This window comes from Oceanobacillus halotolerans, assembly GCF_010993955.1.
GTDB lineage: Bacteria > Bacillota > Bacilli > Bacillales > Amphibacillaceae > Oceanibacillus_A > Oceanibacillus_A halotolerans.
In genome coordinates, this window is sequence record NZ_WIXL01000009.1 from 1 (window position 1) to 115,343 (window position 115,343).

Sequence of the window (115,343 nt, forward strand, 5' to 3'; positions counted from 1 at the left end):
TAAAGAAGACACTGTGAAAACGTAAAGTTTGAACAGATGTCGCACTTATGCCCGTGGTGAAAGCGACTGTTCGAAGCGGAAATCAATGGCACCATTTATTGCACATAATATAAATTATGCGTCATAGAACACAACAAAGTATGCGAAAAGATCCATCGACAAAATAGTTGCATTTTTTTTGCCACTAATATCTGAAAAGTTCTATCATTCTTTCCCCTTTTATTTTATAATATACTTAGTGTAACGAAATATAGAAAGGGGATTTTGCATGACAACCAATACAAAAGCAAAACGATTAACACGGGAAGAAATACCAACAGAACAAACATGGAATTTAACGGATTTATTCGCCACAGATGAGGAATGGGATCAAGAATTACAAGCTATTCAAAAAGATGTGGATCAAGTTACAAAATATAAAGGGAAACTTGGAGAAAGTGCAAAAACGTTATTAAACTGTCTCCAGGATCAAGAAAAATTCGAGCAACGTGTTATCCGTGTATCTACATATGCTAATTTACGTTCTAGTGCGGACGGATCTGATCCAAAAAACCAGGCAGATTCTGCAAAAGTAGCAGCAGCACTCGCACAAATTGGTGCAAAACTGTCATTTATTGAATCTGAACTATTAGCCTTACCAAAAGAGAAAATAGAAGGTTTTATAAAAGAAGAGGCTGGACTAGAAATCTATCAAAAAACACTTGATGACTTACTAGAGAAAAAGCCGTACACCCTAGCACCGGATGTTGAGGAAACATTAGCTTCCCTTAGTGAAGTTCATGATGCACCATATATGATTTACAATCGTAGTAAATCTTCTGATATGGAATTTGATAGTATTGAAGATGAAAATGGCGAAGAAGTTCCTATGTCTGCTGCTCTATTTGAAGATCAATATGAACTATCACCAAATACAACAACACGCCGAAGAGCTTACGATTCATTTACCAAAACACTTGATCAGTATAAAAACACATATGCAGCTGTCTATGCAACAGAAGTAACCAAACAATTGACGATGAGTCGTCTACGTTCTTATGATTCTGTAACCGATATGTTGCTAGATTCACAACAAGTTACCCAAGAAATGTATCATAACCAACTGGATGTCATTCAAAAAGAGTTGGCACCACATATGCGTCGTTTTGCCAAATTAAAACAAGAAAAACTTGGGCTTGATCAAGTCCGCTATTGTGATCTTAAAGCACCACTTGATCCAGAATTCAACCCAACTACAACTTATGAAGAAGCAACTTCAACGATTTTAGAAGCACTTGAAGTCATGGGACCAGAATATACAGAAATTATGAAAAAAGGGGTTAGTGAACGCTGGGTTGACTTAGCAGATAATGTTGGAAAACAAACTGGCGCATTTTGTTCCAGTCCATATGGAGTTCATCCATATATCTTAATCACATGGACAAATACGATGCGTGGTGCATTCGTGTTAGCTCATGAATTAGGTCATGCAGGACATTTCTATCTTGCTGGAAAATATCAATCCCTATTCAATACAAGACCATCAACTTATTTCATTGAAGCACCATCAACGATGAATGAAATGTTACTTGCAAATCATTTACTAGAAAAAACTGATGACAAACGAATGAAACGCTGGGTAATTACACAGCTACTTGGCACATACTATCACAACTTTGTTACACATCTTCTAGAAGGAGAATTCCAGCGTCGTGTATATAATTTAGCAGAATCTGGTACACCGATCACTGCCGATATATTATGTGAACAGAAAAAAGAAGCACTGCAAAACTTCTGGGGCGATGCAGTAGATATTGATGACGGAGCAGGCTTAACATGGATGCGTCAACCACATTATTACATGGGACTCTATCCATACACGTACTCTGCTGGTCTTACAGTATCAACACTTGTATCACAGCAAATTAAAAAAGAAGGAAAACCTGCTGTTGATCGTTGGCTAAATGTATTGAAATCTGGTGGCACGATGAAACCACTTGACTTAATCAAACAAGCTGGTGTTGATATGTCTAAACCAGATGCCATTAAAGAAGCTGTTGCATATGTTGGTTCTCTAGTTGATGAACTAGAAAAAAGCTATGAATAATCGCTCTACTAAATAAGTTTAAGTGCACGCTAAATAACGGAATGAGAAGTTTTGTTCTCATTCTGTTATTTTTTATGCAAAATTATATGTCACATTGTAGGCTGTTTGTGAGACGGTGACAGAGTGGCTCTCGGTTGATTCTCCTTGTTTTTCTTTCCCAATCTACCGTGATGAGAAGGAGCTCGGTAAATTCACCCTCTTTTTCCACCATGACTACCTTTCTATCGACTCATTCGCTCCATATTTCCTCCCATATCGACCGTTACTCCCCTTCTTACTCAACTAAAACCACACAACAGAATCAAAAAACAGGTACCTAACGACTTAAATAATCGTTAGATCCCTGCTTCGTTTCTAGTTTCTTTGCAAATATTGTAATACGAATTGTACCGCTTTTTCACCTTGGTCAATACAATCTGGTACACCGACACCTTCATAAGAACTACCAGTTAAAAATACACCTGGTAATTTATCCTGTGCAGCCTCACGCACTTTACTAATTCGTTCTTGATGGCCGACAGTATATTGTGGCATTGCATTTTTCCAGCGTGTAATAACACTAAACTCTGGTTTGGCTTTTATTTTCATTGTTTTGTTTAAATCACGTAAAACAATTTCGGTAATCTCTTCATCTGATAAATTAACCACATCTGGGTCAGACGGTCTTCCAACATAACAGCGTAATAATACTTTTCCATCTGGTGTTGAGTTTGGCCATTTTTTATGGGTCCATGTACATGCTGTAATACGGAAGTCACTATTGCGTGATACAACAAAGCCTGTTCCATCAATATCTTTTTTGATAGCAGACTTATCAAATGCCATCGCTACATTCGCAACAGATGTAGCTGGGATGTTCTTAAATGTATCAAATAAATCATATTGGCTAAACATTCTTGGTAATGTATAGTGAGGTGTCGCCATTACAACCGCATCTGCTTTATAAACAGATCCATTGCTTAATAGTAGATGGTAGTACCCTTCTTTTTTCTCCACATGATCAACAGCCACATTTAAAGCGACAGTCCCAGGATCTAACTGTTTTTCTAGTTGTTCCACCATGGACTCTAAGCCATTCTTAAAGGAATAGAACATTCCTGGCTTCTTCCCTTTTTGCTTTTTAAGTTGTGGCATTGTTTTTTGTAATCCTTTAATAAGACTGCGATGCTCTTGTTCTAAATGATAGAAGTTTGGGAAGGTTGCCATCAAACTCATATCATCAATGTCACCTGCATAAATTCCAGATAATAATGGCTCGATTAAGTTTTCTACTAACTCATTCCCAAAACGGCGACGGAAGAACCCCCCTAATGACTGATCAGATACAGCTTCTCCCTTTGGTAAGACAAAATCAAGTCCAGCACGAAGCTTTCCTTTCGTTGAGAAAATGTTCGAAAACAAGAATGGTTTCACCTTGGTTGGAACCCCCATAAAGGAACCACTAGGCATTTTATGTAGCTTATTATTTACTAAAATATAAGATTGACCAGTACCATTACGAACAAGTTCATCTGCCATTCCTAATTCCTCTGCTAATTTAACAGCAGGCTTTTTACGAGCTAAGAAAGAATCTGGTCCTTGTTCAATCGTAAAGCCACTTTTTCTTTTCGTTTTAATTTTCCCACCTAGCCGATTACTTGCTTCGACTAGCTTCACATTGATTGGAAGTTGTTTTTCTTTTATTTCTTTTTGTAAGTAGTATGCAGCTGTTAACCCAGTAATACCGCCACCTACGATTACAACATTTTTCTTATTCACCATTACACTTCACGCACTTTGTTCAATACGACATCTTTCAACGTATCGATAAATTGTGGGTGCACATTTGGCATCTCAGGACGATAATAATTAGCACCTATATCATCACACACTACTTTACACTCATAGTCATTGTCGTATAATACTTCTAAGTGATCAGCAATAAACCCTACTGGTGCGTATACAAATGATTGATATCCTTTTTGTTCAAAAAGATCACGTGTTAGGTCTTGTACGTCAGGTCCAAGCCATGGATCAGGTGTGTTTCCTTCACTTTGCCAGCCTAATTCATAGTTTTCGATTCCAGCTTTTTCAGCAATTAATTTCGCTGTTTCTTCTAATTGTTTTGGATATGGGTCACCATCTTGTAAAATTTTTTCTGGCAAGCTATGTGCAGATACTATAAGTACAGCTTTTTCCCGTTCTTCTGCACTCATTTTTTCATAAACTTTTTCAAGCTCATCTGCCCAATATTTAATAAATCCTGGTTCATTATACCAGCTTTCGACGGATTGGATCGTAATTCCATGTTTTGCTGCCTCTTCATTCGCACGGTTATTGTACGATTTGACACTAAAGGTAGAATAATGTGGTGCTAATACAATAGATACCGCTTCTTCAATTCCATCCTTTGCCATTTTCCCCACTGCATCTTCAATAAATGGATGGATATGTTTTAATCCAATATACATATGAAATTCATATTCGTCTTGACTAGCATTTAAACTTTCTTCCAATGCTTTTGCCTGTTGTTCGGTTATTTTAGCAAGTGGCGAAATCCCACCAATTGCTTTATAACGATCTTTCAAATCCTGTAGTGCTTCTTCTGATGGCTTTCTTCCATGTCGAATATGTGTATAATACGGTTCAATGTCTTCTTCTTTATATGGTGTTCCATACGCCATCACAAGTAATCCTAATTTTTTCTTTGCCATTTTCAACACCTCTTCAAAAAATTTACTGTTATCGTTGTGAATAAGAATGAATAAGATTCGTTAATTTTTTCAATGTTTCTGGGTTAATATCAGGCGTTACACCGTGTCCTAAATTAAACACGTGATGTCCATCTTCTTTCGACTGATCCAATATCGCTTTCGTTTTTGTTTCAATTGTTTCCCAATCAGCTAGTAAAATGGCTGGATCTAAGTTTCCTTGTAATACCTTTGTAACCCCTAATTGTCTTGCTTCTGTAATTGATGTGCGCCAGTCTAAGCCTATTACATCAACAGGTAAATCATTCCATTCTAATAATAAATGACTTGCTCCAACACCAAAGACAATGAGTGGAACATTGTCTTGTTTTATTTCGGAAAAAATTCGTGTCATCACTGGCTTGATAAACACACGATAATCTTCTGCGTTTAATGCACCAACCCATGAATCAAAAATTTGAATAGCACGCGCACCTGCTTCAATTTGTGCTTTCACATAGGTGATCGTCATATCTGCCAATTTATCCATTAAGGCAAACCAAACATCTGGTTTACTGTACATAAATGCTTTTGTTTTCCCATAATTTTTAGATGGTCCACCTTCAATCATATAACTTGCTAAGGTGAATGGTGCACCACTAAAACCTATTAAAGGAACCTCTAGCTGCTCTTCCGATAATAGTCGTATCGTTTCCAGCACATATGGAACATCAGCTTTCGGGTTAATCGTTCCAAGGTTGTCTACATCTTGAAACGTTTTAATTGGGTTATTAATAACAGGTCCAATACCTGATTTGATTTCAACATCGACACCAAGAGCAGGTAAAGGGGACATTATATCTTTGTATAAAATAGCTGCGTCAACCCCATACTGTTCTACTGGTAATCTGGTAACATAGGCACACAATTCTGGTTGATGTGTGATTTCAAATAACGAATATTTTTCTTTTAGTTTACGATATTCCTTTTGTGACCGACCAGCCTGACGCATAAACCATGCTGGTGTATAGCTTGTTTTTTCGCCATTATACGCCTTTATAATGGTATCATTAATTTCTTTTATCATATAATTTCACCTTCTATCACTACTTTAACCCTATCACCCACTATATCGATTTCTTCCATTAATGTATAGTAAAGCCTTAGGATTGTCATGATTTTGTCTAATTTGTCATGGAAAGTGTCACTGTTTTTGATTTTTTTCCTTCCATGTTTGTTAATGGATTATATGGGACAACATAATAGTAACTAGATTCGAACACATTTATAGCGTCAATCGTATATTCTGTCTTTCCTTCGACGGTACCGATCCGTTTATCAACACCTGGTTGTTCCTGGTAAATATGATACACAACTCGTTCATCCCTTGATCCACTCCAGCTTAATTTTCCATTTACGAGAGAGAAACCACCAAACGTGTATGTCCCTTCTACCTGTTCTATTTCTGGCAGTTCAATTGGCTCTGGAACTGCTTCTACATGCTCAGGTTTCTCAAAATGACTTGCAAGTGTTGTCTGTTTATCGAATTCTGTTAAAATTCTTTTTGTAAGTGCTGTTGGGTAGACACTTCCACCAGTAAGATAATGATCTTCACCTGATTGATCATACCCCATCCACAGTGCCGTCACATATTGTGGAGTATAGCCAACAAACCAAGCATCTTTATTCGCATCGTCCACATAAGGATGTTGTGTCGTTCCAGTCTTTCCCGCTAAAGCCTTCTTATATTCTCCTGATTCTGCCGTACCTTCTTGAACTGTATGTGTTAAGATTTCGGTCATATTCCAGGCAACCTGTTCGCTAAACACTTCCGTTTCACTAGGATTTGCCTGATAAATCACCTCGCCATCTTGATCCTCAATTCGACTAATAGTGTACGGATCAGTAACTTCCCCATTATGAGCGAAACTGCGGTAACCGCGAACCATATCAAGTGGTGCAATCCCTTCTGTCAACCCACCTAAAGCCACCGCAAGTCCATCATCCTCGAGAGGAATTCCCATTTTCGTTAAATAATTTTTAGCATAGTCTATGCCAATATCATTTAACAACCAAACGGCTGGTGCATTTTTTGATACGGAAAGTGCCTCATAAATCGTAACAGCATCTGCATATTGATAGTCTACGTTTGTTGCGATATATCCATCATAATCAATCTCTTGATCAGGGATGAGCGTATAGGTATCATAACTATCATTCATCATAGCAGGTCCATAAACGGCTAATGGCTTAATGGTTGAACCTGGTTGTCGTTTCACTATTGTGCGGTTTAAGTCACCTAATTCATAGTTCCTACCACCTATTGCTGCGACAATTTCCCCTGATGTTTGATCCATCATAACAAACGCACCTTCGACATTTTCTGCATTGCCTGGGAAATATTCAGCTTGTTGAAATTGCTCGTACGCTATTTTTTGTGCTGTTTCATCCATGTTCACAACAATTCGATATCCACCGCGTTTTAATTCATTTAACGACAATTGTTGCATTTCATTCGCTTCTTTGATGACCAAATCCATGTAACTATTTACCCATGGTGTTGCTTTCTTTTCCTGAATTGATAATCCTAACGTTTTCCCCTGTGCTTGGATTCGTTGTTTCGTGGAAATGATTTCCGCATTATCCATTGCTTGAAGGACAACATTTCTTCTGTTCAATGCTTTATCAGGATGGTCAACTGGGGAATAACCATTTGGTGCTTTTGCTAAGCCAGCTAATAACGCACCTTCTGAGATGGTTAAATCACTTACCTCCTTGTTAAAAAAGAAGTTAGCTGCTGTTTCAATTCCATAAATGCCTTGTCCAAAATACATTTGATTCATATACAATTCCAAAATCTGATCTTTTGAAAAATGTCGTTCTAAGTATATGGCTGCCATCACTTCTTTCGTTTTACGCATCCATGTTTTATCGTTAGTTAAAAAAAGGTTTTTCGCAAGTTGTTGGGTGATCGTACTGGCACCTTCTACTTTATCTAATGCCACAATATCTCGATAAACAGCACGAATGACAGATCGAAAATCAACTCCAGCATGATCATAGAAACGTCTATCCTCTATCGCAATAAAGGCTTCTTTCACATGATCTGGGACATTGTCAATATCAGCTAAAGTCCGGTTTTCATGATAAAGCTCTCCAACAATATAGCCATCCGTTGTTTCAATAGTAGTTGTCGCATCAAGTAAGAGTGATTCCTCATCAACGACAAATGTACCTCCAAATAATATAAAACCATAACCAATAAGGCCAAAACTAACCATAAAAGCAAACGCCAGCGTTATCCATTTTAGTTTATTAGACCAAATCATAAAGCGCCTTCGTTCGTTCTCATTGATCTTTTTCATTTATTCACCTCACTCTCTATTATACGACATATTTCTACAATAACAAAGAGCAATACTCGCTATTAGATAATATTTATTATAATCTATCACATTGACGAACAGATCTTTTTATGCGGTAATAGATGTAAGAAACTTAGGAAAGGAGTTTCACAAATGAAAGCATTTATGACCAATGGAACAATTGATTTTTTACAAAAACTACAGCAAAAACATGCAAACCTTGATTTCTTCTTTATGAACAGCCATGAAGGCTCACTTGCATATTACGAGGGTACGGGAAAAAGTGTTTTCACAGCAGGAAGAGAGTATGAAATCCTCATCCAAAAAGGAGCTGTTAAACAAGAAGGCTATGTCGTCATGAACAACATTCCTGTTACAGAGGATGGAAAGCCAGTGTTTGAAGATCGCTTTAAAAAGCGGCAGCAAGATGTTGATGGGATGCCAGGATTTCAAGCATTCCGATTATTAAAGCCGACAAAAGGCAATACATATGTTGTCTTTACCCAATGGGAATCAGAAAAGGACTTTAAGAATTGGAAAAACTCTGCTGCCTTTCAACAAGCACACCAAGACCAAGGAACAAAACCACCAGCCTATTTTGCGGACCGACCATTTGTTACCAAATACCATATGGTAGATCAAGAAGAATTAAATTAAAAAAAACGAACGGGATCATGTCTCCCGTTCGTTTTTTTAATTTAAGGCAATTTTCTATTTATTGTTAGTTGAGATATGAGCCTAGTTTAATACATATTCTTCAAAGAATTCCCGATATTCCTCTTCGGATTTTTCTCCTTCTAGACGTGCAACTTCTTCTGCGTCTTCATAATGGACGAGTGTTGGTGTTGATTCGATATTTGGGTTATCAAACTCGAGCAAGTTTAATTTTTTCATATCAATTCCTAATTCTTCTGTGATTGGTACTAACTTCGGTGTAGTGTTAAGGCAATATGGACAAGTTGGACTATAATAATATACTGTTACAGGTTCTCCACTGCCAATTTTCTCATTTAATTCTTCTGGCACAATTTGATTATCATAAAGTGGATCACCTATTTGATCAATTGTAGCTTGATGTAGATCCTCTTTTCCATACGGATTATCTTCTAATGCTTCACTGTTTTTGAAGTCAATTACAAAATAAAGTGCAGCAAATAATACAACAATAGCACCAATTATAATAAGCATCTTATTTCGCATCATTATTCCCCCTCTGTTGTTTTAACAAATAAATGTGTAAACTTGTAATCACGATAAATGCAATACCTGCTAAAAATGGGATGGTAATAAACCCACCATAATTAATATATTGCACATTGCATGGAACATTTCCACAGGAGCCACCCGTTTCTTGCAACATTGGTAATTTTTGAATGGAATAATGGTAAATCGATACAATCATCCCAATACTACTTAGAATCAGTCCTGGAAGCGCAATGCTGATATCCTTCTTCCATAATGCTACACCATAAATAACGACTAGTGGATACATGAAAATTCGTTGGATCCAGCATAATTCACATGGTGTATAACCCATTACCTCAGAAAAGAACAAACTCCCTAACGTAGCAACTAATGTTTGTGCCCAAATGACCATTAAAATTGTTTCCTGCTTTTTCGTTATATTCATCTAGAGATACTCCTCTTAGAAAGGTCTATATACAATCTACCAATCGAACTTCCCAATTTCCATAAAGTGAAACTTCACTCAGTGGGGGTTTCCTTTCCTCCCCCACTGAGTGTTAGTTGAACGAATCGGACATTTACGGGCAGTTTGATCCCCCTCTTATCTTTCTTGGATCTCCTAAGAAATCTTAAAGTGGAGGTCTTACTGCCCGTTACATGCGGGATAAATACATTCGTATTATACATGTCTATTCATGAAAAAACAAAAGGATTGCATAAGATAATACTAGTTTAATTGGAAGTTTTTGACCTTGCACGATAACGCATCCATTTTTCATAACCATAAATCAAACTAATCAATAGAATAAATCCTAAAATAAATCCAGCAACGACATCTGTTAAGTAATGAACATTAATATAATACCGACTCACACCAATTAGAAATACCAGTAAAGCAAAAAACACTTGGATGGTTATAATAAGATAACGATGCTTCAAGCGTCTTGAAATAAAATAACTTAATAACCCATAGCACACCATCGGAATCATCGCATGGCCAGATGGGAAGCTGTGTCCTTCTGCGTTAGCCTCTATTAAAATACTCGGTCGTTCACGGCCTACCATCGCTTTAATCGATAAATTTAATAGATGTGCTCCTAATGTGCCTCCTGCAAAAACAAAAGCAGGGCGCCAATCACGAAAAATCAAGAATAACAGAATTCCAACAACAATGGTAAACGGTACTAAAAATTCTTCTGAACCGAGATCAGTGATCTGTAAGAATGTTTCATATACAATCGTATCCGCTACCGTATCGACATATGCTCTCGTCCATTGATCTATATATGGAACTTGACCCCGTACAATTTTAGTAACCCAAATCGCTATCGTACTACTAACAATTAGAAAAAAGAATAGCACAAAATAATGACGATTTTTCAACATTTGTATTCCTCCTCTTACCATAATAACGTAAATAATGGTTTAATTAAATAAATGTTGGGAATAGTATTATGTGCTCATGCTAAAATTTTACAAAAGGTGGGGATACAAATGGATGAACAGTTACAAACATTAATTGATGGTTTAAATGAGGACTTAGCAAATGAATATGCTGCTGCGATTCAGTATACGTATAGTGCATCTGTTGTTTCAGGCTTATATCGCTCTGCATTAAAACCATTTTTTGAAGGGGAGGTAGCTGATGAATTAGGACATGCCTTATATTTATCAGAAAAAATTAAATCACTTGGTGGTACACCAACCACTTCAGCTGCACAGGTACCACAACCAACAGGGGTAAAAGAGCTACTGGAAGAAACATTAAAATCAGAAACAGATACAATCGCACGCTATGAGAAACGAAAAGAACAAGCAGAGGCTCTAGGGTATACAGAGCTTGTCGTGAAACTAGAGGATTTTATTTCCGATGAAACACATCACAAAGAAGAAATTGAACGATTACTTGAAGATTCACGGATTTCCTAATATATGTTTAAATCGAAGGCAATACTATCTTCCTTCGATTTTTATTTTTAGGCATTCTATTCCGTAAATGAATGGAAAAGTGTTATAATAGTATGAAAAGTAAGGAGGTTATTATATGTTAGACGCAATACATAAAGCGATTGATGAAAAATATTCTAAAATGGTAGAAATTCGTCGTTATTTACACCAATATCCAGAAGTTTCGTTTAAAGAATACAAAACAGCACAATATATTGCGGATTTTTACGAAGAACTAGGTATTCCTTACAAAACAAAAGTCGGAGGAAATGGGGTTGTTGCCACATTAAAAGGAGCTAAACCGGGAAAAACCATTGCATTACGTGCTGATTTTGATGCATTACCCATTCAAGATGAAAAAGATGTTCCTTACAAGTCTAAAGTAGATGGGGTAACACATGCATGTGGTCATGATGGGCATACGGCTACCCTTTTAACATTAGCCAAAGTCATGAAGGATTATCAAGAAGTTCTTCCAGGTACCATCGTTTTTCTTCATCAACATGCAGAAGAATATGCACCAGGTGGCGCGAAACCAATGGTTGAAGCAGGTGCATTAGAAGGGGTAGACGCAGTATTTGGTACACATTTATGGGCAACCACACCCCTTGGGGTTATGCAAACCTCTAAAGACGTATTTATGGCTGGGACAGATCGCTTTGAAATTACGATCCAAGGCCAAGGTGGACATGGTGCCTATCCTCATGAAACAAAAGATGCAATTGTCATTGGTACACAAGTGGTATCTCAATTACAACAAATTGTAGCTAGACGATTAGATCCACTAGAAACAGCCGTTGTCACGGTAGGCATATTTGATGCAGGTGATGCCTTTAACATCATTGCTGATAAAGCTAGAATTCAAGGTACTGTACGTTATTTAAATACAGAGGTACAAGAAAAAGTCATTGAAGAGATGGAAAAAATTGTAAAGGGAACATGTGTTACAAACGATGCATCTTACAACTTTAATTATGAAAAAGGGTATCCACCACTTGTGAACCATGAAAAAGAAGCACAACTTGTATTAGACGCAGCGAAGAATATTCCTGAAATCGAAACAGCAGAAGAAGTAATCCCTGTAATGGGTGGCGAAGACTTTGCTTACTATACAATGGAAAAACCAGGTGCTTACTTCTTTACTGGTGCAAATAAAGATGGCAACCCATACCCACACCACCATCCGAAATTTGATATTGATGAAAGAGCTTTACCAATCGCAGCTAAAACATTAATTCAAGCGTATTTTAATTATCAAAATCAATAAGAGGACAAATGAGAACCCCCTTCACTTGGCTACAGTGAAGGGGGTTTTATTGATGTTATGTGATTACGGTAAAGTGCTTGCTCTTTTTGGTGAATGCATTGTTGTTTTAGGCATTGAGAGGCGCGCTCGATTTGCTATTTCTAATGTTTTGCCGCTGTTTTTTTATCGAGAGGTCTGCTCGATTCTCTTTACTATGATTTTACTGCTGTTTTTGTATCGAAAAACATGCTCGATTCACTTTACTGAAAGAATATCACTGTTTTTTTCATCGAGAAGCTCACTCGTTTCATTTCTTATAGACTCCTTGCAAATTTTTGAATCGACAACCTCACTCGATCACTTTTTTCAATCCCCTCTGCTGGCTGATCCAATCACATACTAAGAATCTCTCCTATTAGGAATTCGAAATTTTTCGTTTCACATAGCCATTTAAAAATAACCATGAAAATGCTAATCCACCAATAAGGACAACGATAGATCCCACATATACTTCCATAAACAAAAATAATAAAACAAATAGGACCGTTTGAATGATCATTAATTGATATAACCATTTCATTAACGCTTTTTGTCGTGACTGTAGCGTCACTGGATAGAGGTCTAACCACATAATCGTTCGGTGATGTTGGTAAAGCGTCATCATTTGGAAACTGCTTAAGTATAAAAAGAGTATCGCGAAAATTACTTTCATCCACAGATTTGGTACATAGTAAATAGCTAGACCACCGATAACAATAAGTCGAATATACATTCCTAAATAGTCACCACTACGAATAAACGTAATTCGATACAAATAATCAAATGTATACGTCTGTCTAAAAGGTACTTTATTCACTAAGGCAACTAACCAATGCCTTTTCTTCACACGATTTTTCATGTGTGGTACATCTGTGAACATATTGGCGATTCGGTAAAAGGTTTGCATCCGACTTTGATCTTTTTCCACCAAGAGATCCCAAACAATGCCAGGCTGCTTTTTCGAAATAGACCAATCATATAGAAATACGAGGGCAAATAAAATGGTTGTCACAGCCGCATATAGCATGTTGCCACCAATCATAAAAAAGACAATCACAATATTTAATACCGTACGGACGGCTTGATCAATGAGACGATTACCAGGTTCACGAATTTTTAACATCCACCAGTTCGCTAACAGATTCCACCCTTTTAAAATGATAACAACAAGAAGTGTTAGACCATAATCACTCCCAGCACGTTCTGGAAAGGAAGCAAAATATAAAGGTCCAAGTGCAGCACCTGCTAACACCACAAGATATAATTGAATAACGAAACTGTAGATAATCGTGTTTCGAAAATACGCATCCATCTTATGCTCAGCGGGCAATAAAAATACAAGATCTGGTTCTTTTAATAATGTTCGAACTGGGCTATAGCTAACAATCAGTCCAAATATAATTCCAATGATCCATGCTGTCGGGAAATTGGCTGGCAATTCAGCTAACCATTGTTGATAATAATACGCCAGAGCAGAAACGAAAAACAACATTGCTACCGCTATATGACCATTAAAAATATACCGTAAATAACGGCTTGTCTCTTTTAAATGTGCAGAAAAACGTTTTTTAAAAAAATCATGAGCATCAAACATGGCTATCTTCCTTTGTTAATTCCACATAAAGGTCATCTAATGTTGCATCAGGCATTTGAAATTCTTTTCGAAGTTCCTCTAATGTTCCAATTGCTCGAATCTCGCCATCATGAAGGATCACAAAACGATCACAATAACGTTCTGCTGTTGCCAAAATATGTGTTGACATTAAAACACCAGAACCATTCTCTTTCATCTCATTCATTAATTGTAAATAAGATTGGATACCTAGTGGATCAAGTCCGACAAATGGTTCATCCACAATGTATAATGGCGGTTCAATTAAAAACGCGCACATAATCATTACTTTTTGCCGCATCCCTTTTGAGAAATGGACGGGAAACCAATTTAGTTTTTTCTCCATTCGAAATTCTTTCAGTAATGGATCTAACCGCTCTTTAAAAACATCTTCAGAAATATCATAAGCCATTGCAGTCAGTCGAAGGTGCTCATATAATGTTAACTCATCATAAAGGATTGGCATTTCTGGAATATAAGCTATCTGATTACGGTATGACTCTGGATTATCTTGAAATGATCTTCCATTTACCGAAATCGTTCCTTTCTTCGGTTGCATTAATCCAATAATGTGTTTAATGGTTGTACTTTTTCCTGCACCATTTAACCCAATTAATCCAACGATTTCCTTTGGGTGTACATCAAACGATATCCCATGTAACACATTTTTATGGGTATACCCGCCATGTAATTTTTCAATATGTAATAAAGGTTTCACTTTTTGTCCTCCTAGACCCTTCTCAATTCCAAGATTTACACACTTAGGTTACTATAAAATTTTATCATGTATCCATCTGGATGCCAAAACAAACTCACCATCAATTATCGACACTTTTTTTGATTTTTTTTGTATAAAGTTGTTATTTCCGTTCACAATAACTAGTGAAGACAGAGGATGAATCATTCAAAAACACAGGCAAGTTTGTGTGGTAACACAAATGAGGTGTTTGTGATGGATACTCTAATGATGATATAAACCCTTTTGCTTATCTCCATGTAGTGAGATTATGACAAAACGGTTTTGAAGTCAGAGAAGTTGGCATGTAGTACTTCAATGTGCAAAGACGTGCTTTAACTTTTTCTAACAAAGTCCCCAACGTTAGATTATTACTCATCCTCTCGTCTTCTTAAAGCAGGCTAGTTCGTGTAAAAAGCGAGCTAGCCTGTTTCCTTTTTGTAAAGGATCTTTTCTAAAAGATTGTTGCTTTCTAGTAGGAAACGTCTTGCATTAAGATGTATTATGCGTAGTAAAAGTGCATTAACTACCACTACGAAAATACACTTCGCTTTCCGCGGACTCCCCACGAGCCTCCTCGTGGAAACCACACTGCGGGGTCTCTTAGGCTCGTCTTTCCGCAGGAGTCTACGTGGATTTTCTCCGTTAGTTTGCGTTATTCTATATCACCATTGATGCTAATATGACCGTTGATTGGAGCGTAGGACAGTCGACTCCTGCAGGAATAGCACGTGTCCAGACCTGAGCAGAAAGTGAGGAGGCTGAGGCCGTGCCTGCGGTTAATAAAATGTGATTTCTTTACAGTTTATACCAATTGTATATACAATATAGAAAAAAGGAAGGGTGATCATAATGAGTCATGATGATTGTATTTTTTGTAAAATTATTGATGGGGAGATTCCATCAGCTAAAGTATATGAGGATGAAAAGGTTTATGCTTTTTTGGACATTAGCCAAGTAACGAAAGGACATACACTTGTTATTCCAAAAACACATACGAAAAATATTTATGAGACACCACCTGAGGTTGCACAAGAGTTGTTTGCACGTATTCCTAAAATTGCCAATGCGATTAAAGACGTGTATCAACCACAAGGGATGAATCTGTTAAATAACAATGAAAAAGCCGCAGACCAATCTGTTTTCCATTTACATTTACATCTAATTCCTCGTTATGGAAAAGATGATGGCTATGCGATTAATTGGACAACCCATGTGGATGATTACTCCCAAGAAGATTTACAACAAATTGCAAAAGAGATTGGGGAAAGGGTTCAAGCATAGTTAGAAGATTCTCATTTTACCCTTTCTCTATTATACTGACTATGGTAAACTTATAATACGTACCCGCAGCTGACAACGAGTGTATAGTTGGGGAACGAATATAGCTGAGCAAAGCTTGAGATGAGGAGAGGTAGAAATGAATACGAGAATTTTAGTGTTGCTATCATTATTGTTAGGGATTGGTGCTGTATTGCACTATGTCATTCCACCATTTATTTATGGAATGAAGCCTGACATGTTACTATCGATGATGTTTTTAGGAATTATGTTATTTCCTAGGGCCAAATATGTTGTTGTCCTGTCACTAGCAGCTGGAGTTATTTCCGCGCTAACGACACAGACGGTAGGTGGCCAAATCGCAAACATGATTGATAAACCAATTACTGGGTTAGTGTTTTTCGCGATATTCTTACTTGTAAAAGATCGTATTAACATGAAAATTAATGTTCCAGTCCTTAGTGCAATTGGAACAATGATTAGCGGTTCGATTTTCTTAACCGCTGCACTATATATTGTTGGTTTAATGGAAGGTGCATTTACTGTACTATTCTTAACAGTAGTATTACCAGCAGCAGCATTGAATGTTGTGTTTATGATGATTGTATATCCGATCGTCCAACAAATTCTAAAACGTTCACAACCAATAGCTTTAACGTGAGTAAACATTTAATCCTCTGACACTATTCGTCAGGGGATTTTTTAATAAAAAAGTTTCCATGTTCATTCGCAAAATTTGTGTAATCATAGTATGATAGAATTAGATAAAATAGTTATAAAGGAGCGGGTATTATGTCAAAAACAAAATCATTACTAATTGGATTTGCAGTTGGAAGTGTTGTTAGTGCTGCTACAACCCTGTTAACCACCCCTTCATCAGGAAAAGAGTTCAGAAGCCGTGCGAAAGAACAAAGTATAGAATATCGGGAAATGCTCCGTCATTTAAAACAGGATGGTTTACGATTGAAAGATCAACTTACAGAGACATCTAAAGAAGGTGCAGCTCTTATGAAAAACCTCACCCAAGAAATGAAGAGATCGGTAACAGAATGGAAAGATACAATCGAGCCACATCAAGAAAACATCCAAGAATACTTGGAACAAATTGAGACAAGCTTACGAGATTTAGAAGAAAAAGTAAAAGCAAATAAATAATAGCTACAGGTGGAGTGTCCTAGTGTAAGGACACTTTTTATTTTGGTGAAGGAGGAATCGATCGTCGTTATTTCAGAGTTTTTCTTTGTTACTGTTTAATGTATTTTTCGTTGAATTCAGGCAAAGATAAGCACTCTCCGTTACTTTATCATCTATTTCGAGCCTCATCCAGGCACAGAGAAGCTTCCTCTGTTTCCTTTTCATACTTTCCATTTCATTCAGGCACTGACAAGCCGCCTCTGCCCTTTTCATACACTCCTCACCCGATTCAGACACTTACATCCCTTTATTCCTCCCTACGCTTCACCAACAAATTACAACCTATGCCAACCTAATTAGAAAACTTGGCTATCTCCGGGCCTTTTCGGTGATAGTCTTAGTTGCACTTATGCAAAAAGAAAGTTTTATACTTTTCTATCTGCCAAAAAAGCAGTTCACCACACACCATGCAGTGAACTGCCTTTTAAAATTATTCTGCTGGTTCTAAGTCTTCAATGGAGTCAATGTCCATGTAGCTTGGAACGGTTAAACCGATTTTAGCACCTTCTAGGTTAGCACCTAGGTCTTCAAAATTACCTTCATGCTCGTTATAAAAGTCAGCATGCGTCATTGGCATCCAAGCTGCAACCGTTGCATCACCATCACCATTTGCAATACCTTCAAACATAACAGCAATATCTACTGGTGTGATAGTTACATCATAGCCTACTTGTTCTAAAGCAGTTGCCACAACATTAGCAGAAGCACGCTCAGAATCCCATGGAGTAGAAATTAACTCAAATTCCTCTCCATCAACTTCTTCTACTCCTTCTTTCCATGCATCTACTTTATCTTGGTTATCTTCTACCCAACGTGCAGCAACGTCAGCGATGTCATCACCAGATTCATTGGACTCATACATAATTGCTTCCATGTCTTCAACATCCCATTGGAATTGTTCCAATAATTTGTATGCACTAGGTTTATCCTCTTCTAGCCCTTGACGTACTAATGTTTTAATTACCTCAGTACCACCATAAATCTCTTGAGGATCTTCTAAATATTTTAAATCTGGGTAAGCTGCGAACATCCAGTGTGGGTTCCAACCAGTAACAATAATTGGCTCTTCATTACTAATTGCTTTATCTAATTCAGACATCATTGCCGCAGTGGAGGAAAGATCTACAGTCCATCCAGCTAGCGAATCATACTCTTCAATCGCCTTTTCAGTTGTCACACTAATACCAGCACCAGGTTCAATACCAACAATGTTATAACCTACTTCTTCACTGTAATTAACTGCCTCTTCTTCCCCACTATCAGCATTATCTGTGCTATCTGACTCAGTATCTTCTTCCCCATTGCCACATCCAGCAATAATTAATACTGCCATTAAACTAAATATGAATAAAATGCTTGACCATTTTTGCTTTAACACACACATTTCTCCTTTTCCCTCTATTTATTTTATTGCAATAACTTAAATAGGTAAAAATAAAAGGGATACTCCTAAAAAGTATCACCTTTTATTTTATTATAAAATTTCTTCCTTACTCAATACCTTCTAACCATGAATCAACTTTATCTTGATTTTCTTCAACCCATGTAGCTGCTGCATCTTCAGGTGAAGCACCTTCAGAGACTTCTAGCATAACACTCTCAATGTCAGCTGATTCCCATTCAAATTGATCTAAAATTTGATATGCATTTGGTAGATCTTCTTCTAGACCTTGGCGAACCATTGTTTCAATTGTTTCTGCTTCACCAAATGTACCTTGTGGGTCTTCTAAATACTTAAGGTCATATTTTTGGAACTTCCAATGTGGTGACCAACCAGTAACAATGATTTCTTCTTCATTTTCAATAGCGGATCCTAATTCTGTTGCCATTGCACCACTAGACGAAGTTTGTACTTCCCAACCATCTAAGTTAGCGTAATCTTCTAATGATTCTTCTGCTGCTCCAACAACACCAGCACCTGGTTCAATACCAGTAATGGTTTGACCAGCTTCATCTGATAAATCTTCAATGGATTCAACATCCATGTATGTTGGTACAACTAAACCAATTTTAGCACCTTCTAAGTTAACACCTAGTTCAACTACATCTTCTCCATATTCTTCATATTGAGAAGCATGTGTAGCTGGTAACCATGCTGCTACCATACCATCTGCTTCACCATTAGCAACAGCTTCCCACATTACTGCATTATCAAGTGGGGTTAATGTTACATCATATCCTTGGTCTTCTAATACTTTACCAATTACATGTGTGGAGGCAACTTCTGTATCCCACTCTACATATGCTAGTTCAATTTCTTTCCCTTCTCCGATAGCTCCACCTTCTGAGCCTTCGTCACCGCCGTTATCAGCAGAGTCATCTTCAGATCCTCCACCACAGCCAGCTGCTACTAATGATAATGAAAGTCCTGCCGCAATGCCAAGACGTTTCCAACTAAATTTAAACATACTTTAATATCTCCCCTTTTTCTTGTAGTTTTTATATGGAAACTTTTCATAATGAAAAGATACCAACTATTTAATTACTCTTTTTTTGCGTTCACATTTTGGGTATAACGGTCAATAACAATGGCAAGAATAACAATTCCGACACCTGCTACGAAACCTGTACCCACTTGTGCACGTTGTAGTGAAGAAAGAACTTCCCTACCAAGGCCTGGTGCACCGATCATCGATGCAATAACGACCATGGACAAGGATAACATAACTGTTTGGTTAATTCCTGCCATAATGGTTGCTTTTGCCATTGGTAATTCTACTTTAAATAATTTTTGTGACCCAGTACTACCAAATGCTTCTGATGCTTCAACTAATTCTTTGGAAACTTGGCGAATACCAAGATTTGTAAAACGAACAGTCGGTGGTGTCGCAAAGATTAAGGATGCAAACACACCTGGAACCATTCCAATTCCAAAGAACGCAACCGCTGGGATTAAGTAAACAAAGGCTGGCATCGTCTGCATGAAGTCAAGTATTGGTGTAATGATCGCCTCTGCTGTTCTACTTTTCGACATTAAAATTCCAAATGGAACCCCAATAATAACAGATAAGATACTCGCTAGTAAAACAAGTGTAAATGTTTCCATTAGCTGTTCCCATAACCCTTGATTATAAATAAACCAAAGGCCAACGATCGAGAAGACAGCTAAGCCAAATTTTTTCCCACTTATTAGGAAAGCACCCACTGCAACAAGTACAATTATAATCAGTGCAGGGATATTAAGTAAAAATTCTGATGTAGTTTCCATAAATGTTCCAAAGTGTTCTTTAATGGGATCGAATAAAAATGAGAATGTACTTGTTAGCCAATCCGTAAAATCCTCTGTCATTTCTGCTAAAGGTATACTTGGTATAAAATCTAATACTTTATCCATTGTCAACGTTCACCTCGCCTTCTCCAGCAAGTGCTGCAATAACAGCTCCACGAACTATAATTCCAACTAATTTTCCATTCTCTACGACGGCAAGTGGAATTGGTGAATCATAAATCATATCAAAGATTTCCGTCATTGGAGTCTCTTTATCAACTTTCGGAATATCATTCTGCAAAATATCCTGGAAGTTTGTAATTCCTTTTTGACGTGCATCAGAAGCATCGTCTGCTGTAATATATCCTTTCAAATTACGTTTGCTATCTACAACAAACATACTAGATAATCCTTCTTCACGCATTCTTTCTAACGCAACACGTGGTCCGTGCTTTTCAATATTTACGGTTTCTGGACGTTTCATAATGTGATGTGCTGATAATACTTTTGAACGATCAACATCCTCCACGAATTTTTCAACATAATCATTGGCTGGATTAACAAGAATTTCTTCTGGACTTCCAATTTGAACAATTGCACCATCTTTCATTAATGCAATTCGGTCTCCAATACGTAATGCTTCATCCAAGTCATGCGTAATGAAGACGATTGTCTTTTTCATACTTGCTTGTAAATCAATTAATTCATCCTGCATATCTTTCCGAATAAGTGGGTCAAGTGCTGAGAACGCTTCGTCCATTAAAAGCACTTCTGGATCATTTGCCAATGCACGTGCAAGTCCAACACGTTGCTGCATCCCACCAGATAATTGGTTCGGTTTTTGATGAAGATATCCACCTAATCCTACCATTTCCAATGCTTCTTTTGCCTTCTTTTCCCGTTCCTCTTTCGGTACATTTTGAATTTCCAAACCAAATTCGGCATTTTCTAGAATCGTTCGATGTGGAAATAATGCGAAACGTTGGAAAACCATACTTAATTTTTCACGGCGAATTTTTCGTAATTCTTGTTTATCCATTGCTGATAAATCTTCCCCATCAATGTAAATATTACCTTCAGATGGTTCGATCAACCGGTTAATTAATCGAACTAATGTTGATTTACCACTTCCGGATAACCCCATAATTACAAAGATTTCTCCAGCTTCTACAGAAAATGTAGCACGGTTAACACCAACCGTTGCTCCTGTTTTTTCGAGAATTTCATCTTTGGTTAAGCCTTGATCCAAAAGTTTAAATGCTTGCTTTTTATTTTTGCCAAAAACTTTTGATAAGTTCTTTGCCTCTATGACAGGCATTCCTTTCACCTCTTTAAAAAAACTATTTGTAGTATTCGAATGAAGCACGATAAATATCCCTAATATGTTTGAATTAGGTTCAGAGGTATATCATTGAATAGATCTTATTCTCAAAATGATACACATTACCTAGATCCGTTCTGTCTTCACTCACCTTATATACTATATAACTTTATCCTGCCCTATTTCAAACATTAAATTCTATTGGTTTAGTATATATTTTTTGTACAGTTTATACTGTATAAAGTTTCATAGCTTTTTACTGCAAATTACGCCATCTTCCTCTAATTTCCTGTCCAATTATGTATTTTTAAAAATTTTTTAGATAAGGTAACATTTGATATAGTCACCAACATAGGAGGATATTATGTACAATACAATCCATAAAGACATACGAAATAATATAATGATAGAATTTGCAAAAACCGTTGAAATGTTTGGATTTACCTCTCTAGAAGCACGATTATTTTCCTACCTCTACTTAGAGGAACGACCTTTAACCTTAGATGAGATGAGTGAGGCACTGGGGAAAAGTAAAACATCCATGAGTACAAGTGTAAGAAGTCTAGCTGATATGAACCTTGTGACACGTGTCTGGCGTAAAGGGGTACGAAAAGATTTATACAAGGCTAATAAACAATTGTTTAAAACCTTTATGACCACGTATAGCCATAAATGGGTGGAAGCGACAAACCATCAAAAGGATGCATTAATGGAAATCCAAAAACTTATTACAGAAGAAGACAGCGAACGACAACTAGACGACCTTTCTACAAAATTAAAGGATATTCTAGAATTTCATCAATTGATCGAACAGTCGTTTCGTAACCTAAAATCTACATAAAAGAGTTCAGGTTCACTCACTTTTCTCATTTTCAATAATCTCAATAAACGTATTTAGTAAAGAAGGATAGTATCCTTCTTTTTTTAATGCATAAATAACCTCATCTGGGTTTAATTTTTCATTTAACATCCCAGCAAAGTGAACTAATAATGGTAGGAAATTTAGAAGCCCTTCTTTACGCTGTTGTTCAAATTCTTCATTTATTTGTTGGATTAGTTGCATCAATTCATCATATTCATCCTTGGAGATATTATGTCGGATTAACAGCCTCGTAAATGGGAATGCATCAATATCGACAAGTTGTAATAGTAATTGTATATGAAAGGCTAATGTATCATAGTTCCCTGTTTTTTCCACATTGTCTCCTCCCTAAAAAATTTACTAAAAGTGTGTGTTCAAAAAGGAGAATTAAAAGGACCGAGTCGACTAAGGTCTCAGGCGTCCTGTTACAACGCCGACACTAGTACGTCCTGTACGTCGGAAGTTCGAGGCAGCGTAGCTTTGAGTAACGGAAAAGCAAGCTAACGAAGAAATTCGATTTGTCATTTTAACCGGACTTTTGGAACAACATCTTAAAAAATAGTGCAAAAACCTATTGCTTTTTATGAGAAATCGTACTATTATTCTTGGAGGATTTAGAAAAGAAATCAACCATAATTTGCATGGGGGGATCAAAAATGAATTGTTGGAAATCCATTAACCTAAAAAAAGAGTACGGTCATAATAGGATCTATCTAGTTTCATTTTTGATCGGCTTAGTTTCATTTCTCGTGTTAAATGTACCGTTTTCCATTATACATGGATCGGTCGTCATGAATGATGTTGGATTTTTCTTTTTTATCATTGCCTTATTTTTCTTACCAACAATGCATTCTATTATGCATATTTTACCACTTATTGTCATGAATAAACGAGCAAAATTACTATATAATATGAAACTAAAATTTGTTCCAGTTTTTTATTTCTATACAAAAGCACATTTAAAAAAGAGCACATCACTCATTGTGACACTTGCTCCAACCTTATTGATAACAATACCAGGTTTAATTGCGAGCTATGTGTTTGCAAATTCATATATTTATATTCTCTTATTAACATGTGTTCATATTGCAATATCTTTTACAGATTACCTTTATGTGCTACACATTCTGAAAGCACCCAAAAAAGCTATTATTGAAAACGGCCAAAATGGTTTTGATATATTGATACAACCTGAAAAATAGGCACAAAAAGCGTAAGCACCTCTATTCCTTGTGGGGATAGAGGTGAAATGCCATGACACTATGATGATGACTACTAGTTTATGGATATCAGACTTAAACACGACCTTCAGCTTCCTCGGAAGCCAAAAACACTTCCTGCGGGATCTTCACCTGTTGTTTTTTTCCGCAGGAGTCGACTGTCCTACGCTCCAATCACTAATGATAAGCTATAAGTTACTATTTATATGGAACTCATTTATAGCGGAGAAAAACACGAAGACTCCTGGTTCGTCGGCTAAGAACGGTCACGTCCTGTAACAGGCACGACACTAGAACATCCTCGCAAATGGAGAACACTTTTGCTTCGTGCGATGTATCGTTGTCGCAGCTTCCCTTGTCCTGTACGTCGAAACGAGCCTAAGAGACCCCCCATTCCGGGTTTCGCAACGTAGGCTAGTGGGGAGTCTTAAGGTGGGCGAAGTGTTTTTCCGAAGCGGTAATAGCGTTGTCCGCGGCAAAGAAGACATTGTTAAAACAAATAAGTTTGAACAGATGTCGCACCTGGGACCATGGTGAAAGCGACTGTTTGAAGCGGAAATCAAGGATGCTATGATTTACGTCGCATCATATAGAAGTTACGAGGTTAAAAAACCATGCGAACTGACCTTTTTTCTTGAGTACATACAAACGATCTGAAATGCTTTTTTATTTCAGGTCGTTTTTTAGTCAATTTTAATAGGAATGCTAAAATTTCTACATTGTGACTATTCATCAAAGTAATATTTTGATAAAGTGATATATATATATTTTTAAGATAATTAAACGAATAGAGTACATTTTTGGTCCTAGACCATATATACATATTCATTTTCTGTTGTTGGGAGGTTTTACGAGATGGAAGTGATTTTTCCTGTATATGCATTAATTATATTTTTCATATTCAATATGCTTACCTTAAAGTTTTGTTTAAAATTGGAAATGAATCAAGCAAAACAATCCACGGTTTTTCGTTTCATCAATATCTGCGTCCTCATATTGCTTGTTTCTTCCTATGTAAAGATTATGAATGCGATTGTATAATGAATTTATAGACATTGCTCTATTCATTTTGTGGTAAACTATGTTATATTATGCAAGAAGAAATAAAATTAAGGTTTAAAGATTAGGAGTGTTCATTCGTGAAAAAACTAGCAATTGCAGTAACCCTTACAGCAAGTATGTTTACCTTAGCAGCATGTAATAATGATGATTCAGATACAGTTGTTGAATCTAATGCAGGTGATGTAACAAAAGATGAATTTTATGAAGAATTAAAGAACCGCTACGGGGAAGCAGTTTTACGTGACCTTGTAACCACAAAAGTATTAAGTGATAAATATGAAGTAAGTGATGATGAAGTAAATGAGGAAGTCGAAATGTTTAAAGAGCAATTAGGCGACCAGTTCGAAATGTGGCTTCAACAGCAAGGCTTCGGTAATGAAGATCAATTCCGCGATGTAATGCGAATTAGTTTACTTCAGGAAGAAGCACGAGCAGATGGTGTGGAAGTAACTGATGAAGAAATCCAAAACAAGTATGACCAACGTAAAACAGAAATTAGTGCTCAACATATTTTAGTGGAAGATGAGGAAACAGCAAACGAAGTGCTAGATAAACTTGACGAAGGCAGTGAATTTAGTGGGTTAGCTGCCGAATATTCAACAGATGAAAGTAATGCTGAAGATGGTGGAGATCTAGGATTCTTCGGATATGGTGAAATGGTACCAGAATTTCAGGATGCTGCTTATAACTTAGGGGAAGGCGAAATTAGTGAGCCTGTCCAAACCCAACATGGATTCCATATTATTAAAGTAAATGAAAAGCGTGAAACAGAGGAAGAAATTGCTTCATTAGATGAAATGAAAGAAGACTTACGCCGTGAAATTATTACAGAAAAGGTTGATAACCAACAAGTTCAACAAAAAATTAATGATTTAATAGAAGAAGCAGATATTGACGTAAAAATAGAGGAATTGGAAAACATCTTTGATACTCAGGATGCAGTAGCATACTAAGAATCTAATAACATAACCACTTTAAAGGCTAGTCAATGGACTAGCCTTTTTTATTGAGATAAGATAGTATAAAAAAGTTGGCATCATTACCGCCTTGTATAGGAAAGGCCACGTCCAGCTTCGATGGTCAGAACGACCTGTACCGGCGTTGTCACAGGACGTGATGATTTTAGCCAGTGAGACGGTCAGGACGTCCTAGTGCTGATAGAAATAAGGACGCGCGAGTTTTCATCGGCCAGCACCTACCCCCTCGAGGTCATAAGTCAATCCTCATTACGCGCAAAAAGCGCCACGTCGAGGCTTGGCTTATGCCTGGCAGATAAGAAACAAAATTCTTACTGCATAAGTGCAACTAAGGCTTTTGCCACATGGTGACAAGCCTAGTTTTCTAATGGGGGGTGATCAAGGCAATTCTAGCTTTTTTTAATGAGATACTTGACGATTATTCTGTTGTTGGTTTTGGCGTTGTTTTCGTTCAGCTTCCATACGTTCCATATATACATTGCCTTGTTCTTCAATAAACTGCTCTTCTAGTTTTCGTTCAGCACGCATTGCGCGAAAAGCCATATAGCCACTCAAAAAAATGAATAAAATCATCATAAAAACCCACCAAGGTAATCCAGCAATCATTTCTTAGCCTCCCTTGTCCAACGTATCTATTTTAACTATATGTACCACCTACAAAAAAAATGACCGCTCGTACATATTTACGTTACAATAAAGACAAACTCATTCAGTGGGAGGCTTTTCCCCCACTGAATGTTAGTTGAACTTATCAGGACTTTACTGGCAGTTTATCCCCCGCTTATACTAAGTCTTTAAGTGGGGTTTTACTGCCAGTTATGACGTGGTAAATCTAAGAAACTATCATTTTTTTAAGATTGGAGCGATTATATTGTCTCAATCAACATCCTATTTTTATGATTTTATCCCCATTTCCTTTAACGTTTCACAGAATGAACGTGATCATATTTTAGCTACCTATCCCCCGCCATCAACCCCAGATGGTGAGACATTTTTTAACATAGAACAGGAAACAGAAGGAAACATGGTGGATATACGTGTTGTTCTCAATGACTTTCAAGTACAAGTGACAAAAACGAATAAAAACTATCTAAAAATGACATTTAGTAATAACAATGGTGTTATCCAGGCTAAAATGTGGGATAACGATGGTGCTGTAGATGCACATCTTCCCATACTAGAAGCCTATTCCGTATTTGATTTAAAAGGAAAAGTTGATAAATTTCTAGGACACAAATCCCTTACGATCACCAAGTTAATACCTTGTGAGGAGTCAATTAATCCCTTTTCCCTTCTTCCTTACACAAACCAAGATATGGAAGGCTTAACAGTTGAACTTTTCGCCTATATCTATGAATTACATTCCCCTTATCAAGAAATTGCATTAGCAGCCATGAATCGTTTCTGGAAACAGTTCCGGATCAGACCTGCTGCAAAAGGTTTTCATCATAATTATTTAGGTGGATTATTAAAGCATACGGTAGGTTTAATGCGGTTTGCGCGTTACATCACCATTCAAGAAAAAGATCCATTTCAAGCAACAATGAAACTAATTAATGTTGTTGAAAAAGCATACAAAAAAGAGTTATGGTTTCACTATGAATCAACGGAAAATACCAAACCACAGTTTGTGTGGAAGGATACAATTGATCATTTATATCGAATGCTACAAGGTATGATGGAATACAAAGAGGAAATACCAAATACAGATATCATCATCACCAGTATTCTCTTTCATGATATTGGCAAACTACTTGAGTATGACCATGCTGGAAAAACGTTTGAAGACCTCACCTTTCTGTTTCCTACGGCTGATTCATCAGAAATAAATGATCGAAAACAAGCTGGAATAACAATGGATCCACTTGGTGTCAGGATTGGACATATTCCATATGGGGTTTTAATGCTTACAAAGTTGATTGAAGCTGAGGATATTTCCATCTCGCTTACGGAAATACATCAAATGGCACACTGTATTCTTTGCCACCATGGATTACCAGAATGGGGATCTGCCATAAAAAAACCGCAAACCATCGAAGGATATATTATTCATATTGTAGACTTTTTGGATAGCCGTTACGAAAACACAGAAACGGTCAAATAACGAGGATTACATAAAATGCTCCAAACATGGCATTTGGATAAAATAACGGATTGACGATTCATCAAGTGAAACTAAGTGGTCCTCCTTCTGCTATTGATTGGGAATGCAGCCAATATGAATCCTCAATCCGCTAATCAACCTACTATGCCAAAAGCACGTGAGGGATCATGTCCGATCACGTGCTTTCCAAGTTATTATACGTATTATTTTTTCGGGATATAATCAAATATTTTCCCTGATTCAATGACTTGGATAAATTGCATTAACCATTCATAATAGTTTCGAGCATATTGTAGTCGTTCAATATCATAATCAATTTTCGTCATTAATGTTTCATCTGTTGTCGTTTCTTTGATAGTCTTTAAATGTTCTATGGCTTCCACAGCCTCTTCAATATTCGTTTCTGTATGTTGTCGCCAGCGATTACCAAATAACGTCGTAAACGATTTATACCAGTCTTCTTCTGATTGATATAAATCTTTGCGAATACCACGTTTAAACGTTGACTCCACCATTTTCATATCGTATAACGTACGAACACCAGTAGACATACTAGTCTTACTCATTTTTAATGCATCACGCATATCATCTAATGTCATTGGTTCCTCGGAAAAATAAAGAACACCATAAAGCCTTCCGACTGATGGGGTAATCCCATATAAACTCATGTTCTTGGCAATTGCTTGTATAAACTTTTCAATTGTTTCTTCATAATTTCTCCATTCTGATGTACCTTGTTCCGACAATGAACGACCCTCCAGCTATTTGATCACTAGCCAATTATCTGAAAATAGTGTACCACTAAATATTAAATTATGCGAACGGAATTTCCTATACGGATTTGTTTCCCAAGATTTATATTGTGATTGATTGCTTCTTTACAAGTGAACAATATAATTTGGTGGTTATGCTTTTCTGATATATTTTCTAGTAAGCCGATTACATTTATTGTACGACGATCGTCAAAGTGAACAAACGCATCATCTATCATAAATGGAACATGATGTTTCTTACTCATAATGATTCCAATCGCAAGACGTAAAGCGACATATAATTGGTTCATGGTTCCCTGTGATAATTCTTCTACATCATATTGAATCCCATCTTGTGTCTCAACACGAAAAGTTTTCGTTTCCAATGGTGCAAATACACGTTGATAGAAACCGTTAGTTATGGCCTCGAAAAAGGTAGATGTTTGTGCCACGATTTTATCTAAATAATGATCACGATAAGTGTGCTTCGTTTTCGTTAGCATTTCTTTAGCTGTTTTCCGTATTGCCCATTCTTTCGCCATTCGATTTAATGATTCCTGTTCCACACTAAAGCGATGAATCGTTGTAGAATAGTCTTCGGTTTCTTCCATCTTTTGAAGATCGGCTTTGACTTCGCTTAATGTTTGACGTGTTGCTTCACGTGTCGTTTCAACTTGTGAGATAGTTTGTTCGATTAACTCCTTTTTTCTTTCTAATAGTAGTGCATCTGTATTAGCCTTAGCTTGTAACGCATTTTCATCCAAATCAGCATACCAGCTTGCTAATTGTAAGCGTAACTCGTTTTCTTTGTCCACTAGTTGCTGTTTCACTTGAAATACCTTTGCTCTTTCGTAAAATGCCTCTTCCGTTGTTACATTAGCTATTTGAAATAAATCTTCTATTTCTCGTTCAATAATTGAGATTTGTTTGGTCAGTTCACGTTGACGGTGTACGTTTTCCTCTATCCATTTTGTGTATTGCGTCACTAAGCCTTTTGTATAACGAGCCTCTTCCAATAAGTGTTCCAATTCTGCTATAAGTTCCTCTAGGTTTTGCGAATTGGTATTCCAACTATTTTCAGCATAAAATTGTGTGATCTCTTGATGAAAATCTTGTTGCCAGTTCTCTAGTTTGGCAACCATATTTTTGATCTGTTGGAGCTGACGATTAGAGTTGATGAGTTGTTTTAATGAATGATAAAAGGAAGGCCAATACGTAATGGCAATTCTCTTTAAAAATGGAAAGTCTCTATACGTTTCCTCTAATTTGTCTTGAAAACGGTTTTGTTTTACTTGAAAGCTATTCGTTCGCTCTTCTAATTGCATGTGTTGAATCGTAAGTTTTTTCAGCTGATCATCTATTAACTGAACATCCTGTAATGCCTGTTGTTGGGTATCCAGTAACGTGACTGCCTTATTCTTTTCCGCTTTACTGATAGATGGAGCACTCTTTTCCACATCGTTTAACTGATATTCGCTTAAAAAGGTATCAGCTAGCTTCATGGATTGATAGCTCCAAATGGCAATTCCTGCTGCAACCAGAATCAACAATCCTGCTACCACATAGAAAAATTGATTTTCCATTGTAATTCCCAGCCACATATTGGGTATAGAAAGGATAAACGCTCCAGAACTCCCATATTGCATAGTCTTTTTTCGTTTTCGTTTCCACTCTTGCCAATTTTCTTTCTGTGGTGTACGTTGTTGCTCTGTATATTTTATATACTGCTCCTTTTCATATTGCTGGATTCGTTCTTTATTTTCTTGTAGCTCATCTTCTTCTAGTAAGTTAGATTCTTTTTCTTCTTTTTGATTTTCTAAATACTGTTTCTGTTTTAGGATCGTTGTTTCTTCTTGTTGTAATTGTTCCTTCTCACTCACTAACTGCTTTTGTTCTTCTTTTAGTTCATTCCATGTTCGTTCTAGATGAAATGGCAGTTGAATATGTTCTAGGTATTCTCGTTCTATCCCAATGTCCATATCCTGAAGCTCGATTTCAATCTGGTGGTCTAATTGCTGTATTTGCTCCCCTAATTGTGTTTGTTCTGCCTGATAATCTATTAACTCTTGCTTTTGGTTCACCAGCTGTTGCACTTTTTCATAGACTTCTTTTTCATATAATTCGCTTCGTAATTCATTTTGTTTCGCTTTATATTCCTGCTGTTTGTCTTGTAATAGATCTAATTCACTTTTTAATGGAAGCATCGTTTCCTTCGACTGATTCAATCGTTCTATCCCATTTTCTGGAAAAGCTATTGTCTCAGGGTATTGCTTTAATTGACTCCTTGTTTGTTGATACGCCTGTAACATTGGTAAAGCTTGAAGGTGACGATCAACGTCTATTTCTTTCTTTTTATTTTCTGTTAATTGACTTTCTAAATGGTTCATTTCTGTTTCTAATGCATGTTGCTGTTCTTTCTTGGACCGGTATGTACTTTCTTTTTGTTTTTGCTCAAGCGATGTCTTCCATAGGTTGTCCACTACTTTTAGTTGCTCATTTAATGCTGGTTTTTTCCCGTATGGTTTAAATAATCCGCTAAGTTCTTGATCTAACCTTTTTTCTAATTGATGAATGGTGGCAGATCCAGTCAACCCAATCCCAAATAAAACCTCACTTAGGTCACTTCCCTTCATCTGTTTCATCACGTCTAAATCGACTGCAGAAAAGGAAAAGATGGATTGATAGGTTTCTAATGTCATCCCATTTAAAAGTTTTATTAGCCATTCTTCGTCATAAGTTTGTCCGTTGGAAGTTTTGCAGATCGCTGCACCGTTTCGAACATGATCAAAACGCTCAATCGTTACTTCCCCTATGGATGGACTCCATATCGTTAGCACACCACCCATTTTACTGCTCGTTTTTGGTTGATAGAAGGCTCGCTTTTTAGGTGGTAGACCATATAACATAAACAAAATAAATTGTTGTAGGGTAGATTTTCCAGATTCATTTTCTCCATGAATACAAAGAAACGGTGCACCTGAGAAATCTATTGATTCATCTACCCACTTCCCAAAGCCATAAATGGTTGCTCGCAATAACTTCATTTACTCACCTCTATTTACTAGAAGCTCCGTAACTAGCAATTCCCGTGCTTCTTCAGCAATTGATTGTGCTTCTTCCTCTGTTAAAGAATCTAAATATCTTCTAGCTTGCTTATGTTGGTATAGCTCTTGCAGATAAGTCTGAATCTCTGTATCTTCCGTTTGACGTAACAGCACGCCAACAAAATGATCGCCTTTATATAGTGTTTCATAGGAAATAGATGTGTTTTCCTGAATACGATAGTTTGCAATATAGTGCCAGTTTTCTTGATTCATCAACGTTTCATTTAGTAAGGAAATCATATCCTCTAATACACGATCCTTGTCTAATTGATGTAGTAGCTGATGGTCGCTTGTTAAGGTTAAATAAATGAATTGTGAGGTGGTATCAGGAAGCAGTTCTTGCAGCTTTTGTTGCAGAAACGTTTCTAGTTGATAAACCTCTGTGCATTCGGAAACATCAAGCTCCACTTCTTTAAATTCAATCGTATGTAATGGAACAAATGATAGATCCGCTGCTGACTGATTGCGTAATTTCACATAATAACATCCCTTTTCCCCTGACTCTTTACGGTGTCTTGCTTGAATGTTACCCGGGTAAATAATAGTAGGGTCTGTTTCCTGTAAAATCGTACGCTTGTGAATATGTCCAAGTGCCCAATAATCAAAATCGGTATTCTGTAATTCCGAAATTTGAAAAGGTGCATAGGTATCATGTTCTGTATTCGTCTGCAAACTGCCATGCAATGTCGCAATATGGAATGGTATTTTAGAATCAGTTATGGAGTACTCATTTACTTTCCTTTCGACCACCGCCTGTGTCTCATAACTAAATCCATAGATTGCAGCTTGATCCTTCCCATTTTTTTGATAAACAAAATCAGTAATCCCTTCATTTGGAAAAATAAACACATTGTCTGGATAGCTCATCGGATGAACATTCCCCTCTATATGATCGTGATTTCCATAGGACATATATACCTTAATATGATGCTTTTCTAGTTGTTCAAAAGCTTGTCGCAGGCGAACCTGTGCTTTTAAGCTTTGTTTTTCGTTATCAAATAAGTCGCCAACTAATAGAACAAAATCTACCTTTTTATCAATTGCCGTCTGAACTAAACGATTTAATGCTTTGAATGTGCTTTCCTGCATTTCTTGCAAAATAAAATCTGGTACATGTGCTAACCCTTTAAACGGACTATCCAAATGAAGATCTGCTGCATGAATAAAGGATACCTCGTCTGTCATACCTACACCTTCCATTCCTCTTTCGTTGTATTCTATTTTAACAAAGCGCAAAACAGAATGCACGTTCTACTTAACTTCAATTCTTAACCGACTTAGATTTTATGATAAACTAGAAAAATAATGTTGTAACTTGATTGGAGGGAAAAATGTGCACTTTTTTCTAAAACTAGGGTTAAACTTAATTAAGATGAAGAATCTAACCTTATTTCTAGCAACTGTTATTTTTGTTATACTTTGTACCATTATTATCTATGTCATAGAACCAGATACATTTGAAAGTCTATTAAATTCGTTTTATTTTGTGATGACAACTTTTTCGACAGTAGGATATGGTGACTATTCCCCTGTCACATTAGCTGGTAAGCTCTTTGCAATTATCATGTATTTAGTTGGAATTGGCTTGTTAGGTGTTGTCATTGGAAAAATTGTAGATGGATTTACGATCTTTAGACAAAAAAGGGAGGAAGGGAAAGTGTCTTTTACAAAAGAAAATCATATTATTATCGTTGGTTGGAATAAGAAAACCAAATCAGCAGTAGATGAGATATTATGTTCTAATTCATCGATTGAAATTGTGATCATTGATTCGTTAGAAAAAGCACCATTTGATATTGGTTTAGAACGTGTACACTATATTCAAGGTGACCCCTCAGAAGAAGAAACCTTCCAGAAAGCCAATATTTTGAAAGCAAAATCGGTCATTATCTTTTCCGATGATTCAATCCAAGAAGCTTCTTTACGTGATGCAAAAACATTAAATGTTGCTATTATTGTTGAACGACTTGCACCAGTTGTCCATACAACGGTTGAGATTTTAACAGAAAAACATATCTCTAACTTTTCCCATGTTCAAGTTGATGAATTTATCTTATCACAAGAAACAATTTCAAGTTTAGCGGTTCGCGCAGCATTGTATCAAGGAAGCAGCAAAGTATATTCCCAGCTAATTAGCAGACAACATGGAGAAGATCTTTATAAAATCGCTAGAAAAGACAATTGGAAGACATATCAAGATGCTTTCAAAGATTTATTAGAACAAGGTGCAACTTTAATTGCCGATCGTGATCGCCTAGATATCAATAGGCGTCTCCAAGAAACCATACCAGATAATGCCGAGTTATATGTCATTTGCAATCAAAAGACATATGAAAATATCATATAAAGACAAACTCATTCAATCGGGGTTTTCTTTCATCCACTAAATGTTAGTTGAACTTATCTCACTTTTACTGGCAGTTATCCCCCACTTATACTTCTTTGTTTCTCGAAGTCTTGAAGTGGGGGTCTTATTGCCAGTTACACGTGATAAAAATCATATACCTCATCCTTAGGGGTCTGGCTGTTTACTTATACTTAGGACATTTTAACGTTAACCAATCTTAACTAAAAGTTTATACTTTCGCATGATGAAATAGAAAAGGTGAAGTGGCCTTCATAAACCCACTTCACCTTTTTAGTATAGCTGTTTTCTATAAAATTGTTGCTTTTCCCCATAAATCTTAATGCATTGTAGATGTATTATGTCGCACTTATGCCCCTGGTGAAAGCGACTATCTGAAGCGAAAATCAAGTTTGCTATGTTACGACGCATTATATAGATCATGCGACGTAAAAAAATAACAGTATGCAAAAATGCCTTTCTTATTATTCCTTCTTGGATAAGTGTAGTGCTTTTCGTATGTCTTTTAATGAACTAGACCGACCATACATTAACACACCACCCTTATATACCCGTGCACCAATAATGGCTAATAGCACAATGGTCGCGATTAAAATACCAATCGATAGCATCACTTCCCAAGCAGGAATGTCTAACATCCCAACCCTGAGGAACATAAGCATCGGTGCAAAAAATGGAATAAACGACGTAATAGTAACAAGACTTGCTTGTGGCATGTTGATACCAAACATCGCAATAAAGAAAGCAATTGCAATTAGAAAAACCATTGGAGTCATAAACTGTTGGACATCTTCTACTCGACTAACAAGTGATCCTAGCATTGCTGCAAGTGTCGCATATAGGAGATACCCCAACACGAAAAAGACTAATGCGTAAAGATAAAGGGAAATCGATGTATCTTGGAAACCAAAAATATCTAATATTCCACCAGTCAATTCCTCTTGTTTTGACGTGATTAAACTGTAGCCAACCCCAACAAATAGTACTACCTGTGTTAAACCTAATAGAGCAATTCCTGTGATTTTTGCAAACATATGTGTAACAGGAGAAGCACTTGAAATTAAGATTTCCATAACGCGTGAAGATTTTTCATTGGCCACATCTTGTGCAATCATCATCCCATAGGTAATCACAGAAATATAAAGTAAAAACAGCATAATATAAACAATGCCTCTTGCTTGGCTTAGTTCTTCTGTTGTTTTGGCACTATCATCCAGAGCTACCTTTTCAAATGAAACTGGTGCATAAATTTGTTCTAATGTTGCTTGATCAACACCTTCTGCTTGTGTTGCCTCTGCTACTTTTAGTTGCTGCAATTGTTGTTCAATAACCTGCTGTTCCCCGGCCTCTGTAATCGTCTTGGCATAATACGATCCTTCTGGTAAGTTCTCCCCATTCCTGGATAACACAACAAGTGCTTTATATTCCTCTTCTTGAACAGCACTTTTTGCCTTTTCTTCTGAATCCTCATACGCCACTAAAGCAATATTTTCATTTGCACCTTCAACACTTTCTTTTAAAACAGGAAAAAGGTTATCAGTTTCATCAATAACTGCGATTTGATCCTTTTCATCACTGGAAAAAAGATCAATGACAGATTGAATATTGGCAAACCCGACAATGAATAATAAGGTAATAATCGTACTAATTAAAAATGATTTCGTTTTAAATCGAGACATATACGTATGAGATAAAATAATCCAAAACTTATGATTCATAGGAAGCACCTACCTTCTCGATAAAAATATCATTCAAGGAAGGTTCTTCGAGTTCAAACTTTCGAATAAATCCTTTCCCTTGTAACTCCGCAAAGATATCTTGGGATATTGATTCATTATCAATTTGTAATGCACAACCTTCTGTAATCGGTTTATATTGCACAACGCCAGGAAAACGTTTTAGAAAATCAAGTGAGCTATCTGCATGAATAATTAAGTTTTTCTTTCCAAAGGTACGCTTAATATCTCTTAAGGAACCTTGTACGACATCCTGACCTTTATGCAGGATACACAAATGCTCACATAATTCTTCTACATGTTCCATTCGGTGGGAGGAAAAGACTATGGATGTCCCTTGTTCTTTTAATTCCACGACCGCTTCTTTAAGCATTTCAACATTAATGGGGTCTAACCCTGAAAATGGCTCATCCAAAATAAGGAGCTTTGGCTTGTGAATAACAGCTGAAATAAACTGTATCTTTTGTTGATTCCCTTTTGATAATTCCTCCACCTTCTTATCTATATATTCCGGAACTTTGAATCGATCGAGCCAGCCTTCTAATTCTTTCATTGCTTCTTGTTTGTTCATTCCTCGTAATTTTCCCAAATAAACAATTTGATCTTTCACTTTTAGCTTAGGATAAAGGCCTCTCTCCTCTGGTAAATAACCAACTAAATGACTTTTATCATAACCAATGGACCCACCATCCCAAGCGATCGATCCTTCTGATATATCTAATAATCCTAAAATCATGCGGAAGGTTGTTGTTTTTCCAGCACCATTTCCACCAAGAAAGCCGAACATCTCTCTTTCTGGTATTTCCAACGATAGACGATCAACTGCAGTATGGTCGCCAAATCGTTTTGTTACATTGTTTAAAACTAACGTCATGGTTTCTTCCTCTCTTTCAAGTTCTTTTTATACAGGTAGCAAGTTAATTTGCAGGAATTTTGATAGTAATCAAGAATATATATAGTAAGTAAATGCCTGTTTTCTTAACATTGTTGTTTTTCCAAGTATTAGTTGCTAATATGGAACTCTCATTTCTAGTGTAGGAAAAACACGAAGACTCCTGCTTCGTCGGCGCGTCCTGTGGCAGGCGCCGACATTAGAACGTTCTCGCAAAAGGAGAACGCTTTTGCTTCGTGGGATGTATCACCGTCGCAGCTTTCCTAGTCCTGTTCGTCTCACTGGCTAAAACTGGGGAGTCCGCGGTAAAGTAGACACTGTGAAAACAAAAAGTTTGAACAGATTTCGCACTTATGCCCTTGGTGAAAGCGAAGTGTATTTCCGTAGCGGTAACTATACCTAACATGCATTTCGTATTTCTATAAATTCTAACGTTAAGAATAGAAAAAATCCATCCTAACCATTAAAAATTTTGATGGAGGTGAAGAAATTGAGAACTTATACATTAACTGCCTTCGAAAAAAACGGTGAAAAACGTTTGGATGAAACCTTTACTGCCGAAACGAATGAAGAAGCGAAAGAAATTGGCAAGAAAAGACTAGCTGAAAAACAGTTGCTTGAACATACACATCGTTGCGTCTCCCCTGAAGCGAAACTTATCCTGTTTCATCGTTAAATTATTAGAAGACGCAAACAACGATTTAAAAAGACGACTCCACTATACAAATTCTAAAATAGAGAATCGTATAGAAGTCGTCATTTTTATTTCCCCTTGAACATCGGATTCCGTTTTTCCAAGAAAGCACGTACTCCTTCTTGATGGTCATGTGTATTACGTAATTCCCATTGTGCTTTTCTTTCTTCTTCCAAATATTCTTTTAAATCATCTGCTTTTTTGTGATGATAAATTTGTTTCGTTTTAATGATTGCTTTTATCGGCATGGTAAGCATTTGCTTCGCCATCTTTGTAGCCTCATCTACTGCTGATTCAGTAGTTAATTGATCGACAAGCCCCATTGCCTTTGCCTCAGGACCTTCTACCTGACGCATTCCCCAAGTAAATTGTTTTGCTTTATGAATACCAATCCGTTCACTTAACCAGAAATGACCACCTCCATCAGGAGCAAGTCCAACTCCGATAAATAACATTCCAACGTTAGCTTCTCGCTGAGCGACTACATAATCAGCAGTTAATGCCAAACTCAATCCCAAACCTACCGCAGATCCCTGAATAGCCGAAATGACTACTTTAGGCATCTTATATAATGTAAGAACTATTTCTTCGATTGATTTCATAACAGAATCATAAAATTCCTTATTCTCAAAGTTCTTCATCATGCTAATATCGCCACCAGCACAAAAGGCATTTCCATTTCCACTAAGTAAGACAACTTGATCTTCGTTTTTTTCGACTTGTTTCACAATATTTCGTAATTCCGATAACATGTCTTTATTTAAGGCATTATAACGCTCTGCACGATCCAACTTTATATGTGATATTCCGTCATTTCGTTCTAGTATAACAAAGGCCAATGTTAAACTCCTCCTCTTACATTCTGCCTATACATTCGACAAGAGTAAACAAAATCCTGCCTATATTTTAAAAATAAATCGATAAAACACGTAAAAAATCAACCGATTTAAGTGAATTTTTGTTAGATGGATTTTATAAAGGGAGTCATTCGGAATCTGTTACCGTGTTTGTACTTTGCTAAGCTGTTTAGGAGTTGACAGAAACACTCTGTTACTATTTTTTATCTTCACTTACTAAGTTAGGCACTGATAAACGTTCTCTGTTACCATTCTTCAATTTCCCTTCTCAATTCGAGCACAGATAATCTCCTCTGTTCCGATTTAACCGTTGAAACACACACTGGTACTACAGACAAGCACATCCATCCTAGTAGGCCGCGTCAAATCCACATATTAGATTACTTTCCTAATGTAATATGAAAGACCCGCAGAATCCTTTCTACGAGTCTTATGTATAGCAGAAGTTATTCGTTTGTTTCTTCACCATTGCCATATAGTTCTTCTAATGGCTTGGTAATGATACGACTAATATCATTAATTGCAACATTAAGGCGTTGTTCCGTCTCCATTAACTTCGAAATATCTTGATGTTGTTGAACAAGTTCTACAACTTGTCTTGCTTTTTCTACTTCTTCTTCCGAAATTTCTTGTCCTTGCATTTGCTTTTCTTGAAGTGCCATCTGTGTATCTCGGAAGTTATTGAACATTTGTCTTGCAGATTCATCATTCATTACTGCATCGTAAGCATTTTTAAGATCTTGGAATTCATCACTTTCGCGAATTGCTTTTTCAAGATCATATGCACTATCATACATGTTTGGCAAAATAATTTCCTCCTTCGTTTTCAAGCCTAAGCTTACTATAACAAACGTAAACTTTCATGTATACTTATAAATCAAAATAAAAATTAATTGGTAAAATCAGTATAAATTTTCCACCAAGGCAAAAGCTATCAATAAATTTATTAAACAAGAATAAATTGGAAGTTGAATGTGACTGTTCCTGACGTTTATACAAAAGTTGTATACAATAAAAGAGGGAACGTCATATAGACATTCCCTCTTGTTCAAGATAGGGTTTTTCCCCTAAGAAGCCATCATTATTTATTGTTGTTGTCCACTAAATTGTTGTTGAGCAGTTTGAACTAGTCGCTTAGTGATCTCACCGCCAACAGAACCGTTTGCACGAGAAGTAGTATCTGCACCTAAGTTCACACCAAACTCTTGTGCAATTTCTGTTTTCATTTGGTTTAGTGCTTGATCAGCACCAGGCACGACTAATTGGTTTGAATTGTTACTGTTGTTGTTAGCCATGTTTATCACCTCCTCTGTAACCATATTGTTTGTAGATCGGCCAATCTTATCACAAATAAGTACTGGTAAATTGTGTTTGTTTGGCTAAAAGTTAGCATGGCAGGACTTGAGGTTACTTAAAAAATCTTAAAATAGGAGAATTAGACTTATTTTAGGTGCCATAATTAGTGTTTTATGGACATATAAGAGGAGTAAACGTTATGGGTTAAAAGTCAGCTCGGATTTTTATAAAAGTGAGCTGAGCATAGTGAGGTGGAAATTCCTCAAACGTTAACTAAGACGGTTTGTCAGTGACATCTTGAACTTGTATTTCTCCAAAAGTAAATCGAGACAACTTATCAGTGACATTCTTAGTTAGTATTCCTCCAAAAGTGAACTGAGACCCACTTATCAGCGATATTTACTGCCATATTCCTTCCAAACATGTAACGAGACCGCTTATCAGAATCATTTTTAGACTGGATTCCTTCCAAAAATGACTCGAGGCCACTTATCGATGCCAATATCATCAATTAGTTCAGTAAAAGTCCATTGATCTACGAACAAAAGCTAGAAGCGCCTTGATCACCCCCGATTAGAAAACTAGGCTTTTCGCCAAGTTCTTATGGCGAAAGCCTTAGTTGCACTTATGCAGTAAGAACGTTTTGTTTCTTATCTGCCAAGCATAAGCCAAGCCTCGACATGGCGCTTTTTGCGCGTAATGTGGATTGGCTTATGACCTCGAGGGGGTAGGCGCTGGCCGATGAAAACTCGTGCGTCCTTATGTCTATCGGCACTAGGACGTCAATCGCTCTCACTGGCTAAAATCGTCACGTCCTGTGACAACGCCAGCACTAGGACGTCAATCGCTCGAAGCTGGACGTGGCCTTTCCTATATAAGACAGTAATGAGGCCAACTTTTTATACTTTATCTTTATAAAAAAACACGTTATTATTCAGTTGAAAAATAACGTGTTTCTTAAATTTATCCCTCGAATCTCAGGGGGTAACTTATTTCGGATATGTCATTTCTTTTGGATTAACATATTGATCAAATTCTTCAGCAGTTAATAATCCTAATTCAACTGCTGTCTCTTTCAGTGTTGAGTTATTCGCAAATGCTGTTTTTGCAATTTTGGCTGCATTTTCATACCCAATATGAGGGTTTAGCGCAGTTACGAGCATTAACGAATCATTTAAATACTTCTCAATTTGTTCATGATTTGGTTCAATTCCTTTTGCACAGCGTTCGTCAAAGGATAGCAAGCTATCTGCTAAAAGCTGACAGGATTGTAAGAAGTTATAGGCGATAACTGGTTTAAATACGTTTAATTCAAAATTCCCTTGGCTTGCCGCAAAGCCAATCGTTGCATCATTTCCCATCACTTGAGCAGCAACCATTGTAACAGCTTCACTTTGGGTTGGGTTTACTTTGCCTGGCATGATCGAGCTTCCAGGTTCATTTGCTGGAATGGTAATTTCACCAATCCCACAACGTGGACCACTTGCTAGCCAACGAACATCATTTGCAATTTTCATAAAGTCAGCCGCTAACGCCTTTAATGCACCATGCGCATATACCGTTTCATCATGACTTGTTAGCGCATGGAATTTATTTGGAGCGGAGACAAACGTCTTACCTGTTAGTTCACTTATTGTCTTACAAACTTTTTCCGAGAACTCAGGATGTGCATTTAACCCTGTTCCAACTGCTGTTCCACCAATCGCAAGCTCTTTTAAGTATTGCAAGCTCTCTTCTAGCATTTTCTCCGATTTTTCTAACATTCGATGCCAACCGCTTATTTCTTGTCCTAATGTTAATGGCGTTGCATCTTGTAAATGAGTTCGTCCAATTTTAACGATATCATTAAACGCTTCCATTTTTTCTTTTAAGGTCCCTTTTAACGTGCGTAATGCTGGGAGTACGGTATCTTCCACTTTTAAAGCAGACGCTACATGCATCGCAGTTGGGTAAGTATCATTGGAACTTTGGGATTTATTCACATCATCATTTGGGTGAAGGGTAACATCACTACCCTGTTCTTTTAGCCACTCATTTCCTACATATGCAATCACTTCATTCACATTCATGTTGGACTGTGTTCCACTTCCAGTTTGCCATACTACTAATGGAAAATGTTCCGTAATCTTTCCTTCTATAATTTGATTAGCTGCATATGCAACTGCTTCTGCCTTTTTCTCTTCCAACAAACCTAATTCACTGTTTACCTTTGCAGCACTCTTTTTTAGAATAGCAAATGCTTCAATAACCTCTTGGGGCATTTTTTCATTTCCGATTGGAAAGTTTTGTTTGCTGCGTTGGGTTTGCGCACCCCAATATTTATCAGCAGGTACTTTTACTTCTCCAAGTGTATCTTTTTCGATGCGGTAATCCATGTTATGTTTCCTCCCCTATGTATACTTGATTCATTATCCTTATCTATTGTACCAAACTTTAGAGAATAGCTTAATCATATACTTCTAACAAATCCATAATAAATGGCTATTTCATTAAAAATTTCGAAATACTACAGATTGACACAAAACTGTAAGTACTTTTCCCCCATATTGATTGAGTTTTCTTTTATAATAAAAAAAGTAAACGAGAATAACATCTAGCGATAATGCATACAGGTTTTCAAAAAACGTAAAGGGGGAACAAATATGCCGAATATATGGACGCATATGCTTTTTTGTGAAGAAGTTGTCGACTCGATTGGACACTCATACCCCTTTTCACAAGATGAGGCATATATGAAATTGGGTGCCCAAGGACCAGATCCATTTTTTTATTACAATTTTTGGCCTTGGGTTAAAGACGAACCAATACATGAAATAGGGAAATTATTGCACACGAAGCATTGTGGTGCATTTTTAATTGATTTAATTGAAGAAGCAAAAAGTGCGAATTCGCGTGTGAAAGCCTATGTGTTCGGTTTTGTGACACATCACATTCTTGATCGTCAGACACACCCATACATCCATTTCCGTGCAGGATATGAGGGGAATAACCATCAGAGATTAGAAGTACGTATTGATACGAAAATGATGCATAAATTTTATAATTTAAACACTTGGAAAGTCCCAGTCTATAAAGAAATCGATGTTGGGTCTAATTTACAAGAGGAACTGGCTATGATGTTACATAAGACAATTGCGAAACATTATCCAGAAATAAATAGACCATCTCCTGCCTACATCCAAAAAGCTTATCGTGATATGAAACGAGCATTAAAAATACTAGCCGATCCATATGGTTGGAAAAATGCTCTTTTTGGATCTTTAATTGGCGCTTTCTCTCATCAACCAATTAAGGATGATATCGATGATCTTAATGAAAATCATACAACATGGTATCATTCAGCAACCAATAAACCTTCTAACAACAGCTTTATTGAATTATATGATCAGGCACGTGTTGAGGGAAGTGTGCTATTAAGAGAGTTGATTAAATTTTGGGAGAATGGTAGTGAAGTTTCCAAACAACGTTTAGTCGAATTAATTGGAGATATTTCCTACGATACTGGGGAACCTTTAGCACTTGAATTAGAAAATCAATATGCTGATCCAATTATATAAGAAACTGCTTAAAACGACTCTTACAAAAAAGGCTCAGGTCTACTTTCATCAAGTAGCCTGACCTTTTTTTATGGATCTTTTTATATGATGCGTCGTAACTTACCGTTCCAGCAGAATACTTCGCTTTCACCAGGGGCACAAAGAGCGTGAAAGCGAAATGTTTTTCTGTAGCGGTAATTTTAGCTAAATGTTACTGCGCATAAAACACATTATACGTCGTCGAAAACAACAAAGTGTATGCCAAAAGAGCCTTTTCCTTATACGTTAGAAGCCACTCTTCTAACGTATAAGGAAAAAAACTATTTAAACAGCTTACGCAACATTTTGCCGGTGCTTCTCCCAGCTACACGTCGTCCCACTCTTTTTCCTACCTTTCCTTTTTTGACAGCATTTATATCTCCTAAAACTCGTGAAAACATGTACAACGTACGCCTTAATTTATTAATGTTCATGTATGATCACCTCTTTAATTGTTCAGTCCTTATCATGCCATATTTTCAGCATCTCTCATTCCTTTTTCTACATCTACAAATTTCAATAGAACAATGCCAATAATAAAGAAAATGATTAAGGATATAATGCCAAAACGACTATTACCAGTCAACTGACCAACAAAACCAAATAAAAATGGACCAAAGACAGCTGCAAATTTAGAAGAAATCCCATAAAACCCGAAGAATTCTGCTTTTTTATTTGCTGGAACCATTCTACCATAGATGGACCTACTTAAGGATTGTGCACCACCTTGGACAAATCCAACGCAAATCGCTAATAAATAAAAATGAAGTGCAGACGACATAAAATAGCCCAAAATAACAATACCTAAATAGACATATAAGGAAAATGTTAATGCTTTTTTAGCGGATATCTTCGTAGCAAGCCATCCGAATAAGAAGGTACACGGGATTCCAACAAACTGTGTAATGAGTAAAGCAATAATTAATGCATTTTGATCAATTCCTATGTCTCTTCCATAAATGGTTGCCATCCGAATAATGGTGGATATACCATCATTATACATCCAAAAAGCAAATAAAAAGAGCAATAAATGCTTATATTGCCTTATTTCCTTAAATGTAGTCGCTACTCTGGAAAAACCAATCCGAAGATACGATTTTTCCCGTTTCGGTTGCTGCTTTGTCTCCTCTTTTATGTTTTTTAAAAGTGGAAGAGAAAAGATAAACCACCAAACACCTACAGAGGCAAACGATAATTGACTTGCTGATGTCACATTTGGAAGACCAAACCATCCAGGATTTATGATCATTAAAACGTTAATCAGCAATAATAAGCCACCACCAATATACCCCCATGCAAATCCAGCTGAGGATACTTTGTCGATGTCTTCCCCTTTTGCTATCTCTGGAAGAAAGGCATCATAAAAAACGTTTCCACCTGTAAAACCAATTGTTCCAATAATAAATAGGATGGAGGCTAATATGTAATCTCCTTCTCCGACAAATGCCAATAAAATACTTGCGATAATCCCCATAAATGCAAAAAAGCGTAAGAACTGTTTCTTTGCTGCGGAGTAATCACTTATTGCACCTAAAATTGGTGCTAATACCGCAACGATTAACACTGCAATCGATTGGGAATAACCCCAATAACTAGTGGCAAGATTTTCCTCTAAGCCAACAGCAGCTACATCATAATAAAATACAGGCAGGACTGCAGCCATGATCGTTGTCGCAAATGCTGAATTTCCAAAGTCATACAACACCCAACTAAAGACTTTTTTATCTCGCTTCAACAAAAACACCTACGCTTTCCTTATTGTCCAGCATATTAGCGAAAAACGTCATTGTAATACGTAGTAAGATTTTTGAATCACCAACAAAGCAATTAGGCTTTTTCTAGTGTAGCTGCCGTTTGATTCGTCTCTTCAATGGCAGTTGCCAAATTACCCATACGATCCGTTTGTTGATCTACTACAGCTTCTAATTCTTCAATGGTAGCTGTATTTTCTTCAATGATCGATGCCAAATGATCGACCGATTTGTCAATTGTTTCAGAAGATCCTTGTATCTCTTTCGCTTCATTACGTAAATAGCCTAAATATTGAATGAAACTAGTTAGTTGTGCCGTTATTTTTACAAAGTTGTTTTTAGCATCAAATGCATTTTGTGCACTTTGTACAAGTTTAACGGTATTTTGATCCACTTCTTGTTGTGTTCGTTTTGCATCATCTTCTACTGCTTCTAAATTATATTTGATTTGCTCGGCAGTTTGCTGTGAAACTTCTGCTAGTTTTCGTACTTCACCAGCAACAACTGCAAACCCATTACCTGCATCACCAGCACGTGCTGCTTCAATACTTGCGTTTAATGCTAATAGATTTGTCTGCTCTGCAATATCTTGAATCTTTGTCGTAAACTGATTGTTTTCATGCATTTTTTGTACTAAATGTTCCATGTTCACGCGTAATGATTCAAATGATGCTTGGAATCCATCTAGCATTTCTACTAGTTGTGTCATCGATCCTTGACTTGTTTCCGATAATGCCTTCAGCTCTTCTCCATCTTTCGTACTTCTTGAGAAAGAAGTTAACATTTTTTCCAAACGGGTATTTGTTTCATCTGTATTGGATGAAATCGTTGTTGCTGTCTCCGTCTGTGTTTGGCTTGCCGAGGCAATTTCTTGGAAGGCATGACGCATTTCTTGCATCCCTTGTGCATTCAAATTACTGTCTTGTTCGATTACATTCATATTTTCCTGTAATTTATTTGCACTAATCTGGATCATTTGTTTTTGTTTTTCATTTTCATCAGCACGTTTTTCACTTTCTGCCAGTGCTCGTTGAACACGTATAATTAATTTTCTTGTAACAAGGACTTGAAAGACCATTACAGCAGCAACCAATGTAAAAAAGACAATCGTAATCGTAGTAGCACGGCCATCAAATCCAATGATATCTCCTTTTGTCACGACAAAATAGGTGAGAACTAGTATTCCTAATATCCCGCCAGTAATTAATACGCGAAGTGATAACGATAATGCTGCAACTGCCAACAGAAAAAAAACAAATAGCATATTCGTTACATAATCTGAACTTTCAATAACAACAACAGAAATTCCTGCTATACAAGTAACACCTATGTAAGGAACTATTTTAGGAAAGATCTGTTTGAGATGAAAAAGCGTCATCAAGATAATGCAAATCCCACCACCAATTCCAATAGCCAATATGTTTGCAATCGGTGCTCCAACCACTAACTCCGCACCAATACCTAAAAACATGGAGAACACTAAAATATATAATAATATCTGATTTTGCTGTTGTGCGATTGTTTCTGTTTGTGCGCTCATCCCATTCCTCCTCATAGTCAGACAAAAATTACTATGTATTGTGAAAAAATAGCCTTACCAAAGAGAGGTAAGGCTACTCATGTTGAGTGGAGTTACTCCCATATATATTGCCTATACAACTCGCTTAATCGCATAAATTCATCCACATTCTTTTGATCAATAGCATCATTTAAGCGTGATTGGATATACGTTTTATTCCAAAAAAAGCAGATCTCATCTAGTACTAATCGTGAAGTGAATCTAATTTCAAATGGTACTTCTCGCTTGGCACGAAGGACATTACCCGTATACCGAAAATATCGGTAATATACTTTTTGCTTGCGCATGGAACACGCCCCTTTGTTCCTTTTTTCTATTATCCTAAATTTTTAGAATAATTTCAAGAAAAAATTAAAATTTATTCGGGGTCAATGTTCCGATAAGCTAAAAATCCAGCAATTAACGCAAAAAGGCATAACAAACTCGCCATCCAACTTATCGTATGTTTCATCAGTATTGCTATCACTGGAGGTCCTGCTGCAACACCAATAAACCGCATGGCACTATAGATAGATGTAATAATCCCTCTCACTTTTTTATCAAGGGTTTCCGTAATGAATGCATCTAAACAAGGTAAGGCCATTCCAATTCCAGTTCCACAAATAAAAAACACCGTTAATAAATATGCTGGATGATTCATAAATGGAATAATAGCCACCGAACAGCCTGATAAAATAATCCCAATAAAGGTAACCCACTTCATTACTTTTAGATCGTCTTCTATTTTTCTCCCAGTTATAAATGCTGTGATGGATAGTGCTAATAATGGAATGGCTAGTAATACGCCTTTCCAAACACCTTTATAGCCATAATTATCCTCTAAAATACTGGATAAATAAAATAAAAAACCAAATAACACAAACATTAAAATGGCACCAATCACAAAAATTGCGATAAGCCACCGCTTATGCTTTCGAAAGACATCCTTAATCATCTCTAAATAAGCATGAAAATCTTTATCCATTTCATTTCCGTTAGATTTCTTTTTAATCATAAACAGAACAAGCACTGCAGAGATGAGACAAAAAACAGGTATAGAGAAAAATGGTAAAAACCAAACAACCATAGCTAACAGTGCACCTAATATAGGGCTAAGTACTTTTCCAGCTGTATTAGCTGTTTCAACAATTCCAAGTGTTGCACTTGCTTCTTTATCATTGCGAAATATGTCTCCAACTAATGGTAATACAATAGGAGCTCCTCCTGAAGCACCTAAACCTTGAAGTATTCGGCCAATTAAAATCACAACAAAAGCGTCATCCATTTTCCAAGACGCCCATCCTGCTATGGTTCCACCAATACCAGTTATCAACAGGGATGGAATAATGACTATCTTTCGACCAAATCGATCGGATAAATAGCCAGCAATTGGGATAAAAATAATCGCAACTACTGAATAAGCAGTGATGATATAGCTTGACTGCAATTTGGAAATGCCTAACTCTTCTTCCATTAACGGTAAAATGGGGATAAGCATGGAATTGCCTAACGTCATAATAAGTGGAATGGAGGCGAGGGAAATTATGATCCACCGTCTAGCCTGTACATGATCATCTGCATTTGCTCTATGTCCCATCCAACGTCACCCTTTGCATGTTAATTTACAGCACTTACTATATCCTTTCTTCCTCTTTTTATGCTTGTGTGGTGACAAGAGTGACAAGTTTGCATACACCAATAATAGGGAATCCTTTGTATGGATCATTAGACTCACCATATACTACTTTGGTAGACTAATTTGGGAATGAATAAATGGAGGATCATCCATGAATCATACAGATAATTTAAAACGAGGCGAAAAAGGTGCATGGATTAGTATCATATCCTACCTTTTCTTAGCGGTCGCAAAGTTATTAATTGCTTCTATTGGTAGTTCAGAGGCATTACGCGCAGATGGGTTAAATAATGCTACAGATGTAGTCGCTTCTGTCGCTGTTTTAATTGGCTTGAAAATTTCTCGAAAGCCACCAGATGAAGACCACCATTATGGTCATTATCGAGCAGAGACAATTGCCTCTTTATTTGCTGCATTTATTATGGTTTCAGTTGGTATACAAGTAATTGTAGGCACATTCCAAACAATGCTTGATCCAGAAACCATACAGCCAAGCATGTTAACAGCGTGGACAGCTTTAGGTGCAGCAGTCATTATGTTTTTCGTATATGGGTATAATTTACGATTATCTCGTAAAGTTCAAAGTAGTGCTCTTTATGCCGCCGCACAGGATAATCGTGCAGACGCATTTGTAAGTATTGGTGCATTTATTGGTATTATTGGTGCTCAATTTGGGATGCAATGGTTAGATCCATTGGCTGGTTTATTTGTTGGATTAATCATTTGTAAAACAGCTTGGGACATTTTCAAAGATTCCACACATACGCTTACAGACGGGTTTGATGAAAAGCAAATTCAACGTATTAGAGAAAGTGTGGAAAACGATCCAGATGTCAAAGAGGTTTTAGATGTGAAAGGACGTATCCACGGAAACCAAGCTTTTATAGATATTACCATTTTAGTTAGCCCAACGTTAAACGTGCAGGAAAGTCATGCCATTACAGACCGTATCGAAAACTACTTGGCAGAAAAACATAATATTATGCATGCCCATATTCATATCGAACCCTTTGAAAAAGAATAAAGGCGATCCTTTCGTATACATTAAAGCACACAATTGGATCGCCATTTTTAGCGTCTAAAATATAATGGAAGTTTTATCAAAGATTGTTTCTTTTTTGTATAATACTTAACGGTTTGAACAGATGTCGTACTTATGCCCGTGGTGAAAGCGACTGTCTGGAGCGGAAACCAAGGCTGCTATATTACGACGTATTATATAGAAGATGCGAATTTAAGAAAGTAACAAATGCGAAAAGCGCCAATATATTTGACTAGAAGTGTGAAAGCAACACATGTTTTATTGCAAGGATGTGTTCTAGGTGTTTCTAGCTTTTGCTCTCAGATACACCCTCTAATAATGCTAATAACTCCTCGATATCCTTCCATCCATATGCGGTTTCTTGATAGATCCCTTCTCCTATCGTTGTATCCTCTTGGCCAACTGGTTTTGCTTGATAACGTTCATAGAAACGACTAGATGGGTTTTGTTTTAATACCCATACTAAAAGTGACTGATGTCCACGTTCTTTCATAGACTGGGCAAATGCTTTTAACAATCGTGCACCCAGTCCTTTTCTTTGATAGTCATCTAACAAATAAATTGTATAGATCTCTGCATCGTAGGCAAAACGCTTCGTCCGCTCAGGACCACCCGAGATAAATCCAACTATTTTTTCTTCATTATAAATAACATATGTAGCTTGTTCTTCTCGTTGAATACGTAATATAGTTTCCCACAATGCCTTACGATTTTCATACGTCATATTAGATAAATCTCGTTCTTCTAATAAATCCGTATAGGTACTTTTCCACGTTTTAACATGGATATTTGCAATTGCCTCAGCATCTTCATATCTTGCTTTTCGAATCGCAAACATATTTATTCGCCCCCTACTTAAACTGTCTTCATCTATCTTTACATGGTAAATAGAAATACGGTTACAATGGAGCCGATCACGACTAAGATAACGTTTAAACCAAGATAAGCTAAGGCAATTGCTACAATACCTCCAACTAAACCAATATAGGGCTTATCTGGTACAACCGTTAATATTCCCGGAAAAATGAGTGCTCCTAATGCTGCAAAGGGAATCGCATTAAGCCAACGATTAATCCAATCACGAAATTGCAGCTTATCTACGATGAATGCTGGGATAACCCTTGGAATCATTGTTGCTAATGACATACCAATTATAATAGCAATAATCATGACGTCTCTTTCTCCCCTTTCAACAAGAACACACCACTAAGTCCACCCAATACAGTGCCTAAGACAATCGCCCAGCCTTCACTCATAAACTGACTGCAAATGACATTAATTAGCATGGCAATAATTGCAATTAATCCTACTCTTAATTCTTTTTTCACGGATGGTACTAAAAGGCCAATAAACATAGCATACAGTGCAATTCCCATGCTTTGGCTAAGTTGTTCTGGTATCACTTCTCCTAGTAAACCACCTAATAACGACCCAAGAACCCATGCTATGTAAGCCGTTAAGATTAATGCTGTGTAAAATAATATACCTTTTTCTTCCTTTGCTTCTTTTGTGTGCAAAGCAGAAACAGCAAATGTCTCGTCTGTCAATCCTAATGATAAGGGAACTTTCCAATTACGTCCAATATCTCTTAGGTGATTCATAAATGATAAACTCATCACAAAATGTCGGAAGTTCAACACAAATGTTGCTACAATAATTTCAAACGCACCAGCACCTACTGCAATCATGTTTGCACCCATAAATTGACTTGCTCCCGCAAAGACCATCACACTCATCAACGTCAATTCCGTTAAGGTTAACCCTGCTTGTTTGGCCAAAACTCCATATGTAAGCGCAATTGGCAGATAACCAAGCATAATTGGAAAACCAACCGCCATCCCACGTTGAACCATTTGCATTGATGGCGATGTCTTTCGTTTTTCTGCTATATTCGTCCCCATTCTCCTACTCCCTCTTTATGTAAAATTGTTTAAACTTAATTATAAATATATTCCAATTGGTAAATCACTATTGACTTTACATATGCATAAGCTGTATAGTCAATAATATCATTTTCTATTGTATATGAATATCCTCTGAATGCGAAGTAGATTATTCCTAATCAGCAAAAAGAGACAGAGCGGTTGGTGCAAGCTCTGGTAAGGGAATTATTGAATTACACATTCATCTTGAATAGAGGATTGTTAATGAGTGGTTAGGCATTTATAGGCCTAACAATCAGGGTGGTAACGCGGAGTTAAGCTTCGTCCCTATTTAAGATAGGGATGGAGCTTTTTAATTTGGTTTGTTTTTGCATACGTTGTTATTTTCTACGACGCATAATTTATATTATGTGCAATAAGTTAAGGCGATGTTTAGAGTGTTTACCCGTTCCGGAAATACACTTCGCTTTCCGCAGGCGGCTGTTGAGCCTCCTCGTGCTACTCGTCTTTAGGGGTCTCACCTAGGCCTCTTTTCCTGCAGGAGTCTACGTGTTTTTCCTCCACTGATATGATCAACATTTGCTATTATTGTTAATACAGTAGTTGATTGGAGCGTAGGACAGTCGACTCCTGCGGAAAAAACACGCAGCTAGATCTGAACAGGAAGCGGTATTTGCTTCCGATGTCTAACTTCGACGGACAGGAAGTCCTAGTTCCGATGGAGCCACAGGACGTGGCGTTCTCACCGGCCAGCGCCTACGAATAGTTTGAACAGATGTCGCACTTATGCCCATGGTGAAAGCGACTGTCCGGAGCGGAAATCAACAGAACTATTTTATTGCGCATAATCCATCTTATGTGCAAGACATTTCATAATAGAAAGCAACAAACTTTTAGTAAACAGCTTTGTTTTTTAAGGGTGAAAATTGTATAGGATTATCCTCCGAATGCGGAGTAGATTACTTCCAAACAGCAAAAAGAGACAGAGCGGGTGGTGCAAGCTCTGGTGAGGGAGTTATTGAATTACACATTCATCTTCTCAGGAGGATTATGCGAATGAGTGGTTAGACGTTTAGGCGTTTAACAACCAGGGTGGTAACGCGGAGTGAAGCTTCGTCCCTATTAGATAGGGATGGAGCTTTTTTTAATAAAGGGATGTTAAACAACAAAGAGATAACATTAAAAAGGAGGAAAAATCATGTTTCCAATTACACCGAAGCATAACCCTAGTTTTTCAGAGTCTATTATCATTTTTATAGTCATTGTGGGGTTTATTAGTTATTTTATCATTGGACTGGAGACTGTTCCACATGTTCCTATTTTAATTGGTATTTTATTCTTATTTGTTTACGGATTAAGTAAACGTATATCCTTTTCCGACTTGGAAGCAGGAATGATTGCTGGTGCAAAAACTGGGATGGGGGCTATCTTTCTATTCTTTTTAATCGGAATATTAATTAGTAGCTGGATCATGAGTGGAACCATTCCTGCGCTCATGAATGTTGGATTTTCCATTGTAGGAAGTACAGGATTTTATGCAATTATTTTTGCCGTTACTGGCATTATTGGGATATCGCTTGGCAGTTCCTTTACCACGGTAGCAACCATTGGAGTAGCTTTTATCGGGATTGCAGGAGCCATTGATGCATCACTTAGCATTACAGCTGGTGCTATTGTTTCAGGTGCATTTTTTGGGGATAAAATGTCACCACTATCTGATACGACGAACCTTGCTTCATCTATTGTAGGCGTTGACTTATTTGATCACATTAAACATATTAGTCTTACAACGATTCCAGCATTTATTATTTCATTTATTATCTTTATCATTTTATCGCCTAATGAATCAGCTTCCTTTCAAGATGTCAAGCTTTATCAGGATGCTTTAGATGAAGCTGCATTAATTCATTGGTCGTCCTGGATTCCATTTATTGTATTAATTATTTTTACCATTTTTCGAATACCAGCATTAATTGCACTAGCAGCAAGTGGAATCATCGCAAGCCTTGTTGCATGGATGGCAAACAGCTTTCTTTGGCAAGAAATTTGGGATATTTGGTTTAACGGTTTTACGGGTACTACTAGTTTTGAACCTGTTAATGACCTGCTATCAAAAGGGGGCATTAACAGTATGCTATTTACCATTTCGCTTGTGCTATTGGCACTAGGTTTTGGAGGGTTACTATTTGTAACTGGAATTGTCCCTTCTTTATTGAATTCGTTCAAAGAAAAATTAACTAGTATTCGCAGTGTCATCGCTTCAACGGCAGCAACCGCAATAGGTGTGAATGTCTTAATTGGGGAACAATATTTATCTATTATGCTTACAGGTGAGACATATAAAGGGGTTTATCAAAAGATAGGTCTATCCCGAAAAGCTTTATCCCGAACACTAGAAGACGCTGGTACTGTTATTAATCCAATTGTTCCTTGGAGTGTTGCAGGTGTATTCGTAGCTGATGTACTCGGAGTATCAGTCCTAGCTTATTTACCATTTGCCTTCTTCTGTTTGTTAAGTCCGATCATTACGATAATATTCGGCGGAAAATCGTTGAGAAGAAGTTAAATTTGCGTGACCTCCAAATGTGGCGACAAGATGAGTGCTATATGATGATGAACTTGAGCGTGAGATTTGTGAACTTAGGCATCGAAATTGTGAACTTGAGCCAAATAATTGTGAACTTGAGCGCAAAAATAACCAACTTAAGCGCAAACCACCTAATCCCATAAAATAAGAGAGGTTACCCCACGAGATAACCTCTCTTATGAATCAATTACGAGCACGAGTTTCTGTAATCCTTCTAGTAATCTTGGTGATGGCCGGCAAAAAAGGGATTCTTCCAATACGTGTATGTTATTCTGTTGAATAGCCTTCATCTCATGCCAACCGGGACGTTTTCGAACTAATTCAGGGTTCATTTTCTCTTCTTTGACCCCTACCCAGACCATGCATATATGATCGGGGTCCCTTCTTTTTACATCCTCCCAGTCTGTTTGCACACTGGCTACTGGTTCATCGGCAAAAACATTTTCACATCCAGCAAGGGCACTGATTTCAGTTAACCAATTAACCTCACCTGGAGTGAAAATAGGTTTTGGCCACCACTCCCAATACAACGTTGGCTTTTTGGTCGTCGTGGAAGATTTTTCCTGAAAAGACTCCACTTCGTGAAGAAATGCATTCCCCTTCTCTTCGCCTAATTCTTCAAATCCTAAAACTTCACCAACTCGTTTGATATCAGCCGCAATTTCCTCCAATGAATTTGGATTTAAAATAATATAAGGAAGTTGTTTTGCTTCTAATTCATCAATATTTTTCTCCATTCCCGGCACACTTAAAGATGCTAGCACCATATCGGGTTCTAATGCTGCTACTTTATCCATATCAATCGATAGATCTGGTCCAACCTTAGGTAAATCATTGACTGCTTGCGGCCAATCAGAGTAATCATCCACTCCTACAAGGAGATCAATTTTATCAAGATAGGCAACAATTTCTGTATTACTCGGACAAATGGATACAACCCGCATAGACTAACGCCCCCAACTTTATCTAGTTATCTTGGTCCGTTATGATTAATGGACCATCTTTTGTAACCACAAGCGTATGCTCATATTGTGCAGAGCGACCTTGGTCCACTGTTCTAGCTGTCCAATTATTCGAATCCATTTTACTTTGCCAAGCACCTTCATTAATCATCGGCTCAATGGTGATTACCATTCCTTCTTTAAGACGTAAACCTTTGTTTGGTAATCCAAAGTGTGGAATATGTGGCTCCTCGTGAATTGTTGGTCCAATACCATGTCCTGTGAAATCACGGACTACTGAGAACCCTTCCCCTTCTGCATACGTTTGAATAGCATGGCCAATATCGCCAATTCGACTACCAACTTGTGCTTGTTCGATCCCTTTATAAAGCGATGTTTTTGTTACATCTAATAGTTTCTGTCCTTTTTCATCCACATTACCGACTGCATATGTCCAGGCAGAATCAGCTAATCCTCCATTTAAATTGACAACCATATCGATTGTAACGATATCACCATCTTTTAGCTTCTCTTCTCTTGGAAATCCATGACAAATTTCATCATTAATGGATGCGCAAGTCGCATAAGGATAACCACTAAATCCTTTTTGCTCTGGTGTAGCACCATGTTTTGCTAAGTACTCCTCCACAAAGGTATCAATCTCCATCGTTGTGATACCAGGTTTTATCATTTTGGCAATTTCTTTATGAGTAGCAACTAATAAGTCACCAGCTTTTTGCATTTTTTCAATTTCTCGTTTACTTTTTCGTGTAATCATCATTTTCTTCCTTTCTATCAAGCTTCAAACTATCCTATTATATGTTAAAATACGTACCATAGTTATCTATACATATGCATCATGCAAATTGTTCCATTTTAAAGTGTATCATAATTTGAGAAATGAGGCGATGACAATGATTGAAATTAACGATGTCAGTAAACACTTTGCAGGCAACAAGCGTGCAATTGATTCTTTGAACTTAACGATACCAGATGGGAAAATAGTCGGGTTTCTTGGACCAAATGGTGCTGGTAAGTCGACTACCATTAAAATGTTGACAGGAATCCTGCCGATAGATGAAGGGGCGATCACGATTGATGGCTATGACATAGCAAAAAATCCACTCGAGGCGAAAAAAATCTTTGGCTATGTACCGGACCATCCTGATATGTTTTTACGTTTAAAAGGAATAGAATATTTAAATTTCATTGGGGATATATATGATGTCCCAAAAAACATACGACGAGAGCGAATTGAAAAACTCACCAAACAATTTGATATTTATTATGATCTAGATGCTTATATTCAAACCTACTCACACGGAATGCGCCAAAAAATCATTGTAACAGGGGTATTGTTACATGACCCAGATATTTGGATTTTAGATGAACCACTAACAGGGCTTGACCCTAAATCAGCTTATACGTTAAAAGAAATGATGCGCCAACACGCTAGTGAAGGGAATACCGTCTTCTTTTCGAGTCATGGTTTAGAAGTAGTGGAACAGTTGTGTGATATTGTTGCGATTATTAATAATGGAAAATTAATATTTTATGGGGATATGCAGGAGATGCGGGAACAATTTCAAACCAATCAATCTTTAGAGGAAGTATTTTTGGAGTTGACAAATGATGAATAAAACATGGCTATTAACGAAAACCATGCTAAAAATGCAATATTCCAAAGCAGGTAAAAAGAAGGAAATTGCCTTATACGTTGTTGCCTTTTTTCTTTTATCCCCAGCTATTATCCTTTTACTAAATGCAGTTGGAAATCTCATTAATACGTTGTACCAGGCCTTACATCCATTTGGACAAGAATCCTTAATCTTAGGTCTATTATTTATGATGGTTCATATCTTCTTATTCTTTGTGAGTGTGGTAACCGTTCTAAATTCCTTTTATTTTGCAGAAGACATTGAATCGTTCATACCTTTTCCGTTTCAACCATACCAAATATTAGTGGCCAAAGCAGCAGGTCCGTTTATTTATTTGTACCTGACAGCAAGTGTTCTATTTATCCCGGCTTTTTTCTTTTACGGAAATGTTAGTGGTGCATCATTTTTCTATTATCTTATCGGCTTGGTCTTATTTATTCTAATACCTGTTATTCCATTTACGATCGCATCCATTTTACTAATGGCCATCATGCGCTTTGTCAATATAGCTAAAAATAAAGACCGTTCCAAAATCATTGCAGGCATATTGATGTTAGGGTTTATCATTGGGATAAATGTTGTTGTTCGTTTAAATACAGATAATGATGCAATTATGCAAGAGATCACGACGTTTATGCAACAGCAGGATGGTCTTTTAGAAATGATCACTGCCATCTATCCACCTGCATGGTTTAGTTCAAAAGCTTTAGCAATTATCCCATCATTGGCAGGATTACTTTATTTTCTCGGTATTATTGCACTTAGTATTGCAGGATTTTTCTTATTCTTATGGCTCGGACAGCTCATTTATTTCAAAGGACTATTAGGCGTAAATAGTGGAACAAAACGAAAAGTACCAGAGGCCAAACTCTTGAAAAAGATCAAACAACAACCAGTTTGGGTCACCTATACACAAAAAGAGTTGCGCACAATCATCCGAACCCCAACCTTTTTAATGCAGTGTATTATTCAAAGTTTATTTGGACCTGTATTTTTAGTGGTCCTATTACTATTTGATACAAATTCATTAAGTGGGTTTATGGATATGTTTAGTGAGAAAAAGGGCTTTTTAATCCTATTTATTGCAGCTGTATTTATTTTAGGTGCGAATACAACAGCAATTTCTAACCTATCACGTGAGGGGAAAAACTGGGATACAAATCTATTTCTGCCCTTAAACCCAAAGCATATTTTTCACTATAAGATCATGACTGCATGGCTAATTAATTTACTAACGATCGCGTTATTCTTAATTATTTTTGTATTTATTTTTCACTTACCAACTATCCATATCATTGTCTGGTTACTGCTTACTTTAGTAGCAAGCTGGTTTACTAGTGCAACAGGTACCTATCTAGACTTTTTACAGCCAAAACTAAATTGGACAGATGAACAGGAAGTATTTAAGGCACGGATTATTGGATTGATTTCGTTACTAATCGAGGTTGGAATAGTTGGTATTGTTGTACTACTATTGTGGCATAGAGACACCATACAAGGTATTTACATCACTTCCCTTATTCTCTTCGTATTTTTAGTAATTGGAATAACCATTGTTCATTGGTTACTATACCGAAAGTTACGTAATGATGATCATCGAAGTCTTTAGAAAAATGCGCATTCGCTACTCCCTAACGAATTTGGGACATGAAAATGTTAACCACGTCGACTAAAATTTTATATTTTCCTAACGAGTTAAAAAAACATGCAGAGGGCTCACTCCCCTGCATGTTTTTATCTCTATTTTTTAATAAACACCATAGCCGTAGCCACCAGCGCCATATCCGCCGTAGCCACCATAGCCAGCACCAGCACCTGTATAAGCAGTACCAATTATAATTAACAAGATGAATAGAACGACTAGCAATGCAAAGCCAGAACCATAACCATAACCTGTTTCTACATGACTCATTCAAAATCCCTCCCTAATTTGTCGTGCATACTACACCCTATGCAACAGAAGCAAATTCGGTAGGGCGAATGTGGAGTATACTCCTATACGACCTGTACATTACATTATAAATAATCTTGAACATTATAAATGGTGCCACTTTCTAAATTAGACTCATCTGTCAAGATATCGATCAAAACACCACCAACTGTATCGGTATCTTTTAAGATATTCTTTTCCTTATATTCTCTAAATTTATCTACTTCCATAAAAGATTCTTGTGAACTGGATCGGATTTTTTCCTGCATTCCTGTATCCATCACCCCTGGGCTAAAGGCAATTATTTTATTAGCTGTATCTAGTTCGCTTTGCTCTAATGCTATGGTTTTGGTATACATATTAATACTTGCCTTTGTACTACAATAAGCACTCCAGCCATAAACAGGTCTTTCACCAGCACCAGAAGACACATTGGCGACCATTAATGGTACTTTGTTATCTGTTGCTTTTCGTAATAATAAATTTGTTATAACCATAGGTGCCACTGTATTTACTTGTACATGATAGGATAGGGCATCTCCTTTTATATTCATCGCTTGGTCAATTGGATCTAGAACAGCAGCATTATTTACTAAGTAAACTGTATGTATTTGTTTTGAAAAAAGATGATCACTTATTTCTTGGAACGTATTTTCTACACTATTTAAATCTCCTAAATCACATGAATAGTGCTTAAATGTTACTTGGTTTTTTTCAGCGATCGATGCTAACTCCTCATTCTTACTCCGTGACACACCGATTACATGAATACCAGATTCGATGAACAAACGTGCTAATGATTCACCTAAGCCCTTTGATACCCCTGTTACAATTGCTACTTTCATCTATACCCCTCCATGAAATATTTGTTGAGTACAATATCCTTTCCTATTCGTCTGTTATGACAATAGCTTGGCTTCCCATCTGCTCCCATGCTTCTTCAAAATAACTTCTATCGACTTGCTGATTTTTAAACCCATATGGATTATTGACATAAACAGATTCCTCATCATAACCAGTTACCACAACACTATGGACACTATAGGTTACATCTATTTCACCCTTTGGCGTATCCCATGTTTCAAAATCACTAACTGGAACTAGATTAGATGTTGTTATCACCCATACTGGTAACCCTTGTGCAACATAGTCATATACTTCATCAATTGTGCTACCTGTTAAATTAATCGCTCTATTCCCTACATATTCTTGTGCGACTTCAAATATCGGGCCATTATAAACAGATAGCCCAGGTCCATTTGCCATGTTCCCGACAAATCCCTCATTAGGATTTCCTTTTAAACCATTTTCATAAGTTAACGGAACCACTTTTGTTTGGTCCGCTAATTCATTCTTTGTGACCTCATAATCATGATAATTTAATACCATTGCCAAACTTGACACTTCACAGCCATTATATAATCGTGGGGGATCCATTTGATTAATGAGTGGAACATCCAATGGTTCCACCTTCAAAACTGGATCTGGTTCAATTGATATTTCAGCCTTTTTTTGCATGGCATATGTTTTCACAGGGCTATCAACGGTAAATCTCTCTATTTCTTCACTGCACCCTGTAAACAATAATGGAAATAAAAGGATAGTAGGTAGTACATACCTTCTAAACATATCTCCTCTCCCTTTTTCTTTATCTTGCTATAATAAGAAACTATTTCCATTATACACGAAATTTCGAGATATGTCTGAACAATTTGATAAGGTTAGTGAATGGTGTGATGAGTAATCTCAATTAAATAATGGCTGATCTACATACTTGGATGTGTATTGATGAGTAACCTCGATTCACTTCTCATCGATTTTCACACTCGTTTGTGTACTGACAAACTACCTCGATTCGCTTCTCATCTATTTTCATACTCATTTGTGTACTGACAACTAACCTCGATTCACCTTGCTCGCGAACCAAGCCTGTCAGTTATAGCTAGATAAAAAGTAACAGCCTCTTGCATCATCAAACGGCAAGAGGCTGTTTCCAAAAACTATGATTGAGTTACTTCTTTCCAATAATACACTAATGTTTCCATCCCTTTATCAAAGCTATCCAATGGAAAGCTCTCATTTGGTGAATGGAGACGGTCATCTGGTGTACCAAATCCAAGCAATACAATTGGCATGTTATAGATTGCTTCAATCCACTCTACCACTGGGATTGATCCTCCCATTCGAACATAAACGGTTTCTTTGCCAAAGGCTTTTGTATAGCTTTTGGCTGCACTTTTAATCAATGGATGGTTTGGTTCAACCTTATATGCTTTAGCTGATAGTTTTTCTTTTTTTACATCTACCGTTACACCAGCTGGTGCTACCTTGTGTACATGTTCTTCTAAACGTTCTTGAATTCTTTCTGGATCTTGTCCAGGTACAAGACGACAAGTTATTTTTGCAGTTGCTGTTGATGGGATAATCGTTTTCGTGCCTTCTCCTTGATAACCACCATACATGCCATTTACTTCAAATGTTGGTCTTGCCATTGTGTGTTCTTTGGCAGTATAGCCTTTCTCTGAAGCAGTTTCTTTAACTCCTGCCGACGCTTTATAATCTTCTCCCTCTACATCTGCAATTAGTTTTCGTTCTTCTTCTGTTAAGGGTTCGACACCATCGTAAAATCCATCAACTGTAATAACTTCATCTTCATTTTTCATTGAAACAATAATATGACTTAACGCCATTAGTGGATTTCGAATAGCTCCACCATACATACCTGAGTGTAGGTCATGATCAGGACCTGTTACATTAATTTCGATACCTGTAAAACCTTTTAATCCATACAAGATCGTTGGTTGGTTTTGAGCAATCATACCTGAGTCCGAAATGACTGCAAAATCTGCTTGGAATTGGTCCTGCTTCTCTTGTAATACCTTATATAGATTTTCACTACCTATTTCTTCTTCCCCTTCGATGCAAACTTTTACATTTAACGGCAATTTGCCTTCTGTTTGCATGTACGCTTCAAAAACAGCCAAGTGCATGAAAACTTGTCCTTTATCATCACTGGAACCACGCGCATATAAACGGCCATCCCGTACTTCAGGTTGGAATGGATCACTTTCCCACAGATCTAAAGGATCAACTGGTTGTACATCATAATGTCCATAAAATAATACGGTTGGTGCATCAGGACCTGCTTGGTTATATTCCGCATATACTACTGGGTGACCACCAGTATCTTGTTGTTCTACATGGTCAAACCCTATATCGTTTATGTATTTTTCTAGAAAGGAAGCTGCTTCTTTGACATCATTTTTATGTACACTATCCGTACTTACACTCGGAATAGCCAAAAAATCATTCAACTTCGTTAGTAATTGTTCGCGATTTTCCTTCAAATAGCCCAGTACTTGTTCACTCATTTGACCTACCTCCAATTTTGAATTGTTTCTATTATCATACCATAATTGGTAGTCTTTACGTGAGGGTAAAACAGTAAATGTGAAAGTAAGTGCTGAACATATGGTATTTTCGCTGAATTATAGCTCTTTTTCCACCGAACAAGGTGCTAAATCTGCCATGAGCTCATAATCGCCGAACAGCCAGCATTTGGCCACCCTAACCATTGGGTCTCCACGTAGATGAATGACCAAATTATCATTGGATGTATGATAAACAATATTTCCTTCCTCTACCTTAAAAAACTCTTTGTTTCTTCTTCTTCTGGAATTGTACGTATAGGTGCAACTTCATCTACAATTTTCTTATCACTGGCCAAATGATAATCAAGTATGGAAACTAAAACAAACTGACTTGGGTACAATTTTCTTACTTCTTGCCATTTCATTTTGATTCCTCCTCTTTTCTTTTATTATGGCTCTTTACGCATACTTTGTTGTTTTCTACGACGCATAATGTATATTATACGCAATAAAGTTGTACATTGATTTTCGCTACGGACAGTCGCTTTCCGCAGGCACGGCCTCAGCCTCCTCGGAAGAAGACCACTTCCTCCGGGGTCTTCGGACACGTGCTTTTCCTGCAGGAGTCGACTGTTCTACGCTCCAATCAAGCCTTGTACTAGTAGTGCATTGATAAGAAGTGAAATAGTGCATAACTCGAAGAAAATATACGCAGACTCCTGCAGTTCGTCGGCTAACGTCGGTCACGTCCTGTGACCAACGCCGACACTAGAACGTCCTGTTCGTCGAAGAGGCATAGGTGAGACCCCTAAAGACGAGTAGCACTAGGAGGCTCAACAGCCGCCTGCGGTAAAGTAGACACTGTGAAAACGAATAGTTTGAACAGATGTCGCACTTATGCCCCTGGTGAAAGCGAAGTATATTTCCGTAGCGGTATTCATAGCTAAGCTATTGCGTATAATCCATCTTATATGCAAGACGTTTCATACTAGAAAGCAACAATCTTTTAGAAAACAGCCTTTGTTACAAATTATCAAGTAATTAATTGGTAATAGTTAGGATAAAAAAAGAGCTCGATAATTTTATCAAGCTCTTACTATATAGGAAGCCCAGACATCATTTATGAATAAACTTATTCCATTGCTTGTTTTAAATCTTCTATTAGATCATCGCTATCTTCAATTCCGATAGATAAACGAATTAATCCATCTGTTATACCTAGTTCCATTCTACGTTCGCGTGGAATGGAGGCATGTGTCATTTTTGCTGGTAGAGAGATTAAACTTTCCACTGCACCTAAGCTTTCAGCCAATGTAAAATAGTTTACATTCTCTAATACCTTTTCAGCTCGTTCTCCACTCCCGATATCAAATGAAATCATGCCACCAAAACCGCTTACTTGCCGTTTCGCAATGTCATGACCAGGATGTTCTGGAAGACCTGGATAATAAATCGTTGATACTTGTTCATGCGATTGAAGAAATTCCACTATTTTTTGTGTGTTTTTTTCAATTGCTTCCATGCGGAGAGCTAAGGTTTTAATTCCACGCATCAATAACCATGCATCTTGTGGTCCTAATACCCCACCTGCTGAATTTTGGATAAAATGAAGTTCTTCTGCTAAGTCAGTTGAATTTACTGCGACCAAACCTGCAACCACATCACTATGTCCACCAATATATTTTGTCGCACTGTGTAGAACAATATCTGCACCAAGGTCTAATGGTAATTGCCAATATGGTGTGGCAAATGTATTATCGACAATCACAAGTAAGCTGTGTTTTTTTGCGATTTCCACCATTTTTTGTATATCTGTTATTTTTAATAATGGGTTGGTAGGCGTTTCCAAGAACAATGCTTTCGTGTTTGGTTTAATCGCAGCCTCTACTTTTTCTGGAACACTTGTATCAACAAAGGAATGATCAAGATTAAAGCGGTTTAATACTTTTGTCATTAGTCGATACGAACCACCATAGACATCGTCCGTCATTACAATGTGATCATCCGCATTAAACAGCATCATCACAGAGGTAATAGCTGCCATACCAGAGCCAAATGCAAAACCTGCTTCACCATTTTCTAATTCGGCAATCACGGTTTCCAATGCATGTCTTGTTGGATTCCCAGTTCGTGAGTATTCAAAACCACGGTGTTTGCCTACCGAATCTTGTTTATACGTACTAACTTGGTAAATCGGTACCGAAACAGCACCTGTTCGTTCATCTGATGTGATCCCGCCATGTATCATTTTCGTCTTTTTTCTCATCCTTTTGCCACTCCTTTACAATTGGTAGATATTTTTGCTTAAATAACGGTCACTACCATCTGGAAAAACCGTAACAATCGTTGTTGGCCCAGATGCTTGTTCTGCTTCTTTTAAAGCAGCTACCATTGCAGCACCTGATGAGCTTCCAACTAATAACCCTTCTTTTTCAGCAAGTTGTCTCACCATCCAAAATGCCTCATTATCGGAAATTGTATGGATGGAATCGAAATAAGTACGATCCATATATTCAGGGAGAAATTCCATCCCAATTCCTTCTGTGTCATGTGGACCAGGTTCTCCACCTGCAATTACTGAGCCTTCTGGTTCTACAATAGCTGTCTTCATTTGTGGGTTTTTCTCTTTCAAAAATCTTGCACTCCCCATAAATGTGCCACCAGTACCAGCTCCTGCAACGAATACATCAAGCTTACCATTTAAATCAGTCCAAATTTCGGGAGCTAGAGTATTGTAATAGGCACGGGGGTTTGCAGCATTTGAAAACTGTTTTGGGGAATAGCTATTTGGGATATCTTTCAGCAATTCGTTCGTTTTCTCAATGGCACCTACCATCCCCTTATTTCGAGGTGTATGGATAATTTCAGCACCTAAGGCTTTCATAATCATTTGCTTTTCGTTACTAAAATGTTCTGGCACACAAAATATAACGTGAAGTCCTTTTTGTTTAGCTGCTAAGGCAAGACCAATACCTGTATTACCAGCTGTTGGTTCAATAATCGTGCCACCGTCTGTAATTTCTCCCCGTTCTATTGCATCTTGGATTAGCTCAACGCCAAGGCGATCCTTCACACTACCACCTGGATTGTAAAACTCTAATTTAGCATATAGCCGAACATTCGTCGGTAAATTGAATTGTGTCAATTCGAATAAAGGGGTATTTCCGATTAATTCATCAATTGAATGATATACTGCCATTTTTCATCCCTCTTATTCTGCTGGAAATACTTCGTGCCACTCATCTTTACGAGAAAGCATTTCCTCTGCAATTTCTTTGGCACCTTCTAAACTATGGTTAGCAGCCCATCCACATTGCACTTCATTACATGCAGGAACTTCAGTTGCATCTAATACATCCTGTAGTGTTTTTTCTAGTGCATTTACGACATCGTCAAAACTGTCATTATTCATGATCGCTAAATAAAACCCTGTTTGGCATCCCATTGGTCCAATATCGAGGACATTATCGATATGATTCCGAATATTTTCGGCCATTAGATGCTCAATCGAATGTAAACCCGCCATTTCCATATGTGCTTTATTCGGCTGTTTAAAGCGAACATCATATTTATATACTTTGTCCCCATTTGCTCCTTCTGTTACACCAACTAATCTTACATATGGTGCTTTTACTTTCGTGTGGTCTAAATTAAAACTTTCTACATTCATTTTTTTACTCATTCGTTATCGCTCCTTTTCAAATTTTGTTTTTCTGCGATCAACAGCCATACGAACTTATTCATTCTTTTAAATTCCACATCAAACTGCTGGTTATCAAATATTTGTTGTAATGTTGCAATAGTTGTATAATACTCTCGTTTCAAATCGGCAGCTAAACGGGTAAACCCTTTATCCGTTGCTTCTTTTATTGCCTTATCTTTATCTTCTTCGGTAGCAAAAATTGTATCAGCAAATACAATTTTCCCTTTTGTAGGAGGAAGTAGTTTCGCGTATAATTTAATGGCTCTTTCCTTTTCGTCATCTGTTAAATGATGAAAGGCATACGTACTAACAATCGTATCAACGGAAAAAGGGATAGATGGAAATTCTAAAAAATCACCATCAAGCACTTGCAACTGTGGGTATTTTTTTTTAACTACATCCTGCATTGCTTTGGACGGCTCAATTCCAATTAGTTTCTTCCCTTTATTCATTATTTTGCTGGATAGATTCCCTGTACCAACTCCAAACTCGATCACATTTCCCCTTGCACGGTTGGCAACTTCCTCCAATATTATATCATAATGTTTAAAGACCTCTTTATATTCAACATCAGCTCCATCAATCGTGTCATCATAGGAACTTGCCCAGTCATCAAACAACGTCATAAATTCACGGCCCATTTTTGTCAACTCCATCTATGTTGAATTCACAGTAATTAACTATGATTAGTACGAATTATATGTATTAGAATACCACATGTTCGCTTATTTCACAAAAATAATTAAGGCGCTGAAGCTTTAAACACCCGAAAATAGGTTTCAAAATAACTACTTATTATAAAAACGAGTGCTCCTTTTTTAGGGAACACTCGTTTTTAGTCATTGTTACTGATTTTGTGGGAATAGTCGTTCAATCATGTTACCCATTTGATCAAAGAAGCCTTCAACTGGTTGACCATTATCAAGGTCGTTGGCATAATTATTCGTTAAGTTAACAAAATCTGGATTTGTGGAAACATATACATTTTCAACGTCTGAATCAACAGATTGAACAATATCGGAAATTTCACCTTTCACATCTTCAGATAATTCATCATTGTTCATGTTACCATTTTGGTTATTGTTGTTATTGCCATCATTGTCTAAGACTGCCGCAACATAGGCATTATTATCGGTTCGCAATACATATGCTTGGTCAATTTCATTAATTTCTTCTGCTATTCTGTCCGCTGCTCGATCTGCTACTTCATACTCCTGGTCATTTCTGTTTTGGTTATTTCCGTTTCCGTCATTTCCTGTGTTTTGGGTATTTCCAGTATCATCATCTTTTGGATTTGCTGGGGTTTGATCACCACCTAACCCACGATTCGTATTGTTGTCGCGTTCCATATCATAATCACGAGCAAAATCATTTGCATCATTTTGACCATTTTGCTCTAATTCACCAGTAGTATTATTGTAACGTGTTTGTTCTACACCATTATTGTTATTAGGTTGTCCCTCTTCATTATCTGCTTGGCATGCAGGTAATGCTATTATTGCTGCCATTGCCAAACTGTATATTTTCCATTTCATACAGGTTAATCTCCTCCTTTCTGGTTTGCTCATAGTTTATAACAGTAAGGATTTTTTATGCTTTGTCGAAATTCCTTAAAAATGGAAATCACACCATTAATGTTTTCGACAATATATATAGAAATTGGGGAGACTATAACTGAACCCTTATATTTATAAGGAGGGCAATAAATGGAGATTCTCGATTATGATAAAGCGTTATATTACACATTGTGGGGACAGTGGGATGACTTACTTGTTTTAATGGTCCGCACAAATGATGATGTTTTATCAAAGAAAATCCAGCATTTTTTAAATGCTTACCATTATTCTGTGGATGAACGGAAGATTATTCAAAAGCACGATAATCTTCTTTACTACATTGACCATGCAATGAAACAAGAAACCCCATCCGTTGCCATGGAAATTTAGGATAGAATAAGGGATGCACCTCACAGGAAGTGCATCCTTTTATTTATGATTTCGACCATTACCCTTACCTTTTCAATGTCCATTTCCATTATTGGGTTTTTCTTTGCTTTTCCCATGTACCTTGCTATTATTTTGCTTTTCTTTCTTTTTCAAATGTCCCTTACCATTATTGGATTTTTCTTTCCCATTATTGGATTTCCCATTTGATTTTTTATCTTTCTTCTGTTTTGTATCTTTATTTTTTGATGGGTGTGCTTGATCGTTTTTACTATTTTCTTTATGTTGTTTTTTCTCTAACACGTGTGGTGGCTGTTTTCCATTAGTAGATTGGTTATTAAGCGATTTCGCTTTACCTTGATTTGAATTTCCATTAGATTGATCTTTTTTGTTGGATGACATAATAATGTCAGATTCACTTCGATCTTTTGGAACCACTTTTTCCTGTTTATCTTCTTTATTTGTCTTTTCTTCATCCTGATTATAAAAAGAATTGATAATTGCTTCTTCTTGTTTATCAATGTAATGTTCTTCTCTATTTACTTCTTCTTCATTTTCACTAAAAGAGGAAGCCATCAGTTCATTCATTGATTTTCTTTCCTCTTTTGCTAGCTGCCGAACTTTTTTCGGTACATGAAAGGTTGCAACCTGCCAGTCATCTATTTCTTGTTTTACATAGTGCTCCACATTTTCTAAAAGTTCATCATTTGTTTCAAGATCTGTCGAATCGTAGCTTATCCCTATAAGCATATTCTTCCCATTCTCAAGCAAATTTTGTGTTTCACTTTTCATGATAATGGTATTAATGACCTCTTTTAGCGAGACTTTATGATAATCTTCTAACTCTTTTTGGATTTGTTTTGCATCGTCATTTAATGGTGTAACCGATTGGACATTCATCTCCTCATCAATGGCTAACTCTAAACTCGGATTAATATCAATCGTAATATAAGCATAGGTTGTATTCGGCGATGCCCAAGAAAAATAAATTACGAAAAAGAGGACCATACAGGCAGCAATTGCCATCCAACTATTCCAAGAAGGGGTTCGCAAACTGATTCGTTTACTTTTCATTGGTTTAAAGTTAACTTCTTCACCAATGTTAACATTTTGAAGTGGGGCACTTTTTTGAAAATGACCATCTCGTGTCATTATAATGCTATATTTCCGATGTTTTTCCATGACAATTCCCTTTTTCACGAACTTGCCCCCTTCAAATAGTCTTTTAGGTAAACATAATCCTCATTTAATACAATAAACAATGCAAGGATAAATTTACGATTACGTTCTAACGTTTTTTTACTCACATCTACTTTGCTTGCTAATACTTTAATTGGTAATTTTTTCTTCCGCTCGACATACTCTTTTAACTCAGGGTCATCGAAAAGCTGTTTAGCAACTTGGATGGCAGACTTTCTGGCATCCTTATGCTTCGGTGAAATTTTCGTTAACTCTTCTAAGGACAGTTTGTATGTGCGCAGTTTTTGTTGATAATCTAGAATTTCCTGTTTTCGATACCATGCATCTTGCTCTTGATAGTATTGCTCACGAACAGCATTGATTTCTGATGGGTTGTTCATTCGCTCTTCCTCTAGTTCTTCATCGATGGAAACAGCGACAGGATATCGTTTTATTTGACGGATATAATCAATGACTTTTCGTTTAATTACAAGCTTTGCAAATGATAAAAATGAACTACCCTTATCTGGAGAAAAGGCTAAAATCGCTTCGTTAAATGCAAATAATCCTATACTATATTCATCATCCCGTTTTGGATCTATATATCGTTTGCAAACTTCCGATACACATTTAGCAATAAATGGCTGATAGGTTTTTAGTAGGTAATTTTGAATGCCTTGGTCACCTTGCTGTGCACTAAAAACCATTTCATGTAATTTCATCTCTTCAAGAGGTTGACTCGCCATCATTTGAGCTCACCCTCGCCATCTAATATATAATACGTTTGTAGCGATTCATTTGTGGGGATTAATTGACTCTTTTTATCATCTATATACAACATGATGTAATCACCATTTTCTATTAAAATCATTGATATTAATATATATCATACCGTAGAAACTTGTCTTGTAGCCATCTCAAAACCGTTACAATTTATTTACGTATTCGTTACCCATCGGAAAATAATCCTATCGTTTGTAACGGATACAGGTATGCCTGTTTGTTGGGTACTGTAAAAGCAATTGGAGCCGTAGTAATATCAGAGGGACCAACCTCGGCATTAGCTGTCTGCATTCTCCAGGGTTCATGCCTTACCCTTCCTTTAACTATCTTTTTTTCGCTGCGAAAATAAAAAGCATAACGTTCCATTAACCATTTAGACAATGGCCTATCTGCTGCATCAAAAGTGTCATCTGTCGGATAAAATCCTAAAGCGAGATGGCAGGAGGGCTTTGCTTCTCGCTTTATTTCATAAAAATGCTTATTCGTTAATTGCTGTTGATGAATGGATGCGGGATAAATCGGGAAGCGGAAAAAAGTACGCACAAACCAAGCGGCCAGTTTACGATCCGTCTTAATAGATAAAAAATAAACGCTTGGTTCCTCATAAAACTGGATATAAGTTCGAATATTCATTTGTAAAAAGGGAGGATAGTGCAACTTTTTAGACATGCCTCGTAACTTGGTATGCTGGACACAAAAAAATACAATCGTTACCCATGCATAGCCATTGTAGGTTTCTAGCTTAAAGGGGGATGGTACTTGTGGCCGAATGATATCATATGGAACAGGCCAGTGTAGAAAACACATGTTTTTCCATTGTTGGGATGCAATAGGATTTTGAAATAATGGTTTCCACACAATTAATCTCCTCTCACGAACCGTGGTAATCATAATAATAGTCAATAGGAACAAATAAGCCTACTCTCCCATAGTTATCATGATTCAATGTAGCAAAAATTACTCCAATCACTTCACCGTTATCATTAATGATCGGACTTCCACTATTCCCACGATAAACAGGGGCTTCGATCATGAGTACTTCCTCTTCCCAACTAGATAGTAGTGTCGATTCTAATATGGTTCCTTCATTAGCAATGCCTTGAAATCGTAATGGATTACCAATAAAATAAATAGATTCATTTGGTTCATACTGTGTTTCAGCTGCTAACTGTAAATAGGGTAAATCGTCCCCATTCGTTTCGACAACTGCTAAGTCAACAGAGGGATAAGATGCTACCACTTCCCCTTGAAATAACCCATCTTCCGGAAATGCTACGGTAACGGTATCTTCACCTTCCACCACATGATGATTCGTTAATATGGTTCCATTACTCGTTATCGCAAAACCTGTCCCCCTACTGTCATTTGTTTCAATGACAACAACTGCTTCCTTATAGGTTTGAATATCTTCCTGGGTTGATAATTTAGCCGAGGTAATTAAAAAGTCTATCGCTGGGATAGAAAACGTTTGTGGGAGTACAGCAAACACATTAAACACCATAGCAATGGAAATTAACCAAAATGCCCACTTCGGAAATGGACGTTTCGGTTTCTTATTTTCTTCATCCTCTTTTGCTCGCTGCAACGCTTTTTGTCTTTCTATTTCTACTAATTCCACCAATTCTTCTTCTTCAATCTCTTCATATAAATCTTCATCAACCACATCTGGAGTATCTTGATCATTCTTATCCATACCGCACCCCCGCCAACTGCTATATAGTGAACAATTCCTCTATATGTATTACTTATAGTATAGTGCATTTTCACTAAATCATGAAGAACAAAAGCTAGGAGATAAAGGGGAACTCTCGGTTACCTTTGGTGATTATTCTTGCTAGGTTGGGGATCGCCATATATTTTGCTTTTTCATAGCCTTATTTCCTAATCCGATCACTGACATTCACTGGTTCAGGCATGAAAGACATGAACTGGAAAAAGGTAGAAATCTCCCACTAAAAAAGGAGAAGACTTGTTTTATCATCAATTCTTCTCCAATTCATATGTTATGTTACCATTTGCTTTCTTCTCATGTTTATCCATAGACAGACCAGACTGAATAATGCTAGTAAAATGAACCCAACCATAAAGGTTCCCGTTGTATCTTTTACAATACCAAGCAGGATCGGCGGAAAAAATCCACCCAAGCCACCTGCTGCACCAACAATTCCAGTTACAGCTCCTGTGTTAGATGGGGATACAAGTGGTACAAGTTTGAATACAACACCATTACCTAACCCTGCAAATGCTGCAATCACTAAGCAAAAGATCGTAAATAAAATAATGCTATTACTAAAGAATGCAAGAAACAGTGCACTGACGGCAATGACCATAAACACAATTGTAATTAAAAATTTTGGATTTAATTTATCAGCAATCATTCCACCTACAGGACGTATAAAGGTTGCTAACGTAATAAACCCTGCTGCACGTCTTCCCGCATCAACTGACGTTAAATCAAATAAATCAATTAATAAGGTAGGTAAATAAATACCCATCGCTACAAAAACGCCAAAGGTTAAAAAGTAAAATAGCGACAACATCCATGTTTGCTTGTACTTCAATGCCTCCATGGAATCTTTAAAGGTTTTATCCCCTGATTGTTCTCGGTCTTTCGTACCAAAATAGAAGATGATCGCCATAATGATAATGGCAACAGCTAAAATCCGAAAGGCCCATGCTACACTATAGGTAGCTACAATAGCAGGGATAATAAAACCTGCTACCGCTGTACCTACATTCCCAACCCCAGCAATTCCAAGTACTAATCCTTGTTTTTTAGCTGGGTACCAACCAGAAATATACGTAATAGCAATCGCAAAAGTAGAACCTGCAATCCCTAGGAAGAATGCAAAGAATAAAATCATTCCATAAGAATTAGCAAAGCTCGCTCCAATTAATGGTAATGCTACAAATAGCATCGTCAAGGTATACACTTTCCGACCACTATACTTATCAGATAATATACCCAATGGGATACGCATAATTGAACCTAAAATTACAGGAACCGCTACCAACACACTCGTTTGAGTTGCTGTTAATCCATATAGCTCTTCCATTTCCTGAGCCATTGGAGAAAGAATTCCCCAAACTGTAAATGCAACAACCATCGCAACTGTTGAAAGAACTAATGCTGATGTTTGTCCTTTTCGTTGCTCCATTTCCTAACCCTCCTAATAATTTACACTTACCAATCTATTCCACCGCTTTTGCTTTAGGTAACGTGTTTTTATGTTAAGAAATTCTCCTATTATTATTATCCAATTTCCGATAAATTACGTAATTCCTTCTCATATAACGCAGTGGTAAACTAAATACATGTACAAGTCGTGTAAAAGGCCATACAACCGCAATCCCGTAAAATGCTACAATATGCACTTTAAACCATACTGGAACAGTTGCCATTAATTCTGGTTGTACGTTAAATATAAATAATCCACGTAACCATGGTGCAATCGTCGTACGATAATCGAAACCATGTGCATCAATATTCATAAAGGTTGCTGACAATCCTGATAAAATGACAATCCCTAGAAAAAACAGTACGGCCCAGTCTCCTTTAGAAGAGGTTACACGAATTCGTTTAATCGAAAACCTTCGATAATATAATAGGACTAAACCAACAAAAGCTGCTATACCAGCTGGAATCCCAAAAATAAGTGCCATATTATGGTACATGTGTTCCGATATCCCCATTGCATTATAGACGCCGACTGGGATAATCAATCCCATAAAGTGGCCAGCTAATACGAACAGAACCCCCCAATGAAACAATTGAGAACCAATTTTAATACTTTTTTTATCCAAAAATTCACTTGATTTTGTACTCCAACCAAATTGATCTTTTTGATATCGGTATATATGCCCGCCAATAAATATCGTCAGGACAATATACGGAAAGATCCCCCACAACAATAGATCTAACGTATTCATTGTGTGCTTTCACTCCTTATTAGGCAGATTCTCGTACCAATCCACTGGCTCCCATCACCTGTAATAACGCATCTAATATGTGCCTATAATCACTTTGTGCCTCTGTTAATTTTATCCGAATTTCTTCAATGTTGGCATGATACATCCCGAGTAATTCTTTTCCCGTTTCCAATGAAACATGACCACAAAATTCAAGCATTAACGGAAGATAGTCTGGTAACTCTTTATCTGTCACATCAAACCCAGCCGATTCATAAAATTTCTTTAATTTCAACAGTTCTAAGCCACGTTCACGTTGTTCTCCTAACTTTAAGTATGTCACATATAAGTTTGTGATTTTTCCAAAGTCAAAGTACTCAATGTAATGTTCAACCCATGCTTCATCTGAAATACTTTCGAGATAATCCACAAACGACTTTACGGATGATTGAACAGAAGGATTATCTAATTCGTTCATCGTGTCTTTTACATCTGGTAATGCATCGCGCACACTTTGATTAGGATACTGCATTAAAAAAGATAGAATCTGATAACTTGTTTTTATTGCCTGTTCGTTCATTGCATACATCCTTTCTGGTCACGGATGTGTGGTGTTACATCATAACACCACAGCTACCAGGACCTCCTTCAAAATCTAACCCACAAGCACCTTGTTCCATATAAGCATCTGTTGCTGTTTCTTTATGACTATGCGGGATTACAAAACGATCTTCGTATTTCGCAATCGCTAGAATTCTAAACATTGTTTCGATCGCATCTTCTGTTAAGCCAAGTTCATGAATAATGGTTGTGTCAAAATCTTTTCCAGTTTGTTTTGCACGCATGTAGTTACGCATAACTGCCATTTTCTTTAAGACAGTTCGGATATGGCTCTTATCTCCAGCTGTTAATAAGTTGGCTAAATATTCAATCGGAATACGAATCTGATCAATGGCAGGGAAAATGTCGTCTGTATCAGCAACACTACCTTTTCCTTCAATCATGTTCATCACAGGGCTTAATGGTGGAATATACCAAACCATTGGCATTGTGCGATACTCTGGATGTAATGGCAATGCAATTTCCCAATCGATAATCATTTTATAAATTGGAGACTTTTGCGCTGCTTCAATCCAATCTGCTGGAATTCCTTGTTTTTTCGCTCCTTCGATAATTTCTGGATCATGTGGATCTAAGAAAATACCTAATTGAGCACGATATAAATCTTTTTCATCTGGCACGGATGCTGCTTCTTTTACACGATCTGCATCATAAAGCATAACCCCAATGTAACGAATACGACCTACACAAGTTTCTGAACAAATGGTTGGTTGCCCATTCTCAATTCGCGGATAACATAAGGTACATTTTTCTGCTTTATTGGTTTTCCAGTTGAAATAAACTTTTTTGTACGGACAAGATGTCACACAATGACGCCAGCCACGACATGCATTTTGATCTACTAAAACAATCCCATCTTCATCCCGTTTATACATCGCACCTGACGGACACGATGATACACACGATGGGTTAATACAATGCTCACATATACGTGGTAGATACATCATGAACACTTCTTCAAATTCTGTCTTTATGGATTCCTCCATTTGTACAACATTTGGATCTCGTAAACCAGTAACGTGTGCACCTGCTAAGTCATCCTCCCAGTTTGGACCCCATTCAATGTCCATGAATTCATCTGTTATCGCTGATTTTGCACGTGCGACAGGTTGATGTTTTTTCTCTGGACTATTGGTTAAATTTTCATAATCATAATTCCATGGCTCATAATAATCTTCCAAAGTTGGTTGGTATGGATTATAAAATAGGTTTAATAAGCGATTCGCTTTACTTCCGGATTTCAGTTTTAATTCGCCATTTTCTACTTCCCAACCACCACGGTATTTTGCTTGGTTCTCCCATTCTTTTGGGTACCCGATACCTGGTTTAGTTTCGACATTATTGAAATACATGTATTCTGCACCAGGGCGATTTGTCCAAGTGTTTTTACAGGTCACACTACACGTATGACAACCAATACATTTATCTAAGTTCATTACCATGCCGACTTGTGCTTTAATTTTCAAGCCAATCAACCTCCTCTAGTTTCCGTATCACAACGTTTAAGTCACGCTGATTACCAGTAGGTCCATAATAGTTAAATCCATAACTTAATTGTGCATATCCACCAATCATATGTGTTGGTTTCACATGAATTCTTGTTGGACTATTATGGGTCCCACCACGATTTTGTGTTAGTTTTGTTCCTGGCACATGGATATGTCGATCCTGTGCATGGTGCATAAAGGCCATTGAACGTGGTATACGGTGTGATACGACAGCACGTGCTACCACGACACCATTTCGGTTGAAACATTCAATCCATTCATTATCCTCAACATCAATTTCTGCTGCATCATCTTTATTCAACCAAATGGTTGGACCACCTCTAAATAATGTCAGCATTGGTTGAGCATCAAAGTACATGCTGTGTATCGACCACTTGTTATGTGGTGTTAGGTAGTTCAAGACGATTTCTTTTCCTTCTACTTTTGGCCTGTCTGCACGAAATGGAGTATGGTCTAAGATCGGCTTGAATACAGCCATAGACTCGCCAAACTCTTGCATCATTTCGTGGTCTAAGTAATAGGATTGTCTTCCAGTTATGGTTCTAAATGGAATCATTCGTTCTATATTTGTCGTAAATGGCGAATATCTTCTTCCACCTTTTTCCGAACCACTAAATGCTGGTGATGTAATAACCGTTTTCGGTTGTGCTGTAATTTGATCAAACGTAAAGCATTCTTCTTCCCGTTCGGATGCGAGATCTGTCAGCTCTAGGTTCGTTTTCTCTTCCAGTGCTTTCCATGCTTTCACCGCAACTTTTCCATTCGTTGTAGATGACAGCATCAGGATCGCTTCACACGCATCACGCGCACTGCTGATATCTGGATATCCATCTGCAATACTTCCGTTTTTCACCGTTCCAATCGTTTGTTTTACTTTTTCATATTCGTTTTTCATTTCCCAATTAATGCCTTTTCCACCATATGGCTTAGATCCAACGTTTGGTCCTAAAGCAGTCATTTTTGCATATACATTCTTATAGTTGTGTTCGATCACATGAATTTGTGGCATCGTTTTACCTGGTATAGGATCACATTCCCCTTTGGACCAATCTTTAATTTCGCCAAATGGTTGAGCCATTTCAGCAGGTGTATCATGCAATAATGGCGTTGCAACTACTTCTTTAACAGGCTCCATATCAATTTCTTCTGCTAAGTTGGTTACACCCTTGGCCAGCTCTTTGAAAATATCCCAGTCTGATTTCGATTCCCAAGGTGATGCGATAGCTGGGTTAAATGGATGTACGAATGGGTGCATATCGGTACTAGATAAATCGTGTTTTTCATACCATGTTGCTGCAGGCAAAATCACGTCAGAATAAAGTGCTGTTCCTGCCATACGGAAGTCTAGGTTAATTAATAAATCTAGTTTTCCTTCTGGTGCTTCTTCACGCCATGTAATCTCCTCTGCACGCAAGCTATCCTCATCGGTATTTAATAACCCGTGGGTTGTGCCAAGTAAGTGTTTCAAGAAATATTCATGACCTTTCCCAGAACTAGAGATTAAATTCGCACGCCAAACAAATAAGTTACGTGGAAAGTTCTCCGGTGCATCTGGGTCTTCTATCGCAAATTTCAGTTCTTTTTCTTTCAACTGACTAGCAACATATTTCCCAATCTCTTCTGTTGATTCATGTCCTAGTGCTACAGCCTCTTTATAAATATCCAATCCATTTTTATTAAACGTTGGATAAGATGGTAGCCATCCTAGTCTTGCTGCTAGTACATTATAGTCGCCATAGTGATCGTAGCGTGCTTTATCTACTGTAGCTGCCGTTAAATTACTAATTGGTATTTCTTCATAACGCCATTGGTCGGTTGCAAAATAGAAGAAAGATGTTCCGTTTTGTAATTTCATTGGTCCTTGCCAGTCTTTTGCTGTTGCGATCGTATTCCATCCTTCTGCAGGACGAAGCTTTTCTTGACCAACATAATGTGCCCATCCTCCGCCGTTTACACCTTGTGCACCGACTAGTAAGACGAGATTTACAACAGCTCGGTAAATGGTATCTGAGTTGTACCAATGGTTAATCCCTGCTCCGACAATGATCATCGAACGGCCATCTGTATCTATCGCATTTTGGGCAAACTCACGGGCAATTTTAATAACAAGATTACGATCTACACCCGAAATCTTTTCTTGCCATGCCGGTGTAAATGGTGTGTCATCATCATAAGATTTTGCAGCTTCTCCACCAAGGCCCCGATCGATACCATAGTTGGCAAGCATTAAGTCATAAACCGTAGCGACATATGTTTTTTCTCCATTGATCTCAACTGCTTTCACTGGAACCGCACGATGAATAACGCTGCGTGTCTCTGAATCAAAATACGGCATATTAACGGTTGCCACTTCATCTTCTTCACCTAAAAAGCTTAATGTTGGTTCAATTGCTTCTTCTGTATTTTCATCAACTAAATGTAAATTCCATTTGCCTTTATCATCCCATCGTGAACCCATTGTGCCTTGCGGGATAGCAAACTCTTTTGTTGTTTTATTAAACATAGCAGGTTTCCATTCACTATTTTCCGAATCAATTCCAAGGTCTTTCGCATGTAAAAACCGATCGGCAATATAATGGTCTTCTCCTTTTTTCATCCGAACAACAAATGGAAAGTCAGTATATTGTTTCGCATAGGATTCGAAATATGGTTGTATGTCTTGATGATAAAATTCATTTAAAATGACATGTCCCATCGCCATTGCAACTGCACCATCTGTTCCTTGTTTGACACTCATCCAATCATCAGCAAATTTTGTTGACTCTGCATAATCAGGACTGACAGATACGACTTTCGTTCCTTTATAGCGAGCTTCTACTAAGAAATGAGCATCTGGTGTTCGGGTTAATGGTACATTGGATCCCCATGTCATAATGTAACCTGCATTAAACCAGTCAGAGCTTTCTGGAACATCTGTTTGATCTCCCCAAATTTGTGGGGAAGCTGGTGGTAAATCCGCATACCAATCATAAAAGCTTAACATTGGTCCACCCATTAAGGACATGAAGCGACTTCCTGCTGCATGACTAATCATAGACATTGCTGGAATTGGTGAAAATCCAACATTACGATCTGGTCCATATTTTTTAATCGTATACAATGTGGATGCAGCGACTAATTTTGTTACTTCATCCCAATCTGCTCGAATTAATCCACCTTTTCCACGAGCTTGTTTATAAAGGTTTGCTTTATCTGAATCTTCTACAATACTTGCCCAAGCATCTAAAGCATTATCATGGGTTGTTAAGGCCTCTTTCCATAGTTTTAATAATTTTTTTCGAATATATGGATATTTCACGCGTAATGGACTATAAATATACCAAGAAAAACTAGCACCTCGCGGACATCCTCTTGGCTCAAATTCTGGCATATCAGGACCAGTAGTTGGGTAATCTAATTGTTGACCTTCCCAAGTCACGATGCCATCTTTTACATAAATGTTCCAACTGCAAGAACCAGTACAGTTGACGCCATGAGTAGAGCGAATGACTTTATCATGCTGCCACCTTCTTCTGTACACATTTTCCCATTCCCGATTTCCAACATGTTGTTGACTGTGGTTATCGGAATACGTTTCTTTCGGTTTCACATACGTTAATCGTTTCCATAACGGGGAGTGTTTCTTTTTCATTGGGATTCCCTCCATTTGTTTTCTTTGCTCTATCCTCATTAAACCAATGTAGGAATCCATTTAACTGTGAAAAACGTCACATTTAAAGCATGAGTCATTCTTTAGTCAAGAACAGATAGCAAAATGTGATAATTATCACTACTAAATTGACAAAAAAACGAAAATGCTTGTTTTTTACTATACGACTGGATTGATTAACTGCTATATTTTGAGTGTGAACTAGAAAAAAACATAAAGGAGAGAGAATCATGAGTTTAGAAAAAATGCTAGCTTATAACGAACAATTTGTAGCTGAAAAAAAGTATGAGGAATTTGTAACAGACAGTATTCCGAATAAACGAATGGTTATTTTCACCTGTATGGACTCTCGATTGGTACAACTACTACCAAATGCAATTAACTTAAAACCCGGTGATGTGAAAATGGTCAAAAACGCGGGTGCTATTATTCGAAAGCCATTCGATAGTATTATGAAAAGCATTCTTGTTGCGATTTATGAACTTCAAGCAGAAGAAGTTGTTGTTATTGGCCATCATGATTGTGGAATGTCCCATGTTGACCCTGGAGCTTTAACGGCTAAGATGAATGAGCGGGGGATCTCAAAGGAAACAATTGAAACCCTAACAAACGCTGGTATTAATTTATATGATGAATTCCATGGCTTTGAAACAGTGGAGGAATCTGTTGAGCAAAGTGTTGGTATCATACGAAACCATCCACTATTACCAAAAGAGGTAAATGTTCATGGGTTAGTTATTGATCCCAAAACTGGGAAGCTTGATGTTGTCACAAAAGATTCATAAAGTAAACCACCAATCAGTGAGCAGTCCTCTTACCTTTTGTTTTCCTAAGTCACATTTTCTATATTATGCGTCGTAAATGTTTAGCATGGCTTCCTCACATTCTTTATAGATGTGTGCTAAGTCACCGCTGCTGGAAAATACTCGCTTTCATTCATTACGTTTAATACTAGAAAAGCATTAGAAAAGACCTCCATATTAAAAGGCTCTTTTCTCAGCCTTAGTTATTGTCCTTATTAGCAACAATAAAAAGAGCTTATTAAAAAGAGGAAAGGCAAGTAATGTTTAACTTGTCTTTCCTCTTTTTTAATCATTACCTAGTACTAATTGCTAATTTTAGTGTAATGAATTTTTCACTTTTTCTACTACATCTTCAGGAACCCATTCGGTCCAGACATCTTCATTTTCGTTAAGCCACCAAACAGCAGTTTCTTCAGCTGAGGCTTCATTATTAATCATGTAAGCAACACCATCTTCTGTCAGTTCTGGTGTTGTTTTATATTCACTTAAAAAATCATTGATTTCTGGATGTTCTTCAGGAAAACCACTGTTTGTAATAATCAATACCTGTTGCGGCGGCCGTGCTGTTTTCATCGTTTCTTCATAAATTTCTTCATCATATGGATCTTCTTCCAACAATGTCAAATCAAATTTAGCTGTTGTTGCTGTTGGTGACCATGCATAACCTAACCATGGTTCCCCTTCTTCATATGCTGCCTCGAGAGATGCATTCATTGCAGCCTGAGAACCTGAACCGAAGTTATTATAATTTTCTCCTAAATTGTAAGCCTCGAACTTCTCATCCATTACCTTTGACACTGCCCAACTGCTTGGACCGTTATAAAACCTACCTTTTTCCGGATCATCAGGGTCTATGAATAATTCATAGTAATCGTTCAACTGATCTACTCTTCTTAAATCAGGTGCAATAGGATCAATTCCCCGTTCTGCATCCCCTTCTATTACATAAGTAGGTACATAAAAACCACTTTCTTCAGCCTCAAAGTTTAATCCTACTGTTTCGATTTCACCAGCTTCCGTACCTTCTTCATACATTTCCTTCATTGTATCTGTCCACAGTTCCATAAAAATATTAATTTCATCCTGACGAATTCCCTGTATTAATGCTGCAGTAGACCCAGTAATAATCTCCACATCGTAATCATAGCCATCTTCCAGGATTATCTTTGCAATATTATTATGAAAAATAATACTATCCCATTCACCACCAGCAAGTATAACCTTATCTTGCTCTCCTTCTTCATTAGTATTTCCACACGCTGAAAGCACGATTAACATCGTAAGCATTACAATAACATATTTTTTCATCATTTCCCTCCTTAGTTTTGAAGCTTCACCTTCAACTATCGGCTACAGATAACTTCATTGAACAGGACTCGTACTTTATAACGGACATACATACCAGTCCAAGCGCACTAATGTAAAAGTAGCTAACCAATATAGTTAGCTACTTATATTTCTATGATTTATGCATGATATTCATCACTTTCGTTAACATCATTTGCTGCTAGACCCGCTAATACGTGTACTCGCAATATGAATCCAATGACTTTTTCTTCCTCATTGATAACGGCTAAAGGATATTTGGATTCTAATGCTTTTGGTATTAGATCATTCACATATTCATCCTTTTGAACCACTGTAACATCTGTACTTAATACATCTTCTAAGCTTTTCTTTTCTTTTTTCCCTTTAATAGCATCATCAATCGTAACAATTCCTTGTAAATGTCGTTGGCGATCAACGACAAACACACTAGATATACCATTTTCTTCCATTTCCTTTATTGCTACGTTTAGTCCATCTTTTAAGGAAACCAGTGCATTTGGTTTAATCATGACATTCTCAGCTTGAAATACTTTGGAACGGTCAATATCTTTAATAAACTCAGAAATATAATCATTTGCAGGACTTTCAATAATTTCTTCAGGCGTACCAACCTGTACAACCTGACCATCCTTCATTACTGCAACACGATCACCAATTTTGAATGCTTCGTTTACATCGTGCGTAATAAAGACAATTGTTTTTTGTAAACGTTCTTGGATGTCTAATAGTTCTAACTGCATCTCACGACGGATTAATGGATCTAATGCACTAAATGGCTCATCCATCAATAAAATATCCGGATCATTCGCAAGTGCACGCGCAAGTCCTACACGTTGCTGCATTCCCCCAGATAACTCATCAGGGTACTTATCTTCATAGCCTTTTAACCCGACTATTTCAATATTTTTCATTGCAATTTCACGACGTTCTTCTTTTGGCACATTACGTATTTCTAAACCATATTCAACATTAGAAAGGATGGTTCGATGACTAAACAAGCCAAAGTGCTGAAATACCATTGCGATCTTTTCTTGTCTCACCTTTTTAAGCTGGGAACTGTTATATTTAACTATATCCTCATCATCGATATAAATAGATCCATCCGTTGGTTTGTTTAATAAGTTAAAGCAACGAATAAGGGTTGATTTTCCACTTCCTGACAACCCCATAATTACGAAAACTTCACCTTGTTTAATGTCAAGTGAGGCGTCATAAACTCCAACCGTATGATCGGTTTCAGCTAGTATTTCATCCTTTGACATTCCTTGCTTAATCATCGGGATAACGGACTTTGGTTTAGGACCAAAAATTTTCGATACATGTTCTAACTTAATCTTCGTTGTCATTAACTAACCCCCCTATGTTTTTGGAATTTATTAGCGACACCATTTGTAATTCGGTCAATAATCACAGCTAAAAAGACAATACTGATACCTGCTTCAAACCCTAATGCGATATCAATCCGGTTAATGGAGACGAGTACTTGTTCCCCTAAACCAGAAGCACCAACCATCGAAGCAATAACAACCATTGCTAACGCCATCATCGTTGTTTGGTTAACACCGGCCATTATGGTTGGTAAAGCTTGTGGTAGCTGTATTTTACGAAGCATTTGCCATCTTGAAGAGCCAAATGACTGTGCCGACTCAATTACTTCTTGGTCTACTTCACGTATTGCAAGTTCTGTTAAACGAATAACAGGGGGTAATGCATAAATTAAGGTAGCAAAAATAGCGGATACGTTACCCAAACCAAAGAAGAAAATGGCAGGAATTAAATACACGAAACTCGGCATTGTTTGCATCGCATCTAGTATAGGTCGTGTCACAAGGGAGAACCTGCTACTAAATGCCATCCAAACACCTATTGGAATACCAATTATTAAACAGATGATAACAGCTGTTAATATAATTGCTATTGTTGTCATCATATCTTCCCATAAACCAAATGTACCAATTAAGAAAATGAAAACACTATAAAGAACTCCTGCAACAACTGTTTTAAAATACCATCCTAATAAAAAGATAAGGACGATAAATAGCCACCATGGCAAAAACATTAAAAAGTCATCGATTCCATTAATTGTTCTAGATGCTACAAGATAAATAAAGTCAAAAAACCCTTCAAAAGTTGTATCTATAAAAGATACAAATGAATCGACATAATCACCAATACTTGTACTTATATCTGGAAATGCGCCCATAGGTAGACTGCTTAATTGCAGTCTTCTCACCTCTCTTATAATTATTATATTTTATTCTTGATGAAAAGCAGCCAACCAAACGGCCAGCTGCTTTAATTCAATTACATAGCTTCTTTTACCTTTTCCGCTATTTCTTCTGGTACCCAGCTAGTCCAAAGATCTTCATGCTCGTTCATCCACCATATAGCCGCTTCTTCTGCGGAGGCCTCATTTTCATCCATATAGCTAAGTGCTTCTTCTGTTAAATCATTACTAGTTTCATAGTTACTTAAAAAGTCTACTACTTCTGGTGCTTGGTCTGGGAGGTCTTTGTAAACCGTTACGACAACATCATTTGGAGGGAATTCTGTACCTTTTGTTTCTTCCCAAACTTCTTGATCGTACTCTGGTTCTTCTAATAGTGTTAAATCAAATTTTGCCGTAACAGCAGTTGGGGACCAATAATAACCAACCCATGGTTCACCTGCTTCATATGCATCTGTTAAATCTGCCACGATTGCAGCATCAGATCCTGGCGCAAAGTTGTTCATTGTCTCTTCTAATCCATATAAATCAAATTTAGCATCAATATGTTCTTGTACTGCCCAACCACTTGGTGCGTTAATCACACGGCCACGGCCAGGGTCTTCTGGATCTTCAAAAACCTCAGGGTAATTTTTTAAGTCTTCAACAGTGCGTAAGTCAGGTGCAGCTGGTTCAATACCACGTTCTTCATCACCTTCAATCACATATGTTGGTACATATAAACCTTGTACATTATCATCAAAGTTTACGGAAACATTTTCAAAATCACCAGCATCAATTGCCTCTTCATACACTTCTTTTACATTATCTGTCCAAACTTCCATATAAACATCAATGTCACCTTCTCGATGACCTTGAATGGTTGCAGCAGTTGAACCCGCTGTAACATCAGTGTCGTAACCATAGCCATCTTCAATAATCTTTTGTGCAATACTATTATGTACACGGATACTATCCCAACCAGCATCGGCTAATACGATGGTATCAATATCTCCTCCACCTGATTCGTCTGATTCAGATCCTTCATCACCGCCGCCACATGCAGCTAAAACTACTAAAATAGTAGCAGAAAATAATAATATCAATTTTTTCATAGATAAATACTCCTTTTTTAGTTTTTTATACAAAACCCAATAAAAATTGGATTATGTAAAACGATAGGTTAATAAAATGGAAATTAATTAAATAAATAAAGGCAGATGCGAACAGTTAGCAGAGGGCAAAATTTCATCAACGGGGCAAATGATGAAATTTTCACTTTTACAAGTGCTTTCCTACAACAACACTATTTAAGTTTAGCGAAAGTCCTATATTTGTTCAAATTTACTAATCTATCGAAATTCTTTATAATTTGTCATTTTCCGATAATAAACAAGTATAACATGCAATATCATCCATATCGCTCGTATTACTCGATATTACGCGATATTCGCAAGTTTACCACATCAAATAATCAGATCTATTAGAAAAACTCGCATTCGCTCGTCCTTTAGGGAATGTGTTCGTTTTTCTTATACTTGGGACATTAAAATTTTAGCAACGTCGAGTCTTCTTCTTAGCTAAAATTTTATACTTTCCTAACGTGGAACAAAAGCTAGAAGTGCCTTGATCACCCCCGATTAGAAAACTTGGCTTGTCGCCAAGTGGCGAAAGCCTTAGTTGCACTTATGCAGTAAGAAGGTTTTCTTATCTGCCAAGCATAAGCCAAGCCTTGACGTGGGGCTTTTTGCGCGTAATGAGGATTGACTTATGACCTCGAGGGGGTAGGCGCTGGCCGATGAAAACTCGTGCGTCCTTATGTCTATCGGCACTATGACGTCAATCGCTCGAAGCTGGACTTGGCTGTTCCTGTATATGAACAAAATAAAGCCAACTTTTCTTACTTTCTTATCTTTTCAGAAAACCCGGCTATCGCCAAGCCTTCTCGGTGATAGCCTTTGTTACACTTATGCAGAAAGAAAGTTTATATATTTTCCTATCTGTAAAAAAAACTCCTGTCGTGTTTCCGAAAGGAGTTTTTTTCCAATTATTTTCTTATTTCCATGATAATATCAATAACACGTTCTTTTGCCTTTTCACTTTGATACTTTTTCATCTTATCTTGCATTACTGGTCCTTGTTTCTTCAATTGCTCGATCTCCTGAATAAGTGTCTCTTCAGTTAAGTTTTTTTCTTGCAGGACACGTGCATATTTATTTTCCTCGAATGAAGCAGCATTTATAATTTGGTCCCCACGGCTAGCTTCCTTTGATAATGGAATCAGTAACATCGGAATTTGTAATGCAAGAAATTCAAAAATTGCGTTGGCCCCAGCACGTGAGAGAACATAGTCTGTTGCTGCAAAAAGGTCCTTCAACTCTTCATTTACATATTCGAATTGCGTATACCCTTGTCGCTCTGTAGTTGGATCCGTTTTTCCCTGTCCACAAATATGAATGACTTGAAATTGTTCTAATAGCACATCCAAGCTATTTCGCAGAGTTTCATTAATTTTTTGCGATCCTGCACTTCCACCCATTATAAGTAATACAGGTTTTGCTTTTGTGAACCCACACATCGCTAACCCTTGTTCTTTATCGCCTTGGAACAATTCTTCTCGGATTACTGCACCAACATACTCTGCCTTTTTTTCTGGTAGATAGTTCATTGTTTCTGGGAAGGTTGCAAGTACTTTTCTGGAGAATGGAATAGCTAATTTGTTAGCAAGTCCTGGTGTATAATCTGATTCATGAATAATTGCTGGTACACCACGCATTTTTGCCGCAAGTACCACAGGAACAGATACAAATCCACCTTTAGAAAAAATAACAGAAGGTTTTCGTTTTCCAATAATACGACCTGCCTGCAAGGTCCCTTTCATTACCTTAAATGGATCCTTTAAATTTTCCTTTGACATATAACGACGAAGCTTTCCAGTTGATATTGGATAATACGTAACCCCTTCTACTTGTTCAATCAATGTACGTTCAATACCATCCTTGGAGCCAATATAGTCAATTTCCCAACCTTCTCGCTGAAAATACGGAATCAATGCCAAGTTGACAATAACATGGCCTGCTGTGCCTCCACCTGTAAATAAAATATGTTTATCCCTCATTGTGTGAACTTCCTTTCTTTCACATTCCTATCATTAGCGGTATAATATGCTTTATGATTTCATTATTATTTTAATTGAACACCTATTTATCCTAATAGAAAACTACACAAAAAGGAAGGGTATTATGTATGAAACAACAACTTTAAAAGAAAAATTAAAATTATTTGGATTTATACTTGTACCTATCCTTATTACCCAAGTCAGTATGTATTTAACAAACTTCTTTGATACTGTTATGTCTGGACGTGCTGGTGCTAGTGATTTAGCAGGTGTTGCGATCGGATCTAGCCTTTGGGTTCCCATCTTTACAGGGATCAATGGCGTATTATTAGCAATCACCCCTATTATAGCGCAGTTAACGGGGGCAAAATCAAATAATGACGTACCAAGAAAAGTCCAACAAGGAGTCTACCTTGCTATTGCACTTGCCATTACGGTGGTTCTAATTGGAGCAGTAGTTCTTAATCCCATTTTACAAGCAATGGACTTAGCAGCAGATGTTCGACATACAGCAAAGTTTTATTTAATTGCGTTAAGCACTGGAATTATCCCATTGTTTATATTTAATACATTACGAAGCTTTATCGACGCACTAGGGCAAACTAGAATATCAATGACAATAATGCTTATCTCATTACCCCTAAACTTTTTATTTAATTATATGTTTATTTTTGGAAAACTTGGGGTGCCTGCATTTGGTGGTGTTGGTGCTGGAATTGCCACAGCGTTAACCTATTGGTTGGTTTGTATTATCGCGTTTGGAATTGTTTATAAGATTAGACCATTTCGTGGCTATGGCATCTTTTCCCAATGGGTTCTTCCATCTATTAAAGAGTGGTGGGAGCAACTTAAGATAGGGATTCCAATGGGTTTTGCGATTTTCTTTGAAACAAGTATTTTTGCAGCAGTCACATTACTAATGAGTGGATATAGCACCTATACGATTGCTGCACACCAAGCAGCAATCAACTTTGCTACTCTATTGTATATGATTCCATTAAGTGTTGGGATGGCTTTAACGATTGCTATTGGCTTTGAGGTTGGTGCTAGACGTTTTGATCATGCACGAACCTATGGCTTTATCGGCATTAGCGGTGGTCTTCTTATTGCACTATTTGCTGGTGCTGTCCTTTATATTTTCAATGATACTGCAGCAGCACTGTACAACGATGAGCCCGAAGTAATAGAGCTAACCAAACAATTTATTTATTACGCTATTTTCTTCCAATTAGCAGATGCATTTGGTGCACCAATTCAAGGTGCATTGCGTGGGTATAAAGATGTCAATATGACGTTCATTGTCGCGTTTACCTCTTATTGGATTATCGGCCTTCCAACTGGATGGGTCCTAGCAAATTACACAGCACTAGAACCATTTGGCTATTGGGTAGGTATCATTACTGGGTTAAGCTCAGGTGCTATTTTCTTGTTATGGCGCCTCCTTTATTTACAAAAGAAATATATGGCGCGTTTACCACGTGTATCGAAGTAAGGTTTAATTTGATGGGAATAGTATAAAAAATAAAATAGTGAATTTGCCTGTGACCACCTTAGCTAGAAAATCACAAAATGGGAACTGAGGACACTTCTCTGTTACCTCATCAGCACAAAAAATACAAAACGGGAACTGAGGGTACTTGTTAGACCTCTGCCAAAATATCAAAAGACCTCACTTCCGAAATGAGGTCTTTTTTAGATAAATACTCCAACAACCGTAGCAGATAAGATGGATGCAAGCGTAGCACCAATTAACAGTTTCATGCCAAATCCAGATACTTTGGCTGCTTTTTCTTCATCAATTCCTTGTACCGTTCCTGCAATAATACCAATGGATGAGAAGTTAGCAAAGCTTGTTAGGAATACAGATACAATACCTACTGTCTTCTCTGACATCCTATCAAGCATTTGTTCAAATTCTAACATCGCAACAAATTCATTGGTCACAATTTTAGTTCCCATCACACTTCCTGCTTCAATAACCTCTCCTGGTGCAATTCCCATTAAAACACCGATTGGGGCAATAATGTAGCCAAGAATTTGTTGTAGGGTTATACCTGCAAAGACTGTCTGAATGAGCCAGTTTACTAATTCTAATGAGGCGATGAATGCTACTAACATTGCTGCAACAATTAAGGCAATTTTTCCGCCTTCTAATGCTCCATTTCCCATCGCTTCAAAAATACTTTTATCATCAGAGACATCTTTTATATCTACATGGTCATCTTCTTTTGCCACATTTACTGGTGCAATAAGGGATGCCATAATTAATGCACTAAACATATTTAATGGCAACGCCACTAATACATATTGTGGTGGTAGCATTTGTAAATAAGCACCAACAATAGAAGCAGAAACAGACCCCATTGCAGAGGCACTAACGATGTAAAGCCGATTATTGTTTAAATGACGAAATTGTGAACGAATGGCAATTAGTGCTTCTGATTGACCGAAAAAGATACTGTTAACAGCATTAAATGATTCCACCTTGGGTAAGCCCGTAATTTTTGATATTAATGTACCTAAATATTTAATAAGTGTTGGCAGTACTTTTAAGTATGTTAAAACAGATAGTATGGTGGCAAAAAAGATAATTAGTAATAAAACATCAAAGAAGAAAACGCCTCCTTCTCCGACTTCTACACCACCTAAAATAAAACTAATCCCTTCTGTACCAAACTCAATCAGCTTATTAAAGCCTGCAGATATACCGTTAATAATTGTCCTTCCAATGGTTGTTGTAAACATAAACCATGTAACCAAAAACTGTGCAATTATCATGACAATAATGCCTCTATAGTTAACATTCTTTTTATCATTAGATATTAAGAATGCAAGTCCTAAAACAATTACAATTGCTAATAATCCTAGAAGTATATCCAAAGATGCTGCCCCCTATCTCTTGTTGTACATGTTTTTACACATAATGGCATTATAGAAAACTTAGCTTTTCCCCAAGCCCTTATGCAAAAATCCTTAGTATTAATTACGCACAGGACGTTAGTGTCAGCGTTACGATTGACGTGACGGTTTTAGCCTAGTGAGCAAATGGGTAAACTTGTGCTTTCTTATCTGCCAAAAAAGAGTAAAAAAGTTTTGAAGGGTAAATTTTTTCAATCCCCAGATAAATCTTAAGCTTACCTTTCCCGACTTAAATCATTTTGATACGATTACTAAATGATCAAATACATAAAAAACCTTAGCATACAGTATAGTAGTACATGCTAAGGTTTTACAATGTTTAATGTGCTGGAAAGAAAGTCATCTGTAAAATAAAGATAATACCAAAAACATATAGAATCCAATGAACATCTTTTCCTTTTCCACTTATTAACTTTAATAATGGATATGTAATAAATCCAAATGCAATCCCAGTGGCGATACTAGAGGTTAATGGCATGGATAACACAATAGCAAAGGCGGGAAAAGCTTCATCGAACGTTTTCCAATCTATTCGCGACAACCCTTCCATCATAAAACAACCAACAATAATTAATACGGGGGATGTGATAGCCGGAACCGTTGCAACCACTTCAATAATCGGTGTAAAGAAAATGGACAATCCAAATAACACCGCAACAATAAAAGCTGTTAAACCAGTTCTTCCACCAGCAGCTACTCCTGATGTCGATTCAATATAGGCTGTAGATGGACTCGTGCCAAACATCGAACCAACTGTTGTTGCTGTTGCATCAGCCATTAGTGCATGCTTTGCTCGAGGTAATGTCCCATTTTTCATAAAACCTGCCTGTTCTGCAACACCGATCATCGTCCCTGTCGTATCAAAGATTGTCACTAACAAGAACGCAAATACAACAGTATATAAACCATGGCTAAATACACCAGCAATATCGATATCAAAGAAAACAGGACTTGGCGGTGTGGATACAACACCATTTGCAAAATCAAGTTGACCTGTTATGTACGCAATAACACCAGTAATGAGCATTCCTATAAACAATGCACCTTTCACCCGTAAAACAAATAAAGCTAGTGTAATGAATAATCCAACAATGGTTAAGATGATCATTGGCTCATGTAAGTCGCCTAAACCAACAATATTCGCTTCATTTGGAACAATAATTCCTGCATTTCGTAAACCGACAAACGCAATAAATAAACCAATCCCAGATGTGATCCCATACTTTAAAGAATCGGGTATCGAGACAATTAGTGTTTCTCGTAATTTCGTAAAGCTTAATAACATAAACAAAATACCTGCTAAAAATACGGTTCCAAATACTACTTGGTAGGATAAACCTTGTGTAGCTACTACACTAGCAAAATAGGCATTCAACCCCATCCCCGGAGCAATAGCAATCGGGTAATTTGCAAAAAAGGCCATATATAATGTTCCAACAACGGCGGATATAACTGTTGCCATAAATACTTGGTCAAATGGTACTCCCGCCGACATTAAAATAGCAGGATTGACAACAACGATATATACCATTGTTAAAAAGGTTGTAATTCCAGCTATTACTTCAGTTCGGATATTTGTATTATTTTGTTTTAAGTTAAACCGTTTTTCCATTGACTTACACCTGCTTTTCCGAATGATTTAAACAACAACTACAATAATATTCGTTTTTATAGTGGAATTCAAGAGGTATAAGACAATTTTTTAAAAAGGGTAAGGATTTTTCGTTTGGGCTGTTTTATACAGGCGGTTTCCTTATGCTTTATTGTTTTCTTACCGTTGTAGTTGATAGATGATGTGACGTGAATTTGTAACATATGAATAACCCAAATGATCGCTGATACAGCTCAAACGATAATAAACTCACAGAAAAAGCCATTAGAACGTCTCTATTCGACCATTCCGAACGGGTAACCCCTCCTAAAGTCCATTAGAACATCCCTATTCGACCATTCCGAACGGGTAACCCCTCCTAAAGTCCATTAGAACATCCCTATTCGACCATTCCGAACGGGTAACCCCTCCTAAAGTCCATTAGAACGTCTCTATTCGACCTATCCGAACGGGTAACCTTTCCTAAAGTCCATTAGAACGTCCTTATTCGACCTATCCGAACGGGTAACTCCTCCTAAAGTCCATTAGAACGTCTCTATTCGACCATTCCGAACGGGTAACCCCTCCTAAAGTCCATTAGAACGTCTCTATTCGACCTATCCGAACGGGTAACCTTTCCTAAAGTCCATTAGAACGTCCTTATTCGACCTATCCGAACGGGTAACTCCTCCTAAAGTCCATTAGAACGTCTCTATTCGACCCCGAACGGGAAAAATTCACCATAAAGCCAATAGAAACTTAAAGGATCCAAAATACGCGGAGTCTAGGTGTACTTCCTCCACTGATATGGTACTATTTATTTTCCTATTATACCCCCCCACAGGAAGTGGTCTTCTTCCGATGTCTAGCTATAGCGCCTACCTCCCTCGAGATCTTAAGTCAATCCTCTTTGTGGCAAAAAACGCCACGCCGAGGCTCGGCTTAAGCTTGGCAGATAAGAAAGGCTTTCTTACTGCACAAGTGCAACTAATCCTTTCGCCATAATGACTTGGCGACAAGCCAAGTTTTCTAATTGGGGGTGACCAAGGCGATTACGCTTTTCTATAGAGGAGGTTGAAGCCATGCCTACCGAAAAGAAAACATTGTAAAAATGAGCGATGGGAGTTTGAACAGATGTTGCACTTGTCCCAAGGTGAAAGCGCTGTCCGAAGCGGAAATCAATTGCGCAATTTTACGTCGTATTATATATCCAATGTGTCATTAAAAAACAATATTTTTTGCTAAAAGAACAGGCAAATAAAACAAAAAACCTGTTATGATAGGCACTCCATCATAACAGGTTTTTCATCAGACTACCCTTAACCTTCTAGCAATAGGTCATATGGGTCTTCAAGTAATTGTTTAATACGAACTAAGAACTGAACAGCCTCTTTTCCATCCACGATACGGTGGTCATAGGAAAGTGCTAGATACATCATAGGACGAACTTCAATCGAGTCATCTGGCATTACCATTGGACGTTTTTGGATATTATGCATACCTAAAATTCCAACCTGTGGTGAATTTAGAATTGGTGTCGATAGCATGGATCCAAATGTACCACCATTTGTAATGGTAAATGTACCACCTTGAAGATCTTTCAATCCTAATTCTTTATCACGTGCTTTTCTTCCAAGATTACCGATTTCGCGTTCTACACCAGCAAAATCTAGTCGATCTGCATCACGAACAACTGGTACTACTAAACCTTCCTCTGTTGAAACCGCAATACCAATGTCATAGAATTTTTTCAATACAAGTTCATTGCCTTGGATTTCCGCATTTAGTAATGGGAATTCTTTCAATGCGCCAACTGCTGCTTTTGTAAAGAAAGACATAAACCCTAGTTTCACACCATGTTTATCCATGAATTTCTCTTTTCGTTCACTGCGAAGCTTCATGACATTTGTAAGATCCACTTCGTTAAAGGTAGTTAACATCGCTGCTTCATGCTGTACATCTACAAGACGTTTTGCAATGGTTTGACGACGACGTGACATTTTCACACGTTCTACTGGTTTATCAAATTCTGTTTTCTCTGTTTGATTTGCTTCTTGTTTCTTCGCTGGTTTTGTTTCTTGTTTTGCAGGTTCTCCTTTAGAAGCAGACTCTACATCCTCTGGGCGAACACGTCCTAATGGGTCCCGCGGCTGTACCTTGCTTAGATCAATATTTAACTCACGTGCACGTTTTCTTGCTGCAGGTGTTGCAATCACTTCTTTACTATCTGTAGAAGCTTCTTCTTGTTTTTCCTCTTTTGGTTCTTCTTTCGGTGCCTCTTTTGCTGGTTCTTCTTTCACTTCAGGTTCAGCGTCTGTTGAAGGCGCACTTCCACCAGCTTCACCATTTTCGTCAATTTTCGCGATAACGTCACCAACTTCTACATCATCGCCTTCTTCACGTAAAACCTCAACTAAGACCCCTGCATCATCTGCATTTACTTCTACGTTAACTTTATCAGTCTCCAATTCTACAACTGGATCGCCTTTTTCAATTTTATCCCCTTTTTTTACAAGCCATTCTGCAATTGTACCTTCTGTAATGGATTCTGCTAATTCTGGAATTCTAATTTCTTTCACTGGAATCTCCTCCTTTAGACGGGTTGATCGCTTCTTGAATAATTTGATTTTGCTCAGTCTTATGAACATTCGGTTCTCCAACGGCAGGAGACGAACGATCTGGGCGGCCAATATAACGTAACGATTGCCCATCCTTTAATAGGTCACGCAAGTAATCATCAACGAAATCCCAGCTACCCATATTTTTCGGTTCTTCCTGCACCCAAACAATCTCCTCTAAGTTTGGCAGTTCTTTTAATTCTTTTTCTAATGCCTTTTTCGGGAATGGATAGATTTGTTCCAAGCGTAATACGCGTAGCCAATCTAATTTCCTCTCAGAATTATCAATTGCTTCCTCAATATCTACCATTACTTTCCCACTACCAATTAATAAACGTTTCGCATTTTTCTTGCTCACTTTTAAGTTTGGTTGTTGACGTAATGGCTCAAATTTACCATTTGCAAATTCTTCAGCTGTCGATGCAACCCGTTGATTACGTAATAAACTCTTCGGTGTCATTAACACAAGTGGACGAGCTTCTTTTCGGTCACGCATAATTGCTTGCCTACGAATCAAATGGAAGAATTGTGCAGATGATGTAACATTGGCGACAATCCAGTTATTTTCCGAGGCCATTTGTAGGAACCGTTCTAATCTTGCACTTGAATGCTCTGGTCCTTGACCTTCATAACCGTGTGGTAAGAGCATTACCATATTGGATTTCTGTCCCCATTTTGCGCGACTGGAAGAAATAAACTGATCAAAAATGACTTGTGCTGCATTAGCAAAATCACCAAATTGTGCTTCCCAAATCACTAATGTATCTGGTGAATGTACGCTATAGCCATATTCATATCCTAACACCCCAGCTTCTGATAGTGGACTATTACGGATATCAAAGGATGCATTTGCTTCCTCTAAACCATGTAGTGGAGAATACGTTTCCCCAGTATTCACATCGTGCAACACCATATGACGATGGGCAAATGTTCCGCGTTCTGTGTCTTGCCCAGTAAGTCTTATTGGAATACCATCATGTAAAATAGATGCATAAGTTAATGCCTCTCCTGCTCCCCAATCAGCCTTGTTCCCATCTTCTAACACATTTTCACGACGTTTCAAGATTTTTTCGAGCTTTTTATAACCTGTAAATCCTTCTGGCCGTTTCAATAACCCTTTATTGATCGATTTCAATGTTTCAAGTGGGAATGTTGTGTCATACTGATCAATTCCACTCGTTAACTCTTCTGGAATTGGCTTCGGTTCAGCTGTACCTGTTTTATTTTCTTTCATATTATCGTAAATACCGCGTAATTTTTCTTCAACTTTTTCTTTCATTTGTTTAAATTCTTCTTCTTGAAGCACGTTTTCACCTTTCAGTGATTCAGCAAAAACATGTGCAGGTGTTGGGTGATTATCAATTTCTTTATAAAGATGTGGCTGTGTTGTTCTTGGTTCATCCATTTCATTATGACCGTAACGACGATAGCCAACTAAATCAATTAAGAAATCTTTTTGAAATTTTTTGCGATATTCATATGCTGTGTAAATTGCGGATATACATGCAATAGGGTCATCTGCATTGACATGGATAATTGGAATCTCATACCCTTTTGCTAAATCGCTTGCATAGCGTGTGGAACGACCATCTTCTTGATTTGTTGTATATCCTACTAGGTTATTTGCAATAATATGCAACGTTCCACCTGTCTTATATCCTGGTAAACCACTCATGTTTAAGGTTTCTGCAACAATTCCTTCACCAATAAATGCCGCATCACCATGAATTAATACACTAAACGCTTTTTTTGTATCTTGGTTTGGATACCCTTTTTCAGAACGATCATCTTGAGCTGATCGTGTGAACCCACCAACAACTGGGTTTACAAATTCTAAATGGGATGGATTATGTGCTAATGTAATACGTGTTGTAGCTTCATCCCCGTCTTTCACTTCTGTACTAGCACCAAAGTGATATTTCACATCTCCAGTCCAACCGTAATTAATTCCTATCGATCCTTCAGATGGAATTAGCTCCTTGTCTGGAGAATGGTGAAATTCTGAAAATATTTTATCCATTGGTTTTCCTAAAACATGTGCTAATACACTTAGGCGACCACGATGTGCCATTCCCATCATAATATCTGAAACTTTATCCTCTACCGCATATTTTACAATACGGTCTAGCATTGGTACCATCGTTTCTAAGCCTTCAATGGAGAAGCGTTTTTGACCAACAAATGTTTTTTGTAAAAATCCTTCAAAACCTTCAACCTGTGCTAAACGTTCTAGCAACTGTTTTTGTTCTTCTTCTGGTAGATCGAGTAATGATTCACCAGATTCAATTTTTTCCATTAACCATTTTCGTTCTTCATCATTATTCACATGATCAAATTCATACGTAATTTTGCCGACATAGTACGATGTTAGTTTTTGAACGACATCATAACCATTGTCTACACCAGCTGGTGCTTCTTCCCACAGCCATGATGCAGGTATATTCCGTAAATCATCATCAGTTAATCCATATGTTTTCGGATCAATTAAATCTGACTCTCGGTTTTTTTTACCAACTGGATAAATATCCGCTTCTAAGTGCCCGAAACGACGAATAGCCTCAACAAGTTTCATCGCTGAGGTTAGCTTTTTCACATCATTTATTGCACTTTTAGAAGTGCCTTGGACCTGACTTTCTGATTGATACATCCAATCAGGGGCGCCATGTTGTTCAAAAATCTCCTTTAAAGATGGATCAACTGCATTGGGATCCTCTTTGTATAATTCATACTGTTCTTCTATATACCCCATGTTTGGGCCATGAAAACTACCCCAGAATCTTTGCTCGGATTCTTCATTCTGTGCCACATCTTATACCCCCATTAGAAGTTAGCTTTGATTCGTTATGATACGGATTATTTTTAAACTCCGCTACCATTATAGAATTGACGAATGACTTCATCAACTAATATACCCTATTTTACCTAGAGAAACAATACGAAGTAAGTGTTTTTAAATTTAATTTTTCTGTGATTAGCTATTTTTTTTGACATTTTTATGATGTTGGTTCACAGGTTTTGTATTTTTCGCTATAATAGAGTTACAATACTGTTATAAGATTTCTATACATAGGAGGAAACAATCATGAAAATTGTTCTCATATTAGGGGTAGCTGTTACATTCCTTATTGCATGCTTTACATCTGCATACGAGTCCAAACCAGGAGTACCAAAAAATAATCAATAGAAGGGCAAGCGCTCTTACAGGCTAAGAACACCACGTCAATCGCAACGCCTGTACTAGGATGTCCTATCCGTCGTAGCGACGTACGGACTGGACTGAGCCGTAGGAGATAAAGGAAACATGCCCCTTCATAGGGGATACGTGAGTTGGACGCAAAGTCCGCTTTTAGTCAGCCTTCTTTAATTTTAGGGAGCCGATGTTAACTTTATCGGCTATATACGGTCACGTCGTTTGACCAACGCCAATACTAGACCATCCGGGTCGTCGTACGGAGGTGAGGGAAGTCTCGCTACAGCTTTAGCACTGGAGCTAGATGTGGCTGTTCCAGTTGGTTAACGATCCACACAGGTTTAATTTTTATAATTTCCGATGACAAAAAACCGCCATGATTCGTCATGACGGTTTTTTATTATGTCATATTTGGGAACCCTTGTTGCCTTAACACCTCATAGATAATGATTGCGGCGGTATTCGATAGATTTAATGAACGTACTTGATCATTCATGTGAATACGTAAACAGCGGTCTTCTTTACCTTTTAACAATTCTTTTGGTATCCCATCCGTTTCACGACCAAATACGAAAAATAAATCACCCTCCGTATTGCTGTAGTCATAATCGGTATAATGCTTATCACCAAAGTTTTCAATATAGTAGTATTCGCCCTCAGGATACGTATCATATAGATCCTGAATAGAATCGTATTCTTGTATATCCACATTTTTCCAGTAGTCTAATCCAGCACGACGTACCATTTTATCATCTGTCGAAAACCCAAGCGGATGAATGAGGTGCAAAGTTGCATTCGTTGCTAAACAAGTCCGTGCAATGTTACCTGTATTAGCAGGGATTTCTGGTTGATATAATACAACATGTAAACTCACAGTTCATTTCTCCTTCTATATTTGTAACCTAAGGCTGTTTATGTTTTTTATACGCTGTTTTAAAATGTTGATGTTTTATTTAAAGTTTATTATAATGCACGTTTTTTCAGCTATAATTACCGCTACGGAAAGCGACTGTACTAAGCGGAAATCAATTCAGCATACATCACCCCATTATCTATCAAATCCCCCGTGAGGAAGCAACGGACAAAACAGCCTATTCTTTTTATATAACATTTTATAGTATACCACAGAACACTAGTTACCAATTTGGAAAAACTTATACTCACATTTCGGAGTCCACGCAATGGAATCTTCATAAGACCAATAACGGTGCCGACTGTTATCAGTATGTGCGTTCACTAATGGCATCCCCTCGTTATCATTAGCAACAACAATTGTCGTATGGTCCCATTTTCCGTCCCCTTCAAAATCATAACAAATAACATCTCCAGGCTTTAAATCACTTGCTGATTCCACTTCTGTCCCTTTTAACCCATTAGTGGCACCACTCATATACCAACGAAACGAATGTGCCACTGACCAGCTATAGCTCCAGTTATCATCTTGATACCACCAACCCTGATTGCGATTTGGAGCACCATGCATAGGCGCACCACCAGCATGTAAAGATTGGGAAATAAAATTGGTACAATCCACATCAAATTGTTTATAGTCAGGGTTATAGCTATTCCACCATCGTTCCGCATATTTAACTGCAGCTAACCGATCGTAGGAAAAACGTTGTTCAGATCCATCGTGTATCATTGCTGGAGTAAGCGAGGAATCTGGATTTTCCATCAACATGGGTTGAACAGGTTGATGATGTCTAACTTCTCCATTACCCCATTGAAACTGATATGGAATGACCTGCTCCTCTCGATAAAAATAATCATTTTGTTTAATAAAATAGACTAAGTGTAGGTGGTAACCAATATCTGTCTTTCCTTGTTGGCGAATTTCCTGATGCAAATGACCTCTGCCATGAATGGTAATAATTTCGGCACCCCGTTTTTTGAACAATTCCTGTTTTCGTCGCCACCAAGTATCATCATTTCGGTTAGAACGAAAAAAATCAGTCCACATGTCTGTTAACTGTTGTTTCATATAAAATCCCCTCCACTTAACTATATGGAAGGGATGCTTGTCCTGATTTCATATTTTTTCATGTTCTAACAAAAATGCCTTTTTATCTAGACCACCATTATAGCCAACCATTTTACCATTTGTCCCAATAACACGATGACACGGCACAATAATGGAAAAAGGGTTTTTATTAACAGCACCACCAACTGCTCGAACTGCTTTTGGTTTACCGAGTGCTACTGCAATATCTTTATAGGAACTAGTTTGACCATATGGAATAGTCTCTCGTAATGCCTGCCATACCTTTTTTTGAAAGTCAGTACCATACAATGATAAATCAACCGAAAAGGTACGTCGCTTTTTGGTGAAATATTCCTCAAGCTGTTGCTTAATATGGTCAAATAGATCTGGTTGGTGATGATAAGTAGCACTTGGAAAAAATTTATCTAACCATTTCGTTAGGTTTTCTGTTGTACGATTTAGGTCACCATATTCAATTCGTACTACACTTTTCCCATCATGTAATAACAGCAATGAACCAATTGGCGACTGAAAGGTTTCATAATATAAACGCATCACCATTCCTCACTTCGCTTTAGCAGTTTCTCGAAACGCTAGACCTTTTTCCATTTCAAATAGTACAGCTTCATCTGGTTCTTTTTCCATTGCTTGTTCAATAGCGGCAAATGCTTCATCTGTTCCAACCTTACCCAAGGACCATGCTGCTGTTCCTCGGATAACAGGACGTGGATCATTATTCATAACGGCAATCATTTCTTCAACTGCTGATTCACTTTTAAAATGACCTAACGCAATAAGCGCATTTCGTTGTAACGGTTTTTTACCGCGCCAGGAACCTGCCATATTACCATATGTTTCTTTAAATTCACGATTTGAAATCCGAAGCATCGGTACCAATTTAGGTTTCGCTACTTCTGGTTCTGGTTCAAATTCTGGATGAATATGAAAATCAATGCCTTTATTCTTAGGACACACAACTTGACACGTATCACACCCATAGAGACGGTTTCCAATCTTTGTACGGAATTCATCTGGAAGAAAATCCTTTGTTTGGGTTAAAAATGCAATACAACGCTGTGCATTTAATTGTCCACCTTGTACAAGTGCACCAGTAGGACAGGCATCTAAACATTTTGTGCAATCCCCACAGCTATCTTCAACTGGTTCATCTGGTACAAACGGGATATTGGTGATTAATTCCCCTAAATAAACAAACGAGCCAAACTCTGGTGTTATAATCGCTGTATTCTTTCCACTAAACCCAATTCCAGCACGTTCTGCTACGGCACGATCTGACAACTCTCCTGTGTCAACCATCACTTTATTTTCCGCATCTGGAACCTTTTCTTGGATAAAAGCCGCTAGTTTTTCTAATCGATCACGTAAAACAAAATGGTAATCCACTCCCCATGAAGCACGGCAGAAAATCCCTCGTCGCTCTTCTTTCGTCCCTTTTGGAGCATCTTTCATACGGGATGGGTAAGCAATTGCTATCGACAAAATCGATTTCGCTTTCGGTAATAATCGTTCTGGTTCTGTTCGTTCTTCAATAGATCCTTTTTCAAAACCAGATTGAAATCCGAACTCTTGCTGTTTTCTTAGACGTTCTTTTAATTCACCAAATACATCTGCTGAGGCAAATCCAATTTTATCAATACCGATTTTCTTACTATAGTCGATAATTTCCTGTTTGAGTTGTGCGGTATCCATATGGATGCCCCCTTTCTATTGTTGGGTCACACGTGCTGTTCGAATCCGATTTAGCACAGATGCTATTTCGTACCTTCTTGGACGGGCCAAATCTCCAGGATGTTGATTAGGAAAGGCTGTAACCGATGCTAGACCTTTTTGATCCATTTGCTTTTCTAATTCATCTAATAATGTATGAATCGTTTTATTCGCTAATCCATTGGTACGATCCAAGTACTGAATAATCTCAGCTATCATTCTTGTTTGGGATGTGTCCACTAACTGTTCCGTACTTGCAAATGAAACATCTGTTTTACCCATAACAATCTTTGTTAGGCCTTTTGCTTGTGTCTTGGACCGTTTTCCTTTTCGGGTTTGTAATGTATCCTGTAAAAAGATACGACTTTTTATTTTACCAAAAGCTTCCCCATCCGCTATTTCACGTTCTATTGGATCTGCTTCTAAAATGATTTTCACCTTATCTGTGACATGGTAAGGCTTATATTCATCCATCATAATAACATGATCTGCCACTGCAAAATAATCACCAGAACCACCCATTACTAGAATTGTAGATACATCTAACTGTTCTTTCATCTGCTTTATTTTATCAATAAACGGTGTAATTGGTTCTTTATCTTTTTTAACGAGCTGCTGCATTCGGTGATCGCGGATCATAAAATTAGTCGCACTCGTATCCTCATCAATTAATAATGACGTAGCACCTGCTTCCAATGCTTCCATCACATTTGCTGCTTGTGATGTACTTCCACTCGCATTATCCGTCGTAAATTGAATCGTATCCTGACCATGTGGGAGGTTATTAATAAATGGTGAGATGTTCACTCCATTAATTTTCCGGCCATCTTCTGCTCGAATTTTCACAGCATTAGAGTTTGTCAGTACATATTCTCGACCATCCCCTTTGGTATGAGAATACACACCACGCTCTATAGCCTGTAATAATGTACTTTTCCCATGATATCCTCCACCAACAATTAAGGTGATTCCTTTTTTAATAGCCATCCCTTTGATCGGTTCTTGTTGGTGCGGAATCGGAATACTGACCAAATCTTCTGGTGGACTTTCAAAGGCAACAGCGTTTTTAAGGGGCCGATTACTAATTCCACTTTCTCTTGGAAGGATGGAACCATTCGCTATAAAAGCGATCCAATCGTTCTGATGCATTTCTGCTCGAATGGCTTCTTGCTGATCAGCAAGTTGGATTGCTTCTTGAATGTCTCCTTCCCGAATGGAAAAGACAGATTGTTCCATTATGGTAGGTATCGCTTTCGTAAGCAATTTCTCTGCTTCCCTTCCATTAATCCGTCGACCATTTGCTGGTAGTCCGACCGAAAGACAGACTGTTATTTCCTTTTCCGTCACTTGGACAGCGCTTCGTTCCAGAACCTCTTGACCTGGTGCATCAAAATGGATATTCCCGCTTTTACCAGACCCTTTAATCGTAAAACGGTTTCCGCCAACTGCTTTTCCAATTTTTCGTGCAATCACATCTTCTGTTGCCACTTTACGAGCGTATGTCTTAATCCATTCACGCTTAATTGGCCTTTTTGCACTGGGAATGATGACTCTGATTTTCGATGGAGAAGCAAACGGGTCACCCTGTACATAATCTATATATAAAGTAAAATTGCTAAACGTATAGTGACCTTGGGCACTTTTATAGGCTTTGTACCCTTTTCCGTCAATCTGTTTTAATAATTGTAGCAGTTTTTTCATGATAATCCCTCAATTAATAAAAGTTTTATCTTTAGAATACTATTACAAAAAGGGTAAATTCAAGTGAAGCAAAAGGTTGGTAGTTGTGGATTTATGAATTTAGGTAGATATGATGGGATTTTAGTGATTTGGGTATTGGTTGATTGTGTTCTATTACTTGCGACTCCTTTTCTGGCTGAAAGGGCACTGACGAACACACTTTCCAAAAAACTTTGTAAAAAAATGAAAACGCAACGCCTCGTAACTTTAAATTTACGAAACACTGCGTTAAGACTTATGTATGGAGCGGGTGATGGGAATCGAACCCACGACATCAGCTTGGAAGGCTGAGGTTTTACCACTAAACTACACCCGCATCTTTTAAATTATTTTATTTTAATTTTTTATTACGCTCTTGTTATCCTCTCGCACTTTAGTTAATTCAAGATGTTTTGTGCATCGAGGCAACTCGTTGTTATTTCGGTTTCGGTGGATGTTTTGCTCGTGGCTGAGGTTTTACCACTAAACTACACCCACATTAAATTGTATGATCTACTATCGTTATTAATTCCTCTCATTTCGAGAACAATTATAAGTATAACAAGTCATTTTTATTTTATCAACCATATTTTACAAATTCTGTCGAAAAAATGTCGTAAAACTTTTTCTTAGGCTATATTTGCATACTTTGTTGTTTTAACTGCACATAATTCATATTATGCGCAATAAGTTAAGGCGATGTTTAGAGTGTTTACCCGCTCCGGAAATACACTTCGCTTTCACCAGGGGCATAAGTGCGACATCTGTTCAACTGTTCGTTTCACAGTGTCTACTTTACCGCGGGTGGCTGTTGAGCCTCCTCAACTCGTTCCTCGTTTGCGGGGTCTCACCTAGGCCGTTCCTCCCGCAGGAGTCTACGTGTATTTCCTCCACTGATAGGATCAACACTGCTTATTATATATTATGTTTTTATGATAGTTGATTGGAGCGTAAGACAGTCGACTCCTGCGGAAAAAACACGCAGCTAGATCTGAACAGGAAGCGGTTTTTGCTTCCGATATCTAGCTACAGTGCCTACCCCCTCGAGGTCTTAAGTCAATCCTCATCACGGGCACAAAATGCCACGCCGAGGCTCGGCTTAAGCTTGGCAGATAAGAAAAACTTTCTTACTGCATAAGTGCAACTAAGGCTTTCGCCACTTGGCGAAAAGCCAAGTTTTCTAATCAGGGGTAACCAAGGCACTTCCGCTTTTCTATAGAGGAAGCTAAAAGCGTCTGTCCGCGGTAAAGAAGACACTGTGAAAACGAATAGTTTGAACAGATGTCGCACTTATGCCCGTGGTGAAAGCGACTGTCTGGAGCGGAAATCAACAGCACTTTTTTATTGCGTATAATACATCTTATATGCATGACGTTTCATACTAGAAAGCAGCAATCTTTTAGAAAACAGCCTTTCTTGAAAGGATGACCTATTTCGTCACCCCCCTTTATAGAACACAATTCTCTACACCACAGTTTTTGCAAACAAGTAATTCTCGAAAGTATTCCATGTTCTTAATTAGAAAATATTTATTATCATTTTCTACAATTCCTTGATCTTTCCATTTATTCACGATCCGACTTACCGTCTCTCGCGAAATTCCAATATGTTTACTAATATCGCGGATCATTAGTGGCTCGGTAAGTCTTACTCCTTCTGTTGTTACGATTCCATACATATTAGAAAACCGAATAAATACAGAGGCAACGGCACCTTCAGAACCAAAAGCTACAAAGTCACGCATTTTTGCTTTACTTGCCTCCAATGACTCGGATACCCATTGGATGAATCGAAGTGCTAGTTTTCCATTCTGTGCTAATATCGCTTCCATTTGATCTCGATGAATATAATATAAAATTCCATGCTTTGTTGCCTGAGCTGAATTTGAATATTTTCCACCACTAAAAATACCAATTTCCCCGAAACTATCTTGCTCTTTACGCGTGAAAATTGTAATCTCTTTATTAGTACCCATATTTTTAAAGATACGTACTTCTCCTCGATGGATAAAATAGAGATATTCAGAGGTTTCTCCTTCTTTAAAAACAAAATCTCCTTTATCAACATTTTTTCGCTTTGCATTTGCAATAATGATATCGTACTCATGCGGTGCAAGGCGTTGTAATAATGGTTCCATTCTACATCAGTCCCCTGTATTTTCTGATACCCATTATACCGTAATTTAAAACAAATTCTGTGATGTTTATCACATTTTTAATAATATATTCATGTTCTTAAAATTCATTAAGAATATTTACAATAGTATAAGCAGGATATAGAATAGATATAACAAATAAGGAGGCGTTGTTTTATGTCTGTTTATCCAATCACTTTGTCCCAAACCACCTTCGTCCATCGTGATAGCCTTAAATACCCTTTTGAGGAACGTGGATTGCAATTTGGAGATGGCGTATATGAGGTAATTCGTATTTATAATGGACAATATTATTTACTAACTGAGCACGTGGATCGACTTTTCCGTTCTGCAGAAGCAATCAAAATGGAACTGCCTTTCTCTAAAGAAGAAATTACAAATCAATTAATCGAATTATTAGAACGAAATGATATGAATAATGATGGAAAAGTTTATTTACAAGCTACTAGAGGATCTGCACCTCGAGATCATGTTTTTCCCAAAGATGCAGAGGCAAACTTCTATGCATATGTTCTAGACCTTCCACGTAATATGGATAATTTCCGAAATGGTGTCGGTACTATCACACATGAGGATCTTCGTTGGGCTAATTGTTATATAAAAAGCTTAAACCTATTACCGAATGTGCTAGCAAAGCAAACTGCGAAAGAAAACGGATGCTATGAAGCAATTCTTCACAAAGATGGTGTTGTGACAGAATGTAGTTCTTCCAATATCTATTTAGTAAAGGATGGAAAAATTTATACACATCCTACTACAAAGCAAATTCTACATGGATGTGTACGAATTCGCGTTGAACAATTTGTCAAATCATTAGAAATACCATTTATCGAAGAAGCATTTACCCTTAATGATATTCAAACTGCTGATGAACTATTTTTATCTAGTAGTACAAGTGAAGTTCTACCAGTTGTAAGTGTCGATGGGAAAACAATCCAAGATGGTAAACCAGGTTCAATCACAAAACAACTGCAACATGAATATGAAAAAGATGCTAATATTCAAGGTACAATTCAACATATGAATTAATAGAATAAAAGTTTAGCAACTGATTAGCACGTTATTTCTTATCGAAGTAGCGTGTTTTTTTATTTTGAATAAAAGGTTCATAGGATTTTAATAAAATAGTGAATGAACGGTAGCTATCGATTACCTTTATATAGTTTTATTAGTGAATTTGACATGAACAGGTAAGCTCTATTCAATTTTCTTAGTTTACTAGGTACTTTTTGTATCGAGAAGCGTGCTCGATTTATTGTTTGCATTTTGCTAAGTGATTCTTACATCGAGAAACAATCAGAGTTTACTTTTGATAGCTTTTCCCCCTGCTTCATAAATCGACAAGAATACTCGTTTCACTTTATCATTTTACTGAGTTCTTCTTTCATCGAGAAATACACTCCGTTCACTTTTGACAGATTTCCCCCAGATTTTTACACCAACAAGCAACCTCGACACAACCTTCTTGAACCTTCCCTTAAACCCGAAGTACCGGCATCTAAAAATATCACCTAATCAAACAACCCTTTCCGAAAAGGTTAGTTTTTTCAAATCTATTGATTCGGTTTCCGAAATAGTTTAGAATAATAGAAACTTTAGAAAATTATTTTAGATAACAGGAGGCCTATTCATGACACAAGCAAAACGACCTATTACGGCAGAAGATTTTATGAAAATTGCAGTGTACAGTGATCCACAGTTAGCACCAGACCATCAGTCATATGCATTTGTTTCTACGAATGTAAACGACAAGAAGGAATACGAGTCCCATTTATTTGTACAGAATCTAGCAACTAACGATGTTCGTCAATGGACATTTGGAGATTCAAAAGATAGTCATCCACGTTTTTCACCAGATGGGAAAACACTAGTTTTTCAATCTAATAGAAGTGGAGTTCCACAATTATGGTTATTACATACTGACGGTGGGGAAGCGAAACAACTTACCACCTTTAAACATGGCGCAATGAATCCCGAATGGTCAAGCGATGGGAAATATATCATTTTCAGTGCACCATTAGATCATGATGATGACGTCAAAAACCAAAAAGAACAATCAAAAGAAGAAAGACAGAAAGAACAAGAAGAAAAAAGTAAACAACCACTTGTCGTAAATCGTTTAAAATATAAATCAGATGCAAAAGGCTTTCATGATGACAAGCGTGTTCAACTTATTCAGTATGATGTAGAAAATGAAACATTTACACAGTTAACATCTGGTGATGTAGACCATCATTTAGAGGATATTTCACCCGATGGTAAAACAATTTTATTGACAGCAAATCGTAATGAAGATGCTGATTTTGAACAAACACTAGACTTATTTACATTAGACATCGCAACAAAAGAATTAACAAAGCTAACAGACAGTAAAGGAACCTATGCAAATGGACGATTCTCTCGTAACGGAGAAAAAATTGCAAGTTTTGGACATGAATACGAATATGATGGTGCAACATTAAATAATTTATATGTATTTGATATTAAAAGCGGTGAGCGTACTTGCCTTAGCTCCGATTGGGATATCCAACTTGGAGATGCAATGATTGGTGATACACGCCTTGGACAATCAAATGTAGGTCCTGTATGGTCCAAAAATGATGACCGCCTATTCTTCCTAGTCACCGATCAAGGTGCAACTGGGTTATATCAAGTTAGCCTTTCTGGCGATCTAGATAAATTATACAACGATGACAATCATGTATTTGGATTTGCTTATAATGATGATGCAGAATCATTTGTAATTGGCATTAGTAATCCAATTGACCCTTGCAACTTCTATCAATTACAAGGATCAGAACTAACACAACTTACTAATGCAAATGCAGATTTTCTAGAAGAAGTAGCATTAAGTGAGCCAGAAACCTTAACGATTACAGCAGAAGATGGTTGGGAAATTCAAGGCTGGTTGCTTCGTCCATATGGATTTGAAGAAGGGAAAAAATATCCATTCATCCTAGAAATTCATGGTGGTCCACATGCGATGTATGGCCAATCTTTCTTCCATGAAATGCAATTATTAGCTGCACAAGGATATGTCGTTCTATACACGAACCCACGTGGTAGTCATGGGTATGGACAAAAATTTGTCGATGCCGTTCGTTCTGATTACGGTGGAAGTGACTATATAGATCTAATGAGTGCAGTAGACTATGCATTAGAAAACTTTAGCTTTATTGATGAAACACGTTTAGGAGTGACTGGAGGTAGTTATGGTGGTTTCATGACAAACTGGATTGTCAGCCATACGAACCGCTTTAAAGCTGCAGTTACCCAACGTTCGATCAGTAACTGGTTAAGTTTTTATGGGGTAAGTGATATTGGATACTTCTTTGCAAAATGGGAGCTTGGTTACAGACTCTTAGAAGATCCAGAAAAACTTTGGGATTTCTCCCCATTAAAATATGCTGCAAATGTAGAAACACCATTACTCATTGTGCACAGTGAACAAGATTATCGTTGTCCAATCGAACAAGGGGAACAACTATTTATGACCTTAAAACAATTACGAAAAGAAGTAGAATTTGTCCGAATTCCAAATGCAAACCATGAATTGAGCCGTGGTGGTAAACCAGAATTACGTGTTGAACGACTAAACCATATTTGCCGTTGGTTTGAACAGTATTTGTAAAACCAATTTAATAGCATGTGAAATCGGAAAGGTTTCACATGCTATTTTTATGTGTGTTGAATTTTGAGTAGAAAATACGCTTTCTCTCGGAAGAATTATCCAATTGTTTGCTTATTTTTGCATTGAGATAACTTCTCGATGCATTTTTCAATCTTTCAAAGCTCATCCCTACATCGAGAAAACCTGTTTGTATATAAAAAAAGCATAAGCAATTCTAAAAATGAATCACTTACACTTTTTGTTAGGCTCATAGAAAAAAATTAGCTTCACTTAGAACACCATTATAATAAATCCTCTGCTAATGATAGCTGTTTCTGCACTTCTGTCTGCGAGGTACCCCCATAGCTATTCCGGTTGGCTACCACCTGTTCTGGGGCCAGTACCTCATAAATATCTTCTTGAAACAATGGACTAAACTGCTTATATTCCTCTAACGATAAATCCAGTAAGAATTTATGATGATCAATTCCATATAAGACAATTTTACCGATTACTGCATGCGCCTCACGAAATGGCATCCCTTTTGTCACTAAGTAATCAGCTATATCTGTAGCATTGGAATAATCCTCTGTCACAGCATGCTTCATCTGATCGACATTTACTGTCATCGTATCAATCATCGGTGCCAGCATTTGTAGTGATCCTTCTAGTGTCTCTACCGTATCGAACATGCCTTCCTTATCCTCTTGTAAATCTTTGTTATATGCAAGTGGTAATCCCTTTAATACGGTTAGTAAGCTCATTAAGTTACCATAGACGCGTCCTGTTTTTCCTCTTAATAGTTCCGGTACATCTGGATTTTTCTTTTGTGGCATAATACTAGATCCGGTACAGAAGGAATCATCTAGTTCAATAAACTGAAATTCTTGGCTACTCCAAATAACCATTTCCTCTGCCAGGCGAGAAATATGCATCATCATAATGGATCCAATTGACATAAACTCCAGTATGAAATCCCGATCACTAACAGCATCCATACTATTTGGATAAACATAATCAAACCCTAAATCTTGTGCTACAGCATCTCGATTAATTGGAAATGTCGTCCCTGCAAGAGCACCTGCACCTAATGGAGATCCATTCAATCGTTTCATGCTATCCTTAAGTCTTTCCTTATCCCGCTCCAGCATCCAAAAATAGGCTAATAGATGATGTGCAAACGATACAGGTTGTGCTCGTTGTAAATGCGTATATCCTGGTAAAATGGTATCAATATGGTTACCTGCTTGATTCACGATTGCCGTTTGTGTTTCATGGACAAGCTCGATGATGGTTTCCGTATGATGTTTTAAATAAAGGTGCATATCTGTTGCGACCTGATCATTACGACTTCTTCCTGTATGTAATTTTCCTCCAACTGGCCCAATCTCATCAATTAGCCATTTTTCAATATTCATATGGATATCCTCATGTTCTACAGAAAAAGACAGCTCACCCTTCTTCAGTTTATTCTTAATCGTGTTTAAGCCATTTTTGATTGTCTCGCCATCCTCTTCGGCTAAAATTCCAGTTGAGACAAGCATATTAACATGGGCAATACTTCCTTGAATATCTTCATTCGCCAGCTTTTGATCAAACGATATCGATGCTGTTTGTTCTTCCACTAATTTATTCGTATCTTTTGTAAACCTTCCACCCCAAAGCTTTGACATCCTTCCACATCCCCTTTCGATTTACTGAATTAGTTTAAATTAGATTAGACTCTTCCTACGCTTTTTTCGCAATAGCTATAATTACTGCTTCGGAAAAACACTTTTTTAGCGGACAGCGCTACAGCTTCCTTGATAGAAAAGCACAGACGCCTTAGTCACCCCTGTTTAACCATAACACCAAGACCTCGAGGGCGAGGCGCTGGCCGATGAAAGCTCGTGCGTCCTGATGTCTATCGGCACTAGGTCGTCTTGTCCGTCTCACTGGCTAAAATCGTCACCTCCTATGACAACGCCAGCACTAGGTCGTCCTGTCCGTCGAAGCTAGACATCAGAGACAAAAACCACTTCCTTCTCAGATCTAGCTGACCATTGTTTCCTTAGTAGTCGACTATCCTACGCTCCAATCACTATAACTTTAGAGAGGAATATGATACAGCTTTTTTTAGAGAACTAAATACTAGCGGAGGAAATACACGAAGACGCCTGCAGGACAAGCGAAGACGTCCGAGACCCCACAGTGAGCGTTCTTTGCAAGAGAGGAGACTCGGCGCGAGCCTGCGGTAAAGTAGACACTGTGAAAACGAACAGTTTGAACAGATGTCGCACTTATGCCCTGGTGAAAGCGTAGTGTATTTCCGAAGCGATAGGCTAAACACTTAAATTTTCTATGATTTGGCAGGTACTTCTTTTTTAGCTGCGACTTGTGATTGTACTTGGGTGGATAAACCCCATAGCTTGATAAATCCAACGGCAGCATGGTGGTCAAACATATCACCTTTTGAATAGGTTGCTAGTTCTTCGTTATATAGACTATTGTCTGATTGTCTTGCTACGACAGTTTGGTTACCTTTCCAAAGCTTTACTTTCACTTTCCCATTAACGCTTTTTTGTGTTTCGTCGACAAAGGCTTCTAGTGCATTCCGTAATGGGGAATACCATAGGCCATCATAGATTAATTGAGTCATCTTCTGCTCCAATTGTGCTTTGTATTGGGATACTTCTTTTGTTAATGTTAAAAATTCCAACTCTTTATGTGCATTGATCAAAATTAAAGCAGCTGGATTTTCATATACCTCTCTCGCTTTAATCCCTACTAATCTATTTTCAATATGGTCAATTCTGCCTACACCATGCTTTCCACCTATTGTATTCAGCTGTTGGATCATCTCGACAAAGTTTAATGACTGACCATTTAATAAAACAGGCTCACCGTTAGCAAATGCAATCTCTACATATTCTGGTTCATCTGGTGCATCTGCAATGGATGCTGTCCAATCAAATGCCTCTTCAGGCGCTTCTTTCCATGTATCTTCTAACACACCTGCTTCACACGCTCTTCCCCAAATGTTTGCATCAATCGAGTATGGTTTTTCTAAATTCACAGGTACTGGAATATTCTTTTCCTTTGCATAGGCAATTTCTTCATCCCGGTTCATCCCCCACTCACGTACTGGTGCAATAACTTCTAAATCTGGATTCAATGCTTTAATTGACACTTCAAAACGGACTTGATCATTGCCTTTGCCAGTACAGCCATGTGCTACTGCCACAGCTCCTTCTTCTTCAGCAACTTCTACTAAAAGTTTCGCAATTAACGGTCTAGATAGTGCAGAAGATAATGGGTATTTCCCTTCATATAAACAATTTCCTTTTAAGGCAGGTAATAAATATCCTTTGGCAAGTAATTCTTTTGCATCAATGATGACTGCTTTTTCTGCACCTACTTCTAATGCTTTCTCTTTAATTGCTTCTAAATCTTTTCCTTCTCCTACTTCTAACCCTAATGCAATCACATCATACCCATAATTTTCTTGGATCCATTTAATCGAAACGGATGTATCTAATCCTCCAGAATAAGCCAGAACAACTTTTCCTTTACTCATATAAACCTCTCCCTTTATGAATTTTTATTGAACCACGCGTATTTTTATACATCCACAACACAATTAGCAATAGATAGTCCATTATACTCCCATTAACGCTTTCATTAATGCTTTTTGCGCATGCAAGCGATTTTCTGCTTCATCAAACACTACTGAATGCTTCCCATCGATTACATCGGCTGTTACTTCTTCCCCACGATGTGCAGGTAAACAGTGTAAAAATAAATAATCAGGTTTTGCATAGCTAGTAAGTTCTTGATTGACTTGAAAGGCAGAAAAAATACTTTTGCGTGCTTCCGCTTCCCCTTCTTCCCCCATACTAGCCCATACATCTGTTACAACAATATCAGCATCCTTTATTGCCTCTGTTGGATGGTCATACATTTCGATACTTGTACCTTGCTGTGCAGCTACCTTTTGGGCATTTTTTAATATAGCTGGATTTGGCTCATATCCACCGGGACTAGCTAGTGTCATCTCAATTCCACATAATGCTGCACCTTCTAATAAGGAATGGGTCATATTATTATTCCCATCCCCTATGTAGCACAGCTTCAATCCTCTTAGTTTTCCTTTTTTCTCATAAATCGTCATCAAGTCAGCTAATACTTGGGTTGGATGATGAGGATCAGTAAGTCCATTAATAACAGGAACATCTGAGTGTTTAGCGAATTCCTCGATTGTTTCATGGGCAAAGGTTCGGATCATGAGGCCATCCACATACCTTGATAATACCTTAGCCGTATCCGCTATCGTCTCTCCTCTCTCCAATTGAATATCTCTTGAACTTAAAAACAGTGCATCTCCACCTAATTGTTTCATTCCAACTTCAAATGAAACGCGGGTCCTCGTGGATGATTTTTCAAAGATCATTCCTAATGTTTTCCCTTGCAAGTGGTGGTGGAACAACCCTTTCTGTTGTTCCCTTTTTAATACAATAGCGTCCTCGATCAGCCCCTTTATTTCTTCTTGTGTTAAATCTGTGATCCGTAATAAATGCTTTGTCGATAATGACGGCTTTTGTTTATTTTGTACTGTCATTATACGTTCCTCACTTTCTCTTTGGATACAAAATCCGTTAATGACCTCGGTATAACATCAAACTCTTCATCCCAGCTCCAATCTAGTACAGCTTGTAATGTTTGCAAACTAGTAAAGTATGGAATTTGATGTCGAACAGAAAGCTCTCTTATATAAAAACCTAACGTCTCCTTTTCACGGCCTTGTGTTGGGATATTTAATACTATATCCGGTTTTTGGGACTGCCAATTTGCCAAAACCGCACCCTTCTTATTTGGAATAGCCGTAACGGAAATCCCTTTATCCTGCAAGAAAGCTGCTGTTCCCTCTGTAGCACAAATCACAGCACCACAATCCTTTAACTGCTTCATGAGTGGAAGGCTTTCTTCTTTTAACCGATCGGCTATTGATACAAAAACATGTAAAGTCTCCTCTTGATTCACAGTCCACACACGATTCGGTAAAGCTTTTTGGAATGCTAGCTCTTTTGTCGTATCCATTCCAATTACCTCACCAGTCGACTTCATCTCAGGTCCAAGGACATGATCTACATCCTTTAACTTACCTGCCGAGAAAATAGGCGCTTTTACTGTATAAAAATCTGGCTCTGGCAAAAGGTTAGTCTCTGTTGTTATCGTGTTAAGATCTTTTCCTAATTGCGCCATTACCGCCCACTCAACCATTGGAATACCTGTAACTTTACTCATAATCGGCACAGTTCTAGAGGATCGCGGATTCACTTCCAGGACATAAATGGTATCTCCATCAATAACGAATTGGATATTCATCATCCCAATAATTGGGACTGTACGGCTAATTTTTTGAGCGATATCGATCATTCGTTCCTTCATGTCCTCCGTTAGCTCTACCGGTGGAAATACGGTAACACTATCACCAGAATGGACTCCGGCTTTTTCAATATGTTCGAAAATACCTGGTACGACAATTGATTCCCCATCAGAAATAATATCCATTTCGCATTCGATACCTGGAATATATTGATCTATTAAAATTGGCCAGCAACGATCATTTGTATCGATTTGTATTCGATTTACATAATGGATTAATTCCGCTTCATTATGGCAAACAAACATCGATTGACCACCTATAACATATGAAGGGCGAATTAATACTGGATAGCCTAATTCATGTGCCGACACTTTAAGTTCATCTGCTTCGCTAACAATGTGTCCTTTGATATGGGCAATATCTAATTGTTCCAAAATATTATAAAACTGTTCTCGATCTTCCATTTGATCAATATGCTCTGGTGCAGTACCTAACACTTGGATTCCTTCTTCTTTTAACGCATTCGCTAAATTGATTGCAGTTTGACCTCCAAATTGGATCAATACCCCTACTACTTGCTCCTTTTCAATAACACCTAACACATCTTCTAAAGCAAGTGGTTCGAAGTATAATCGGTCCGCAATCGAATAATCCGTACTGACAGTTTCTGGGTTATTATTGATAACGACCACTTCATACCCCATTTTTTTAACGGCTAAGGCTGCATGAACCGAACAATAATCAAACTCTACGCCTTGACCAATCCGAATTGGACCAGAACCTAACACTAGTATTTTTTCCCGATTGGTTTCTGTGCTCACTTCATCATAACCATTCCATGTAGAGTAATAATAAGGGGTAATGGCATCAAATTCCCCTGCACATGTATCCACTAACTTAAACACACGGTTGATCCCATTATATTTACAAGCATCACGAATTGTTTTAACGTCTGTACCGACAAGCTCAGCAATACGAGCATCACTAATATTAAAACGCTTCGCCTGTTTCACGACTTCAAACGATACATCTGGCCATGTATAGGTAGCTAACGTTCTTTCACACTGGACAATCCGCTCCATTTTTCGTAAAAACCAGTAATCGATTTCAGTCCATTTTATTAATGTAGCTAGAGACATCTCACGATTAAATGCTTCGACAATCGCAAATAAACGTAAGTCATTTGGTGTTTTTAATAGTTCGCGCAACTCTAAGTTGGACTTTTCCTGCATCCCTGGCCAGTGCAATGTTGTCACATTCATTTCGAGTGAACGAACTGCCTTATTAAGAGCACCTTCAAATGTCCGATCAATGGCCATCACTTCTCCTGTCGCCTTCATTTGGGTACCTAATGTACGATCTGCTTCTGTAAATTTATCAAACGGAAAACGAGGTAATTTAACGACCACATAATCTAAAGCTGGTTCAAAGGATGCGTACGTATTGCCTGTAATGGGATTTGATATTTCATCTAATGGAAACCCTATCGCACATTTCGTAGCGATCCGTGCAATCGGATAACCAGTTGCTTTAGAAGCTAACGCAGAAGACCGACTCACTCTTGGGTTCACTTCAATAATGCAATATTCATTAGACAATGGATCAAGTGCAAATTGAATATTACAGCCTCCTACTACATCCAAAGCACGAATCACCTTTAATGAGGCGGATCGTAATAATTGATATTGCACATCTGATAAGGTTTGAGATGGTGCTACAACCATTGAATCACCTGTATGGACTCCAACTGGATCGACATTTTCCATGTTACAAACAATCACACATGTATCATTTGCATCTCGCATGACCTCATATTCGACTTCTTTCCAGCCTTTAATACTTTTTTCAACGAGCACCTGATGAATTGGACTTAACGTTAACCCATTTGACAGTAGATCAATAAAATCTGCCTCATTTTCAGCAAATCCGCCCCCTTCCCCACCAAGGGTATAGGCTGGTCGTAAAATGACAGGA

At 37.5% G+C, this 115,343-nt stretch carries 94 protein-coding genes, 1 tRNA gene and 1 pseudogene (1 of these 96 running past the window's edge); 24 read left to right on the forward strand and 72 right to left on the reverse strand.

Annotated elements, in window-relative coordinates:
• The first annotated feature begins 268 nt into the window (after positions 1–268).
• Complete coding sequence (gene pepF, locus GHC26_RS10945) at positions 269–2,086, forward strand: oligoendopeptidase F (protein WP_163971317.1); 1,818 nt, start codon at positions 269–271, stop codon at positions 2,084–2,086.
• 354 nt (positions 2,087–2,440) lie between these two features.
• Here the strand turns inward: pepF and hemY are convergent, their stop codons facing one another.
• The 4 genes from hemY to GHC26_RS10965 form a co-directional block, all read right to left on the reverse strand.
• Positions 2,441–3,847: a protoporphyrinogen oxidase gene (hemY, locus tag GHC26_RS10950; protein WP_163971318.1), complete on the reverse strand. Its 1,407-nt coding sequence runs from the start codon at positions 3,845–3,847 to the stop codon at positions 2,441–2,443.
• Positions 3,847–4,779: a ferrochelatase gene (hemH, locus tag GHC26_RS10955; protein ID WP_163971319.1), complete on the reverse strand. Its 933-nt coding sequence runs from the start codon at positions 4,777–4,779 to the stop codon at positions 3,847–3,849. The genes hemY and hemH overlap by 1 nt, the downstream gene beginning before the upstream one ends.
• 28 nt (positions 4,780–4,807) lie before the next feature.
• Positions 4,808–5,842, reverse strand: coding sequence for a uroporphyrinogen decarboxylase (hemE, locus tag GHC26_RS10960; protein WP_163971320.1), 1,035 nt, complete (start codon positions 5,840–5,842; stop codon positions 4,808–4,810).
• A gap of 97 nt (positions 5,843–5,939) precedes the next feature.
• Entirely contained in the window at positions 5,940–8,120 is a 2,181-nt protein-coding gene (locus GHC26_RS10965) for a transglycosylase domain-containing protein (RefSeq protein WP_163971321.1), read from the reverse strand.
• Between the two features lie 153 nt (positions 8,121–8,273).
• Between GHC26_RS10965 and GHC26_RS10970 the strand changes: the two genes are divergently transcribed.
• The gene (locus tag GHC26_RS10970; protein ID WP_163971322.1) at positions 8,274–8,777 is read left to right on the forward strand and encodes an antibiotic biosynthesis monooxygenase family protein; all 504 of its coding nucleotides are present in this window, start codon (positions 8,274–8,276) and stop codon (positions 8,775–8,777) included.
• An 81-nt stretch (positions 8,778–8,858) separates the two neighbouring features.
• On the opposite strand, the gene GHC26_RS10975 is transcribed toward GHC26_RS10970, so the two are convergent.
• The 3 genes from GHC26_RS10975 to GHC26_RS10985 form a co-directional block, all read right to left on the reverse strand.
• On the reverse strand, positions 8,859–9,320 hold the full coding sequence (locus tag GHC26_RS10975; RefSeq protein WP_163971323.1) for a thioredoxin family protein: 462 nt from the start codon (positions 9,318–9,320) through the stop codon (positions 8,859–8,861).
• Positions 9,310–9,750 (reverse strand): disulfide oxidoreductase, encoded by a 441-nt coding sequence (locus tag GHC26_RS10980; protein WP_163971324.1) that lies wholly within the window; start codon positions 9,748–9,750, stop codon positions 9,310–9,312. The genes GHC26_RS10975 and GHC26_RS10980 overlap by 11 nt, the downstream gene beginning before the upstream one ends.
• Before the next feature lie 287 nt (positions 9,751–10,037).
• Positions 10,038–10,691, reverse strand: coding sequence for a phosphatase PAP2 family protein (locus tag GHC26_RS10985; protein WP_163971325.1), 654 nt, complete (start codon positions 10,689–10,691; stop codon positions 10,038–10,040).
• A gap of 108 nt (positions 10,692–10,799) precedes the next feature.
• Between GHC26_RS10985 and GHC26_RS10990 the strand changes: the two genes are divergently transcribed.
• The 3 genes from GHC26_RS10990 to GHC26_RS11000 all read left to right on the forward strand — a co-directional run bounded on the left by GHC26_RS10990 (position 10,800) and on the right by GHC26_RS11000 (position 12,901).
• Positions 10,800–11,234 carry a ferritin-like domain-containing protein gene (locus GHC26_RS10990; RefSeq protein WP_163971326.1) on the forward strand — a complete coding sequence of 145 codons (435 nt, stop codon included), beginning with the start codon at positions 10,800–10,802 and terminating at the stop codon, positions 11,232–11,234.
• A 115-nt stretch (positions 11,235–11,349) separates the two neighbouring features.
• Positions 11,350–12,519 carry a M20 metallopeptidase family protein gene (locus tag GHC26_RS10995; RefSeq protein ID WP_163971327.1) on the forward strand — a complete coding sequence of 390 codons (1,170 nt, stop codon included), beginning with the start codon at positions 11,350–11,352 and terminating at the stop codon, positions 12,517–12,519.
• Between the two features lie 52 nt (positions 12,520–12,571).
• Positions 12,572–12,901 (forward strand): hypothetical protein, encoded by a 330-nt coding sequence (locus GHC26_RS11000; protein ID WP_163971328.1) that lies wholly within the window; start codon positions 12,572–12,574, stop codon positions 12,899–12,901.
• Between the two features lie 12 nt (positions 12,902–12,913).
• Here the strand turns inward: GHC26_RS11000 and GHC26_RS11005 are convergent, their stop codons facing one another.
• Positions 12,914–14,131, reverse strand: a complete 1,218-nt coding sequence (locus GHC26_RS11005; protein WP_163971329.1) for an ABC transporter permease — start codon at positions 14,129–14,131, stop codon at positions 12,914–12,916.
• Positions 14,124–14,867, reverse strand: a complete 744-nt coding sequence (locus tag GHC26_RS11010) for an ABC transporter ATP-binding protein (RefSeq protein ID WP_163971330.1) — start codon at positions 14,865–14,867, stop codon at positions 14,124–14,126. The genes GHC26_RS11005 and GHC26_RS11010 overlap by 8 nt, the downstream gene beginning before the upstream one ends.
• Before the next feature lie 870 nt (positions 14,868–15,737).
• Between GHC26_RS11010 and GHC26_RS11015 the strand changes: the two genes are divergently transcribed.
• The 3 genes from GHC26_RS11015 to GHC26_RS11025 all read left to right on the forward strand — a co-directional run bounded on the left by GHC26_RS11015 (position 15,738) and on the right by GHC26_RS11025 (position 17,321).
• The gene (locus GHC26_RS11015; RefSeq protein ID WP_163971331.1) at positions 15,738–16,169 is read left to right on the forward strand and encodes an HIT family protein; all 432 of its coding nucleotides are present in this window, start codon (positions 15,738–15,740) and stop codon (positions 16,167–16,169) included.
• Positions 16,170–16,305: 136 nt separating this feature from the next.
• Positions 16,306–16,827, forward strand: coding sequence for a tryptophan transporter (locus GHC26_RS11020; protein ID WP_163971332.1), 522 nt, complete (start codon positions 16,306–16,308; stop codon positions 16,825–16,827).
• 131 nt (positions 16,828–16,958) lie between these two features.
• Positions 16,959–17,321, forward strand: a complete 363-nt coding sequence (locus tag GHC26_RS11025) for a YtxH domain-containing protein (protein ID WP_163971333.1) — start codon at positions 16,959–16,961, stop codon at positions 17,319–17,321.
• Between the two features lie 469 nt (positions 17,322–17,790).
• Here the strand turns inward: GHC26_RS11025 and GHC26_RS11030 are convergent, their stop codons facing one another.
• The 4 genes from GHC26_RS11030 to GHC26_RS11045 all read right to left on the reverse strand — a co-directional run bounded on the left by GHC26_RS11030 (position 17,791) and on the right by GHC26_RS11045 (position 21,886).
• On the reverse strand, positions 17,791–18,738 hold the full coding sequence (locus GHC26_RS11030; RefSeq protein WP_226376921.1) for a glycine betaine ABC transporter substrate-binding protein: 948 nt from the start codon (positions 18,736–18,738) through the stop codon (positions 17,791–17,793).
• Positions 18,739–18,850: 112 nt separating this feature from the next.
• Positions 18,851–19,768, reverse strand: coding sequence for a glycine betaine ABC transporter substrate-binding protein (locus GHC26_RS11035; protein ID WP_163971335.1), 918 nt, complete (start codon positions 19,766–19,768; stop codon positions 18,851–18,853).
• Positions 19,769–19,842: 74 nt separating this feature from the next.
• The gene (locus tag GHC26_RS11040; RefSeq protein WP_163971336.1) at positions 19,843–20,694 is read right to left on the reverse strand and encodes an ABC transporter permease; all 852 of its coding nucleotides are present in this window, start codon (positions 20,692–20,694) and stop codon (positions 19,843–19,845) included.
• Entirely contained in the window at positions 20,687–21,886 is a 1,200-nt protein-coding gene (locus tag GHC26_RS11045; protein ID WP_163971337.1) for a quaternary amine ABC transporter ATP-binding protein, read from the reverse strand. Before GHC26_RS11045 ends, GHC26_RS11040 begins: the two co-directional genes overlap by 8 nt.
• Positions 21,887–22,253: 367 nt before the next feature.
• Here GHC26_RS11045 and GHC26_RS11050 point away from each other — a divergent pair, with 367 nt between their 5' ends.
• Positions 22,254–22,730 carry a GbsR/MarR family transcriptional regulator gene (locus GHC26_RS11050; RefSeq protein ID WP_163971338.1) on the forward strand — a complete coding sequence of 159 codons (477 nt, stop codon included), beginning with the start codon at positions 22,254–22,256 and terminating at the stop codon, positions 22,728–22,730.
• A 12-nt stretch (positions 22,731–22,742) separates the two neighbouring features.
• On the opposite strand, the gene GHC26_RS11055 is transcribed toward GHC26_RS11050, so the two are convergent.
• Positions 22,743–23,087, reverse strand: a complete 345-nt coding sequence (locus GHC26_RS11055) for a DUF1878 family protein (RefSeq protein ID WP_163971339.1) — start codon at positions 23,085–23,087, stop codon at positions 22,743–22,745.
• A 320-nt stretch (positions 23,088–23,407) separates the two neighbouring features.
• Between GHC26_RS11055 and GHC26_RS11060 the strand changes: the two genes are divergently transcribed.
• Together GHC26_RS11060 and GHC26_RS11065 are read left to right on the forward strand one after the other, a co-directional pair.
• On the forward strand, positions 23,408–23,953 hold the full coding sequence (locus GHC26_RS11060; RefSeq protein ID WP_163971340.1) for a DUF3267 domain-containing protein: 546 nt from the start codon (positions 23,408–23,410) through the stop codon (positions 23,951–23,953).
• Between the two features lie 1,157 nt (positions 23,954–25,110).
• Entirely contained in the window at positions 25,111–25,986 is an 876-nt protein-coding gene (locus GHC26_RS11065) for a peptidylprolyl isomerase (RefSeq protein ID WP_163971341.1), read from the forward strand.
• 423 nt (positions 25,987–26,409) lie between these two features.
• Here GHC26_RS11065 and GHC26_RS11070 read toward each other — a convergent pair whose 3' ends face one another.
• Positions 26,410–26,616, reverse strand: a complete 207-nt coding sequence (locus GHC26_RS11070; protein ID WP_163971342.1) for a sporulation YhaL family protein — start codon at positions 26,614–26,616, stop codon at positions 26,410–26,412.
• A 265-nt stretch (positions 26,617–26,881) separates the two neighbouring features.
• On the opposite strand from GHC26_RS11070, the gene GHC26_RS11075 reads away from it, so the two are divergent.
• Positions 26,882–28,114 carry an HD domain-containing protein gene (locus GHC26_RS11075; protein ID WP_163971343.1) on the forward strand — a complete coding sequence of 411 codons (1,233 nt, stop codon included), beginning with the start codon at positions 26,882–26,884 and terminating at the stop codon, positions 28,112–28,114.
• Between the two features lie 203 nt (positions 28,115–28,317).
• Here the strand turns inward: GHC26_RS11075 and GHC26_RS11080 are convergent, their stop codons facing one another.
• From GHC26_RS11080 to GHC26_RS11090, 3 genes are all read right to left on the reverse strand, one after another.
• The gene (locus tag GHC26_RS11080) at positions 28,318–28,860 is read right to left on the reverse strand and encodes a GbsR/MarR family transcriptional regulator (protein ID WP_163971344.1); all 543 of its coding nucleotides are present in this window, start codon (positions 28,858–28,860) and stop codon (positions 28,318–28,320) included.
• 62 nt (positions 28,861–28,922) lie between these two features.
• Entirely contained in the window at positions 28,923–31,910 is a 2,988-nt protein-coding gene (locus GHC26_RS11085; RefSeq protein WP_163971345.1) for an ATP-binding protein, read from the reverse strand.
• Complete coding sequence (locus GHC26_RS11090; RefSeq protein WP_163971346.1) at positions 31,911–33,155, reverse strand: metallophosphoesterase family protein; 1,245 nt, start codon at positions 33,153–33,155, stop codon at positions 31,911–31,913.
• 148 nt (positions 33,156–33,303) lie between these two features.
• Here GHC26_RS11090 and GHC26_RS11095 point away from each other — a divergent pair, with 148 nt between their 5' ends.
• Positions 33,304–34,317, forward strand: coding sequence for a potassium channel family protein (locus GHC26_RS11095; RefSeq protein WP_163971347.1), 1,014 nt, complete (start codon positions 33,304–33,306; stop codon positions 34,315–34,317).
• Between the two features lie 482 nt (positions 34,318–34,799).
• Here the strand turns inward: GHC26_RS11095 and GHC26_RS11100 are convergent, their stop codons facing one another.
• Both GHC26_RS11100 and GHC26_RS11105 read right to left on the reverse strand, forming a co-directional pair.
• Positions 34,800–36,053, reverse strand: coding sequence for an ABC transporter permease (locus GHC26_RS11100; protein WP_163971348.1), 1,254 nt, complete (start codon positions 36,051–36,053; stop codon positions 34,800–34,802).
• The gene (locus GHC26_RS11105) at positions 36,043–36,945 is read right to left on the reverse strand and encodes an ABC transporter ATP-binding protein (protein ID WP_163971349.1); all 903 of its coding nucleotides are present in this window, start codon (positions 36,943–36,945) and stop codon (positions 36,043–36,045) included. Before GHC26_RS11105 ends, GHC26_RS11100 begins: the two co-directional genes overlap by 11 nt.
• Before the next feature lie 508 nt (positions 36,946–37,453).
• Here GHC26_RS11105 and GHC26_RS11110 point away from each other — a divergent pair.
• A complete protein-coding gene (locus GHC26_RS11110; protein WP_163971350.1) occupies positions 37,454–37,639 on the forward strand; it encodes a YhzD family protein in 186 nt (61 codons plus the stop codon).
• 86 nt (positions 37,640–37,725) lie between these two features.
• On the opposite strand, the gene GHC26_RS11115 is transcribed toward GHC26_RS11110, so the two are convergent.
• The 4 genes from GHC26_RS11115 to fumC all read right to left on the reverse strand — a co-directional run bounded on the left by GHC26_RS11115 (position 37,726) and on the right by fumC (position 42,185).
• Positions 37,726–38,496 carry an enoyl-CoA hydratase gene (locus GHC26_RS11115; protein WP_163971351.1) on the reverse strand — a complete coding sequence of 257 codons (771 nt, stop codon included), beginning with the start codon at positions 38,494–38,496 and terminating at the stop codon, positions 37,726–37,728.
• 464 nt (positions 38,497–38,960) lie between these two features.
• The gene (locus GHC26_RS11120; RefSeq protein ID WP_163971352.1) at positions 38,961–39,320 is read right to left on the reverse strand and encodes a YlbF family regulator; all 360 of its coding nucleotides are present in this window, start codon (positions 39,318–39,320) and stop codon (positions 38,961–38,963) included.
• A gap of 279 nt (positions 39,321–39,599) precedes the next feature.
• Entirely contained in the window at positions 39,600–39,809 is a 210-nt protein-coding gene (locus GHC26_RS11125; RefSeq protein WP_163971353.1) for an alpha/beta-type small acid-soluble spore protein, read from the reverse strand.
• A gap of 990 nt (positions 39,810–40,799) precedes the next feature.
• Positions 40,800–42,185: a class II fumarate hydratase gene (fumC, locus tag GHC26_RS11130; RefSeq protein WP_163971354.1), complete on the reverse strand. Its 1,386-nt coding sequence runs from the start codon at positions 42,183–42,185 to the stop codon at positions 40,800–40,802.
• A gap of 267 nt (positions 42,186–42,452) precedes the next feature.
• On the opposite strand from fumC, the gene GHC26_RS11135 reads away from it, so the two are divergent.
• Positions 42,453–43,367, forward strand: a complete 915-nt coding sequence (locus tag GHC26_RS11135; protein ID WP_163971355.1) for a zinc dependent phospholipase C family protein — start codon at positions 42,453–42,455, stop codon at positions 43,365–43,367.
• Between the two features lie 484 nt (positions 43,368–43,851).
• Here the strand turns inward: GHC26_RS11135 and GHC26_RS11140 are convergent, their stop codons facing one another.
• From GHC26_RS11140 to GHC26_RS11155, 4 genes are all read right to left on the reverse strand, one after another.
• Positions 43,852–45,120: an MFS transporter gene (locus GHC26_RS11140; RefSeq protein ID WP_163971356.1), complete on the reverse strand. Its 1,269-nt coding sequence runs from the start codon at positions 45,118–45,120 to the stop codon at positions 43,852–43,854.
• Positions 45,121–45,212: 92 nt separating this feature from the next.
• Entirely contained in the window at positions 45,213–46,676 is a 1,464-nt protein-coding gene (locus tag GHC26_RS11145; protein ID WP_163971357.1) for a methyl-accepting chemotaxis protein, read from the reverse strand.
• A 92-nt stretch (positions 46,677–46,768) separates the two neighbouring features.
• Positions 46,769–47,002, reverse strand: coding sequence for a hypothetical protein (locus tag GHC26_RS11150; RefSeq protein WP_163971358.1), 234 nt, complete (start codon positions 47,000–47,002; stop codon positions 46,769–46,771).
• 71 nt (positions 47,003–47,073) lie between these two features.
• Entirely contained in the window at positions 47,074–48,291 is a 1,218-nt protein-coding gene (locus tag GHC26_RS11155; RefSeq protein WP_163971359.1) for an MFS transporter, read from the reverse strand.
• A gap of 190 nt (positions 48,292–48,481) precedes the next feature.
• Between GHC26_RS11155 and GHC26_RS11160 the strand changes: the two genes are divergently transcribed.
• Positions 48,482–49,354: a cation diffusion facilitator family transporter gene (locus GHC26_RS11160; RefSeq protein WP_163971360.1), complete on the forward strand. Its 873-nt coding sequence runs from the start codon at positions 48,482–48,484 to the stop codon at positions 49,352–49,354.
• 304 nt (positions 49,355–49,658) lie between these two features.
• On the opposite strand, the gene GHC26_RS11165 is transcribed toward GHC26_RS11160, so the two are convergent.
• Genes GHC26_RS11165 through GHC26_RS11175 form a run of 3 tightly spaced genes read right to left on the reverse strand, consistent with a single transcriptional unit; the run spans position 49,659 to position 51,273 of the window.
• Positions 49,659–50,210 (reverse strand): GNAT family N-acetyltransferase, encoded by a 552-nt coding sequence (locus GHC26_RS11165; RefSeq protein WP_163971361.1) that lies wholly within the window; start codon positions 50,208–50,210, stop codon positions 49,659–49,661.
• Positions 50,211–50,248: 38 nt separating this feature from the next.
• Positions 50,249–50,542, reverse strand: coding sequence for an AzlD domain-containing protein (locus GHC26_RS11170; protein WP_163971362.1), 294 nt, complete (start codon positions 50,540–50,542; stop codon positions 50,249–50,251).
• Positions 50,539–51,273 carry an AzlC family ABC transporter permease gene (locus GHC26_RS11175; protein WP_163971363.1) on the reverse strand — a complete coding sequence of 245 codons (735 nt, stop codon included), beginning with the start codon at positions 51,271–51,273 and terminating at the stop codon, positions 50,539–50,541. Before GHC26_RS11175 ends, GHC26_RS11170 begins: the two co-directional genes overlap by 4 nt.
• A gap of 1,180 nt (positions 51,274–52,453) precedes the next feature.
• On the opposite strand from GHC26_RS11175, the gene nhaC reads away from it, so the two are divergent.
• Positions 52,454–53,821 (forward strand): Na+/H+ antiporter NhaC, encoded by a 1,368-nt coding sequence (gene nhaC / locus GHC26_RS11180; protein ID WP_163971364.1) that lies wholly within the window; start codon positions 52,454–52,456, stop codon positions 53,819–53,821.
• 197 nt (positions 53,822–54,018) lie between these two features.
• Here the strand turns inward: nhaC and GHC26_RS11185 are convergent, their stop codons facing one another.
• On the reverse strand, positions 54,019–54,786 hold the full coding sequence (locus tag GHC26_RS11185) for a cobalamin-binding protein (RefSeq protein ID WP_163971365.1): 768 nt from the start codon (positions 54,784–54,786) through the stop codon (positions 54,019–54,021).
• Positions 54,787–54,808: 22 nt separating this feature from the next.
• Positions 54,809–55,561 (reverse strand): type I methionyl aminopeptidase, encoded by a 753-nt coding sequence (map, locus tag GHC26_RS11190; RefSeq protein ID WP_163971366.1) that lies wholly within the window; start codon positions 55,559–55,561, stop codon positions 54,809–54,811.
• 136 nt (positions 55,562–55,697) lie between these two features.
• Here map and GHC26_RS11195 point away from each other — a divergent pair, with 136 nt between their 5' ends.
• Together GHC26_RS11195 and GHC26_RS11200 are read left to right on the forward strand one after the other, a co-directional pair.
• A complete protein-coding gene (locus GHC26_RS11195; protein ID WP_163971410.1) occupies positions 55,698–56,423 on the forward strand; it encodes an ABC transporter ATP-binding protein in 726 nt (241 codons plus the stop codon).
• Positions 56,413–58,050: a putative ABC transporter permease subunit gene (locus tag GHC26_RS11200; protein ID WP_163971367.1), complete on the forward strand. Its 1,638-nt coding sequence runs from the start codon at positions 56,413–56,415 to the stop codon at positions 58,048–58,050. Before GHC26_RS11195 ends, GHC26_RS11200 begins: the two co-directional genes overlap by 11 nt.
• A 210-nt stretch (positions 58,051–58,260) precedes the next feature.
• On the opposite strand, the pseudogene GHC26_RS15945 reads toward GHC26_RS11200, so the two are convergent.
• From GHC26_RS15945 to GHC26_RS11250, 10 genes and pseudogenes are all read right to left on the reverse strand, one after another.
• Positions 58,261–58,353, reverse strand: a pseudogene (locus GHC26_RS15945) (YjcZ family sporulation protein); the annotation flags it as partial.
• A 104-nt stretch (positions 58,354–58,457) separates the two neighbouring features.
• Positions 58,458–59,216, reverse strand: a complete 759-nt coding sequence (locus GHC26_RS11210) for a (S)-benzoin forming benzil reductase (protein ID WP_163971369.1) — start codon at positions 59,214–59,216, stop codon at positions 58,458–58,460.
• 43 nt (positions 59,217–59,259) lie between these two features.
• Complete coding sequence (locus GHC26_RS11215; RefSeq protein ID WP_226376923.1) at positions 59,260–59,889, reverse strand: C39 family peptidase; 630 nt, start codon at positions 59,887–59,889, stop codon at positions 59,260–59,262.
• Between the two features lie 482 nt (positions 59,890–60,371).
• A complete protein-coding gene (locus tag GHC26_RS11220; RefSeq protein ID WP_163971371.1) occupies positions 60,372–61,742 on the reverse strand; it encodes a dipeptidase in 1,371 nt (456 codons plus the stop codon).
• 269 nt (positions 61,743–62,011) lie between these two features.
• Positions 62,012–62,167, reverse strand: a complete 156-nt coding sequence (locus tag GHC26_RS16135; protein ID WP_318937003.1) for a hypothetical protein — start codon at positions 62,165–62,167, stop codon at positions 62,012–62,014.
• Between the two features lie 707 nt (positions 62,168–62,874).
• Positions 62,875–64,008 carry a bifunctional cystathionine gamma-lyase/homocysteine desulfhydrase gene (locus GHC26_RS11230; protein ID WP_163971372.1) on the reverse strand — a complete coding sequence of 378 codons (1,134 nt, stop codon included), beginning with the start codon at positions 64,006–64,008 and terminating at the stop codon, positions 62,875–62,877.
• A gap of 15 nt (positions 64,009–64,023) precedes the next feature.
• A complete protein-coding gene (locus GHC26_RS11235) occupies positions 64,024–64,941 on the reverse strand; it encodes a PLP-dependent cysteine synthase family protein (RefSeq protein ID WP_163971373.1) in 918 nt (305 codons plus the stop codon).
• 12 nt (positions 64,942–64,953) lie between these two features.
• Complete coding sequence (locus GHC26_RS11240; RefSeq protein ID WP_163971374.1) at positions 64,954–65,424, reverse strand: S-ribosylhomocysteine lyase; 471 nt, start codon at positions 65,422–65,424, stop codon at positions 64,954–64,956.
• Positions 65,421–66,086, reverse strand: a complete 666-nt coding sequence (locus tag GHC26_RS11245) for a class I SAM-dependent DNA methyltransferase (protein ID WP_163971375.1) — start codon at positions 66,084–66,086, stop codon at positions 65,421–65,423. Before GHC26_RS11245 ends, GHC26_RS11240 begins: the two co-directional genes overlap by 4 nt.
• 204 nt (positions 66,087–66,290) lie before the next feature.
• On the reverse strand, positions 66,291–66,980 hold the full coding sequence (locus GHC26_RS11250) for a YhcN/YlaJ family sporulation lipoprotein (protein ID WP_163971376.1): 690 nt from the start codon (positions 66,978–66,980) through the stop codon (positions 66,291–66,293).
• 171 nt (positions 66,981–67,151) lie between these two features.
• Between GHC26_RS11250 and GHC26_RS11255 the strand changes: the two genes are divergently transcribed.
• Entirely contained in the window at positions 67,152–67,391 is a 240-nt protein-coding gene (locus GHC26_RS11255; protein ID WP_163971377.1) for a YhdB family protein, read from the forward strand.
• Positions 67,392–67,463: 72 nt separating this feature from the next.
• Here GHC26_RS11255 and GHC26_RS11260 read toward each other — a convergent pair whose 3' ends face one another.
• From GHC26_RS11260 to GHC26_RS11300, 9 genes are all read right to left on the reverse strand, one after another.
• A complete protein-coding gene (locus tag GHC26_RS11260) occupies positions 67,464–68,588 on the reverse strand; it encodes an anti-sigma factor domain-containing protein (protein ID WP_163971378.1) in 1,125 nt (374 codons plus the stop codon).
• Positions 68,585–69,316 (reverse strand): RNA polymerase sigma-I factor, encoded by a 732-nt coding sequence (sigI, locus tag GHC26_RS11265; RefSeq protein ID WP_163971379.1) that lies wholly within the window; start codon positions 69,314–69,316, stop codon positions 68,585–68,587. Before sigI ends, GHC26_RS11260 begins: the two co-directional genes overlap by 4 nt.
• Positions 69,317–69,515: 199 nt before the next feature.
• Positions 69,516–70,208 carry a DUF2071 domain-containing protein gene (locus tag GHC26_RS11270; protein WP_163971380.1) on the reverse strand — a complete coding sequence of 231 codons (693 nt, stop codon included), beginning with the start codon at positions 70,206–70,208 and terminating at the stop codon, positions 69,516–69,518.
• A gap of 13 nt (positions 70,209–70,221) precedes the next feature.
• On the reverse strand, positions 70,222–71,043 hold the full coding sequence (locus GHC26_RS11275; RefSeq protein ID WP_163971381.1) for a S1C family serine protease: 822 nt from the start codon (positions 71,041–71,043) through the stop codon (positions 70,222–70,224).
• Positions 71,044–71,353: 310 nt separating this feature from the next.
• Positions 71,354–72,508: an MFS transporter gene (locus tag GHC26_RS11280; RefSeq protein ID WP_163971382.1), complete on the reverse strand. Its 1,155-nt coding sequence runs from the start codon at positions 72,506–72,508 to the stop codon at positions 71,354–71,356.
• A gap of 73 nt (positions 72,509–72,581) precedes the next feature.
• Positions 72,582–73,280, reverse strand: coding sequence for a respiratory nitrate reductase subunit gamma (gene narI, locus GHC26_RS11285; protein WP_163971383.1), 699 nt, complete (start codon positions 73,278–73,280; stop codon positions 72,582–72,584).
• Positions 73,281–73,299: 19 nt separating this feature from the next.
• Positions 73,300–73,839, reverse strand: a complete 540-nt coding sequence (narJ, locus tag GHC26_RS11290) for a nitrate reductase molybdenum cofactor assembly chaperone (RefSeq protein ID WP_163971384.1) — start codon at positions 73,837–73,839, stop codon at positions 73,300–73,302.
• A 34-nt stretch (positions 73,840–73,873) separates the two neighbouring features.
• A complete protein-coding gene (gene narH, locus GHC26_RS11295; protein ID WP_163971385.1) occupies positions 73,874–75,346 on the reverse strand; it encodes a nitrate reductase subunit beta in 1,473 nt (490 codons plus the stop codon).
• Positions 75,336–79,019 (reverse strand): nitrate reductase subunit alpha, encoded by a 3,684-nt coding sequence (locus GHC26_RS11300; protein WP_163971386.1) that lies wholly within the window; start codon positions 79,017–79,019, stop codon positions 75,336–75,338. Before GHC26_RS11300 ends, narH begins: the two co-directional genes overlap by 11 nt.
• Positions 79,020–79,264: 245 nt before the next feature.
• Here GHC26_RS11300 and GHC26_RS11305 point away from each other — a divergent pair, with 245 nt between their 5' ends.
• Positions 79,265–79,822 carry a beta-class carbonic anhydrase gene (locus GHC26_RS11305; RefSeq protein ID WP_205599219.1) on the forward strand — a complete coding sequence of 186 codons (558 nt, stop codon included), beginning with the start codon at positions 79,265–79,267 and terminating at the stop codon, positions 79,820–79,822.
• A 333-nt stretch (positions 79,823–80,155) separates the two neighbouring features.
• Here the strand turns inward: GHC26_RS11305 and GHC26_RS11310 are convergent, their stop codons facing one another.
• From GHC26_RS11310 to GHC26_RS11330, 5 genes are all read right to left on the reverse strand, one after another.
• Positions 80,156–81,148, reverse strand: coding sequence for an ABC transporter substrate-binding protein (locus GHC26_RS11310; RefSeq protein WP_226376922.1), 993 nt, complete (start codon positions 81,146–81,148; stop codon positions 80,156–80,158).
• A gap of 158 nt (positions 81,149–81,306) precedes the next feature.
• Positions 81,307–82,515: a quaternary amine ABC transporter ATP-binding protein gene (locus GHC26_RS11315; protein WP_163971389.1), complete on the reverse strand. Its 1,209-nt coding sequence runs from the start codon at positions 82,513–82,515 to the stop codon at positions 81,307–81,309.
• Positions 82,515–83,372: an ABC transporter permease gene (locus GHC26_RS11320; protein WP_163971390.1), complete on the reverse strand. Its 858-nt coding sequence runs from the start codon at positions 83,370–83,372 to the stop codon at positions 82,515–82,517. Before GHC26_RS11320 ends, GHC26_RS11315 begins: the two co-directional genes overlap by 1 nt.
• Before the next feature lie 101 nt (positions 83,373–83,473).
• On the reverse strand, positions 83,474–84,490 hold the full coding sequence (locus tag GHC26_RS11325) for an ABC transporter substrate-binding protein (RefSeq protein WP_163971391.1): 1,017 nt from the start codon (positions 84,488–84,490) through the stop codon (positions 83,474–83,476).
• A 932-nt stretch (positions 84,491–85,422) separates the two neighbouring features.
• Positions 85,423–86,493, reverse strand: a complete 1,071-nt coding sequence (locus GHC26_RS11330; protein WP_163971392.1) for an undecaprenyldiphospho-muramoylpentapeptide beta-N-acetylglucosaminyltransferase — start codon at positions 86,491–86,493, stop codon at positions 85,423–85,425.
• A gap of 124 nt (positions 86,494–86,617) precedes the next feature.
• On the opposite strand from GHC26_RS11330, the gene GHC26_RS11335 reads away from it, so the two are divergent.
• Positions 86,618–87,985, forward strand: coding sequence for an MATE family efflux transporter (locus GHC26_RS11335; protein ID WP_163971393.1), 1,368 nt, complete (start codon positions 86,618–86,620; stop codon positions 87,983–87,985).
• 200 nt (positions 87,986–88,185) lie between these two features.
• On the opposite strand, the gene GHC26_RS11340 is transcribed toward GHC26_RS11335, so the two are convergent.
• The 11 genes from GHC26_RS11340 to GHC26_RS11390 form a co-directional block, all read right to left on the reverse strand.
• The gene (locus GHC26_RS11340; RefSeq protein WP_163971394.1) at positions 88,186–89,373 is read right to left on the reverse strand and encodes a NupC/NupG family nucleoside CNT transporter; all 1,188 of its coding nucleotides are present in this window, start codon (positions 89,371–89,373) and stop codon (positions 88,186–88,188) included.
• A 358-nt stretch (positions 89,374–89,731) separates the two neighbouring features.
• Positions 89,732–91,024 (reverse strand): NCS2 family permease, encoded by a 1,293-nt coding sequence (locus GHC26_RS11345; protein WP_163971395.1) that lies wholly within the window; start codon positions 91,022–91,024, stop codon positions 89,732–89,734.
• Positions 91,025–92,322: 1,298 nt separating this feature from the next.
• Positions 92,323–93,582 carry a 2-oxoglutarate dehydrogenase complex dihydrolipoyllysine-residue succinyltransferase gene (gene odhB, locus GHC26_RS11350; RefSeq protein WP_163971396.1) on the reverse strand — a complete coding sequence of 420 codons (1,260 nt, stop codon included), beginning with the start codon at positions 93,580–93,582 and terminating at the stop codon, positions 92,323–92,325.
• The gene (locus GHC26_RS11355) at positions 93,569–96,427 is read right to left on the reverse strand and encodes a 2-oxoglutarate dehydrogenase E1 component (protein WP_163971397.1); all 2,859 of its coding nucleotides are present in this window, start codon (positions 96,425–96,427) and stop codon (positions 93,569–93,571) included. Before GHC26_RS11355 ends, odhB begins: the two co-directional genes overlap by 14 nt.
• Positions 96,428–97,211: 784 nt before the next feature.
• Positions 97,212–97,685, reverse strand: coding sequence for a tRNA (uridine(34)/cytosine(34)/5-carboxymethylaminomethyluridine(34)-2'-O)-methyltransferase TrmL (gene trmL / locus GHC26_RS11360; protein ID WP_163971398.1), 474 nt, complete (start codon positions 97,683–97,685; stop codon positions 97,212–97,214).
• 258 nt (positions 97,686–97,943) lie between these two features.
• Entirely contained in the window at positions 97,944–98,792 is an 849-nt protein-coding gene (locus tag GHC26_RS11365; protein WP_205599218.1) for an amidase domain-containing protein, read from the reverse strand.
• Positions 98,793–98,840: 48 nt separating this feature from the next.
• On the reverse strand, positions 98,841–99,347 hold the full coding sequence (locus GHC26_RS11370; protein WP_163971399.1) for a methylated-DNA--[protein]-cysteine S-methyltransferase: 507 nt from the start codon (positions 99,345–99,347) through the stop codon (positions 98,841–98,843).
• Between the two features lie 9 nt (positions 99,348–99,356).
• Positions 99,357–100,502 carry a tRNA epoxyqueuosine(34) reductase QueG gene (queG, locus tag GHC26_RS11375; protein WP_163971400.1) on the reverse strand — a complete coding sequence of 382 codons (1,146 nt, stop codon included), beginning with the start codon at positions 100,500–100,502 and terminating at the stop codon, positions 99,357–99,359.
• A gap of 15 nt (positions 100,503–100,517) precedes the next feature.
• Entirely contained in the window at positions 100,518–102,221 is a 1,704-nt protein-coding gene (locus tag GHC26_RS11380) for an ABC-ATPase domain-containing protein (RefSeq protein ID WP_163971401.1), read from the reverse strand.
• Between the two features lie 281 nt (positions 102,222–102,502).
• A tRNA-Gly gene (locus GHC26_RS11385) sits at positions 102,503–102,576 on the reverse strand.
• 1,110 nt (positions 102,577–103,686) lie between these two features.
• Positions 103,687–104,376 carry a Crp/Fnr family transcriptional regulator gene (locus tag GHC26_RS11390; protein ID WP_163971402.1) on the reverse strand — a complete coding sequence of 230 codons (690 nt, stop codon included), beginning with the start codon at positions 104,374–104,376 and terminating at the stop codon, positions 103,687–103,689.
• A 174-nt stretch (positions 104,377–104,550) separates the two neighbouring features.
• On the opposite strand from GHC26_RS11390, the gene dat reads away from it, so the two are divergent.
• Entirely contained in the window at positions 104,551–105,423 is an 873-nt protein-coding gene (gene dat / locus GHC26_RS11395) for a D-amino-acid transaminase (protein WP_163971403.1), read from the forward strand.
• Between the two features lie 601 nt (positions 105,424–106,024).
• Positions 106,025–108,025: a S9 family peptidase gene (locus tag GHC26_RS11400; protein ID WP_163971404.1), complete on the forward strand. Its 2,001-nt coding sequence runs from the start codon at positions 106,025–106,027 to the stop codon at positions 108,023–108,025.
• Between the two features lie 281 nt (positions 108,026–108,306).
• Here the strand turns inward: GHC26_RS11400 and argH are convergent, their stop codons facing one another.
• The 4 genes from argH to carB all read right to left on the reverse strand — a co-directional run.
• Positions 108,307–109,677, reverse strand: a complete 1,371-nt coding sequence (gene argH, locus GHC26_RS11405; RefSeq protein ID WP_163971405.1) for an argininosuccinate lyase — start codon at positions 109,675–109,677, stop codon at positions 108,307–108,309.
• A gap of 665 nt (positions 109,678–110,342) precedes the next feature.
• Positions 110,343–111,560: an argininosuccinate synthase gene (locus GHC26_RS11410; RefSeq protein WP_163971406.1), complete on the reverse strand. Its 1,218-nt coding sequence runs from the start codon at positions 111,558–111,560 to the stop codon at positions 110,343–110,345.
• An 81-nt stretch (positions 111,561–111,641) separates the two neighbouring features.
• Positions 111,642–112,601 (reverse strand): ornithine carbamoyltransferase, encoded by a 960-nt coding sequence (argF, locus tag GHC26_RS11415; protein WP_163971407.1) that lies wholly within the window; start codon positions 112,599–112,601, stop codon positions 111,642–111,644.
• Positions 112,601–115,343: the 3' portion of a carbamoyl-phosphate synthase (glutamine-hydrolyzing) large subunit gene (carB, locus tag GHC26_RS11420; RefSeq protein ID WP_163971408.1), read on the reverse strand. It continues 491 nt past the right edge of the window; 2,743 of the gene's 3,234 nt are visible here — the last part of the coding sequence; its start codon lies off the right edge, out of view; it ends in the stop codon at positions 112,601–112,603. The genes argF and carB overlap by 1 nt, the downstream gene beginning before the upstream one ends.

What these genes read in the sequence shown, in the direction of transcription:
- pepF (WP_163971317.1), top strand. Translation starts at nt 269, where the DNA reads ATGACAACCAATACAAAAGCAAAACGATTAACACGGGAAGAAATACCA.
- hemY (WP_163971318.1), bottom strand. Translation starts at nt 3,847, where the DNA reads ATGGTGAATAAGAAAAATGTTGTAATCGTAGGTGGCGGTATTACTGGG.
- hemH (WP_163971319.1), bottom strand. Translation starts at nt 4,779, where the DNA reads ATGGCAAAGAAAAAATTAGGATTACTTGTGATGGCGTATGGAACACCA.
- hemE (WP_163971320.1), bottom strand. Translation starts at nt 5,842, where the DNA reads ATGATAAAAGAAATTAATGATACCATTATAAAGGCGTATAATGGCGAA.
- GHC26_RS10965 (WP_163971321.1), bottom strand. Translation starts at nt 8,120, where the DNA reads ATGAAAAAGATCAATGAGAACGAACGAAGGCGCTTTATGATTTGGTCT.
- GHC26_RS10970 (WP_163971322.1), top strand. Translation starts at nt 8,274, where the DNA reads ATGAAAGCATTTATGACCAATGGAACAATTGATTTTTTACAAAAACTA.
- GHC26_RS10975 (WP_163971323.1), bottom strand. Translation starts at nt 9,320, where the DNA reads ATGCGAAATAAGATGCTTATTATAATTGGTGCTATTGTTGTATTATTT.
- GHC26_RS10980 (WP_163971324.1), bottom strand. Translation starts at nt 9,750, where the DNA reads ATGAATATAACGAAAAAGCAGGAAACAATTTTAATGGTCATTTGGGCA.
- GHC26_RS10985 (WP_163971325.1), bottom strand. Translation starts at nt 10,691, where the DNA reads ATGTTGAAAAATCGTCATTATTTTGTGCTATTCTTTTTTCTAATTGTT.
- GHC26_RS10990 (WP_163971326.1), top strand. Translation starts at nt 10,800, where the DNA reads ATGGATGAACAGTTACAAACATTAATTGATGGTTTAAATGAGGACTTA.
- GHC26_RS10995 (WP_163971327.1), top strand. Translation starts at nt 11,350, where the DNA reads ATGTTAGACGCAATACATAAAGCGATTGATGAAAAATATTCTAAAATG.
- GHC26_RS11000 (WP_163971328.1), top strand. Translation starts at nt 12,572, where the DNA reads ATGTTATGTGATTACGGTAAAGTGCTTGCTCTTTTTGGTGAATGCATT.
- GHC26_RS11005 (WP_163971329.1), bottom strand. Translation starts at nt 14,131, where the DNA reads ATGTTTGATGCTCATGATTTTTTTAAAAAACGTTTTTCTGCACATTTA.
- GHC26_RS11015 (WP_163971331.1), top strand. Translation starts at nt 15,738, where the DNA reads ATGAGTCATGATGATTGTATTTTTTGTAAAATTATTGATGGGGAGATT.
- GHC26_RS11020 (WP_163971332.1), top strand. Translation starts at nt 16,306, where the DNA reads ATGAATACGAGAATTTTAGTGTTGCTATCATTATTGTTAGGGATTGGT.
- GHC26_RS11025 (WP_163971333.1), top strand. Translation starts at nt 16,959, where the DNA reads ATGTCAAAAACAAAATCATTACTAATTGGATTTGCAGTTGGAAGTGTT.
- GHC26_RS11035 (WP_163971335.1), bottom strand. Translation starts at nt 19,768, where the DNA reads ATGTTTAAATTTAGTTGGAAACGTCTTGGCATTGCGGCAGGACTTTCA.
- GHC26_RS11040 (WP_163971336.1), bottom strand. Translation starts at nt 20,694, where the DNA reads ATGGATAAAGTATTAGATTTTATACCAAGTATACCTTTAGCAGAAATG.
- GHC26_RS11045 (WP_163971337.1), bottom strand. Translation starts at nt 21,886, where the DNA reads ATGCCTGTCATAGAGGCAAAGAACTTATCAAAAGTTTTTGGCAAAAAT.
- GHC26_RS11050 (WP_163971338.1), top strand. Translation starts at nt 22,254, where the DNA reads ATGTACAATACAATCCATAAAGACATACGAAATAATATAATGATAGAA.
- GHC26_RS11060 (WP_163971340.1), top strand. Translation starts at nt 23,408, where the DNA reads ATGAATTGTTGGAAATCCATTAACCTAAAAAAAGAGTACGGTCATAAT.
- GHC26_RS11070 (WP_163971342.1), bottom strand. Translation starts at nt 26,616, where the DNA reads ATGATTGCTGGATTACCTTGGTGGGTTTTTATGATGATTTTATTCATT.
- GHC26_RS11085 (WP_163971345.1), bottom strand. Translation starts at nt 31,910, where the DNA reads ATGAAGTTATTGCGAGCAACCATTTATGGCTTTGGGAAGTGGGTAGAT.
- GHC26_RS11090 (WP_163971346.1), bottom strand. Translation starts at nt 33,155, where the DNA reads ATGACAGACGAGGTATCCTTTATTCATGCAGCAGATCTTCATTTGGAT.
- GHC26_RS11100 (WP_163971348.1), bottom strand. Translation starts at nt 36,053, where the DNA reads ATGAATCATAAGTTTTGGATTATTTTATCTCATACGTATATGTCTCGA.
- GHC26_RS11105 (WP_163971349.1), bottom strand. Translation starts at nt 36,945, where the DNA reads ATGACGTTAGTTTTAAACAATGTAACAAAACGATTTGGCGACCATACT.
- GHC26_RS11125 (WP_163971353.1), bottom strand. Translation starts at nt 39,809, where the DNA reads ATGGCTAACAACAACAGTAACAATTCAAACCAATTAGTCGTGCCTGGT.
- fumC (WP_163971354.1), bottom strand. Translation starts at nt 42,185, where the DNA reads ATGGATTACCGCATCGAAAAAGATACACTTGGAGAAGTAAAAGTACCT.
- GHC26_RS11135 (WP_163971355.1), top strand. Translation starts at nt 42,453, where the DNA reads ATGCCGAATATATGGACGCATATGCTTTTTTGTGAAGAAGTTGTCGAC.
- GHC26_RS11145 (WP_163971357.1), bottom strand. Translation starts at nt 46,676, where the DNA reads ATGAGCGCACAAACAGAAACAATCGCACAACAGCAAAATCAGATATTA.
- GHC26_RS11150 (WP_163971358.1), bottom strand. Translation starts at nt 47,002, where the DNA reads ATGCGCAAGCAAAAAGTATATTACCGATATTTTCGGTATACGGGTAAT.
- GHC26_RS11155 (WP_163971359.1), bottom strand. Translation starts at nt 48,291, where the DNA reads ATGGGACATAGAGCAAATGCAGATGATCATGTACAGGCTAGACGGTGG.
- GHC26_RS11160 (WP_163971360.1), top strand. Translation starts at nt 48,482, where the DNA reads ATGAATCATACAGATAATTTAAAACGAGGCGAAAAAGGTGCATGGATT.
- GHC26_RS11165 (WP_163971361.1), bottom strand. Translation starts at nt 50,210, where the DNA reads ATGTTTGCGATTCGAAAAGCAAGATATGAAGATGCTGAGGCAATTGCA.
- GHC26_RS11170 (WP_163971362.1), bottom strand. Translation starts at nt 50,542, where the DNA reads ATGATTATTGCTATTATAATTGGTATGTCATTAGCAACAATGATTCCA.
- GHC26_RS11175 (WP_163971363.1), bottom strand. Translation starts at nt 51,273, where the DNA reads ATGGGGACGAATATAGCAGAAAAACGAAAGACATCGCCATCAATGCAA.
- nhaC (WP_163971364.1), top strand. Translation starts at nt 52,454, where the DNA reads ATGTTTCCAATTACACCGAAGCATAACCCTAGTTTTTCAGAGTCTATT.
- GHC26_RS11185 (WP_163971365.1), bottom strand. Translation starts at nt 54,786, where the DNA reads ATGCGGGTTGTATCCATTTGTCCGAGTAATACAGAAATTGTTGCCTAT.
- map (WP_163971366.1), bottom strand. Translation starts at nt 55,561, where the DNA reads ATGATTACACGAAAAAGTAAACGAGAAATTGAAAAAATGCAAAAAGCT.
- GHC26_RS11195 (WP_163971410.1), top strand. Translation starts at nt 55,698, where the DNA reads ATGATTGAAATTAACGATGTCAGTAAACACTTTGCAGGCAACAAGCGT.
- GHC26_RS11200 (WP_163971367.1), top strand. Translation starts at nt 56,413, where the DNA reads ATGATGAATAAAACATGGCTATTAACGAAAACCATGCTAAAAATGCAA.
- GHC26_RS11210 (WP_163971369.1), bottom strand. Translation starts at nt 59,216, where the DNA reads ATGAAAGTAGCAATTGTAACAGGGGTATCAAAGGGCTTAGGTGAATCA.
- GHC26_RS11215 (WP_226376923.1), bottom strand. Translation starts at nt 59,889, where the DNA reads ATGCAAAAAAAGGCTGAAATATCAATTGAACCAGATCCAGTTTTGAAG.
- GHC26_RS11220 (WP_163971371.1), bottom strand. Translation starts at nt 61,742, where the DNA reads ATGAGTGAACAAGTACTGGGCTATTTGAAGGAAAATCGCGAACAATTA.
- GHC26_RS16135 (WP_318937003.1), bottom strand. Translation starts at nt 62,167, where the DNA reads ATGAAATGGCAAGAAGTAAGAAAATTGTACCCAAGTCAGTTTGTTTTA.
- GHC26_RS11230 (WP_163971372.1), bottom strand. Translation starts at nt 64,008, where the DNA reads ATGAGAAAAAAGACGAAAATGATACATGGCGGGATCACATCAGATGAA.
- GHC26_RS11235 (WP_163971373.1), bottom strand. Translation starts at nt 64,941, where the DNA reads ATGGCAGTATATCATTCAATTGATGAATTAATCGGAAATACCCCTTTA.
- GHC26_RS11240 (WP_163971374.1), bottom strand. Translation starts at nt 65,424, where the DNA reads ATGAGTAAAAAAATGAATGTAGAAAGTTTTAATTTAGACCACACGAAA.
- GHC26_RS11245 (WP_163971375.1), bottom strand. Translation starts at nt 66,086, where the DNA reads ATGGGCCGTGAATTTATGACGTTGTTTGATGACTGGGCAAGTTCCTAT.
- GHC26_RS11250 (WP_163971376.1), bottom strand. Translation starts at nt 66,980, where the DNA reads ATGAAATGGAAAATATACAGTTTGGCAATGGCAGCAATAATAGCATTA.
- GHC26_RS11255 (WP_163971377.1), top strand. Translation starts at nt 67,152, where the DNA reads ATGGAGATTCTCGATTATGATAAAGCGTTATATTACACATTGTGGGGA.
- sigI (WP_163971379.1), bottom strand. Translation starts at nt 69,316, where the DNA reads ATGATGGCGAGTCAACCTCTTGAAGAGATGAAATTACATGAAATGGTT.
- GHC26_RS11275 (WP_163971381.1), bottom strand. Translation starts at nt 71,043, where the DNA reads ATGGATAAGAATGATCAAGATACTCCAGATGTGGTTGATGAAGATTTA.
- GHC26_RS11280 (WP_163971382.1), bottom strand. Translation starts at nt 72,508, where the DNA reads ATGGAGCAACGAAAAGGACAAACATCAGCATTAGTTCTTTCAACAGTT.
- narI (WP_163971383.1), bottom strand. Translation starts at nt 73,280, where the DNA reads ATGAATACGTTAGATCTATTGTTGTGGGGGATCTTTCCGTATATTGTC.
- narJ (WP_163971384.1), bottom strand. Translation starts at nt 73,839, where the DNA reads ATGAACGAACAGGCAATAAAAACAAGTTATCAGATTCTATCTTTTTTA.
- GHC26_RS11300 (WP_163971386.1), bottom strand. Translation starts at nt 79,019, where the DNA reads ATGAAAAAGAAACACTCCCCGTTATGGAAACGATTAACGTATGTGAAA.
- GHC26_RS11310 (WP_226376922.1), bottom strand. Translation starts at nt 81,148, where the DNA reads ATGAAAAAATATGTTATTGTAATGCTTACGATGTTAATCGTGCTTTCA.
- GHC26_RS11315 (WP_163971389.1), bottom strand. Translation starts at nt 82,515, where the DNA reads ATGACAACGAAGATTAAGTTAGAACATGTATCGAAAATTTTTGGTCCT.
- GHC26_RS11320 (WP_163971390.1), bottom strand. Translation starts at nt 83,372, where the DNA reads ATGGGCGCATTTCCAGATATAAGTACAAGTATTGGTGATTATGTCGAT.
- GHC26_RS11325 (WP_163971391.1), bottom strand. Translation starts at nt 84,490, where the DNA reads ATGAAAAAATTGATATTATTATTTTCTGCTACTATTTTAGTAGTTTTA.
- GHC26_RS11330 (WP_163971392.1), bottom strand. Translation starts at nt 86,493, where the DNA reads ATGAGGGATAAACATATTTTATTTACAGGTGGAGGCACAGCAGGCCAT.
- GHC26_RS11335 (WP_163971393.1), top strand. Translation starts at nt 86,618, where the DNA reads ATGTATGAAACAACAACTTTAAAAGAAAAATTAAAATTATTTGGATTT.
- GHC26_RS11345 (WP_163971395.1), bottom strand. Translation starts at nt 91,024, where the DNA reads ATGGAAAAACGGTTTAACTTAAAACAAAATAATACAAATATCCGAACT.
- GHC26_RS11365 (WP_205599218.1), bottom strand. Translation starts at nt 98,792, where the DNA reads ATGAAACAACAGTTAACAGACATGTGGACTGATTTTTTTCGTTCTAAC.
- GHC26_RS11370 (WP_163971399.1), bottom strand. Translation starts at nt 99,347, where the DNA reads ATGCGTTTATATTATGAAACCTTTCAGTCGCCAATTGGTTCATTGCTG.
- queG (WP_163971400.1), bottom strand. Translation starts at nt 100,502, where the DNA reads ATGGATACCGCACAACTCAAACAGGAAATTATCGACTATAGTAAGAAA.
- GHC26_RS11380 (WP_163971401.1), bottom strand. Translation starts at nt 102,221, where the DNA reads ATGAAAAAACTGCTACAATTATTAAAACAGATTGACGGAAAAGGGTAC.
- GHC26_RS11390 (WP_163971402.1), bottom strand. Translation starts at nt 104,376, where the DNA reads ATGGAACCATTATTACAACGCCTTGCACCGCATGAGTACGATATCATT.
- dat (WP_163971403.1), top strand. Translation starts at nt 104,551, where the DNA reads ATGTCTGTTTATCCAATCACTTTGTCCCAAACCACCTTCGTCCATCGT.
- GHC26_RS11400 (WP_163971404.1), top strand. Translation starts at nt 106,025, where the DNA reads ATGACACAAGCAAAACGACCTATTACGGCAGAAGATTTTATGAAAATT.
- argH (WP_163971405.1), bottom strand. Translation starts at nt 109,677, where the DNA reads ATGTCAAAGCTTTGGGGTGGAAGGTTTACAAAAGATACGAATAAATTA.
- GHC26_RS11410 (WP_163971406.1), bottom strand. Translation starts at nt 111,560, where the DNA reads ATGAGTAAAGGAAAAGTTGTTCTGGCTTATTCTGGAGGATTAGATACA.
- argF (WP_163971407.1), bottom strand. Translation starts at nt 112,601, where the DNA reads ATGACAGTACAAAATAAACAAAAGCCGTCATTATCGACAAAGCATTTA.